General features: G+C 35.9%; 104 protein-coding genes, 5 tRNA genes and 2 pseudogenes (1 of these 111 only partly in view). 52 read left to right on the forward strand and 59 right to left on the reverse strand.

The window, feature by feature from the left end:
- Positions 1 to 1548: 1548 nt before the first annotated feature.
- From T429_RS0104015 to T429_RS0104025, 3 genes are all read right to left on the reverse strand, one after another.
- Positions 1549 to 1623: transfer RNA gene (locus T429_RS0104015), tRNA-Val, on the reverse strand.
- A 98-nt stretch (positions 1624 to 1721) separates the two neighbouring features.
- Entirely contained in the window at positions 1722 to 2084 is a 363-nt protein-coding gene (gene cpdR / locus T429_RS0104020) for a cell cycle two-component system response regulator CpdR (RefSeq protein WP_005773448.1), read from the reverse strand.
- A gap of 762 nt (positions 2085 to 2846) precedes the next feature.
- Positions 2847 to 3764: a serine aminopeptidase domain-containing protein gene (locus tag T429_RS0104025; protein WP_005775135.1), complete on the reverse strand. Its 918-nt coding sequence runs from the start codon at positions 3762 to 3764 to the stop codon at positions 2847 to 2849.
- A gap of 278 nt (positions 3765 to 4042) precedes the next feature.
- On the opposite strand from T429_RS0104025, the gene T429_RS0104030 reads away from it, so the two are divergent.
- A complete protein-coding gene (locus tag T429_RS0104030; protein ID WP_005773450.1) occupies positions 4043 to 4510 on the forward strand; it encodes an Hsp20 family protein in 468 nt (155 codons plus the stop codon).
- 240 nt (positions 4511 to 4750) lie between these two features.
- On the opposite strand, the gene T429_RS0104035 is transcribed toward T429_RS0104030, so the two are convergent.
- A tRNA-Pro gene (locus T429_RS0104035) sits at positions 4751 to 4827 on the reverse strand.
- A 610-nt stretch (positions 4828 to 5437) separates the two neighbouring features.
- Between T429_RS0104035 and T429_RS0104040 the strand changes: the two genes are divergently transcribed.
- Entirely contained in the window at positions 5438 to 5812 is a 375-nt protein-coding gene (locus T429_RS0104040; RefSeq protein ID WP_005773451.1) for an iron-sulfur cluster assembly accessory protein, read from the forward strand.
- 80 nt (positions 5813 to 5892) lie between these two features.
- On the opposite strand, the gene mazG is transcribed toward T429_RS0104040, so the two are convergent.
- The 8 genes from mazG to T429_RS0104085 form a co-directional block, all read right to left on the reverse strand.
- The gene (mazG, locus tag T429_RS0104045) at positions 5893 to 6699 is read right to left on the reverse strand and encodes a nucleoside triphosphate pyrophosphohydrolase (protein ID WP_005773452.1); all 807 of its coding nucleotides are present in this window, start codon (positions 6697 to 6699) and stop codon (positions 5893 to 5895) included.
- 32 nt (positions 6700 to 6731) lie between these two features.
- Entirely contained in the window at positions 6732 to 7661 is a 930-nt protein-coding gene (locus T429_RS0104050; protein WP_005773453.1) for a lipid A biosynthesis lauroyl acyltransferase, read from the reverse strand.
- 6 nt (positions 7662 to 7667) lie between these two features.
- On the reverse strand, positions 7668 to 8696 hold the full coding sequence (locus T429_RS0104055; RefSeq protein WP_005773454.1) for a zinc-binding dehydrogenase: 1029 nt from the start codon (positions 8694 to 8696) through the stop codon (positions 7668 to 7670).
- A gap of 60 nt (positions 8697 to 8756) precedes the next feature.
- Positions 8757 to 10031, reverse strand: coding sequence for a beta-ketoacyl-ACP synthase (locus T429_RS0104060; protein WP_005773455.1), 1275 nt, complete (start codon positions 10029 to 10031; stop codon positions 8757 to 8759).
- 15 nt (positions 10032 to 10046) lie between these two features.
- On the reverse strand, positions 10047 to 11222 hold the full coding sequence (locus tag T429_RS0104065) for a beta-ketoacyl-ACP synthase (protein WP_005773456.1): 1176 nt from the start codon (positions 11220 to 11222) through the stop codon (positions 10047 to 10049).
- A gap of 10 nt (positions 11223 to 11232) precedes the next feature.
- Positions 11233 to 11517: an acyl carrier protein gene (locus tag T429_RS0104070; RefSeq protein ID WP_005773457.1), complete on the reverse strand. Its 285-nt coding sequence runs from the start codon at positions 11515 to 11517 to the stop codon at positions 11233 to 11235.
- Between the two features lie 190 nt (positions 11518 to 11707).
- Positions 11708 to 14026: an NADP-dependent malic enzyme gene (locus T429_RS0104075; protein WP_005773458.1), complete on the reverse strand. Its 2319-nt coding sequence runs from the start codon at positions 14024 to 14026 to the stop codon at positions 11708 to 11710.
- Between the two features lie 1121 nt (positions 14027 to 15147).
- A complete protein-coding gene (locus T429_RS0104085; protein WP_005773460.1) occupies positions 15148 to 19707 on the reverse strand; it encodes a coiled-coil domain-containing protein in 4560 nt (1519 codons plus the stop codon).
- A gap of 669 nt (positions 19708 to 20376) precedes the next feature.
- On the opposite strand from T429_RS0104085, the gene hfq reads away from it, so the two are divergent.
- The 4 genes from hfq (at position 20377) to T429_RS0104105 (ending at position 25207) form a co-directional block, all read left to right on the forward strand.
- The gene (hfq, locus tag T429_RS0104090; protein ID WP_005773461.1) at positions 20377 to 20616 is read left to right on the forward strand and encodes an RNA chaperone Hfq; all 240 of its coding nucleotides are present in this window, start codon (positions 20377 to 20379) and stop codon (positions 20614 to 20616) included.
- A 54-nt stretch (positions 20617 to 20670) separates the two neighbouring features.
- Positions 20671 to 22014, forward strand: a complete 1344-nt coding sequence (hflX, locus tag T429_RS0104095) for a GTPase HflX (protein WP_005773462.1) — start codon at positions 20671 to 20673, stop codon at positions 22012 to 22014.
- A 144-nt stretch (positions 22015 to 22158) separates the two neighbouring features.
- Positions 22159 to 23985: a hypothetical protein gene (locus T429_RS0104100; protein WP_005773463.1), complete on the forward strand. Its 1827-nt coding sequence runs from the start codon at positions 22159 to 22161 to the stop codon at positions 23983 to 23985.
- 145 nt (positions 23986 to 24130) lie between these two features.
- Positions 24131 to 25207 carry a COX15/CtaA family protein gene (locus T429_RS0104105; RefSeq protein ID WP_244548679.1) on the forward strand — a complete coding sequence of 359 codons (1077 nt, stop codon included), beginning with the start codon at positions 24131 to 24133 and terminating at the stop codon, positions 25205 to 25207.
- Between the two features lie 21 nt (positions 25208 to 25228).
- On the opposite strand, the gene argC is transcribed toward T429_RS0104105, so the two are convergent.
- Positions 25229 to 26161 (reverse strand): N-acetyl-gamma-glutamyl-phosphate reductase, encoded by a 933-nt coding sequence (gene argC, locus T429_RS0104110; RefSeq protein ID WP_005773465.1) that lies wholly within the window; start codon positions 26159 to 26161, stop codon positions 25229 to 25231.
- A 339-nt stretch (positions 26162 to 26500) separates the two neighbouring features.
- Here argC and glyA point away from each other — a divergent pair, with 339 nt between their 5' ends.
- The 6 genes from glyA (at position 26501) to nusB (ending at position 31036) form a co-directional block, all read left to right on the forward strand.
- On the forward strand, positions 26501 to 27814 hold the full coding sequence (glyA, locus tag T429_RS0104115) for a serine hydroxymethyltransferase (protein WP_005775133.1): 1314 nt from the start codon (positions 26501 to 26503) through the stop codon (positions 27812 to 27814).
- Between the two features lie 10 nt (positions 27815 to 27824).
- The gene (gene nrdR / locus T429_RS0104120; RefSeq protein ID WP_005773467.1) at positions 27825 to 28307 is read left to right on the forward strand and encodes a transcriptional regulator NrdR; all 483 of its coding nucleotides are present in this window, start codon (positions 27825 to 27827) and stop codon (positions 28305 to 28307) included.
- Positions 28300 to 29427, forward strand: a complete 1128-nt coding sequence (ribD, locus tag T429_RS0104125; RefSeq protein ID WP_005773468.1) for a bifunctional diaminohydroxyphosphoribosylaminopyrimidine deaminase/5-amino-6-(5-phosphoribosylamino)uracil reductase RibD — start codon at positions 28300 to 28302, stop codon at positions 29425 to 29427. The genes nrdR and ribD overlap by 8 nt, the downstream gene beginning before the upstream one ends.
- Positions 29409 to 30026 carry a riboflavin synthase gene (locus tag T429_RS0104130; RefSeq protein WP_005773470.1) on the forward strand — a complete coding sequence of 206 codons (618 nt, stop codon included), beginning with the start codon at positions 29409 to 29411 and terminating at the stop codon, positions 30024 to 30026. Before ribD ends, T429_RS0104130 begins: the two co-directional genes overlap by 19 nt.
- Before the next feature lie 81 nt (positions 30027 to 30107).
- Positions 30108 to 30563, forward strand: a complete 456-nt coding sequence (locus T429_RS0104135; RefSeq protein WP_005773471.1) for a 6,7-dimethyl-8-ribityllumazine synthase — start codon at positions 30108 to 30110, stop codon at positions 30561 to 30563.
- Between the two features lie 2 nt (positions 30564 to 30565).
- Complete coding sequence (nusB, locus tag T429_RS0104140; RefSeq protein WP_005773472.1) at positions 30566 to 31036, forward strand: transcription antitermination factor NusB; 471 nt, start codon at positions 30566 to 30568, stop codon at positions 31034 to 31036.
- A 77-nt stretch (positions 31037 to 31113) separates the two neighbouring features.
- On the opposite strand, the gene T429_RS0104145 is transcribed toward nusB, so the two are convergent.
- Positions 31114 to 31593 carry an outer membrane protein assembly factor BamE gene (locus T429_RS0104145; RefSeq protein ID WP_005773473.1) on the reverse strand — a complete coding sequence of 160 codons (480 nt, stop codon included), beginning with the start codon at positions 31591 to 31593 and terminating at the stop codon, positions 31114 to 31116.
- Positions 31594 to 31815: 222 nt separating this feature from the next.
- Here T429_RS0104145 and T429_RS0104150 point away from each other — a divergent pair, with 222 nt between their 5' ends.
- The 5 genes from T429_RS0104150 (at position 31816) to T429_RS0104170 (ending at position 35703) form a co-directional block, all read left to right on the forward strand.
- Positions 31816 to 32373: a YceD family protein gene (locus T429_RS0104150; protein WP_005773474.1), complete on the forward strand. Its 558-nt coding sequence runs from the start codon at positions 31816 to 31818 to the stop codon at positions 32371 to 32373.
- Positions 32374 to 32529: 156 nt separating this feature from the next.
- On the forward strand, positions 32530 to 33594 hold the full coding sequence (gene plsX / locus T429_RS0104155) for a phosphate acyltransferase PlsX (RefSeq protein WP_005773475.1): 1065 nt from the start codon (positions 32530 to 32532) through the stop codon (positions 33592 to 33594).
- 55 nt (positions 33595 to 33649) lie between these two features.
- On the forward strand, positions 33650 to 34624 hold the full coding sequence (locus tag T429_RS0104160) for a beta-ketoacyl-ACP synthase III (protein WP_005773476.1): 975 nt from the start codon (positions 33650 to 33652) through the stop codon (positions 34622 to 34624).
- Positions 34625 to 34701: 77 nt separating this feature from the next.
- Complete coding sequence (locus T429_RS0104165; protein WP_005773477.1) at positions 34702 to 35025, forward strand: integration host factor subunit alpha; 324 nt, start codon at positions 34702 to 34704, stop codon at positions 35023 to 35025.
- Positions 35026 to 35199: 174 nt separating this feature from the next.
- Entirely contained in the window at positions 35200 to 35703 is a 504-nt protein-coding gene (locus T429_RS0104170) for a MerR family transcriptional regulator (protein ID WP_005773478.1), read from the forward strand.
- Between the two features lie 1064 nt (positions 35704 to 36767).
- On the opposite strand, the gene thrS is transcribed toward T429_RS0104170, so the two are convergent.
- From thrS to T429_RS0104185, 3 genes are all read right to left on the reverse strand, one after another.
- Positions 36768 to 38744 carry a threonine--tRNA ligase gene (gene thrS, locus T429_RS0104175; RefSeq protein WP_005775130.1) on the reverse strand — a complete coding sequence of 659 codons (1977 nt, stop codon included), beginning with the start codon at positions 38742 to 38744 and terminating at the stop codon, positions 36768 to 36770.
- Between the two features lie 112 nt (positions 38745 to 38856).
- Positions 38857 to 39207 (reverse strand): membrane protein insertion efficiency factor YidD, encoded by a 351-nt coding sequence (gene yidD / locus T429_RS0104180; protein ID WP_026500876.1) that lies wholly within the window; start codon positions 39205 to 39207, stop codon positions 38857 to 38859.
- Positions 39174 to 39635 carry an iron-sulfur cluster assembly scaffold protein gene (locus T429_RS0104185; RefSeq protein ID WP_005775128.1) on the reverse strand — a complete coding sequence of 154 codons (462 nt, stop codon included), beginning with the start codon at positions 39633 to 39635 and terminating at the stop codon, positions 39174 to 39176. Before T429_RS0104185 ends, yidD begins: the two co-directional genes overlap by 34 nt.
- Positions 39636 to 39760: 125 nt before the next feature.
- Between T429_RS0104185 and folE the strand changes: the two genes are divergently transcribed.
- The 6 genes from folE (at position 39761) to T429_RS0104220 (ending at position 45271) form a co-directional block, all read left to right on the forward strand.
- Positions 39761 to 40384 (forward strand): GTP cyclohydrolase I FolE, encoded by a 624-nt coding sequence (gene folE, locus T429_RS0104190; protein ID WP_005775127.1) that lies wholly within the window; start codon positions 39761 to 39763, stop codon positions 40382 to 40384.
- Positions 40385 to 40520: 136 nt separating this feature from the next.
- A tRNA-Leu gene (locus tag T429_RS0104195) sits at positions 40521 to 40605 on the forward strand.
- 205 nt (positions 40606 to 40810) lie between these two features.
- Positions 40811 to 41998: an alpha/beta hydrolase gene (locus T429_RS0104200; protein WP_005773484.1), complete on the forward strand. Its 1188-nt coding sequence runs from the start codon at positions 40811 to 40813 to the stop codon at positions 41996 to 41998.
- A gap of 131 nt (positions 41999 to 42129) precedes the next feature.
- Positions 42130 to 42624 (forward strand): hypothetical protein, encoded by a 495-nt coding sequence (locus T429_RS0104205; RefSeq protein WP_005773485.1) that lies wholly within the window; start codon positions 42130 to 42132, stop codon positions 42622 to 42624.
- Positions 42625 to 44188: 1564 nt separating this feature from the next.
- Positions 44189 to 44560, forward strand: coding sequence for an HNH/ENDO VII family nuclease (locus tag T429_RS0104210; RefSeq protein WP_005773486.1), 372 nt, complete (start codon positions 44189 to 44191; stop codon positions 44558 to 44560).
- 246 nt (positions 44561 to 44806) lie between these two features.
- Positions 44807 to 45271 carry an SMI1/KNR4 family protein gene (locus tag T429_RS0104220; protein WP_005773488.1) on the forward strand — a complete coding sequence of 155 codons (465 nt, stop codon included), beginning with the start codon at positions 44807 to 44809 and terminating at the stop codon, positions 45269 to 45271.
- Positions 45272 to 46031: 760 nt separating this feature from the next.
- Here the strand turns inward: T429_RS0104220 and T429_RS10605 are convergent.
- The gene (locus T429_RS10605; protein ID WP_154645785.1) at positions 46032 to 46199 is read right to left on the reverse strand and encodes a hypothetical protein; all 168 of its coding nucleotides are present in this window, start codon (positions 46197 to 46199) and stop codon (positions 46032 to 46034) included.
- 1815 nt (positions 46200 to 48014) lie between these two features.
- On the opposite strand from T429_RS10605, the gene T429_RS10300 reads away from it, so the two are divergent.
- Positions 48015 to 48197 (forward strand): helix-turn-helix transcriptional regulator, encoded by a 183-nt coding sequence (locus tag T429_RS10300; RefSeq protein ID WP_126418302.1) that lies wholly within the window; start codon positions 48015 to 48017, stop codon positions 48195 to 48197.
- Between the two features lie 99 nt (positions 48198 to 48296).
- On the opposite strand, the gene T429_RS0104245 is transcribed toward T429_RS10300, so the two are convergent.
- From T429_RS0104245 to T429_RS0104260, 4 genes are all read right to left on the reverse strand, one after another.
- Positions 48297 to 48372 (reverse strand) — tRNA-Thr (locus T429_RS0104245).
- 193 nt (positions 48373 to 48565) lie between these two features.
- Positions 48566 to 49924: an acetyl-CoA carboxylase biotin carboxylase subunit gene (gene accC / locus T429_RS0104250; RefSeq protein ID WP_005773491.1), complete on the reverse strand. Its 1359-nt coding sequence runs from the start codon at positions 49922 to 49924 to the stop codon at positions 48566 to 48568.
- A 14-nt stretch (positions 49925 to 49938) separates the two neighbouring features.
- The gene (accB, locus tag T429_RS0104255) at positions 49939 to 50439 is read right to left on the reverse strand and encodes an acetyl-CoA carboxylase biotin carboxyl carrier protein (RefSeq protein WP_005773493.1); all 501 of its coding nucleotides are present in this window, start codon (positions 50437 to 50439) and stop codon (positions 49939 to 49941) included.
- Positions 50440 to 50687: 248 nt separating this feature from the next.
- Positions 50688 to 51560, reverse strand: a complete 873-nt coding sequence (locus tag T429_RS0104260; protein WP_005773494.1) for a DsbA family protein — start codon at positions 51558 to 51560, stop codon at positions 50688 to 50690.
- Positions 51561 to 51898: 338 nt separating this feature from the next.
- On the opposite strand from T429_RS0104260, the gene glpD reads away from it, so the two are divergent.
- The 3 genes from glpD (at position 51899) to cobT (ending at position 56354) form a co-directional block, all read left to right on the forward strand.
- A complete protein-coding gene (gene glpD / locus T429_RS0104265; protein ID WP_005775126.1) occupies positions 51899 to 53428 on the forward strand; it encodes a glycerol-3-phosphate dehydrogenase in 1530 nt (509 codons plus the stop codon).
- Between the two features lie 629 nt (positions 53429 to 54057).
- Positions 54058 to 55041, forward strand: a complete 984-nt coding sequence (dusA, locus tag T429_RS0104275) for a tRNA dihydrouridine(20/20a) synthase DusA (RefSeq protein WP_005773497.1) — start codon at positions 54058 to 54060, stop codon at positions 55039 to 55041.
- A gap of 305 nt (positions 55042 to 55346) precedes the next feature.
- Entirely contained in the window at positions 55347 to 56354 is a 1008-nt protein-coding gene (gene cobT / locus T429_RS0104280) for a nicotinate-nucleotide--dimethylbenzimidazole phosphoribosyltransferase (protein WP_005773500.1), read from the forward strand.
- 31 nt (positions 56355 to 56385) lie between these two features.
- Here cobT and T429_RS0104285 read toward each other — a convergent pair whose 3' ends face one another.
- The 9 genes from T429_RS0104285 to topA all read right to left on the reverse strand — a co-directional run bounded on the left by T429_RS0104285 (position 56386) and on the right by topA (position 65088).
- Positions 56386 to 56874: an Lrp/AsnC family transcriptional regulator gene (locus T429_RS0104285; protein ID WP_005773501.1), complete on the reverse strand. Its 489-nt coding sequence runs from the start codon at positions 56872 to 56874 to the stop codon at positions 56386 to 56388.
- Between the two features lie 22 nt (positions 56875 to 56896).
- Positions 56897 to 57526, reverse strand: coding sequence for a uracil-DNA glycosylase family protein (locus tag T429_RS0104290; RefSeq protein WP_005773502.1), 630 nt, complete (start codon positions 57524 to 57526; stop codon positions 56897 to 56899).
- A 28-nt stretch (positions 57527 to 57554) separates the two neighbouring features.
- A complete protein-coding gene (locus tag T429_RS0104295; protein WP_005773503.1) occupies positions 57555 to 58115 on the reverse strand; it encodes a thermonuclease family protein in 561 nt (186 codons plus the stop codon).
- Between the two features lie 344 nt (positions 58116 to 58459).
- Complete coding sequence (rpmG, locus tag T429_RS0104300) at positions 58460 to 58627, reverse strand: 50S ribosomal protein L33 (RefSeq protein ID WP_004864083.1); 168 nt, start codon at positions 58625 to 58627, stop codon at positions 58460 to 58462.
- A 103-nt stretch (positions 58628 to 58730) separates the two neighbouring features.
- A complete protein-coding gene (locus T429_RS11010) occupies positions 58731 to 59180 on the reverse strand; it encodes an MFS transporter (protein ID WP_322786081.1) in 450 nt (149 codons plus the stop codon).
- On the reverse strand, positions 59083 to 59553 hold the full coding sequence (locus T429_RS11015) for an MFS transporter (protein WP_005773506.1): 471 nt from the start codon (positions 59551 to 59553) through the stop codon (positions 59083 to 59085). Before T429_RS11015 ends, T429_RS11010 begins: the two co-directional genes overlap by 98 nt.
- A 20-nt stretch (positions 59554 to 59573) precedes the next feature.
- Positions 59574 to 59861, reverse strand: a complete 288-nt coding sequence (locus tag T429_RS11020) for a hypothetical protein (RefSeq protein WP_005773507.1) — start codon at positions 59859 to 59861, stop codon at positions 59574 to 59576.
- A 379-nt stretch (positions 59862 to 60240) separates the two neighbouring features.
- Entirely contained in the window at positions 60241 to 62511 is a 2271-nt protein-coding gene (gene rnr, locus T429_RS0104320) for a ribonuclease R (protein ID WP_005773508.1), read from the reverse strand.
- A gap of 3 nt (positions 62512 to 62514) precedes the next feature.
- A complete protein-coding gene (topA, locus tag T429_RS0104325) occupies positions 62515 to 65088 on the reverse strand; it encodes a type I DNA topoisomerase (protein ID WP_005773509.1) in 2574 nt (857 codons plus the stop codon).
- 266 nt (positions 65089 to 65354) lie between these two features.
- Here topA and T429_RS10310 point away from each other — a divergent pair, with 266 nt between their 5' ends.
- Positions 65355 to 65561, forward strand: a complete 207-nt coding sequence (locus tag T429_RS10310) for a hypothetical protein (protein WP_005773510.1) — start codon at positions 65355 to 65357, stop codon at positions 65559 to 65561.
- Here the strand turns inward: T429_RS10310 and dprA are convergent.
- Genes dprA through T429_RS0104345 form a run of 4 tightly spaced genes read right to left on the reverse strand, consistent with a single transcriptional unit; the run spans position 65491 to position 69588 of the window.
- Entirely contained in the window at positions 65491 to 66723 is a 1233-nt protein-coding gene (gene dprA / locus T429_RS0104330; protein WP_005773511.1) for a DNA-processing protein DprA, read from the reverse strand. The two genes, T429_RS10310 and dprA, sit on opposite strands and share 71 nt — an antisense overlap.
- Positions 66680 to 67312, reverse strand: a complete 633-nt coding sequence (plsY, locus tag T429_RS0104335) for a glycerol-3-phosphate 1-O-acyltransferase PlsY (protein WP_005773512.1) — start codon at positions 67310 to 67312, stop codon at positions 66680 to 66682. The genes dprA and plsY overlap by 44 nt, the downstream gene beginning before the upstream one ends.
- 21 nt (positions 67313 to 67333) lie before the next feature.
- Complete coding sequence (locus T429_RS0104340) at positions 67334 to 68626, reverse strand: dihydroorotase (RefSeq protein ID WP_005775124.1); 1293 nt, start codon at positions 68624 to 68626, stop codon at positions 67334 to 67336.
- Positions 68623 to 69588, reverse strand: a complete 966-nt coding sequence (locus T429_RS0104345; protein ID WP_005773515.1) for an aspartate carbamoyltransferase catalytic subunit — start codon at positions 69586 to 69588, stop codon at positions 68623 to 68625. The genes T429_RS0104340 and T429_RS0104345 overlap by 4 nt, the downstream gene beginning before the upstream one ends.
- 126 nt (positions 69589 to 69714) lie before the next feature.
- Between T429_RS0104345 and T429_RS0104350 the strand changes: the two genes are divergently transcribed.
- Entirely contained in the window at positions 69715 to 71334 is a 1620-nt protein-coding gene (locus T429_RS0104350; RefSeq protein WP_005773517.1) for an acyl-CoA dehydrogenase family protein, read from the forward strand.
- Here the strand turns inward: T429_RS0104350 and ruvX are convergent.
- Positions 71319 to 71798, reverse strand: a complete 480-nt coding sequence (gene ruvX / locus T429_RS0104355) for a Holliday junction resolvase RuvX (RefSeq protein ID WP_005773518.1) — start codon at positions 71796 to 71798, stop codon at positions 71319 to 71321. The two genes, T429_RS0104350 and ruvX, sit on opposite strands and share 16 nt — an antisense overlap.
- Before the next feature lie 146 nt (positions 71799 to 71944).
- Here ruvX and gatC point away from each other — a divergent pair, with 146 nt between their 5' ends.
- Positions 71945 to 72232, forward strand: a complete 288-nt coding sequence (gene gatC, locus T429_RS0104360; protein WP_005773519.1) for an Asp-tRNA(Asn)/Glu-tRNA(Gln) amidotransferase subunit GatC — start codon at positions 71945 to 71947, stop codon at positions 72230 to 72232.
- 31 nt (positions 72233 to 72263) lie between these two features.
- Entirely contained in the window at positions 72264 to 73748 is a 1485-nt protein-coding gene (gatA, locus tag T429_RS0104365; RefSeq protein WP_005773520.1) for an Asp-tRNA(Asn)/Glu-tRNA(Gln) amidotransferase subunit GatA, read from the forward strand.
- Positions 73749 to 73844: 96 nt separating this feature from the next.
- On the opposite strand, the gene T429_RS0104370 is transcribed toward gatA, so the two are convergent.
- The 5 genes from T429_RS0104370 to T429_RS0104390 all read right to left on the reverse strand — a co-directional run bounded on the left by T429_RS0104370 (position 73845) and on the right by T429_RS0104390 (position 78709).
- Positions 73845 to 74555 carry an ABC transporter ATP-binding protein gene (locus T429_RS0104370; protein WP_005773521.1) on the reverse strand — a complete coding sequence of 237 codons (711 nt, stop codon included), beginning with the start codon at positions 74553 to 74555 and terminating at the stop codon, positions 73845 to 73847.
- On the reverse strand, positions 74542 to 75324 hold the full coding sequence (locus T429_RS0104375) for an ABC transporter ATP-binding protein (RefSeq protein WP_005773522.1): 783 nt from the start codon (positions 75322 to 75324) through the stop codon (positions 74542 to 74544). The genes T429_RS0104370 and T429_RS0104375 overlap by 14 nt, the downstream gene beginning before the upstream one ends.
- The gene (locus tag T429_RS0104380) at positions 75321 to 76379 is read right to left on the reverse strand and encodes a branched-chain amino acid ABC transporter permease (RefSeq protein WP_005773523.1); all 1059 of its coding nucleotides are present in this window, start codon (positions 76377 to 76379) and stop codon (positions 75321 to 75323) included. The genes T429_RS0104375 and T429_RS0104380 overlap by 4 nt, the downstream gene beginning before the upstream one ends.
- On the reverse strand, positions 76379 to 77455 hold the full coding sequence (locus T429_RS0104385; protein WP_005773524.1) for a branched-chain amino acid ABC transporter permease: 1077 nt from the start codon (positions 77453 to 77455) through the stop codon (positions 76379 to 76381). The genes T429_RS0104380 and T429_RS0104385 overlap by 1 nt, the downstream gene beginning before the upstream one ends.
- Positions 77456 to 77575: 120 nt before the next feature.
- Positions 77576 to 78709, reverse strand: a complete 1134-nt coding sequence (locus tag T429_RS0104390; RefSeq protein WP_005773526.1) for an ABC transporter substrate-binding protein — start codon at positions 78707 to 78709, stop codon at positions 77576 to 77578.
- A 327-nt stretch (positions 78710 to 79036) separates the two neighbouring features.
- Here T429_RS0104390 and T429_RS0104395 point away from each other — a divergent pair, with 327 nt between their 5' ends.
- The 4 genes from T429_RS0104395 to T429_RS0104410 all read left to right on the forward strand — a co-directional run bounded on the left by T429_RS0104395 (position 79037) and on the right by T429_RS0104410 (position 81972).
- A complete protein-coding gene (locus T429_RS0104395) occupies positions 79037 to 79612 on the forward strand; it encodes a cold-shock protein (RefSeq protein ID WP_005773527.1) in 576 nt (191 codons plus the stop codon).
- Between the two features lie 254 nt (positions 79613 to 79866).
- Positions 79867 to 80379, forward strand: a complete 513-nt coding sequence (locus T429_RS0104400; protein WP_005773528.1) for a DUF192 domain-containing protein — start codon at positions 79867 to 79869, stop codon at positions 80377 to 80379.
- Entirely contained in the window at positions 80376 to 81149 is a 774-nt protein-coding gene (locus T429_RS0104405; RefSeq protein WP_005773529.1) for an alpha/beta fold hydrolase, read from the forward strand. The genes T429_RS0104400 and T429_RS0104405 overlap by 4 nt, the downstream gene beginning before the upstream one ends.
- A gap of 610 nt (positions 81150 to 81759) precedes the next feature.
- Positions 81760 to 81972, forward strand: a complete 213-nt coding sequence (locus tag T429_RS0104410; RefSeq protein WP_005773530.1) for a DUF3126 family protein — start codon at positions 81760 to 81762, stop codon at positions 81970 to 81972.
- A 42-nt stretch (positions 81973 to 82014) separates the two neighbouring features.
- Here T429_RS0104410 and radC read toward each other — a convergent pair whose 3' ends face one another.
- Genes radC through sfsA form a run of 3 tightly spaced genes read right to left on the reverse strand, consistent with a single transcriptional unit; the run spans position 82015 to position 84366 of the window.
- Positions 82015 to 82809 carry a RadC family protein gene (gene radC / locus T429_RS0104415; RefSeq protein WP_005773531.1) on the reverse strand — a complete coding sequence of 265 codons (795 nt, stop codon included), beginning with the start codon at positions 82807 to 82809 and terminating at the stop codon, positions 82015 to 82017.
- A 17-nt stretch (positions 82810 to 82826) separates the two neighbouring features.
- Positions 82827 to 83657, reverse strand: a complete 831-nt coding sequence (gene map / locus T429_RS0104420; RefSeq protein ID WP_005773532.1) for a type I methionyl aminopeptidase — start codon at positions 83655 to 83657, stop codon at positions 82827 to 82829.
- Positions 83650 to 84366, reverse strand: a complete 717-nt coding sequence (gene sfsA, locus T429_RS0104425; RefSeq protein WP_005773533.1) for a DNA/RNA nuclease SfsA — start codon at positions 84364 to 84366, stop codon at positions 83650 to 83652. Before sfsA ends, map begins: the two co-directional genes overlap by 8 nt.
- Before the next feature lie 302 nt (positions 84367 to 84668).
- Between sfsA and T429_RS0104430 the strand changes: the two are divergent.
- The 4 genes and pseudogenes from T429_RS0104430 (at position 84669) to ttcA (ending at position 88251) form a co-directional block, all read left to right on the forward strand.
- A pseudogene (locus tag T429_RS0104430) lies at positions 84669 to 85527 on the forward strand (RNA methyltransferase).
- Complete coding sequence (gene murI / locus T429_RS0104435; RefSeq protein WP_005773535.1) at positions 85499 to 86326, forward strand: glutamate racemase; 828 nt, start codon at positions 85499 to 85501, stop codon at positions 86324 to 86326. Before T429_RS0104430 ends, murI begins: the two are co-directional and overlap by 29 nt.
- A gap of 169 nt (positions 86327 to 86495) precedes the next feature.
- Positions 86496 to 87113: a 30S ribosomal protein S4 gene (gene rpsD, locus T429_RS0104440; protein ID WP_012231733.1), complete on the forward strand. Its 618-nt coding sequence runs from the start codon at positions 86496 to 86498 to the stop codon at positions 87111 to 87113.
- 262 nt (positions 87114 to 87375) lie between these two features.
- Complete coding sequence (gene ttcA, locus T429_RS0104445; protein ID WP_005773537.1) at positions 87376 to 88251, forward strand: tRNA 2-thiocytidine(32) synthetase TtcA; 876 nt, start codon at positions 87376 to 87378, stop codon at positions 88249 to 88251.
- Between the two features lie 487 nt (positions 88252 to 88738).
- Here the strand turns inward: ttcA and rimO are convergent, their stop codons facing one another.
- Complete coding sequence (gene rimO / locus T429_RS0104450; RefSeq protein ID WP_005773539.1) at positions 88739 to 90052, reverse strand: 30S ribosomal protein S12 methylthiotransferase RimO; 1314 nt, start codon at positions 90050 to 90052, stop codon at positions 88739 to 88741.
- 459 nt (positions 90053 to 90511) lie between these two features.
- Positions 90512 to 91225 (reverse strand): transcriptional repressor LexA, encoded by a 714-nt coding sequence (lexA, locus tag T429_RS0104455; protein WP_005773540.1) that lies wholly within the window; start codon positions 91223 to 91225, stop codon positions 90512 to 90514.
- A 1357-nt stretch (positions 91226 to 92582) separates the two neighbouring features.
- Between lexA and T429_RS0104460 the strand changes: the two genes are divergently transcribed.
- The 9 genes from T429_RS0104460 (at position 92583) to T429_RS0104510 (ending at position 101606) form a co-directional block, all read left to right on the forward strand.
- A tRNA-Lys gene (locus tag T429_RS0104460) sits at positions 92583 to 92658 on the forward strand.
- A 581-nt stretch (positions 92659 to 93239) separates the two neighbouring features.
- Positions 93240 to 94136 (forward strand): septal ring lytic transglycosylase RlpA family protein, encoded by an 897-nt coding sequence (locus T429_RS0104470; protein WP_005773542.1) that lies wholly within the window; start codon positions 93240 to 93242, stop codon positions 94134 to 94136.
- A gap of 896 nt (positions 94137 to 95032) precedes the next feature.
- Positions 95033 to 96196 carry a D-alanyl-D-alanine carboxypeptidase family protein gene (locus T429_RS0104480; protein WP_005775122.1) on the forward strand — a complete coding sequence of 388 codons (1164 nt, stop codon included), beginning with the start codon at positions 95033 to 95035 and terminating at the stop codon, positions 96194 to 96196.
- A gap of 29 nt (positions 96197 to 96225) precedes the next feature.
- Positions 96226 to 96870: a dTMP kinase gene (gene tmk / locus T429_RS0104485; protein WP_005773544.1), complete on the forward strand. Its 645-nt coding sequence runs from the start codon at positions 96226 to 96228 to the stop codon at positions 96868 to 96870.
- Entirely contained in the window at positions 96867 to 97913 is a 1047-nt protein-coding gene (locus T429_RS0104490) for a DNA polymerase III subunit delta' (protein WP_005773545.1), read from the forward strand. Before tmk ends, T429_RS0104490 begins: the two co-directional genes overlap by 4 nt.
- A gap of 78 nt (positions 97914 to 97991) precedes the next feature.
- Positions 97992 to 99551: a methionine--tRNA ligase gene (gene metG / locus T429_RS0104495; protein ID WP_005775121.1), complete on the forward strand. Its 1560-nt coding sequence runs from the start codon at positions 97992 to 97994 to the stop codon at positions 99549 to 99551.
- On the forward strand, positions 99541 to 100314 hold the full coding sequence (locus T429_RS0104500) for a TatD family hydrolase (RefSeq protein WP_005773547.1): 774 nt from the start codon (positions 99541 to 99543) through the stop codon (positions 100312 to 100314). Before metG ends, T429_RS0104500 begins: the two co-directional genes overlap by 11 nt.
- Positions 100315 to 100324: 10 nt before the next feature.
- Positions 100325 to 101134: an MBL fold metallo-hydrolase gene (locus tag T429_RS0104505; protein ID WP_005773548.1), complete on the forward strand. Its 810-nt coding sequence runs from the start codon at positions 100325 to 100327 to the stop codon at positions 101132 to 101134.
- Between the two features lie 112 nt (positions 101135 to 101246).
- Positions 101247 to 101606, forward strand: a complete 360-nt coding sequence (locus T429_RS0104510) for a hypothetical protein (protein WP_005773549.1) — start codon at positions 101247 to 101249, stop codon at positions 101604 to 101606.
- A gap of 405 nt (positions 101607 to 102011) precedes the next feature.
- On the opposite strand, the gene T429_RS0104515 is transcribed toward T429_RS0104510, so the two are convergent.
- The 3 genes from T429_RS0104515 to pcsA are packed head-to-tail and all read right to left on the reverse strand — an operon-like array spanning position 102012 to position 104310.
- Positions 102012 to 102428 carry a DUF6163 family protein gene (locus tag T429_RS0104515; protein WP_005773551.1) on the reverse strand — a complete coding sequence of 139 codons (417 nt, stop codon included), beginning with the start codon at positions 102426 to 102428 and terminating at the stop codon, positions 102012 to 102014.
- Positions 102425 to 103471 (reverse strand): enoyl-CoA hydratase/isomerase family protein, encoded by a 1047-nt coding sequence (locus tag T429_RS0104520; RefSeq protein WP_005773552.1) that lies wholly within the window; start codon positions 103469 to 103471, stop codon positions 102425 to 102427. Before T429_RS0104520 ends, T429_RS0104515 begins: the two co-directional genes overlap by 4 nt.
- A 26-nt stretch (positions 103472 to 103497) precedes the next feature.
- Positions 103498 to 104310 carry a phosphatidylcholine synthase gene (pcsA, locus tag T429_RS0104525; protein ID WP_005773553.1) on the reverse strand — a complete coding sequence of 271 codons (813 nt, stop codon included), beginning with the start codon at positions 104308 to 104310 and terminating at the stop codon, positions 103498 to 103500.
- Positions 104311 to 104492: 182 nt separating this feature from the next.
- On the opposite strand from pcsA, the gene T429_RS0104530 reads away from it, so the two are divergent.
- The 4 genes from T429_RS0104530 to sodC all read left to right on the forward strand — a co-directional run bounded on the left by T429_RS0104530 (position 104493) and on the right by sodC (position 107923).
- Positions 104493 to 105716: a UbiH/UbiF family hydroxylase gene (locus tag T429_RS0104530; protein WP_005775120.1), complete on the forward strand. Its 1224-nt coding sequence runs from the start codon at positions 104493 to 104495 to the stop codon at positions 105714 to 105716.
- A gap of 629 nt (positions 105717 to 106345) precedes the next feature.
- Positions 106346 to 106690, forward strand: a complete 345-nt coding sequence (locus T429_RS0104535; protein WP_005773555.1) for a hypothetical protein — start codon at positions 106346 to 106348, stop codon at positions 106688 to 106690.
- On the forward strand, positions 106683 to 107009 hold the full coding sequence (locus T429_RS0104540; protein WP_034461860.1) for a hypothetical protein: 327 nt from the start codon (positions 106683 to 106685) through the stop codon (positions 107007 to 107009). Before T429_RS0104535 ends, T429_RS0104540 begins: the two co-directional genes overlap by 8 nt.
- 389 nt (positions 107010 to 107398) lie before the next feature.
- Positions 107399 to 107923, forward strand: a complete 525-nt coding sequence (gene sodC / locus T429_RS0104545; RefSeq protein ID WP_005775119.1) for a superoxide dismutase family protein — start codon at positions 107399 to 107401, stop codon at positions 107921 to 107923.
- Between the two features lie 191 nt (positions 107924 to 108114).
- Here the strand turns inward: sodC and T429_RS11255 are convergent, their stop codons facing one another.
- From T429_RS11255 to T429_RS0104595, 10 genes and pseudogenes are all read right to left on the reverse strand, one after another.
- Positions 108115 to 108513 carry a hypothetical protein gene (locus tag T429_RS11255; RefSeq protein WP_005773558.1) on the reverse strand — a complete coding sequence of 133 codons (399 nt, stop codon included), beginning with the start codon at positions 108511 to 108513 and terminating at the stop codon, positions 108115 to 108117.
- A 30-nt stretch (positions 108514 to 108543) separates the two neighbouring features.
- A pseudogene (locus tag T429_RS11260) lies at positions 108544 to 108624 on the reverse strand (DNA methyltransferase); the annotation flags it as partial.
- Between the two features lie 192 nt (positions 108625 to 108816).
- Positions 108817 to 109038, reverse strand: a complete 222-nt coding sequence (locus T429_RS11265) for a hypothetical protein (protein WP_026500880.1) — start codon at positions 109036 to 109038, stop codon at positions 108817 to 108819.
- 25 nt (positions 109039 to 109063) lie between these two features.
- On the reverse strand, positions 109064 to 109261 hold the full coding sequence (locus T429_RS11270; RefSeq protein ID WP_026500881.1) for a DNA methyltransferase: 198 nt from the start codon (positions 109259 to 109261) through the stop codon (positions 109064 to 109066).
- 360 nt (positions 109262 to 109621) lie between these two features.
- Positions 109622 to 110023, reverse strand: a complete 402-nt coding sequence (locus T429_RS0104570) for an SUF system Fe-S cluster assembly protein (protein ID WP_005773561.1) — start codon at positions 110021 to 110023, stop codon at positions 109622 to 109624.
- Positions 110016 to 111260 carry a cysteine desulfurase gene (locus T429_RS0104575; RefSeq protein ID WP_005773562.1) on the reverse strand — a complete coding sequence of 415 codons (1245 nt, stop codon included), beginning with the start codon at positions 111258 to 111260 and terminating at the stop codon, positions 110016 to 110018. The genes T429_RS0104570 and T429_RS0104575 overlap by 8 nt, the downstream gene beginning before the upstream one ends.
- A gap of 10 nt (positions 111261 to 111270) precedes the next feature.
- On the reverse strand, positions 111271 to 112533 hold the full coding sequence (sufD, locus tag T429_RS0104580) for a Fe-S cluster assembly protein SufD (protein ID WP_005773563.1): 1263 nt from the start codon (positions 112531 to 112533) through the stop codon (positions 111271 to 111273).
- 7 nt (positions 112534 to 112540) lie between these two features.
- Positions 112541 to 113296, reverse strand: a complete 756-nt coding sequence (sufC, locus tag T429_RS0104585) for a Fe-S cluster assembly ATPase SufC (protein WP_005773564.1) — start codon at positions 113294 to 113296, stop codon at positions 112541 to 112543.
- A gap of 161 nt (positions 113297 to 113457) precedes the next feature.
- Positions 113458 to 114969, reverse strand: coding sequence for a Fe-S cluster assembly protein SufB (gene sufB, locus T429_RS0104590; protein ID WP_005773565.1), 1512 nt, complete (start codon positions 114967 to 114969; stop codon positions 113458 to 113460).
- A 159-nt stretch (positions 114970 to 115128) separates the two neighbouring features.
- On the reverse strand, positions 115129 to 115343 hold the 3' portion of the coding sequence (locus T429_RS0104595; RefSeq protein ID WP_005773566.1) for a cysteine desulfurase family protein. The gene runs 943 nt beyond the window's last position; 215 of the gene's 1158 nt are visible here — the last part of the coding sequence; its start codon lies off the right edge, out of view — the gene reads right to left on this strand; the stop codon is at positions 115129 to 115131.

A 115343-nucleotide genomic window follows, 5' to 3' on the forward strand; every position in this document is an offset into this window, starting at 1 on the left:
TTAATGCCGGTAAAGTTGCACAAAAATGTCTACTTTAAATTTTTTATGAATAATATTATGATGTTTTTTAGTATGGTCTTTGGTAAGATTGGTTTTCAAGGCATGATAGATTCTATTTGGAAATATTTTATGGGATATTGAAGAATAAAAATGCTATCTGTTTATGATGAGAGTTTAGAGACCTATTCCTAGAGATGAAGGCTATCTTCTTGTATTAAAAGTTGTGCCTTATAGCGTATTACGACCTTAGAGTCTTTTGGTATAAAAAGAGGCTGTATGTGTACGCAGATAAGATATTTTTTCAATGCGATACATTTATTGCCAATCTAGTTGAGTGTGGTTATCGTTGTTTCTCAGGTTAAGGCTATAGATTGCAGCAATGTTTATGGTTTACTTAGTTTTATCAGTTTAAGAATCTATGCTGCGTATTTATAGCTTATCTTGTAGATATTCGTTTGAATTATGAATGAAGATGAATGGTATCTTAGATTTAAGTTATTAGATTTCGCATTTATATTTTCAAACGTTTTTTCTCGTTTGTACCTCATGCGAGAGCTATTTTAATCTTGAATAACGATTACACTAAAATGTTATGCGATAAAATCTAATGTTCTCAAACACATACAATTTTAGGTGATCATTGTTTAGGAATACCATGTGAAGAACAGAGCGCCATTGTATGGTATATTTATGCGTTGGTTTTAAAGAGACAGCCCTTAAAGCTCCTAAAAGCCTATTTCACACCGACTCTCATGAATGGTATAACGCTAAATCTATAGAGCTCTATCATTTTTACGCTTATAAAGAATAGGCTGAAATATCGTACACTTTGTCTATTTTCTAGTCACCAATGTTGCCATAGACTTTAGCTTTGCAGATCGTTATAGGTATTTTAGTGCTTTCTTGTACAATTATTATCCACATGCTCATCCTTCTTGTGATGTGCAAGGGAGATAGTTTTGATGATTCAACAGGAGAGAGGCTTGAAATGAAAGAACTCTATAATATTCGGATTTCTTATTCAACATGAATAATAGTAATATATGATTATAAATCAATGTTTTGAGCAAATAAAAAAGTTTCTTTTATCGTGTTTTTTACTTTTTTAGATACTTTATTGGTAACTTATCATTGGTGAACTTAAAATATCGCTCTAAAAACCAAGTTGTTTACGTACTGAAAAGAACTGTTATTATATTTCTAACTATTTTAACAATAGGTGTTCCGTCAATAGAGAAGAAAGAATCAAAAAAATAGAAGATCGATCAGAAGCTAAACAATATTTTTTAGAAAAGCAGCCGAAGTTTTTCGGAAGAACTTTACAATAAAACCTTCTAATCCGTTGAAACTGTTCTGGCATTTATGATTCTTTCAAATAGCGTATCCCAAGAGGCGTTAGCAGAACTCAAAAAATACCAGAAATATCCCATAGAGCATGCTCATTATAGAGGCATATTGCGAAATCTTGTTCTCTCATTTTTATTGATGAGTGCCGTACTCTGAAAAGAATATGACAAATTGATAAGTCACTTATGGTATAAAATCGAATGGTGGGCGTGACAGGGATTGAACCTGTGACCCCTACGATGTCAACGTAGTGCTCTCCCGCTGAGCTACACGCCCATTCACCGATGTTGCATACACCATATAGAATGACAAACGTCAATGCTTAATTTCATTTTCTTTTACAACAGATGCAAATAACTGAGAAAAATATCCCTTTAAGCAGCAATAAGGATCTTTTCAACCTCATTGACGAGCTCTCGTAAATGAAATGGCTTAGAGAGAACCTTTGCATCAGGAGGAGCATCACTATTTGAATTGAGTGCAACCGCTGCAAAACCTGTAATGAACATGACTCGTAAATCAGGGTCAATTTCAGTAGCACGTCGTGCCAGTTCAATTCCGTCCATTTCTGGCATCACAATGTCAGTCAGGAGAAGAGAAAATGGTTCTTCTTGTAAACGTTCATATGCGCTAATACCATTATCGAAATCGGCGACTTCATAGCCTGCACGTTCTAGGGCCTTTACGAGAAAGCGACGCATATCGTTATCATCTTCTGCGAGCAGGATTCGTTTCATGATTGTGTTCCAATGGCTCCATTTGTCAGAGTTTTTGCCATATCAATTATACAATATAGAGTATTTATAAAAAAGATCGAAAAATACTCATAATCGAAATGAATGGCAAAATGGTTAATTCTTATATTCTTATTCAAAATACAGCATATTCGTTGTGAGTTGGTTAAATTCGAAATATATGTGATTTGGAAAAAGCTGGGACAATCCAAAACTTTTAAACTGATTCATTACTATTTTTTTTAAATTATCTGTTTCTTATCAGAGCTCCATTAAAAAAAATTATGAAAACCGGTACTGTACGGATTGCTTCTATCGAGAAATGAGAAGAATATTATGTTAATTTATTGTTTTTGAAAGGTTATCCTAAAAAATAGGATTTTTATAGTTATTTGTTTTTTGTAGAGAATTACAAATAAATATTATAAATAATTTTTATTTTCAAAGTTATTTTTAATAGGTAAAAAATATTATTTTATTATAATAATATAAAAAACCACTTAATAATATATCAAAAATATTATTTTGATGTTTTATTTATAAATATTTATAACGATATATTAAGATAAATTTTTTATAGTTATTTTATCATTTTTATTATGCCTTGTGATGAATATTGGTTTCATGGTTTGTTTATAGAGCCTATAAAACGAATCATATGAATGGTTAGAAGATGGAATCCATTATATAGAAGATATTTATAGAACGATGTCGCTGATAGAAATCTTCGTTTTGGCAGAGCAAAATGGAAGTTGAGATTTTGTATTATTTTGTAGAGGCATTATCGAGAATAAATGCATCAAATGCCGCCCAAAATTGTTTTTTATAACTTTCATTATACATAATTGTATCAAGTTTAGCGCCTGTAATGGTAATACTTTCTGTCAGACGTGTGTGTTGGCATAATTCCCGTACTTCAATGTTGTTGGCGAAATTGTCTTGATTGGCGAGAATAAAGAGTGTTGGAACTTGTAAATGTCCGTGGAGTATATTTTTTTTCACAGAATCAATCGTATTAAATACCGATGCCATCCATCGGGATGTTGAGGATTTAATGAAAGGCAATGCTTCTTGATGCATGTGCTCCAATTGGATATTTTTGAGGTTTGTTTTTTTTAATTTTTTTCCGTCTTTTGCTGGTATAAAACCAAGGCCTATATCAGAAAGAAATTGTGTTAGTTTATGTTGAAAACCATTCGTTTTATTCCCGAATGGAGCAAAAAGGGGAGAAACACAGAGCAATTTATCAAACTGATGATTAATGATTTCTAAGCTGCTAAGAGCTATTAATCCCCCCACACCGTAGGTGAGCATGGAGTAAGGGGGGGGACAATTAGGATAAACAATATTTTTAAGAAATTCATATAAGTCATTAATATCATTATTTATATCAAAGTCATGATGTCGGCTTTTTTTTCTTGTTGTGAGGGATATTTTTTTTTGATCAAACCAGTCAAATATTGCTGTATGAAAACCGCGTTTGGAAATTTCATTGATGGGTAAAAAATATGTTTCTAAAGTATTTGCGTTGTTTTCAAGAATAACAATAGTTCCCTTAGATTTTTCTGCTTTAGGATATGTTATTGCAAAACGAATTTCGCGATCTATTGTTATTTTAAGGATACCGTGATGGATGTGAGGAGTTATGGAACTCCAGTCTATAGGATAAAGAGGTGTCTTCAATTGAAATCCTTTAAGTGTATTTGTTGCTGAGTACAACGTGAGATAATGAGAGCACTTTGATATTTATGTAATGATGAAGAAGGATTAAGAAAGGGGTATGTTGTTTTTTAGATAGTTTTTGTCAATTCAGAGATAAAAGAGTTGAAATAAAGGAAAACGATTACCAGATAATATAGTGTGGTTGCCATGATGGGGCCGCGGATTCACAAGTAAGTTTGCCATTTGGGAACTTTGTGAATCAATTTTAAATCTTAGTCGCTCTAAAGGAGGGCAGTATTATGCGCCAAGTAGATTTTTCACCATTTTATCGTTCCACAGTAGGTTTTGATCATCTTTTTAACTGGTTTGATTCAAGAACACAACCAGAGGAAGTTTCTTCTTATCCCCCTTATAATATTGAACGTTTAAGTGAAGATTCTTATAGAATTTCTATGGCTGTTGCTGGTTTTTCTCAAGATGAAATTGATATTGAAACCCATTGTAATCAGCTGATCGTTAAAGGAGACAGAAAGCCTGAAAAGGATGATGAAGAACGAGAATTTCTTTATCGAGGTATTGCTTCGCGCGCTTTTGAACGGCGTTTTCATTTGGCTGATCATGTGAAAGTTATCGGAGCAGAGCTTGGAGATGGGCTTCTTCATATTCAGCTTAAAAGGGAAATGCCAGCTGAATTAAAACCAAAAAAAATAAGCGTGCAGATGTCTCCATCCATTACAAAAAATGATAACAATAGCATTGTCACATAAAGAAAATTTAGAAAATATGAGAAGCAAATAACCATAAATTTTTTACAGAATAAAATAACGCGAGGCAAAGGTCTCGCGTTTTATATTTCCTTTCCTGAGAACGAAGATGATTCTCATAAAAACGCTCTCTCTCAAATTGATGATAAAAGTTTATTGCACTATTCTATGCTGAAAAAAAATCATGGATGCGCAATTGAAATAAAAAATTCTAAAGAAGCTTATTTTATAGCATTTAGAAAATGGTCGGAGCGGCGGGATTTGAACCCACGACCCCTTGACCCCCAGTCAAGTGCGCTACCAGGCTGCGCTACGCTCCGATTCCCGTGTGAAACGATTAAATGACTGTTTCTTTAAAGGCAAGAGAAAAAATAAACAGAACAAAATCTAAAATACGCTTATATTGACGGCTTTTGAAAGTAAAAAATTTTGTCCATTAATATCTTATTATTCATTCGATATAAACAACGAATCTGTAAAGTTTTTTGTTATCTTTACATTTTGAGATCTATAGTTAATAGAGCTTTATAGATTTAACTCCTTTTTCAGATTGTGAAGGGGAAAGATTTGTAACTTTAAGGGTATTGGGGAAGGAGAGCCCATAAGTACGGGAGGTTTATTTCCTTTATATGATAGCTCATTAAAAAATAAATATTTTCAAAATGTTAGGATTGAATGTATGGCATTGAAACGTTTTTTTTTCGTTTAGAGTGTTTATAGCAGAGGTATTTTACTTCTTATGGGGAAAAAATTTTAAATTCTAGATTATACAATCAAAAATCTTATTCTATCAGGATACATTTTTATCCCAATAAAAAGGTTGGGATGTTTTAATTTATGTCTTGTTGTTTTTCTTCTAAAATACCAGATAGGAAATATGGTAGGGAAAAAACGTTTAAAGTGTCTATTAAGCTAAGAAAAGAGTAACCAATGAGTCGTTTTTCGGTAATAAGTTTAACACACGCCGCTGTGAATCGTGTTAAAGCGATTATGGATGCTAAAGATGCACGAGGTATTCTTGTTGGGATTAAAAAAGGCGGCTGTGCAGGGATGGAATATACAATTACTCTCGTCAAAGAAGAGGGGATAGATGCGGATGTTGTTGAAGTGAATGGTGCTCGTGTTTTTATCGCGCATGATGCGGTGTTATTTTTATTAGGAACACAAATGGATTATGAAGTGACAACGCTTCGTTCGGGCTTTGTTTTTAAAAATCCTAATCAAGTTTCAGCATGTGGGTGTGGCGAGTCGGTAGAACTTCGTCCTGTTTCCCAAGATCAATATAAAACAAATCAAGCTTCGTAAAATTATCCAAGTTTAGAGAAATTATCATTAAGTAGATTCTGGGAGATTTATTCTTTTGGGTAGGAAAAATCTGATATTTTTTATTGTTCTTTTTTAGCTTTCTTCCAAAGTGCTTCCATTTCACTTAAGGATGCGTCAGTGAGTGTTTTAGATTGAGTGGAGAGCTTTTCTTCAATATAGGCAAAACGACTTCGGAATTTTATATTTGTTTTTTTGAGTGCTTTTTGTGAATCAATTGCTAAGTGGCGCGCGAGATTAAGAAGAATAAAGTAGAGATCTCCAAATTCTGCTTCTATTTCTGAACTTTTTTTATTTTTGATGGCTTCTTTGAGCTCTTCGAGTTCTTCTTCTATTTTTGCAAAAACTTTATCACTTTCTTGCCAATCAAAGCCCACTTTAGCTGCAGCTTCTTGTAAAGCAATAGCCTCTTGATTTGCTGGCTGGATTGGTTTTATTTTTGCAAGAATACTTGAATTGTTGTTTTCTTTGTGCAATTTTTTTTGTTTAGTCTGTTCTTCTTTTTTTATATATTCCCACTCTTCTTTTATAAAACCTCGTTTTTTTTGTTCAGCATTTCCAAAAACGTGAGGATGGCGACGAATCATTTTTTTCGTAATTGCATAAACGACATCTTCAAAAGTAAAGCTACCTTCTTCTTGTGCAATGGTAGCATGATAAACAACCTGTAAAAGAAGATCACCAAGTTCTTCACAGAGATCTTTTTGGTTTTTTCGTTCAATGGCGTCGATGACTTCGTAAACTTCTTCGAGCAGATAGGGTATGAGGGATTCAAAAGTTTGTTTTTTATGCCAGAGACAACCATTATCAGGATTGCGTAAAGCAGTGATAATTGCGATGAGATCTTTGATATTTTTTGAGGCTAACATTTGTACTTCCTCTGTAAGCAATAGAGCTTATGTTAGATGTCCCAACGTCTATGTAACCACATCCATTGTCCGGGATATTCACGAACCCAAGTTTCAACAATATCATTTAATTTTTGCGTGGAAGCAGCGATATCAATATCATCTTTTTCATCTCGTGGAAGTTCTACATGTTCATATAATTCTAAACGATGACGTCCTCCAGGTAGACGAATACAACGCGCTGGATAAATATCACAGTCATATTGTCGCGCAAGCTTTATAATTAAGGGATTTGTTTTAAGGGGTCTGTTAAAAAATGTTCCCATGATACCGCGGCGAAATTTTTGATCAACAAGCATACCAACATTTTCACCTTCTGCTAATTTGCCTGCTAATGTCCACGCTGCACCGGCTTTTGAGGGAACAAGATGTCCCATAGAAGTTTGTCGTGCTTTAAGAACTCGTTTGGCAACATAAGGGTTATTGGGTGGTCTAAATAAGACCGTAACATTTAGATCAAAACTTTGTGCGCAAATAGGCAGAAGTTCAAAATTTCCAGTATGCGCTGTGAAAAAAATATGGGGCTTTTTTTCTTCTTTTAATCGTTCAAAGATTTCAATTCCCTTAACCTCAATAAAACCTGGCTCTTCCGCATGAGGATCAAAATCAAAAATTTTATCAAGAAAAATATATTCGGCTAGGAAACGTCCTATATTCTCCCACATTTCGATTGCAATCGCATAGCGTTCTTGCTCTGTTTTTTCAGGATATGCTCTCCTAAGGTTTTCAAGGGTTATCTGATGACGATGTACGAGGGGACCGATTTTTTTTGCCAACCAAGAAAAAAAAGAAATTCCCATTTTGGCTGGAAAGCATTTTAGAATAAATAAAGAACCAAAAAGCAGATATGCCCATAACAAATAGGATATTTTTTTAGCTATAACTTTAATACGATAGATGAGATTTTTAAGAGAAAGCTTCATCATGATTCAATTGATTTTAAGAATAATTTTACCAAAAACATCACGGCTCTCCATTCGTTTTAAAGCAGTATCCATTTCATCAAGTCCAACAATTGTATCAATGACAGGGTGTACGGCTTTTTGTGCCATTTTTTGCATGGCGTTTTTCATATTTTCCATACGGCAGCCAAATGAACCGAATATCTTAAGTTGTTGCTGAAATAATTGCATGAGATTTATTGATGCTGAAACACCAGAGGTAGAACCGCAAGTTACTAAGCGTGCGCCTTTTTTCATACACAACAAAGAACCGTTCCATGTATCGACCCCAACATGCTCGAAAACAACATCAACCCCTTTTTTTTGGGTTAATTTACGCACTACACCTTCAAAACGATCTTTACGATAATTAATCACATGATCGGCTCCAAGAGACTGTGCTTTTGCAACTTTTTCATCTGAACCTACTGTCGTTATAACGGTAGATCCCATATGTTTTGCAAGTTGAATGGCAGCAGAACCAATACCGGAACCGCCAGCTTGTATCAGGATTGTTTCTCCTGCTTGTAGTTTTGCGTTATCGAAAAGCATATGTTCTACGGTACCAAAAGTAATTGGAGCAACAGCGGCTTGAAGTTCATCACATTGGGGAGGAGCTGGAATCAATAAACGTGCTGGCAAATTGACAAGCTCACAAGCAAATCCATCAAGATGAAAACCGTAGACTCCCTTTACATCTGTACAAAGATTATCCCTTCCTTCATGACAAGCTTGGCACACCCCACAGGTTTGTGCTCCATAAATTGATACAATCTGTCCAAGTTGGAGATGTTTAACGTCATCTCCTATCTGTATAACCTCACCGGAAGCTTCTGCACCAATGATAAGAGGCATTTTTCTTTTCGCGAAAGCCATCCCACGCCAGCCCCATACATCAATATGATTAAGAGCAACAGCTTTGATCCGCACTGTTACTTCATTAGGGCTAGGTGAAGGTGGCGGCGAAATATTGCTGATTTTAAGCTGACGATCATCGAAGAGTTGCAATGCACGCATTATTATTCCCTAAAATATATACTACCAGGTTAGCATTATAAAATTTTATTCTATAAAGGATTATCCTTTATAGGCTGTGATAACAAGACTCGTATTTTGACCACCAAATCCAAATGAGTTGGATAAAACCGCATTGACATTCGCTTTACGGCTATGATGAGGAACAACGTCTAAAGGGATAGCAGGGTCAGGATTATCGTAATTTATGGTAGGTGGAAGTATTCCCGATTGAATAGTCAAAAGCGAAAAAACAGCTTCTATGGCACCAGCAGCCGTTAAGGTATGTCCAATCATTGATTTATTAGAAGAAACTGGAATATGTTCTAGAACATCACCGAAGACTGTCGATAATGCAAGATATTCCATTTTCTCATTTTCAGGTGTTGAGGTTCCATGGGCATTAATATAGTCAATTTCATGAATGGTTATTTGTGCATCATTTAAGGCTTTGCGAACGGATTCAATGGCTGGTGATGCATCGGGTTTTGAACGTGTACGGTGAAAATCATCGGCTGTTTCTCCACAGCCTGCTAGAATTCCTAAAATTTTAGCATTACGGTTTAATGCGCTTTGAAGAGACTCAAGAACAAGAGAACCTGAGCCTTCTGCCATAACAAATCCATCTCGATCTCGGCTGAAGGGTTTGGCTGCTTTTTCGGCAGGTTCATTTTGAGTGGAAAGAGCAGAGAGTAATGAAAAGCGAATGAGAGATTCTGCTGAAACTGATCCATCTGTCGCAATAGTAAGAGCACGATTTGTTTCACCTCGTCGAATAGATTCAACGCCTAATTGAATTGCCGTTGCACCAGATGCACAAGCTGTGGAAAGGGTAACAGGAAGACCTTTTGTACCAAATGTTTTTTGCAGCTTTTCTGCAATTGCAGCAAATTGTGTGGTTTCAAAAAGTGCCTCATGGCGTTTATGCTGACAGATTTTAAGAAGGTGTGCATAAGAAGGCTCATGATTGAATTCTTCCTCTTGATCGAGACTAAAACGTGCTTTCCATTCAAGTTCAACAGGAGGTGCAGCTAGAAAGAGTGGCCCATTAAAGCTTGTTTTATCAAGAGCAGCTTGTTCTAAAGCTTCCTCAGCAGAAAGATGGGCAAGCTTTTCAGAAAGAGCTGAAGCACCAAGCGTACTTTCTTTAAGAAAATCAATTGTTCCAGCAATATATGTATTTAATCCATCAACGGGAAAACGCGTTATTTTGTGGATGCCGCTTACACCGTTTGTTAATTTTTGCCAATTTTCACGTTTCCCTTGTCCTAGTGATGTAACAACACCTGCTCCTGTTATAGCTACAATTGGACGCCCAAAATGATCATGATATTTCACGATAGAAATTTCCCTTCAAACAGCAGTAAGACGCACAACACCTTCAGCTCTTTTTATACCAATCGTTGTAACGAATATTTCATGAATTTCTTTAGAAAAAGGTTTTTCATGAGGACTTAACGCTGGAAAACAGTGTTTTTTCTCAATTGAAAGGGCTGCAAGGGCAAGTGCTAAAGGCAATTGTGCTTCTCGCATATAACCAAATAATGTTGTAATACCTCGGTAAGATAGATTAGCATCATCAAGAGCATTTTTTTCTGCTTTTGTTGCTTCATGAGCACCTGAAGCTGCTGAAATGACTAAGGAATCTTTAGTGCCTATTGTTTTCAACATTGTTGTAATTGATTCCTTAAGCGGCATTTTGGTTCTATCTGTTTGGTCTGTAATAATTTGACTAATTTCAGCATAAGCACGTGCATTCCGTTTTTTTGCATGTTCTCCACTTTCAAGAACCAGAAAGATACCACCAGAACCGGTAATAATACCTCCACCAGGATGAATTTCACGATCCCAGACTGAACTCCACCCATTATGGGTTAAAAGCCCTCCAAGCTCATGGGCTAATAACATATCATAACTTTGTGCGTTATAGGAACTGCCTATAAGAGCATGGGTACTTTGTCCTGATTGAATACGGGCGACAGCAATTTGAAGTGAGGAAAGTCCACTGCCTTCTTCTCCCATAAAGGTGCGGGATGATCCAGTGACTTTATGAACAATTGAAATGTTTCCCGCCAGAAGATTTGAAAGTTGTGCTAAAAATAATGTTGGACGAAGCTCGGTCGAAAGAGCAACATTTAACATAGAATCATGATCGGTAACTGCGCGCGCTTTAGAAAGAATCTGTGTATCAACAGGAATATCACGTTCTCCTCCACTTGCTGCTACGATCATGTCCATTGTTGACGTGAATTGTTCATTATTTTTCATGCCTGCATCATCAAGAGCAAGACCAGCCGCATAGGTACCAAGACGTTGCCATGTTCCCATTTGCCGTTGATCACTTTTTTTGGGAATTTGTAAACTCCAATCAACTTCGGGCAATTTATGAACTGTGTAGGGTGAAAAAGTTGTACAATCTAGGTTTGGTTTACAGATTGGATCATTTAAAAGATTCCAATGTTGATCAGTTCCTTCCCCCAGAGAGCTTATGAGGCCTATACCGGTGATGAATACAGATTGATCATGCATAGTCAAAAAATTACTCCGCCTGTTTTAAGGCAACGAGATCATCAATTTTTGCACAAAGGTTTTTAAGAACAAAGTATTCCTCTGTCGCAACCGTACCTTCATTGACTTCTTGCGTCCATTGCTCTAGGGGAACTTTTATTCCGAAAGCTTTATCAATAGCGAAAACAATATCAAGAAAGTCAAGACTATCGATACCCAAATCATCAATTGTATGACTTTCAGGTGTGATTGTGTTGCGGTCAATTTCACTGATTTCTGCAATAATATCAGCAACTTTATCAAATGTGGAAGGCAATGTATGGATTCCTTATTATAGAGTTAGTAAATTCAAAATACATTTAATATCCATCCTTTTAGCCTTTTTTCTCTTTAAAAAAAAGCCTTAATCCAGAACATAGCTGTCTTTTCTAGAGAGAAAAGAATTTTGCAAATGCGTGAAGTGCTATACCTTAATATTAAAAAAACTTTGAAGTTTTATTATACATTTATTTTATAAGTTTATTTTTTCTATTTGCAGCAAGGACGGCAAGGGCTGTGATATTAACAACGCCTCGGGAAGTTACTGAAGGCGTTAGTATATGGGCGGGGCGTGCGGCCCCAATTAAAATAGGACCAACATGGAGTGCATTTGTGAGGCTTTTAACAGTGTTGAGCGTGATATTGGCTGAATCAAGAGTTGGAAAGACAAGCAAATTTGCTTCACTTTTGAGACGAGAATCAGGAAAAACACGATCACGAAAAACTTTGGAAAGAGCAGCATCACCATGCATTTCACCATCTGCTTCTAAATGAGGATGTAATTTGGCAAGAATTTCTGTTGCACGGCGCATTTTACGCGCACTTTCTGTGTTTTTAGAACCAAAGTTTGAGTGTGATAGTAAAGCTGCTTTGGGTGTTATTCCAAATGCTTCAACTTCTTGAGCTGCCAATACAGTCATTTCAGCGATTTCTTCTGCAGAAGGATTTTCATTAACGTAAGTATCGGTGAGAAAAAGAGTACGCTGTTGAGAGATAAGCAAACTCATAGCAGAAAAACGATGAACATGAGGATCAAGTCCGATAATTTGTTCGATCAATTCAAGTTGACGTTCAAAACGCCCCTCTAAGCCGCAAATCATCGCATCTGCTTCTTCACGCATGACGGCAAGGGCAGCAATCGCCGTTGTTGATGTTCTCACGATTGTTTTTGCCATTTCAGGTGTAACGCCACGTCTTCCTGTATAATGAAAAAATAAATTAACATAATCACGAAAACGTGGATCATCTTCAGGATTTGTTAATTCAAAATCTATATTAGGGCGAATTTTCAAACCAAAGCGTTTTAATCTTGCTTCTACAACATGTGGACGGCCAATAAGGAGAGGTGTTGCTGTTTGTTCTTCAATGACAACTTGCGCTGCACGAAGGACGCGTTCATCTTCACCATTGGCGTAGATGACGCGTTTACGTTTTGCTGTTTTTGCGGCAGCAAATACAGGTTTCATTGTTAAACCAGAAAGAAAAACAAATCGATTGAGGATATCATGGTAGGCTTCCATATCTTCAATGGGACGAAGGGCAACACCCGTTGCCATTGCTGCTTTAGCAACAGCAGGAGCAATACGTAGGATTAAACGCGGATCAAAAGGAGAGGGGATCAGGTAGTTGGGTCCAAAATTAGGCGGTGCTTTTGCATATGCACGGGCTACAACATCTGAAGTTTCTTCACGAGCAAGGCCAGCTATAGCATGAACAGCAGCCATTTTCATTTCTTCGTTAATTGCAGTCGCACCTACGTCTAATGCACCACGAAAGATATAGGGAAAACAAAGGACATTATTAACTTGATTGGGATAATCAGAGCGCCCTGTGCAGATCATTGCATCGGGTCGTATAGAATGTGCTTCTTCCGGCATAATTTCTGGTACTGGATTAGCCAGTGCTAAAATGAGTGGATTTCGAGCCATTTTTTTAAGATATTCAGGCTTTAAAACACCACCCGCCGATAGTCCTAAAAAAATATCTGCATCATTAATAATATCAGATAAAGTTCGTGCGTCAGTTTTTTGTGCATAATTGACTTTCCAACGATCCATAAGGGTTTGGCGGCCTTCATAAACAACTCCCTCTAAGTCACTAAGCCAAATATTTTCAATTTTTGCCCCAAGACGGACCAAAAGATTAAGGCAAGCAAGGGCGGCAGCACCGGCACCTGAAGTAACTATTTTTGCATTTTCAATTTTTTTTCCTGAAAGATTTAAGGCATTTAATACAGCCGCAGAAACAATAATGGCCGTTCCATGTTGATCATCATGAAAAACTGGAATATTCATCTTAGCGCGCAGCTTTTCTTCGATTTCAAAACATTCAGGAGCCTTAATATCTTCAAGATTAATACCACCAAATGTAGGTTCTAAGGTAGATACCGTTTGTACCATTTGTTCTATATCGGATGCATCAATTTCAATATCAAAAACATCAATATTGGCAAATTTTTTGAATAAAACGGCTTTGCCTTCCATAACTGGCTTTGAAGCGAGTGGCCCAATGTTTCCTAAACCAAGAACAGCCGTTCCATTTGATATAACAGCGACTAAATTAGAACGAGATGTATATTGAGCAGCAAGATTGGGATCTTTATGAATTGCAAGACATGGTGCTGCAACACCTGGGGAATAAGCAAGAGCTAAATCACGTTGATTATCAAGAGGTTTTGTTGCTTGTATTTCCAATTTTCCAGGTTTGGGATGTTGGTGATAAAAAAGTGCAGCACTGTCAAGTTCAGCTATTGGTGAACTGAAATTACTCTTTCGTTCTCTAGACATTTTTATGATATCCAAGTTAGTGTATGTTTATTATATTTCCATCTACGATAAGGTTTTATCCATTAATAGATCCTCATTTCTCTGAATATCAAAATGCATGAGCATGAGAAAATTCTTCTGGATCGTAAAACCAGTTTGATGTTTCTTTTCATTTGTGCGCAGGAATAATTTTATTGACAGCGGCACGTTTGTTTTTCTTTCCTTAATAAAATGCGTAAAAGTGATTAGTCTACAAGCAAATAAAACATTTAATAATGATTACATTACCAAGCCATTATTCTTTTTGCAATGCTTACAAAATAAGGAAAGAAAAGAAGAGCTTACTTATTCATTTCATTCGCTTTTTATAAAGTATATATTTTATTTAAATTTCTATACGGAAGTAGAAGAAATTTTAAAACAGAAATTTGAAAGTTATAAACCGTTTGTTCAGCTCTTTTGATAAGAAGATAGGAACGTTGAAAATGGAAGATGTGTTTTTTATTGTTCAATTAATTGTTAATCGTTTAAAGTTGTATTTTTTATATACTGGTAAGTCATGTGTTGTAATAAACAAAAATTTCACTGAAAAAGCTTACATTGCGCATTTTATACAGGAATGCATATATTCCGTATAATGCGTTACTTTATAATTTAGAATGAAATATCTCGTATAGTGGATGGGAAATTTGAATACACTAAGATTCATCGATTTTAAATTCGTCTATATAATAAAGAATATTTACTTACATATTTTAAGCGAGAGCGGTATGTGGGTAAAAAAACTTTAAGAAAGGAATAGAGATGCTTTTTATGAGCTGTTTTAATAAAAAGCACGAAAAATTTTGAGAATTAGCAAATAAAATAATATTACTGGTTTTGTTCTTATAAAAAATAAAAAGATTAAGGAGAGGATAAAGAAGTAGAAAATATGTTTTATCATTTTTGAGAATGATAGGCTGTTTGATAAGTTAGTATGCTTTCTTTAGGGTTATCACTTAGGTTATCAAGGAAAAATGCGTGCCAATTATCAGTCTTTGAAGTACAAAGCTCCAGCTGACCGTAAAGCACTCTATGATGAGCAATTAAGACAACTGGAAAGAGAAAAGTGGAAAAAATATTTTTTCCACTTTTTTTGTTGTCTATTGAATTCGTCCACTTGCATGAGCAAGCATGGTATAAACTTTTCCTGTATCTGATATCAGGTATTTGCGAACTGAGTTGGAAGAACCAGAACTGCGCGATATATCACGTAAGAGCTTTTCGAAGTCCGAAACATATTGATTCACTGAACGCTTAAACTCAAAATCACTCATATATTTTTTCTTAATCATTTCAAATATTGTTTTCCCATTCAAGGTATAAAGGCGTTCTGTTACGATGTTTTTTTGGCCACGTTGATAATGATCCCATAGCTCAACAATGGCATTATGATTAATCGCTTGCACTATACCTGATGCTAACGCGTTAAGAGAACTGTTTGTAGGACGTGATTTTGTTTGTACTGATGTTAAAACAGCATCATTTGGGGTTTCATCATAAAATGTTTCTTCACGTGAAGCTCTTTCTAAGAGATTTGACACCCATTTATTTGGTCTTTTTATGCTTTGATCTTGTTGTAAAACAGGTTTAGGAGGAATGATCTTTTTAATGAACTCAGGAGAATTCTCACTTCTGTTATTAAGCACTGATGATGTAGGAAATGCCGATATTAACTGTTCTTTTGCACTCTTTTGATCATTTTGTATAACACTGATGAGATCTTTTAATGCTGCAATTTGCTCATTCAAAGCCGTACGAATTGTTTGCGTTGTTTCTTTTGTTTTTTCTGGAAGCTTTTTAGCATTTTCATGAATATCATTATTAATCTTTGAAAGCTCTAAACGAACTTCATCCGCGGAGCGACGTATATCTTCTGCTGCTCCCGAAAAACGCGTTGACGCTTCACTAATAAGCCTATTAAGCGATTGTTGGAATGAATCTGTGGCGTTACGCGCATTCTTATCAGAGCGTTCAAGGGCTAAGTTGAAGATTTTTTCATAATGCTCAATCATTTGATTAATTTCATGAGACTTTGAAACAAGTGCATCGCTTAATGCAGAAAGTGTATTACGTTTTTCTTCAAGCGTTGAACTTAGTGAATTTTCAGACTGTTCAAGAACATGAATAGTTTTGGAAAGTGTTTTCGCATGTTCACCAAAACTATTCGTTATATGATTAATTTGTTCAAAGGTGTTGTTTGAGAGTCCTTGCAGAATTTCAACATTATTATTAAGTGCTTGATTTGAGACTGATAAACGCTCTGCTACTTGGTTCGTGTTGCGGAAAAAATTGTTCGTTGTTTCATTAAACTGACCATCGATATTTTGAACAGCTGATAATAAAACATTACTATTTTCTTGGAAGTTGTAAATTGATTGATTCAACTGCTGTAAGATGGACGAGACATTATTCACAAGCTCTTCCTTCATAGCTGTTACTGTTTGAAGTGTTTCAGAGTTTGCTTTGTTTAAGCTATTCACTAAAGATTCATTATGTGCATAAATTCTTTGCTCAGCATCTTGTGTGGAGAGAGAGAGTTGCTCACCGATATGCTGCGTTAAAGAATCAATTGATTCTGTTGTACTTTGTGCTGCTTGATTTAAGTGGTTTGTCAGCTCTGTTATTTTTCCAACATGTTCTGAAATTTGTATTGCTGTCTGATTCTTCGCATCTTCCAGACGGCTTGTTACATCAGAAAGCTGATAGCCTAAATTACTTTTAAGACTTTGCATAGAATGATGAAGAACATCACAACGTTCATTAAGGACTTGCTCTATTGCTGTTGTTGATGTGTGAATTGTTTCATTCAATAATGCTTGTGCATTATGACTGGCTGTTGCGAAGGCTTCGACGGTATGCGCTGTTTGTTCAGACAGAACGGACAGAACTTTTTCACTGGTATCATACACTGTTTTCTTAACGTTTGATACGATGCGATTGCCTGACTCTGAGAGAATATTTTCAGCTTGTGCAGTAGCATTTGTAACAGATGAGAGAATTTGTTCACCCGTAGAAGAAAGCATATCAGAAGCTTTTATAATCTTATTATGCAGATTATCTGTGACTGTATTAACAGAATCTTCTAAGCTAACACGCATATTGTCAACACTATTTTCCAGCGCTTGTTGAATTATTTGACTTTGCTCATTACTCAGCATGAGAGACGTCTTTAACGTGTCAGAACGTTCCTCAATAACAGATGTTTGCATATCAATGGCTTCACAGACTTGGCTAAATTTTTCAGATAATGTTTCCTCTAGCGTTGTTGCCCGTTCAAAAATTTTGTGTGCACGATCTTCTAAATTTGTATCGAATGATTCCATACGCGTTTCAAGGGTTTCGAAGAAAACACCACTCGATTGAGAGAGAGTATTCTTTAAAACTTCAGCGTGGCTTTCAAGGTTTTTTATATGATCTTGAACTGTTTCAGTAATGTTTTTATTATTGGCGGCGATTGCACTCTCAACTAAGTCTATTTGCTGTTTCAATGCTACATCGACACGTATATCACTTTTTGCGATGAGATTATGGATTGTTTCCATGCGCTGTTCGAGAGTGCGCGCTTGATCAGCAAGAACTTCATTAAGAGAAAAGCTATTAATTGCCAAAGAGTCACGCAAAGCATCGGCACGGATATCAATATTTCTCGCTTGTGCTTCTAAAGCATCTTGCGTTGTATTGCAACTTTGTACAATGACTTCTTGTAATTTGTCAGTGCATTGAATGATATTTTCAATATGATTTCCAGCTTGTTTATCAACGAGTTGAGCATTCTCAGTCAAAACTTTTTCAATATGAGACGTATTTTGGACCAAGACATCAATCTGATTTCTTAATGCATCAGTGATTTTACCCTTCTCGCTATCAAGCATGTCTGCCATGAGAGCTCGTTGATCAGAAAGTTGTAGTTTAAAATCTTGTGAACGTTCTTGTATAATATCAACAATGGCATTGTCGATATGTTGAATTTCTTCTCTCAAGTTTTCTTTACTTTTATCAATAGCAGACAGAATAGCTTCACGTCCATTTGTAAATGCATGGGTAATGTCTGCTGTTTTTTCTTGGAGATTTTCATTTATTTTCAAAACATGAGCTTCCAAAAAGTTACCAAGTTTTTCGGCATTATCCTCTAAAGCTTGACTGCGTTCTATAAAGGAATCAATAATGGAGTTACTGTGTTCTTTAAGAGAAAGATCAACAGTTGCTAAACGTTGTTCAAAGGCTCCAATGGCTTGTGAGGTTACATTATCAAATTTAGAAGAGAGTTTATGTGCTTGATCATCAAGCTTTAAAATTTTCTCATCAAAGTTCTTTAGAGATTGATTATTGCGATCAAGAAGAGCTTTATCTAAGGCTTTAAACTTTTCATCGACAACGTGCAAAGTTTGATCGGTTACTGTTTGTATATGCGTTGCAATTTTAGCAGCATGCACTTCTGCTTTTGCTGCTGTTTCGTTAAAGGTTTTTTCTATTTGTTTCTCATTATAATCAAATCGTTTTGCAAAACCATCAAAGTTTTTTCCTAATTCATCAAAAAACTTTGTGTTCTTCTGCTGAATTTGTGTTGTTGTTTCGTTAAATTTCTCAACAAGCTGATTTGTTACACCATCACCGGCATAGGAAAGTTTTTCAACAAGGTCTTCACCCTGTTTTTGTAAAGTTTGAGAAAGAGTTTGTGCAAGCTTTTCAACATTGGTGACAATTTTAGAAGTAACCAAGCCAAATTCATCACTCAGTTGTTCTTGTGTTCCTTTAATTGTTGATTGTACGCGATCGGCATGATTCAAAATGGCTATGCGTTCATTACTCAATTCTTTGATGAGTGTATGAATGCGTGATTCATTTTCAGCATAAGCTTGTTCTAGGTTGTGAACTTCACCTTGTATGATTGCTTCAAGTTCAACAGCACGTCCAAGAGTCCTTTCAATCCCTTCGTTCATTGCTGCGACTTCTTCACGAATGGTTTGCCCTATCGCAATAGCTTGTTTTTCAGATAACTGTTGTGGTTCACTAAGGCGTTGCGCAGCATTTGTCATTAGAAGAGCAATATTATGCAATTCGTTAGAACGTTTTGTTAATTGAGCAACACCCCAAGATATAAGGATGGGAATTGCTGTTCCGGCCGCTACAGCGAGTCCTGTTGGGGATGTCACAAAAGTACTGATATTAGACAAGGAGCTTAGTCCAGCTGGGGCGAGTTTATGGGCAATAAAAGCTCCCCCAGTTGCCCATAAAGCACTAAGCGCTGTTGTATACCAGTAGATTCGAGAGGAAGAACGGTGCTTTAAGAGTCCAAAATTTACAGGGGTTGTTATATCATCATTTGCAGGAAGAAGTTTTGACGATAACAATGTATTGTGAACCGTTCCCCCTGAAATATCAGGTGAAGTTTTTGGAGCAAAAAGCTGTCCAACAACGGATTTGTCAATAACAGCATCATCATGAATATTAGAGACAAAAGTTGAAGGACCATTTTCAGCAAAAAATTCTTCTTCTGCCATTGCAATTTTTTGAATCAAATCATCGACATTAACGATATTTTCAGAGTTATTCGATGATATTGTCTCAAATTCTGTGTCATCGAAATCAAAGTTCATCGCTTTTGTGAGGGCTTCTTCAACTTCAACTTCAAATGTTTGCAATTTGGTTCTGCGTGCCATACTCGCCTCGTACTCTTACAGACGGGAAAAAGGGATACGTCCTCTTCCACATAATTTCCGCATACTAGCTGTTAATCATTTAGAAAGGAATATGCTGAGGAAAAAAATTTAAAAACTTATCAAAATAAAGTTAACGCAGTATCTTACACTCTGTTTAAAAAGGTTATAAAATATAATAAAAACAATTTATTATTTGATTCTAAAAAAAACAAAAATACTGTTTACAACTTGTGCTTATAAAAAACTTTATTAGCTTATTTTCTTTGAGATAAGGACAATTTAATGGCAGTTATATATTAATATTGAAAAAATAGTGTGGTGCCAATGCATTTTTGCTTATCGATGCGCGGTATAAGTGTTTTGTCTGCTTCCTTTTATTGATTCTAAATAAAGGGGATTAATCGTTTCATACGTCGTTTGTGATAGATTAGGATGTATAAAAATTTGTTTCTTAACTGTAAGTTCATAAAAAAGTAAACGTGAAAAAAATTTGAATTTAATGATAGATTTTCATAAGCTGTGCTTTATTATTGCTTTAAAGAGCAGTTTTTTCTAATATTTCAGTTGTTTGTTGCTAAAATTTGAAGCTTCTACGTTGACAATTGAATATTTTTCAGTCGATATGCATGCACGAATATTTTATGCAATCGAGATGAAGGTGTAAGAATAATGGCAGAGCGATCACAACACCTGCAAGATGTGTTTTTAAATACGGTGCGTAAGCAAAAAATTTCCCTTACAATTTTTCTTGTTAATGGCGTTAAACTCACGGGTATTGTAACTTCATTTGATAATTTTTGTGTCCTTTTGCGTCGAGATGGACACGCGCAATTGGTTTATAAGCATGCTATTTCTACGATTATGCCCGGACAGCCTGTACAGATGTTTGAAGGAGAAAGTCCTGAGTAAACACATCATTTTAAGATAAACCTCTTATCCCATTTTTAAAGTACTTAGATTGCTATGATAAATGAAAATGAGAGATTAGGAGGGGTATTTTCGCAAGTTATAAAACAAGTGCGCGCACTTGTTTTGATACCGATTTTTCAAGAGAATAGAACTGAAAACTCTTTGAGAGAATGCTCTAGATCTTCTCGCCTTCAAGAGGCATTGGGGTTAGCGCGTGCTATAAGGTTAGAAGTTGTTCATTATGAAATAATTAGTATTGCAACACCTCGTCCTGCGACTCTCTTTGGAAAAGGTAAAGCCGATGCGCTTGCCAATTATATCCATGAATATTCCATTGAGCTTGCGATTATAGATCACTTTTTAACGCCAATACAGCAGCGTAATTTAGAAAAATTATGGAATTGTAAAGTTATCGATAGGACGGCTTTGATTCTTGAAATTTTTGGTGATCGTGCACGAACAAAAGAAGGGGTTTTGCAAGTAGAATTGGCGCATTTGTCCTATCAAAAAGGGCGGCTTGTGCGGAGTTGGACGCACTTGGAAAGGCAACGAGGGGGGCGTGGCTTCTTAGGTGGACCTGGTGAAACGCAAATTGAAGCTGACAGGCGTCTTTTACAAGAGAAAATTATTCGTATTCGTCGCGAATTGGAAACGGTTATTAAAACGCGTGCACTTCATAGAGCAAAAAGAAAAAAAACATCTTATCCTGTTGTTGCTTTGGTAGGATATACGAATGCAGGAAAATCAACTCTTTTTAACCGTTTAAGCGGTGCTGATGTTTTAGCAAAGAATATGTTATTTGCAACGCTTGATCCCACTTTGCGCAAAGTTGTTCTTCCCCATGGAAAATCGATTCTTTTGTCTGATACTGTAGGTTTTATCTCTAATTTGCCAACAAATTTGATTGCAGCTTTTAGAGCAACCCTTGAAGAAGTGATTGAAGCGGATCTCATTATTCATGTAAGAGATATGTCAGATCTTAATCATCGAGCCCATGCCCAAGATGTCTTAGAAGTTCTTTCAAGTCTTGATATCGATATTGATGATCTAGAGCATATCATAGAAGTTTGGAATAAGATTGATATGTTAGATGAGCAAGCTTTGAATGTTTTACAAACGAGCGCAATGACACGGTCAAATCCTGCTCTCATGGTATCAGCACTTAAAGGGGATGGATTCGATCAATTATTAAAAACTATTGAAAAGCGAATTTTTGGAGAGGTCCAGAGCGTTGAATATCTTTTAAAACCTCATGAAATGTCACTTATTGATTGGTTTTATGAAAACTCTGCAGAAATAAAGCAGGAAGGACATGATGATGGGTCTGTTACCATTAGAGCTGTTCTTACTTCTGAAGCAAAAAAACAACTAGAAAATATCAAAAAAAATATGAATTAAGTTTTTTAAAGCTATTGTTGAACTTTTTTGCTCAAATTTTGTGTTTTTCTTATCTCAAAATAATATGACAGTAAGTTAAGAGGATAGTTACTACTTTCTCTTAATAAAAAAATATGAAGAAATATTTTGCTGGTTAAAATAAATATGAGTCTTAAATGGAATAAAAGACTGTTCGTGCGTGCAGTATGGCGAAACATTTTGATTGTTTTGCTGTTGCAAGTGCTGTGTATCTCTTTGATTTCGTTTTATTATTTTATTCAGCCCCGTGGTTATCAAGCAACTATAGCTTTTTCATTATCTGATTCTGTAGGAAAGCCATTATCCATTGAAAAACAAGACAATATTATCGCCTTTTTGTTTTCACAGCCCATATTTTTCGATGATTCGTCTTTTTCTTTAAGTGCTTCTTATAAGAAAAAAAAACAAGAAAATATTCGTTTATCGCGTCATGGAGATCTTATCAATCTTACTTTTCATGCTGAAACACTTGAAGCAGCGCAACAGGGTGTGGAAACTTGGTTTTCTGCATTTTCACAAGCAATCATACAACAAAAACAATCTTTGTTAAATGAGAAATTAAAAGACAAACAATACGATAATGCTGCAATCGTTAATATCATGCAAGGATTTCGTGCCTCTGTTGATTCTTTTATTCAGCATGGTGTAAAACAAACAGAACTTCATGATCTTTCGACGCAATTAACGCAAGCAACTTTAAAGCGTATTCATTTAACAAGTTTGAATTCAACAATTAACATGATGCGTGAAAAGGGGCAGTCTTTACTGTCTTTATCACTTATTGCAGGCAATTCAGCAATTGTATCTCTGGAATCTAAACGTGATCTCTTGGAAACACAAAGAGCACATATGGCTGCGCAATTGGGGTGGACACATCCTCAAATTAAGGCCATGACTGCGGAATTAGAGGCGGTTTCTTATCAATTAAAAAATAAAATTTTACAGATCGTTAATCAAGTTCATTCCGATGAGATTATTGCAACGGAGTTGGAAAAACAGCTCAAAAAAAGAGTGAGCTTTTTTGTAAAAGATCAATCCCAATCTTTGAATGAAATCTTTAACGCGTTTGAAAATAAAATAAAAGCAGAGATCGATGCACAAAATAAAGCGATGAGTAAGCCTACTCAAAGAAGCGAAAAAGTTATGGGTTCATATCGAGGATTGAGTGATAATTCTCTTCTCTTGCAAAATGTAAAGATCCATGTGGTTACACCAACAAAGTTAGCGCCAATTTCTTTTATAGCTCTTTATGGAAAAAATATTCTTGTGAGTGCATTGGTGAGCTTCCTTACTCTTTTGCTCGGAATAGTGTTATTTTATCCGTGCTTTAGAAGTAAAAAAGATCAACTCTCAGAAGAGAATTTGGGATCAAAAGAAAATGCTCTCAAGAAGAATGAGAGTATGTTAGTCTCTCAAGAAATGAAAAATTTTGAAGCTTTTATTACGATAGAGGGATTATCTGATGTTTTGAAATGGCGCGCTTCAACCGTTATTTCAATCATTGGACCAGAGGCTGCACGAACAGCGGCAAAACTTTCACTTCATCTTACAAAAGAGCACAAAACAATTTTGTTGGTTGATATCTCGGGTCAACAAATCGAGAAAGTCATTGGCCCACATCGGGGACTGAGTGATATTTTAACGGGCCATGCCCAGTTGCATGACGTTATTTACCGTGATTATGATACGGGGGTTGATATTCTCCCTCAAGGGTTAACAAGCGCTGTTTCTGCACAAGATTTTTCAAATAATATTTCCTATATATTACAAGAATTTAAGAAAGAGTATGATTTTATCATTTTAGAGATGGCAAGCGAACCTAAATATGGGGTTGAGCAATTTGCAGAGCTAACGGACTATTATATTTGTCATAGTGTTCTTAATGAACAGGACTGGATGATGCGGATGGTCAGTTGCTTTCCAAAGACTGTGTATCGTGTTGTTGCGTTATGAATTTCGTAAAAAAAGAAATATGTATTGCGTGTTATAGTGGTACGCTTGTTTTTTGCTAAAGTTATAGTACATACTAGTGTGCGGAGATTTTCTGTTTAAATTTAGAAATGCATTGTAGTTGGAGAGAAGCGTGGGGCAATCAGAGATGGCAGTAAAAAGATTAAACGATAACTTTTTAACACCTGTGCAAAAGAGAAATCGAAAGCAAATTCAGGTGTGGCTTTACTCTATTTTATTGCTTTGCTTAGCAATTGTTTTGGTAGGGGGAGCAACCCGTTTGACGGGATCAGGATTATCAATAACGGAATGGAAGCCAATTCATGGCGTTATACCACCGATTGGTGAGGATCAATGGCAAGAGGAATTTTTAAAGTATCAACAAATAGCGCAGTATAAATTGCTTAATTCTGATATGACTTTAAGTGCTTTTAAGGTTATTTTTTGGTGGGAATGGGCGCACCGTGTTCTTGGGCGTCTTGTTGGTCTTGTCGCTTTATTGGGATTAATTTGGTTTTGGGTGACGAAGCGTATTGAAAAAAATATTTTACTCCCGCTTATTGTTGTGCCGATCCTTATCGCCTTTCAAGGCTTTATTGGTTGGTGGATGGTCGCTTCAGGGATTGGGCAAAGTAATCTAACAAGTGTGAGCCAATATCGTTTGGCATTTCATCTTATAACGGCATGTTTGGTTATTATTTTTGTTACTTATTTATCTCGCGGACTTGCAGAATATTCAGAAAAACCAACCAATCAAAAGGTGCAATATTTTGCAGCTTGGCTCGTTATTTTCGTCTTGATAGAGATTTATTTGGGGGCTTTGGTTGCAGGGCTTCACGCTGGAAAAGTCTATAATACATGGCCTCTTATGGATGGTCAGATTATTCCTGATGGATTGTTGCAGCATCGTCCTTTTTGGCTTAATTTATTCGAAAATCCCTTAACGGTTCAATTTATTCACCGGTTTTTTGCTTATTTTTTATTTATTGTCTCGGCTCTTCATGCTTTCTATGTACAAAAAAATGTTCCACATTCAACGCACTCTCGTCGGGCATTCCTTATCTGTGTTATGATCATTATCCAAGCACTTTTAGGTATCTTGACACTGTTACATGAGGTTCCGATAAGTTTAGGGCTGATTCATCAAAGTATGGCATTAGCCGTGTTATGTTTTGCAGTTGCACACTGGCGAGCAACAAAAGGGGCATATCGCGTTGCTGAATAAAAGTTTATATCAAGATGGCGTTTAATTAACTGAAAGCATTAAATCGAGATTTTGGATAGCAGCAGCTGATGCGCCTTTTCCTAAATTATCGAAGAGGGCACAGAGATTAAAAATTCCTTCGCGATCGTTTCCAAATACGAACAGTTTCATACCATCTTTATTGGCAAAACATTCTGGATTCAGTCTTTGAAGAGAAGCCGTTTCATCTTGTGATGCCACTGAAATGATGTTTTGTCCATCGTAATGGTTTGCAAGAATTTCACGCAGATCAGAACAGTTTGCTGATTTTGTGAATAAATGGCGGTGTAGTGGAAGATTCACAATCATTCCTTGAGGAAAACGACCAACACTGGGCATAAAAAGCGGCGTTTGATTAATTTGTCCATGGAGTTTAATTTCTGGCACATGTTTGTGTTCAAGATTAAGGCCATAGATAAAATAATTTTCCTGAATATTTTCTTGAGATTGATTTTCCATTTGGGTAATCAATTGTTTTCCACCACCGGTATAGCCGGAGATTGCATAAATAGAGATGGGATAGTCTGCATCTAGCAATCCTGCTTCGCGAAGGGGGCGAATCAAGCTAATGGCACCGGTAGGATAACATCCAGGATTAGAGACGTAATGGGCTGCTTGAATGCGTTTTCTTTGACCTGCTGTCATTTCAGGAAAACCGTAGACCCAGTTTGGCGCAACACGGTGAGCTGATGAGCTATCAATAACCCTAATGTTTTTATTCTTTTTTAGCCAATGAACAGTTTTACGTGCTGCATCATCTGGAAGACATAAAATGGCAATATCCGTTTGAGTAAGATAGTCTTGTCGCAGATGAACATTATGGCGATCCTTATGAGCAAGAGAGAGCAGTTTTAAATCTGTACGTTTCTCTAAACGCTTTTGTATTTGTAGCCCAGTTGTGCCGTGTTCACCATCAATAAAAACTTTGGTTACCATTCTTAACTTGCCTTGTATTAATTTTCCCTACGATATCCAGCTTTTCTCATTATAATTTATTTTAAATCATTACCAACTTAAATCATAATCATTAACTTCTTGAATTTCTTTAGGTTATAGATATTTTTTATAAAAGCTATCGATAAGCGCGTAAAAGAAGAAACTTAACTTCATTTTTCACTTGTCTTATGAGCGAAGTTTTTTACTGTTTCTATGCGCGCAATAAGATAGATATTTGTATCAGTATTTTTGAGTGTAAGTGGTTTAAAATGTTTGGTTTGCGTGGTTTGCTGTGTTATCGTTTAGTGACTTTATTTTTTAATGTTAGGAATGTGTTTTATGACTCAGCAAGAAAATGACGCACAAAAGCGCTTTTTTAATGATAATTTACAGACAGTTGATGGTGCAATTTTTAATGCCATTAGAGGGGAATTTGAGCGGCAACAACATGAAATTGAGCTGATTGCCTCAGAGAATATTGTTTCAAGAGCAGTTCTTGAAGCACAGGGGTCTGTTTTAACCAATAAATATGCAGAGGGTTATCCAAGAAAGCGTTACTATGGCGGGTGTCAATTTGTCGATGTTGTTGAGGATTTAGCTATTGAAAGAGCAAAACAGCTTTTTGGTGCTGCTTTTGCCAATGTGCAACCTAATTCTGGTAGCCAAATGAATCAAGCTGTCTTTCTGGCGTTACTCCAGCCTGGTGATACATTTATGGGATTGGATTTAAATGCTGGTGGTCACCTTACACATGGTTCGTCTGTCAATATGTCAGGAAAATGGTTCGATGTTGTTTCCTATGGTGTGCGTCTGGAAGATCAGATTATTGATATGGATGAGGTTGAGCGGCTTGCGAAAGAACGTAAGCCAAAGCTTATTATCGCAGGGGGCTCATCTTATCCTCGATTCTGGGATTGGAAACGATTCCGTGAAATTGCAGATGAGATCGGTGCTCATCTCCTTGTTGATATGTCTCATATTGCTGGTCTTGTTGCTGGTGGTGTGCATCCTTCCCCTGTTCCCCATGCGCATATTGTAACGACGACAACACATAAATCACTTCGAGGTCCTCGAGGTGGTTTGATATTGACGAATGATGAGGCTTTATCCAGAAAAATTAATTCTGCTATTTTCCCTGGTCTTCAAGGGGGGCCTTTAATGCATGTGATTGCGGCAAAGGCTGTGGCATTTGAGGAGGCCTTACATCCTTCTTTCAAGAGTTACACTTCTAATGTTGTCGCTAATGCAAAAATTTTAGCAAAAACATTACAGGATAATGGTTTTAATATTGTGTCTGGCGGTACAGATAATCATTTATTGTTGGTTGATTTACGTTCGAAAAATCTAACAGGAAAACGTGCAGAATTGGCTTTGGGGCGCGCTCATATGACCTGCAATAAAAATGGCATTCCTTTTGATCCTGAAACGCCATCTATAACATCGGGAATTCGTTTGGGATCACCTGCTGCCACAACCCGTGGTTTTTTAGAAAAAGAGTTTACACAAGTTGGTCATCTGATTTCAGAAGTCCTTGATGGCCTTCGAAATGCAAAAAGTGATGAAGATAATTATGCCGTTGAAATGGCTGTTAAGAAAAAGGTGGAAGATATGACGAATCAATTTCCTCTTTATTCTTACCTTAGCATGCGTTAAGGATAAAAAAATGCGCTGTCCTTACTGTCAATATGAGGATACACAGGTAAAAGACTCACGTCCAGCAGAAGAGGGGGCGGTGATTCGACGCCGTCGTGTGTGTTCCGTTTGCGGTGGTCGTTTTACAACTTTTGAACGTGTTCAATTGCGTGAGCTTTTGGTTACTAAAAAAAGTGGACGATGTGAGCCATTTGATCGTGATAAATTAATGCGATCGGTTGATGTGGCTGTACGAAAGCGCAATATTGATCCTGATCGTATTGAACGAGCAATCTCTGGCATTGTACGCCAGCTTGAGAGTTTGGGGGAACCAGAGGTTGCTTCAGAAAAAATTGGGCATCTTGTGATGGAAGCATTAAAAAGAATTGATGATATTGCTTATATCCGTTTTGCTTCTGTATATCGAGATTTTCGTAGTGCAAGCGATTTTCACGATATTATCGATGAGTTGTCAAAGACTGTAGCGGATACAGAATCTCGTTTTAATGAATAAAAAAGTGCAAGATGAACGGTTTATGGCTGCCGCTATCCGTTTAGCAGAGCGCCATGTGGGGCTTACAGGTGAGAATCCTTCCGTGGGTACGCTAATTGTGCAAAATGATGGCGGTACGGGGCCATTTATTGTGGGCTATGGTGTAACAGCTCTTCATGGGAGGCCTCATGCGGAAGTGCAAGCTTTACGCATGGCTGGCTCTTTGGCTCAAGGAGCAACTGCCTATGTTACTTTAGAACCTTGCGCACATTATGGAAAAACTTCTCCGTGTGTTAATGTACTTATTGATTCAGGTATTTCCCGCGTTGTTGTTGCTCTGACCGATTGTGACAAGCGTGTGGATGGTCGTGGTCTTGCTCTTTTGCGTGCGGCGGGTGTTGAAGTCGTTGAGGGTATTTTAGCTGAAGAGGCTTTTGAAGCTTTATGGACACATTGGTGTATAAGAAAGTTGCAACGTTGTGCTGTCACTTTTAAAATGGCAATTTCTGCCGATAATAGCGTGGGAAAAAGAAAGGAGGGGGGAATAAAAATTAGTGGAACGCTTTCCCATACCCATACGCATATTCTACGGGCTCAAAACAATGCTATTCTCGTTGGTATTGGGACTATATTAGCCGATGATCCACAACTCAATTGCCGCTTGCCAGGAATGGAAATGCGCTCGCCAATTCGTATTATTTTGGATGCAGATTTATCTATCCCTCTTGATGCGAAAGTTGTCCAAACAGCCATAAAAACTCCTACGTGGGTTATTTGTAATGGGGATCTTTCAAAGAAAAACAAAAAAAACGCATTGGAGCACTATGGTGTGTCTGTTTATTCCGTAGAGATGAATAATGGTTTTGTAGACCCCTTTGTTCTTTTACAGATGCTTTATAAACAGGGGATTAATAGTGTTTTACTGGAAGGGGGCGTAAAGACAGGAGAACAGTTTTTGAATGCTGGTTGTGTTGATCATTTGATATGTTTTTATAGTCCCGTTGTTTTAGGAAAAAAAGGAATTACAGCCCCTCATTTTGAAAATTATCTCTCGCAATTTCGTGAGATTGAGACAAAAATGTTTGGAAATGACCGTTTTTATAAATGGAGACGTAAGACATTATGTTCACAGGAATTATAACCGATATCGGTTGTGTTGAAGATGTTCAATTTTTAAAGCAGGGGATGCGTGTAAAGATTTCTACACGCTATGCTATAGAAAGCTTAGCAATTGGTGCGTCAATTGCGTGTTCAGGAATTTGTCTGACAGTTGTGGAACGAGGTTTTAAACAAGAAGATTTCAATTGGTTTGTTGTTGAGGCGTGGGAAGAAACATTACGTTTAACAAATCTTGCCCAATGGAAAAAAGGAACTTTTGTTAATTTAGAGCGTTCGCTTCGATTGGGTGATGAGATGGGAGGGCATTTGGTTTCTGGTCATATTGATGGCTTGGCTGAAATCATTGAACAAAAAAATGAAGGGGATGCAATTCGTTTTTATTTAAAAGTTTCAAGACAATTTATGCCTTTCATTGTATCTAAGGGATCAGTTGCTCTTAATGGGACATCTTTGACGGTTAATAGTGTGGAGGATTGCGTTTTTGATGTTCTTATTATTCGCCATACACTTGAAGTGACAACATGGGGAGAAGCTAAAATTGGAGATTGGGTCAATTTGGAAATTGACCAACTTGCTCGTTATGCTGCTAAGCTTTTTTCTTTTAAAAGAGACGATGAATAAGCTACAATTCTATTGATCGTTTTTAGAATTTTATGCTCTATATTTTTGATTTTTTTGATTCGTTTTTTATGGAATTTCATTATGATGAAAGAGATACGTAAAAAGCCTCACGTATTGATTGTTGAAGCACGTTTTTATGAAGAGATTTCTGATGCGCTTTTGAAAGGTGCGGTGAGTGCTTTGCAAAAAGCTGAAGCAAGTTATGATATTATAACAGTTCCAGGAGCCTTAGAAATACCAGCTGCAATAGCTTTTGCTGAACAAAATAAAATATCTTATGATGGTTATGTTGCACTGGGTTGTGTTATTCGGGGGGAGACATATCACTTTGAAATTGTTGCCAACGATTCTTGTCGGGCCTTGATGGATTTAACTATTCATAAGCACTTAGCTATTGGAAATGGTATTTTAACTGTTGAAAATAAAGAGCAAGCATGGGTACGCGCAAAACAAGATAGCAAAAATAAAGGTGGTTTTGCAGCTGAAGCTGCTTTATGTATGATCGCTCTAAAACAGAGATTTGGAGATAATCGTTAAGTATGGCTGATATAAAAAGCAGACATTTTCCGCGTTCAGCCAATAAACGTGGAGCAGCAAGACTCGCTGCGGTTCAGGCTCTCTATCAAATGGATATCGTGGGTTCGGGAGTGATGGAAACGGCTGCGGAGTATGAGGCTTATCGTTTGGGAAAAGATATTGATGGAAACCAGTATCTTGAAGCTGATTTTCAATGGTTTTTGGCAATTATAACGGGTGTTGTAAAAGACCAAAAGCAGCTTGATCCTCTGCTTCATCAACAGCTTTCTGCAGAATGGTCTCTTTCACGTCTTGATTCCATATTGCGAGCAATTTTACGAGCCGCTTTGTGGGAGCTGATCAACCGTAAAGATGTTCCTGTTGCGGTCGTCATGAATGAATATGTTGATATAGCTAAAGCGTTTTTTGAAGGGGATGAGCCAAAACTTGTTAATGCCGTTCTTGACAGTATGGCAAAAAAAATCCGCTCTTAATGATGATATTTTCTCATATGATGAGGTCTGATAATATCAGACGTCATCATATTGGAACGATAAGCGGACGATATCTTCTACCTAGGGGGTGGTAGATTCGCAGGGCCTTTTATAATTTGAATTAAGAAGGGATGTTCTTTTGTTAATGTTGGTGTTGTTTGCGTAATGAAATCAAATACTTGACCGTCTTGTAGACCATAGTGAGCAACTTTTGTAACCTGATTGTTTTTATTGAAGTAAATAGCTAAAACTTTGCGGTCAATAATCTTTGTTTTCATAAACTGCATCCCACGATAACGTGTTTGTGAGATGTAATAAAAGACTTCATTATCATATTTTGTTTTTAATGAAGGGGTTCCTAAAGTTAAAAGAACTTGCTCTTGACTTGAGCCAATAGAAATAGAACTCAGAGCATTTTTATCAAGAATATAACCCTCTCTATAAATTTGGCTTGATCCTGAAGAATCGAGAAGACTACAACCCGCAAGTGTTACGATGCTTGCTATTGATAAACCAACCAACAATTTGCGTTTGATTAAGGCTATTATGTGAGGCATTTGAAACAATGATATCTCCTTTATACTGAGATGCGCGACAAGAAGGCAACCTCAAGTTTTTTCTAATTTTAGTTTAATCTACCGTAGCTTACATTGAGTTTCCCTGTTATAAGACGAATTATGCCATATAGAATTTCTTTAGAAAAGAAAAAAATGAATGAAATATACTTGAGCTAAATAAAAGTACTGTGCTTTATAGATTTTCATGTTTGGGAGTTGTCAATGAATGTTCAAAATATTTCTCAGATGGCATTTGCTTTGGCCTATCCAATATCCGTCCGTTCTCTTCCTGCTAAAGGGATAAGAGTTCATCTTTGTGCAAACAAAAAAGAATGTACACATTTAGCTCAAAACCATGATTTAGTTGAGGTAAAATCTTGTGAGGGAAAATTCCATATTCTTCCGTGGAAAAAACGCGGTGTGCGTATAAAAGGTTTGTTGCAAGCGCATATAATACAGTTATGTGTTGTTACATTAGAACCCTTAGAAGATATTCTTCGTGAAAATATTGAGGTTGTTTTTGTTCCCGAAGATTCAAATTTAACGAAGCCCAAAATATCAGAAGATACACGAGAATTGTTTTTAGATGTAGAAGGGCTTGATACACCGGAAGTATTTTATAATGATCGAATTGATATTGGTGCAATCATGGAAGAGTTTTTTGAGTTGTCTATTAATCATTATCCACGTAAAGAGGGGATAAAAATGCATGTGGTTAAAAATTTAGAAGAAGCAGAGCAAAAGTTTTCGCCATTTTCTGTTTTGAAAAGTTGGAAGTAATTGTAAAAAAATAAAAAAATTATCTATTGTATGCTATGATAAAAACGATATTTTCTGCGGAGCTGTTTTCGCAAAATATGTTTTATGAGTGTTTAGTCACCCAAAATCATAATATGCATTTAAAAATGTAAATGAAAAGATGTGGGATATGAAAGCGTGATTAGAATTTCTGTGGATGTTATGGGTGGTGATTACGGTCCAGAAGCAGCTATTGCAGGAGCAGCAATTGTCCAAAAATATTTATCAGATGTTTATTTTCTGTTTTATGGGATAGAGGAGGTCGTTCGTCCGGTTTTAAAAAAATATCCCCGTTTGGATTCTGTATCGCGCTTTTATCCTACAGAAAGTTATACACGCATGGATGAAAAACCAAGCCAAGCCCTTCGCAATGGACGTGGTAAATCATCAATGTGGTATGCCATTGAAGCGGTAAAAAATGGTGAAGCTGATGCTTGCGTTTCTGCTGGTAATACGGGGGCGCTTATGGCCATGTCTTATTTTTGTTTAAAAATGTTGGCAGAGGCTGAACGTCCTGGTATTGCAGGTATCTGGCCAACCCTTCGCAGGGAGAGTATCGTTTTAGATATTGGAGCGACGATTGGTGCATCTGCTCGTCAATTGGTTGATTTGGCAGTTATGGGAGCGGGGATGTTTCGCGCTTTATATCATATTGAAAAACCAAGTGTTGGACTTTTAAATGTGGGGGTGGAAGAGGTTAAAGGACTTTATGAAATAAAAAAAGCAGGCATGATATTGCGTGAAGTGCAATTAGAAGGATTGGAATATAAAGGATTTGTTGAGGGCAATGATATTGGAAAAGGGACAGTCGATGTTGTTGTAACAGAGGGGTTTTCTGGTAATATTGCTTTAAAAACTGCAGAAGGAACAGCGCGACAGATAGCAGAGATTTTAAATTCTGCTTTGCGCAGTTCTTTTTTAACATCTCTTGGTTATTTTTTATCGCGGGGGGCTTTTCGTACACTGAAAAATAAAATGGATCCCGATAGGGTGAATGGAGGCGTGCTTTTAGGTTTAAATGGTGTGGTCATAAAAAGTCATGGCAGCGCTAATGCTAATGGCTTTGCTTCTGCTATTCGTGTTGGTTATGAAATGGTTAATAATGAACTTTTACAAAAAATAACGGCTGATTTACGGCGGTTTCATGAGAATAAAGATACACTTTTTGATCAGGAAGATGAAGTGGTGATGAGTGGAGAATGATTATGATGAGCTCTTATAATGGAAATAAAAAGTCTGAAGAAAAGGTGAGAGCTGAATGATTCGATCAATTATACGTGGTGTAGGAAGTGCTTTGCCGAAAAGAAGTTTATCAAATGATGAGATTGCAAAGTTTGTTGAAACGTCAGATTCATGGATTGTTCAACGTACAGGAATACATCAACGTTATATTGCCAATGAAAATGAAACAACGGTTTCTTTAGGCGTTGAAGCTGCGCAAGCAGCTCTTATAAATGCTGGTCTTACAATAAAGGATATTGATTGTATTATTTTAGCAACCTCAACGCCAAATCGTACGTTTCCTGCTTCTGCTGTTGAAATTCAGTATGCTTTGGGAATGAGCCATGGATTTGCTTTTGATATTCAAGCTGTTTGCTCTGGTTTTATTTTTGCTTTAACAACAGGAGATTCTTATTTACGCTGTGGAGCCGCTAAAAGAATTTTAGTGATTGGGTCCGATACATTTTCTCGAATTTTAGATTGGGAAGACCGTACAACATGTGTTTTGTTTGGTGATGGTGCGGGGGCTGCTGTTTTGGAAGCGCAAGAAGTTGAAAGGCAAGGTGCTTTTGAGCGTGGTATATTGTCTGCGAAATTGCGTTCTGATGGTGCTTATATCGATAAGTTGTATGTTGATGGTGGACCTTCAACAACACAAACGACAGGTTATTTGCGTATGGAAGGACGAGAAGTTTTTAAATATGCTGTTGGTATGATAACGGATGTGGTTGATGATTGTTTTGCAGCTGCAGGTATAGATTCTTCACAACTCGATTGGTTTGTCCCTCACCAGGCTAATAAGCGCATTATTGAAGCATCTGCTAAAAAGCTGAAAATTTCACCAGATAAAGTTGTGATTACCATTAATCAACACGGTAATACGTCTGCAGCATCCGTTCCGTTGGCTTTAACAACAGCTCTTTACGATGGAAGGATAAAGAAAGGAGATCTTATCATGTTAGAAGCCATGGGAGGTGGATTTACATGGGGAGCAATTCTTATTCGTTGGTAAATGATGGTTACTTGACCATATTTGAATAAAACGTATAAGTCATTTTGTAATTTTTAATATTTTAATAGGTGGTTATAATGACAAGTAAGACAGTAACGCGTGCAGACTTAGCGAGCGTAGTTTGTAAAAAAGTGGGCTTGTCACATACTGAATCAGCAGCTTTGGTCGAATTGGTTTTGGATGAGATTTGCAACTCACTTGTAAGAGGTGAAGCGGTTAAATTATCTTCTTTTGCAACTTTTCAGGTTCGCAGTAAGAATGAACGTATTGGACGCAATCCCAAAACAGGTGTTGAAGCACCTATTCCGCCGCGACGTGTTGTGACGTTTAAGGCTGCAAATATCCTTAAACAGAGAATTTTAGATTCGCATCGAGCTAGACAGAAAAATAATCTCTCATAAATAAATGCCGTGATAATGTTTGGTATTTGTTAAAAAATGTATAAAATAAAGACTTATTAAAAAAGCTGTTTAGTAAGTAGTCGAGGTCCTATTTTTGACTAATCTTGTTGAGAAATTGAGACGTAATGAATCATTATCAAATTATTTGTCGTGTTTTAGATAAGGTGTTGCAAAATGGATAAAAGCTCTGATGCTTTTCGCACAATTAGCGAAGTAGCCGAATTATTGGAGCTTCCGCAGCATGTTTTGAGATTCTGGGAAACACGTTTTAGGCAGATTAAACCGATGAAACGTGGGGGAGGAAGGCGTTACTATCGTCCAGTCGACGTTGATTTGCTCAATGGTATTAAGCAGTTATTGTACGATCAGGGTTATACGATAAAAGGTGTGCAGCGCCTTTTGAAAGAAAATGGTGTTGCTTTTGTGACTGCATTTGGTAATGGCGATCTTGATGCTATGAATGTCGTCATAGAGAAAAAACATGCCGGGCAAACTTTTGAAAATACGAGCAATAAACCTAAAAAGTCTTCTTTTGGACTTTTGAGTTTCATGAGAAATGAGGGAGAGACCTCTGTTGGTTCTGTGAATCTGTACAAAGATAAAACCGATAAAGCATTGTTGCAAGAAATCCTGTTTGAACTCATTGAATGTAAGCGTGTTCTTGATAGAGCACGATAACAATAATGTTTTGCATTTTATATTGTGCTTCTTTTTTAGAAAAACATACGTTTTAAAAGTTTTTTATAAATCAATATCTAGCGTTTAGCGTCGCAAGGTATTGTGTGTAGATATTTAGACGCTTTATAAATGTGGCTCGAGATTTATTATGTTAACGAGCAACTCATATACCCGTGTGCATAGCTTACTATTTTTTTAGGAAGAGTTTTTAATTTGCTCAAATGTGAAGAGAGGAAAGAATGAACAGCAAATTTTGTCATTCTCCTTTGATTTAGCTTTATAATTCTCAAGAAAAGTAAAGTATATCTTCGTTGTGTAGATTGTGAGGTGCTTTTGTAGAGCGCTATTGAGTTATCAATTCACGTGCCTTATTTAAAGAGATTTTTCTTAAGGCTCTCAAGCCTATTTCACGACAGACTCCCTATAATGTTAAATTCCACTATTTTTACATTTGTGAAGGAGCAAGCTAGGCTTCATTACACACTTTGTCAGCCACCGAATGTTGTAAGACAAGCCCTTGGCACTTGAAACGGTTTAGACATTTTTTACTTTTTTATCCACACGAGCTTATCCTGTTTGTTATGTGCAAACGAATAATTTTAATTTCTGCAACATAAAACAGATTTAAAGTGAGAAAATTCTATGATGTTTGAGATTCTTTTTTTAATATAAATGAATATAGATCATCATTATAAATCAAATTATTATATTTATTTTATAAAGTCATCTCTTAATAAGATAATACATCATTATTCGACTAATTTACGTATTTATGATAATCTCATTTTTAGTTTTTTTCTTGATATTGATGTAATTATCGTAATGATCTATCCATGATCGTGGCGTTATCGTCCTATATCTATAATTTTTGTATTTAAATAACTTATAGCTTTTACATTCAATTTTTTCATCAACCTGCCTCGTAAAGTGTGATTACGTGATTTTTACTGATGATTGGTCATCATGTATAAACGTGAAAAACACGACACTATCAAGCCGTTTGATTTTGTACAAAAATTCACGATTTACAGTGAAAAATTAATGTCTTGCCATCTTGTATGATGTTATGCATTGATTACACGCTGTAAATCTGGAGGCGTGGCTTCATTTGAAAGTTGCTTAATTGCATCTTCTACAGATAAAAGGGTTTGATTTGGGCTTCCTAAGCGACGCATATTGACGCTGTTTGTTTCAGCTTCACGTTTGCCACAGACCAAAATGACGGGAACTTTTTGTAAAGAATGTTCTCGTATTTTATAGTTAATTTTTTCATTGCGGAGATCTATTGTTGCGGAAAGACCAGAAGCTTTAAGTCTTGCCGTTATTTTTTGGGCATATTCATTTGCTTCGGATGTAATTGTTGCGACAACAATTTGCTCAGGAGAAAGCCAAAGTGGCATATGTCCAGCAAAATTTTCGATTAATATACCAAGAAAACGCTCCATTGATCCAAAAATGGCGCGATGGATCATAACAGGCTGGCGTTTTTCTGAATCTTTATCAATATAGAATGCACCAAAACGTTCAGGAAGATTAAAGTCTAGTTGTGTTGTTCCACATTGCCATTCACGACCGATAGCATCCTTTAATGTATATTCAAATTTTGGACCATAAAAGGCTCCCTCACCTGGAAGGATGCTGGTTTTGATTTGTCCCGCAAATTTTGTTTCAATCGTTTTAAGGACAGATTCCATGATACTTTCTGCATGATCCCATAATGCATCAGATCCAACTCGTTTTTCTGGACGTGTTGAAAGCTTAAGGCTGATTTCTTTAAAACCAAAATCCGCATACGTTGATAAAATAAGGTCATTAATACTGAGACATTCATCGGCTAATTGTTCATCGGTACAAAAAATATGTGCATCGTCTTGTGTAAAACCACGCACACGCATCAGACCATGCAAAGAGCCTGAAGGCTCATAACGATGAACAAGACCAAACTCAGCAAGTCTAATAGGTAAATCACGATAAGATTTTAAACCATGTTTAAAAATTTGCACATGACCAGGACAATTCATTGGTTTAAGGGCATACACATTCCCATGGTCTGAATCTTCTGCGGCTGGAATTGCTTTGAACATGTTTTCCTTATACCAGCCCCAATGCCCCGATATTTCCCAAAGTGATCTATCGAGAACTTGTGGTGCATTTACTTCTGCATATTGGTGATCATCAAGGCGTCTACGCATATAGTTGATCAAATTTTGGAACATTTTCCAGCCTTTTTGGTGCCAAAAAATCATTCCTGGACCTTCTTCTTGAAAATGAAATAAGTCCATCTCGCGTCCTAAGCGGCGATGATCACGTTTTTCAGCTTCTTCTAGCATATGGAGGTAGGCTTTTAAGTCATTTTCATTTGCAAATGCTGTTCCATAAATTCTCGTGAGCATTGGATTATTGGCATCGCCACGCCAGTAAGCTCCTGCAACTTTCATTAATTTGAAAGCATTTCCAATTTGCCCTGTAGATTGCATGTGCGGTCCGCGACAAAGATCAAACCACTCTCCTTGATAATAGATTTTTAAATCTTGATTGTCCGGGATGCTATCAATAAGTTCAACTTTATAAAATTCCTTTTTCTCAGAAAAAACTCTTCTGGCTTTTTCACGAGACCAAATTTCTTTTCTAAAAGGTTTATTGCGTTGGATAATTTCACGCATTTTCTTTTCAATGATGGTGAGATCATCTAATGTGAAAGGTTGTTGGCGTGCAAAATCATAATAGAATCCATTCTCAATTACAGGACCTATTGTTACTTGCGTTTCAGGAAAAAGTTCTTGCACTGCTTCAGCAAGGACATGGGCGCAATCATGCCTTATGAGTTCAAGAGCCTGTGCATCTTCTCGGGTAATAATCTCTATTTGACCAGACTCTGCCAATGGATCTGATAGATCTCGCATGATGCCATCAAGACGATAGGCGACGGCTTTTTTTGCGAGTGATTTAGAAATGGATTCTGCTAATTCCAAGCCTGTCATTTCGGCGGGGTAATTACGTTTTGAACCATCGGGAAAAGAAAGAGAAATAGAGCAAGACATAAAAACACCCTTTTAATCCAATTCCGCCAACGATTGCGGATGGTTTCGTGAAAACTGAGTAAAAAGCTTATAGATTAACTCTTCTATCAATACATATGAAAAAAGAAAAGGATTATTTGGTGTGTTTTTCAGAAATTTTCCAGTAACGCCAAGGTTTATAAAAACAGCAAGAATTTCCCAGTGACGGAGGGACTGGATCAAAGCCATCTGTTCCAAAGGGACCACAACGTATGATACGAAAGAGCCCCATCCATGCACCAGCCCAAAGCCCATGGCGTGCGATCGCCTCATATATATATTCTGAACACGTTGGGGCGTGACGACACTGGTTGCCTATAAGACTCGAAAGTGTTATTTGATAGAAACGTATTAAGAAAATGCCCAGTAATCGTCCAGGTGTTTTTTGCCAAGCACCTGTGTAATTTCGAGTCATTTTTTTTTGTCGAAACTGTGATTTGAACATTTATTTTCTTCAATTTGTTGAATGCAGTCTATCGTTGCATCAAAGGGTAGTAGTGTTGCTGCATGGCGCACTTTATAATCTTTAATGGGCTGTAAGCAAGAAAAATCCTCAAAGGGAGCTTGAGGAGAAGGACCATCTTGGGTTAGCATTTGATAGATAACTTTACGTAATATTTTAAGATCTTGTGTTGTTTGTCCGATGATATGAGATGCTAAAAGTGATGCTGAGGCTTGCCCTAACACACATGCGTGTATTTCATGAGCAAAATCTATCACGATATGATCTTCCACTTTTAAGTCCACAGTGATTGTTGAGCCGCAAGGATGTGCCTGTTTTTTGGATGTTGCATCAGGATTATTAAGACGCCCAATTCTGCTTATATGTGCAGCATATTCAAGTATTTTATCACTATAGATATTATCACTCATGCGCTATTGCCTGAAATTTTGAGAGACGTGATTGTTTAAACTTTTAATTCGCTTATATAGAGATTATAAAAAATGAAATAGGTCTATAGCAAATGTTTTGTATAGAGTAAGGTTGGAGTTTTTGAATGCGTAATGGTGTTAAAAGAGGCGCAAAGGATTCTTTGTTATCTGAAAAAAAGCATCCGAGTCTTGAAGAGGTGGAAGAGGCGATTCGCACATTACTCTTATGGGTAGGGGAAAATCCAAGGAGGGAAGGGCTTTTAGAAACTCCAAAACGTATAGCCAAGGCATATCGCGAGCTTTTTAATGGTTATCATCAATCAGTTGAAGAAACATTAGGAACGGTTTTTGAAGAGGTTTCAGGATACAATGAAGCGGTAATCGTAAAAAATATACCTTTTTATTCGCACTGTGAACATCATATGATCCCGATTATTGGAAAAGCACACATAGGCTATCTTCCTGATGCAAAAATTGTTGGCCTTTCAAAAATTGCGCGTATTGTAGATATTTTTTCTCGTCGTTTACAAACACAAGAAGCGATGACAGCGCAAGTGGCTGATGCTTTAGAAATGCATCTGAAGCCTCGTGGTGTTGCTGTATTGATCGAAGCTGAGCACATGTGCATGGTTATGAGAGGAATCCAAAAGCAGGGATCTACAACAATTACAAAAAAATTTCATGGTTATTATGAAAAAGATCAAGCTGCACAAGCCCATTTTATGATGATGGTTCAAAGATCATCGTAACATCGGTATTTCTCATAATCTTTATTAAGTTATAAATCATCTGGATAAAATAAATTATGGGAAAGAAAAAATTGGCTTGTACCTTTCTTTCTGATTTGTTAAAGGCTGAAAATCAAAATTTTTTGCTTAATCACGTGCGGTCGTGGCGGAATTGGTAGACGCGCAGCGTTGAGGTCGCTGTGGGGCAACCCGTGGAAGTTCGAGTCTTCTCGACCGCACCATTGGCAATTAATTTCTCTGTAACGAGAAGAAGCTTTGCAGAGAAAGGGGGACTGCTGTGCGAGCTATAGAAAAATCTTTCCCATTATAGAAAAATCTTTCTTTGTATGTTATTTTGGGGCGTGTTCCTTATAACGTTTCATTTTTTATTCCTTTATCTTTGTATTTGAAATGTTATATTTTGTTATCGGATGAGGTGAAGTTGCAGTGAGAAGTAGAGTGGTTCTAAAGTATTTAACACTTCTTATTTGTATTTCTTTATTATCAGCATGTAGTGATTCGCGCGCTGTCCTTTGGCATGGGGTGCATGCAACGCCTTCTATGACTGCAGTAGAAAAAGAAGTTGAGGAAAAACCAATTTCTCCAAAAGCGATTGTTCCAGTGTATGTTGCAACAAGTCGTATGATGCAAAATAATTACGCTCAACCTTATGGATCAGAGCGATCAAATAAAGTACATTATAATCGCGTTGACGTAGGAATTCCTCAGCAGCATGTAAAGGGACTTGTTGAAATAAATGCCTATAAACCTACGCATGATAAGTATTTTGCAGCAGTCTCATTGCAAAAATATGATAATAAAGAACAGTTTAAACAGCAATTAAATGCTGCTTTAGCAAAAAAGCCAAAAGGAAAAAGAGAAATTTTTCTTTTTATCCATGGATATAATAATAATTTTGCGGATGGCACATTTCGTACGGCACAGTTTACATACGATTATTCTTTAAATGTTGTCGCTGTGCATTATTCTTGGCCTTCTGCTGGATCAATTCCTCTTTACATTTATGACCGTGACAGCGCTAATTTTGCCCGTGATGGATTAATAGAGCTCTTGACACTTATTAGTGAAACCAATGCTGATCAGATTTCGGTTATTGCACATTCTATGGGCAATTTTGTTATAATGGAGGCATTTAGAACCTTAGCTCTACAGGGAAAATATAAGCCTATTCGTCGTATTACAAGTTTATTAATGGCTGCACCAGATATTGATATTGATGTATTTGAGCGCCAACTTAATGATATAAAAAAACTTCCACAGCCAACAGCAATTTTAGTATCCAGAGCAGATAAAGCTCTCGCTGTTTCAGGACGTCTTACGGGGGGACATCATCGTGTGGGTGATGGTTCAGATATTGAGATGTTGCGTAAAAATGGAATAGCGGTTCTTGATTTCTCTCATGTGGATGGGGGAGCACACAATGTCTTTGCCTCTTCACCAACATTAATGGCCCTTTCTCGAGAAGGTTCTTTGGCTTCAACAATTATGCAAGGTACGGAATTGTCACCTAGCCAAGCTCTTCTTGCAGATGGTAGTAGTGTGTTAGAAAAAACAACACATCTGATCCTTTATACGCCTTTACGTTTTCTTTCTCCACGGATTCCAGGTCGATAGTAAAAAAAGAGGAGCAGGGACTATCGAATAGTGCATTGGAAAAATATTTTTTAGCACTTTCTTTAGAATGACTTTGTAAAATAAAAAAATAGCGGGATGAATGTAAAAAGCAGTTATTAGGTCAGTTTGTGATGATTGCAAGGAAAAGCTATGTCAATACGCCTACAGTTGTTGATTATTTATCTCATTCCGCAATGAAGTTGTTAGAAATTCATGCTATGCTTGTGAAGGTGAGAAAAGGTGATATGGGGGAAAAACCGAATTTATTGCGTCAAATTGATTCTACAAAAAAACAATTAGATGAAATAAGCCATGCTCTTATTTTAGAATATCGGAAACGCCAAGAAAATGAGCGTTTTTTTAAACAAATTTTACTCTCTATTTCCGATCAACTTTTTTCACTTAATAATGGTTTTAAGGAAACTGGTCGTCTTTTCTTTCAAGAAGTTAGAATACTTCAATCTCAAATGCAATGTTTATACGAAGGGAAGGAAAAGCTGCATTTGTTGAATAGTGAAGAAGCTCTTTGTTCTCCATCAAAAATTGATGAAGTCATTAAACAATTACAAAAAGCGCGAGAAAAGCTTATTGTTGAAAGCCCACATCTTTTTGAAAAAGAATGTTAAAGTGAAAAAAAGATTTTCTAAAACAAGCAAATTGATAAAAACATTTTTCCTTTAATCGTAAACAGTGCATTTAAATTACAATTATTTTTCTCTTTCTTTCGTTTTTACAATATCAGCTTATAGAGCATTCCAAATGCTATACCAAAGAGACAAAATATATTAACTATGCTGTATGCGAAAGAATATGTGATGATCTTAAAGAAGTGAGAGTCCGCAGAGGTACGCGTTAGTTTACAACATTTGGCTCTTCTTAATCCAGTTTCTAAAAAAAACAAAATGATTGACTAGGCGGCTTATCATGATAGAAAATACAATCGCGATGCTTATTTCATAGGTAAACACCGTTTCATCACTATAGTGTAAATCATTGACAAAGAAGAAAAATTGCCAATAGTTACTTTCAAATCTTCGCTCTCGACATTTGTTTTTTTCACTGCTCATTGTAATATTTTTCCTCGATTATTTCAATTATATAACGCTCAAAGGGGCAGAAGAGATTTATACAGTTTCTCTTGTTAAAGTGGGTGAAGGCAAACAGATTTGTGCAGATATTCTGGAGTGGATTCATAGCGAAAATGTAAATAAAAACATCTATAATTATACTTCTTTGTTTATACAGATAGTGAAAATTTAACTTTATAATGCAGTGTCTTGTTGCTCTCATTCTAATTTGAATGTTGAAAAGCTTTAAATTTTACAAGAAGTGCTTTAAGAAAAACTGCCTAAGTTTTATGGAAGATATCGTGAAGTACACAATTGAAAATGCTTTTACTTTCGCTTGGTATTATCAAACAGGTTTTTCCAAAACGCTCCAATTTTTTCCATTCTTTCTCCAACGATATTTCTCATTCCTAAAACAGAACCTATTGATGTGACAGGAGAGAGCGGATAAAATAGATCATAATGTTGACTATGGAGAGTATAACAGCCCCTTTGAAAAGTCTAAGCCAGTCCGATTAACAAAATCAATGGGGGTGATCATATGGCATGCTATCAATGGGTTGAATAACGGTGAAATTGCCAAAAATTTCCTGCAATGTGATAACTACTTTTTATTAATATCAGTATTTTGCTACTGCTTATAAAACGATCGATCTTACGCATTTTGGATATTTATCCGATGAAAAGTTTAATTTTGCGGCAAAGGGTTTAGAAATATTTGAATCAGAAGTGGGGGGAGAATCGTTAAAATAGGTATTTGATGATGTTTTAGAATAAGCAGTCAAAAGATTGATTTTGCATAAGAGCTATGCTCTACTTCGTGTTCGTAGATTGGCTTTATTAGGTGATATTGAGGTCTTAGAATCTTATCACAAAATCTTTGAAGCGGAGAGTTATCTAGACTTTAACAACAGTATCCCGCAGATTTATCTTAAAAGTGCACTGACTTTAGCCAAAGAAGTGGCAAACTCTAAATAAATCCACTCTGCTTTTATTGAGAAGAAGAAGGGGGGTGATTAATTAGACTATTTTAGAGGAAAGTTGCGGTGTTCTCTCAAAAAACTTAAGTCTATTCAAAAAAGAATCCATAATTATTGGGGTTGAACTGAGCGGATTATAGATTATGAAATGGATGAAGAAAAGAAAGCATGGGGCGACTGAGCTTTTTCAATTTAAAGGCAAAAAGGTTTATCAGGAAGATACGCTTTTTGAGCCTGAAACGATTTCTTCTTGGAAAGAAAAAGGGCAAATAGTATCTGGTACAAATGTTGAGAGAATGGTGTCAGGAAGAGCCCCTATTGGTATCGATTGCAGACCTATAATGTTGTATCCTATAACACAAGAGCAAAATGGACCTATAGTGGAGGTTCTCTACTCTTTCTATCAAGAAAAGAACTCTGTTACTTATATTCATCAAAATACAAATTTTATCCGAAAAGTGTTCTTTTGGATTTCTCAAAAAATTCTTTCTAGGAAGCAAGAAGAGAAAAAGTGATTAATGCTAATATTAAAGATATGGCATCAGGAAAAGATTCTATTGGAGCTGATAGCATAGCTTATTGTTTTGTATTATATGCTGCAAGTGCGAGGGTTATCATAAAGAGTGTCCAGTTATTTCAAGAAAAGAGCTCTTTTATTTTTATTAATCAAAATCTAAACCCATTGGATATCTGTAGATTAGTATTTGATCAATAGAAACATTCATAAGAAAAGACTTTTTACAATTTATGGAGCATAATTTATGGACAATTTCACATTATCTGACGTTACACAATTTATTGAGGTGCATAGTCATGTTATTAATTTTGGGACTACGGATAATGCGGTTGGTGATATAAGGATTAAAAAAGCTGAGGAAATTCTTGGTCTGCAATTCACATCATCCTATAAGAGTTTTTTGAAAAATTACGGAGGAGGAGAAATTGGTGGTGAAGAAATATTTAGCATTTACGAGATCTGTACGGGTATTCCTTCTGGTGATATTGTTTACCGAAACTTACTCGATAGAAGAGATGGGTTTATAAAGCCAAATCAGCTTATTGTTTGCACAACTGATTTTGGTGAAATGTTTTATTTTGATTATGCTCAATTTCAAGATGACGAATGCCCACTCTATCTCAGATTTTCCTCTGAAGATTTCCAGTATTACGCAAGTAATTTTTATGAATTCCTCTATAAAAGAATTAAGGAACATACAGTAGGGTAGTCTTTTATAGCGATTTTACTTTTAAAATATAATGCTAAACTGTCTATCTATTCCTGAATAGTGTGTAAAGAATTAGCTCTTTTAACTGAAACATAGACCAAGTCTATTGAAAATGCTAAACTTATAAAAATGAGAACGTCAAGTCTGTGAAAATGTGAAATAGCAACAAAATTGCTGAAATCATGTTTATCAAAAAAACTCTGTCTTCGGTTGACTGAGATAAAATAATAAAAGCTGTTTTTTAAAAAGATAAATATGCTATGAAAGAATGAATAAAGAAAAATGCATTAATTAAATTAACATTGATAAATAGAAAACTAGTATGCCTTCGTATTAGTAAAAGATTTAATCATATAATAAAAAAGTCAAAGGATTAAAAAGCTATCAAAATATCTAACTTATTTTACAATTAATTTTTAAAGATATAATAGTGTTCCAGAGAAAAATTTAGGCTTTAAACAAGATTCAAAGTATATAAAGATGTGTAAGAGCTTATTGTTGTTTATAGTTTGTATGCTTCAATAAAAAAATTAAGAATTAGAGAAAAAATCTCAAATCAAGAAGTTAAGATAACCTAAAGCTTTAGGTAAATTAGGGACATCATTTTTATCCATATAAATAACATCTTTACCTTCCTCAATTTCTCTTGTTTCCTTGCATCAGCGGCGTTTTTTTGATCGTCTCCCACATCTGTTTATAACCATTGGCTATACCTGATTCATCTCATGCACTGTATTTAAAATCCTTGTAAACTATTATTTCATGAATAACAACAATAGGGAGTATTTCCACCAGTAATGGCTTTGCTTTCACCTTGTTGGCAAGCCAGCAATTTGCCATCAATAGACTTTGTTATAGCATCATATTCTTCTATAAGGTGTGTGGCAAAAGCATTATCGCTTTCTGTTTTTTGATCAATAGAATTCACAATAATTTTTGCAAGAGTTGAGATAATTTTTGCTGTATAGTTGTCGCTCTGTGCTATCTCTTGAAGAATCTTATCAAGAGATTGCTGGTGATCGGATTGGATTTTGGGTATTCTATAAGATGCATTCAGAGAGGTAGCACACCCTGTAATACTTAAGGTTTTGTCGTGGATCGCTTAAGAAAAAAACTATATCTTGTGTATTTTTTTTATTTTTAAATAGAATATATAGAATATTTTTAAAATATTTTAGATGTTATAAATTAATTAAGAACTTATTATAGGAGGGAAGGGAAATGACAGGTTCAGAAATATTAGATGCCGTATATGTGATATCAATGATAGTTATCTCTCTCTTAACTGTAGCGTTTTGTTTACCTGCTGCTTTTTGATTTTTATTAATAGTTTATGGATCATATGCAATTACACATTTTTGAAAAAAATATAATGTGAGCAGTGTTCCAACTAAGTATTAAGCTCATGACAGATTGCTGTTGCCAAAAAAAGATCTTTTCAAGCTTCTTTCTTACACACAATTATCAATTATACGTAAGAGTTTTTGCACAATTGATATATTTATACGTATACCTTCTGCATTATTTTAAATAAAAGGAACTTGTATTAAAAAAACTCTTAATGACAAATCTTTTTTGACAACTTTCTGTTTTATTATTTCCTTAAATCTTTAAAGGAATAGGTACTGTATCGATATTTTCACATTAAGATTGTAGGCTTTGATTGCATTTAGGATAAGATTTTCTTTTTTATCAGCAGTAGAGAATAGATCTTCAAAATCAGGAAATTGCACACTAAAATATAATCTTTATTTTTATGGACAAGAGCAAATAGACGCACCTATACAAGATGCCAAATATGTTCATAGCCAATATTAACAAAATAACAAGCGGCGGTGTGAGATGGAACAAAGAATACAGAATGCTTTCAAGCCTATTTAGACAAATTCACTGCATCAAGCATTTACAACGTGATTAGTAAAACAGAAAAAGGAATGCTTACAAATATGAGGAATACCCGATTAAAGCTTATAATATTAAAGCTTATAATAGAGCGTTTAGCAAAAAAACAAGCCCATCTTATACAACGTCTACTATGCAATGGCGTATTAAACATGAAAAGAATGCCTTTAGAAAGTAAGCATTCATTTATGATATAGAGGTCAAGAAGTGTTGTTTCATTTAACATCCCGTAATGGAAAACAAATTAAACAGATTAATCAAGTTGTCGAAGTCTTTGTAGAGAAAGTTATTAAGAAGGTTTCGACAAAAAAACATGAAGTTATGGGAGCCTCCTTACAGCACCTCCGCTCTTTCTTATAAGAAAATTAAACGTATCTAACATCAAACGTACTATGTACAAGTCTGCTAAAGATGAAAAACTTTGCTTTTTTACCATTGAATATGAAGGAAAATCCTTCAAGAATTATCTTGATTGTCTCATGGAAAATAATATCAAAACTTTATGTGACGTTTGTAAAAATTAGATAAGTATTAAAAAGAGTTGTAAACAGCATTCATATTAACTGTTATTCTTGAACTTGGAATTGTCTCTAAAAAACAACAAAATTTAAAAATACAAAAAGATTTTGAACATCTTTTTGAAGATTAGCAAGATACAACCACCCTTAAGAATAGTCTTCATGCAATAGAAAAATTATACAAGCTTTTTGGACATTAAAGACGTGTTGCAATTACATGCTTTGAAATTGATCTGTGTATGAGTTATTGGGGAAAAATAACTTTAACTCTATAACATAAAAAATAGAAAAGTCATGAGATTATATTTGATAATGGCCAATAGATACGTAAAAAAAAACGTGAATATGCACAGCTTTTTAATGTATGTACAACAACGATTCGCAATTGGGTGCTTCAAGGGGTATTTCCAGAGCCATATAAGCTAGGGAGAGCAGTAAGGTGGAGAAAAAAAGAGATTTTAGCCTTTACTCCAAAGAAAAATACGGAGCAAATAACAACAAATTAGATAAAATTGTATAAACCACAATAGGTGGACTAAAAGGTGGTCTTAAAACAAAAAATTAAAGAGAAAATCTATATATTTCAATGCACTAAAAATAAAAAGTGGTGCCCCCAGAGAGACTCGAACTCCCGACCCCCTGATTACAAATCAGGTGCTCTACCAACTGAGCTATAAGGGCGTGACTAGGTAGGAGTTAGCATAAACTCACAAAAAGGAAAACAGAAAATTATCAATTTTTGTAGATATTAAAAGAAAATTATATAACAAATAAAAAATAATCAGCTTATTTCTTTTTTAACAATGTTTATGGCAGCATTGAAATTATCCTTACTTATAGAATCTGATGATAAGCTAATATTTTCGTTCTTGAATTAAAGGTCTAAAGAAGTTGATTGCTGAGAAAGATACTTCTCTAGCCAGTGAATGTTATAATTACCGTCTGCAACATCTTTATTGTTAATGAGATCACGAAAGAGAGGAAGTGTCGTTTTTATCCCATCGACGACAAACTCATCTAAAGCACGCCGTAAACGCATCATACATTCTAAACGAGTACGTCCATGAACAATCAGTTTTCCAATCATGCTATCATAATAAGGAGGAATCCGGTAACCTGAATAAGCACCTGAATCAACACGAATTCCTAGACCTCCAGGAGTATGAAAATGTGTAATGGTTCCTGGTGATGGTGTAAAGGTAAGAGGATCTTCTGCATTAATACGGCATTCAATGGCGTGACCGAAGAAACAAACATCGTCTTGTGTCACTGAAAGTTTGTAGCCTGATGCAATATGAATTTGTTCATGGACTAAATCTATACCTGTAATTGCTTCAGTTACAGGATGTTCGACTTGTAAACGCGTATTCATTTCAATGAAATAGAACTCACCATTTTCATAAAGAAATTCGACAGTACCAGCCCCACGGTATCCAAGTTGAGCACAGGCATTTGCAACAATACTACCAATTTTTTTTCTTTCAGTTTCATTAAGCGCAGGTGATGTAGCTTCTTCCCATACTTTTTGATGCCGTCGTTGAAGTGAACAATCACGTTCTCCTAAATGAATAGCATTTCCCGCACCATCACCTATGATTTGAATTTCAATATGACGGGGCTTTTCTAAATATTTTTCTATATAAACAGAATCATCACCAAAAGCTGCTTTCGCTTCTGAACGCGTTGTTTTAAGCGCTATCGAAAACTCTTTCTCAGAATGAACGACTTTCATACCACGCCCACCGCCACCGGCAGAAGCTTTGATAATAACGGGATAACCAATTTCACGAGCCGTGTGTAAAGCATCTGATTCTTCTGTGACAGCTCCATCTGAACCAGGAACGACAGGAATACCAAGCTTTTTGGCAGTTTTTTTAGCCTCAATTTTATCGCCCATGATTCGAATATGAGCAGCTGTTGGGCCGATGAATGTAATATCATGGGCTTCTAGAACATCTGCAAATTTTGCATTTTCAGAAAGAAAGCCATAACCTGGATGAACTGCATCAGCTCCTGTAATTTCACAAGCAGCTATAATTTGCTGAATACTCAAATAAGAATCGCGAGCGGGAGGAGGGCCAATACAGACACTTTCGTCAGCAAGACGAACATGCATCGCATCTGCATCAGCAGTAGAGTGAACAGCTACGGTTTTTATGCCAAGTTCTTTACATGCACGTAAAACGCGAAGAGCAATTTCTCCTCGATTTGCAATGAGGATTTTTCGAATCATGGTTGCCCCTCGCTTTATTCAACAATAATAAGTGGTTCACCAAACTCAACAGGTTGACCATCTTTGACAAGAACAGTGGTTACTTTGCCTGAGCGTGGTGATGAAATTTGATTCATTGTTTTCATGGCTTCAATGATCAGTAATGTTTCTCCTTCCGAAACATTTTGCCCTACTTCTACAAATGGCTGAGCACCCGGTGAAGGAGCAAGATAAGCTGTTCCAACCATTGGAGAGGTTATAGTATTTTTTGATTTATCTTCTTGGGGGGATTGTATAGGAGGTTCGATTGTTGGGACTGGAGAAGATGCTATAGAAAAGCTAGGAGTAGCAACAGGTGAATAAATTGCTTGTTCGGAAGAAGTAGAGGTATTTTGGCGTGAAACACAAATACGAAGTTCCCCTTGCTCAACTTCAATATTTGTTAAATTTGTGTCATTCAAAATTTCAGCAAGATCGCGAATAATTTTCGTATCAATTGCGGTATATTTTGCCGAATCTATTTTTTTTGTTGACATTTTATTTCTAACTCCTTGATCAATGAAGATCGTCATTATCTCATTTTATGACCGAACATCTCTAGATTAGGGATGATATCTTTAGGGGTTTTAAAGATATTTATTTAAGTCATTATACTTTGCAATTTTAAACTCGTATTTGCTTTACACAAAATTGCACTTATAAGCCTGTTGTCAAAAAAGAGAAAGCATAAAATCACTTCATTTACAGTATTCTTCCTAAAACGGATCAGTTATAGAAAAGCTATTCACTGTGTATTGTCTATCGCTTGTTTTAGAACATCTTGGCTGGCTGCTCCGATAAGTATTTTATTACCGATAATGTAAGAAGGTGTTCCCGTAATATGAAGTTGAGTGGCAATTCGAATATTTTCTTTAAAGTTTTTTTGTAGAGTAGGATCTTTTATTGTATTACGGAGTTTTTTTTCATCTGCTCTTAATGAAACAGCTATTTTTATAGCTTTAGCTTCATTTACACGACCCTGATGCATTAAAAGCGCTTTGTGAAACTCTGGATATTTTTCTGGAAATTGTTTGCGAAATGCATAAGCAACGGTATGGACCGCTAGAGAATCCGGTCCTAAAATTGGTAAATCCTTGATAATAACCCGTAGATCTGGATCCTCTTTTATCAAGTCTTCTATATCTGAATAGGAACTTTTACAATGTTGACAGTTGTAATCAAAAAAATCAACAAGTACTTTTTTCCCATTTGGATTGCCTAAAACAGCGTCATAAGGAGAGTGAAAAATCTCCTTTTCTAATAAATGGATGATAGAGGCTTGTCTTTGGCTTTCGTATTCATTCTGTTTTTCTAGCTTATCTTGAAGGATAAGCTGCATTTCAATCATAATTTCTGGATGAGTAAGAAGATAGTCTCTCACAATTTGTTGAATATGATGAGAATCAATATGGGGTGTAACTTTCTCTTTAAGCTTAGATAAAAAGTTAGAATCTTCCAGAAGTTGTATTTTAAGCTTTTCTAAGTTTAAATGATTTGCTGTTTTTGAGTCCGATGTTGCGTTTGATAAAGAAGGGGAAAAAATTAAAATACTCAACATAACAGGGGCTAAAATTTTTGAAACAAGCGTTATTTTTGAGTTTTGAGGTTGATGAATCATCTGTATCCCTTCGTATTTTTTATTGTGTCATTGAGTAAACTATATGAAAAGCGTTCTCTATGTGCAATAAAGCATCCGCTATAGTGTGTATCCACAAATGGAAAAAAACATCAATTTTTCTCTAAAAAATTTTATATGATGCACATTCGCAAAAATTATGTTCTCTAAAGGATAAAAAAAATCTCTTTAATTTGTCAAATGTTGTTTTGATAAAAGGGTATCAAAAAAAATTTTATGGGTGTTTATTGTGGAAAAAAGCTGGTTGAGCATACAATGAAGTGCACTTGTATTGATTTTTTACTGTTACTTTATTGAGTCGTGTGAAACAAAATTAAATAATGAAAAGTGAAATTATGAAAACCACAACGCATTATGAGCTGTTTATCATTGGGGGAGGCATAAACGGGTGTGGATTGGCAAGAGATGCAGCTGGACGCGGTTTTAAAGTAGGATTAGCTGAAATGAATGATCTTGCATCGGGAACATCAAGTGCATCAACAAAGCTTATTCATGGAGGGCTTCGTTACCTTGAATATTATGAGTTCAAACTTGTTCGTGAAGCGTTAAAAGAACGTGAGATCATATTACGTATAGCTCCACATATTGTGCGTCCTTTGCGTTTTCTTCTTCCTTATCATAAAGAATTGCGCCCTGCTTGGATGTTGCGTGTTGGACTTTTTATTTATGATTATTTAGGAAAATGGAATCAAAAATTGTGGCGTAGTAAAACAATTAATTTTTCAAAAAAGTTTTGCTCTATACTAAAGAAAGAATATCAGAGAGGTTTTGAATATTCTGATGCCAGAGTCGATGATGCCCGTTTAGTCATTGCCAATGCACGTGATGCAGAAAAGTGCGGAGCGGATATAAAAGTACGGACAGAAGTTCTCTCTTTAAAAAAAGAAGACAAAAAATGGTGTATTGTTTTACAAGATAAGTTAAGTGGCAAAAAATACAATGTCACAGCCTCTTATGTCGCGAATATGACAGGTCCGTGGATTGATCATGTTTTGACAAGCATATTAGATTGTAAAGAACATCTGCCAGTGCGGCTTGTAAAAGGTTCTCATATTTTGGTTCCCAAGCTTTATACGCATGATCGTGCTTATATTTTTCAAAATGGCGATGGGCGTATTATATTTGCTGTTCCCTATCAAGAAGATTTTACCTTGCTTGGAACTACGGACTGTAATTATCAGGGAAATCCAGCCGATGTTCATATTACTGACACAGAGATTGATTACATTTGCGCAGCAGCCAGTGAATATTTCATACAACCAGTATCGCCTAAAACGATTGTTTGGTCTTACTCTGGAGTTCGTCCACTCTATGATGATGGATCTTCAAAGGCTCAAGAAATTACGCGCGATTATGTTTTAAAAGAAATGGGAACAGGAAGTACGCCAAAGATTCTTAATCTTTATGGTGGAAAGATTACGACTTATCGTAAATTAGCTGAAGATGCGATGAAATTCGTTGAAAAAGAGCTTGGTAAAAAGGGATCATCATGGACGGCTAATGCAGTTCTTCCTGGTGGTGATTTTCCTTATAACCAATTAGATACAATCGAAAATAAGATTGCTCTTTTGACGCCAGATTTAGATGCTTTTACACATCGCAGACTTGCACGTTCCTATGGTACAGAAGCATTGGTGATATTTGCAGATGGTAAGGCGAATAGAGGAAAAAATTTTGGACATGGACTTTATGAAATAGAAGTAAAATGGTTGATGGAAAAGGAATGGGCGAAAACATCTGAAGATGTGTTATGGCGTCGTTCAAAACTCGGCCTTTTCTTTAATGAGCAAGAGGTTGAGACTCTTTCTTTCTATATGCAAAGCCAAAAAGAAATTGAAAAACGTTTATAGTCGTTTAACTTTATAGGTTTTATCTGCAATGTTGTAAAATATTTTTCTTCAGGAAATCTTGATACGAGCCATACATGTTGAAAAGACAACGATTGTCTGTATCCTCAATTTAGTTTTTTTGCAACAACCATAAAATGGCGAAATTGGATGGAATATTTAGAATGGAATTTGTCTATCCTATGAGGGAAAATTCAATAAATATCACCAAGAAAAGCGCATTGAGAAAAAATAATTTATAATCGGATTCGTATGGAAAAAAATTTTTGTTTTTTATCAGAGGAAAAATAAAAGCATCTTCTGTCGCATTTGCTTTACGATGAATTGAAAAAGGATGAAGAAAACTAAGCCTATCATGGGAAGTTGTAGGATGTTTTAGTTTATTATTTAAAACTCCGTAGTAAAATCCGTAAAGATGAAAAATTAATGGCATAAAAAGCTTGCAAATGAGTTTTTTACATTACAGATGACAATCTTCTTTTTTCGTGTTTATATACTTTAGCATTACTCTATGAAAAGTGTGGTTTAGTATGCTCATAATGGTCTCAAAGAATGAAACTTTCTGTAAACGAGAAGGTAAGTATTTTTTGCGTATGAAGAGAGAGCTATGAGGATATAAGAGCAATGACCTCATGATATTTTATAATCTTCCATCGCCTGTAAAATTTGCAGTAGCGCCAATGTTGGACTGGACAGACCGGCATTGTAGATTTTTTTATCGTCTTTTAACAAAAAAAGCACTCCTTTATACAGAAATGGTGGTAGCAGATGCCGTCATTCATGGTGTTCGCGAACAATTGTTGGCTTTTAGCCATAAAGAATGTCCCGTGGCATTACAATTAGGGGGAGAAGATCCAAAAAAGTTAGCAGAGGCTGCACGGATTGCTGAAGATTTTGGTTATAATGAGATAAACCTCAATGTTGGTTGTCCATCAAATCGTGTTCAAGCAGGTGTATTTGGAGCTTGTTTGATGTTAGATCCTGATACTGTGGCAAATGCTGTTGAAGCCATGAAGAAAGCAGTTACGATACCTGTAACGGTTAAATGTCGTCTTGGGGTCGACGAGCAGGATGAAGAATTCGCTTTAGATCTTTTAGCGGAGAAAGTTTGGAATGCAGGATGTGATGCCCTTTGGGTTCATGCGCGTAAAGCCTGGCTAAAAGGATTGAGTCCAAAAGAAAATCGCAATATTCCGCCCCTTAATTATGAAAGAGTTTATAAATTAAAACGTAAATATCCTCATAAATTCATTGGGATAAATGGTGGAATTAAATCAATTAATGAGATAAAAGAGCACTTGATTTTCTGTGATGCTACCATGGTTGGTCGCCAAGTTTATCATGATCCAACTTTGTTAAAGCATATTGATTTTGAACTCTATGGTGAGTCGAAGAATAATTTGAGTGAGAGTGATCTTATTGAACTCATGTGTGATTATGCGGCTCGACATATTGCATCGGGAGGGCGTCTTTCTCACGTGACACGTCACATGATTGGTTTATTTCATGGGAGGGGAGGGGCACGTCGATGGCGGCAAATATTATCGAATGAGGCGACAAAACCAAATGCAGATATCTATATTTTGAAAGAAGCTTTTTCCGCTCTCATGGGATAAAAGCGAGACACTAACATGTGTAAAGCTTAGATCCCTTGTATTTTGATTTTTTCGCGATAATTTTGATCATTCGAATTTTATAATTTTTGAAATCTTATAACTTTTATTATGGAAAGAATATTAGAATTTATACATTAAATGGCATGTTGATGACATCTATTAGACAGAAAAATAGAATATAAAAATCATCGCGTTTACAATATTTAATATTTTAAAAACACTGTTTAAAAAAGCAATAAATTATTCATACCCTATCTATATGACGTCATTTTCATAAAATATTGTAGATTTTTAAAGGTATTCTCATGACCGCTCGTCCATTTGATGATTTTCGTGCTTTGCTTACAAATTTACCTGTTGCTGATGAGTTTTCTATAATTTTGGCTAAAAAACGGCAAGAAAACTTAACAAAAGCACGAGGATCATTAGGAAAACTGGGAGATATTGCTGTTTGGTATGCGGGGTGGAGGGGTACAGAAAAACCTCTCATAACGCGGCCTTTGGTTGCTATTTTTTCTGGAAACCATGGTATCGTAGAAGAGAATGTTACACCATTTCCACAATCTATGACACAAAAGATGGTTCAAAATTTTGCATCTGGGGGAGCTGCTATCAACCAAATTTGTATAGCTTATGATCTTGGATTAAAAATATTTGATTTAGCACTAGAATATCCAACAATGAATATTACGAAAGATGCTGCAATGGATGAGCGGAGTGCTGCTGCTACAATGGCATTTGGCATGGAATCCATTGCTGGTGGGACAGATCTTTTATGTATCGGTGAAATGGGGATTGGAAATACAACAATAGCTTCAGCTTTATGCTTTGCATTATTTGGAGGAGAAGTTGAAGAGTGGATAGAAAATAGTATGGTATCGGAAGGGGATTTTTATCAGCGTAAAATAACAGCAGTTAAGACAGCTGTCGCTTTACATAAGAAGCATTTTAACGATCCTTTTGAGATAATGCGTCGCTTGGGAGGACGTGAAATTGCGGCTATGGTTGGCGCTATTTTAGCAGCAAGAATGGAAAAAATACCCGTTATTTTAGATGGTTTTGTGGCAACAGCAGCTGCTGCTATCCTTTATAAAATGCACCCAAGAGCTCTTGAACATACACTTGTTGGACATGTTTCTTCTGAGAAAGCTCATCGTACACTTTTAAAAAAAATTGGCAAAGAGCCACTTCTGGATTTGGGAATGCGCCTTGGTGAAGGGGCAGGGGCCGCTATGGCTGCTGGTATCGTCAAAGCTGCTGTTTTAACACATGCACAAATGGCAGTTTTGGAACAAGAAAGTTTAAATACCTAAAAAAGAATGATGAGAAGGATGTAAAAAACTTTTAAGTTTGTTCATTCGCTTTTTCATGTAATTTAATATAATTGAGTGGAAGTTCTGTTGTATATTTAATCTGTTCCATTGCAAAAGAAGATGAAACATCACGGATATCAATTTTAGAAATTAATTTTTTATAAAAAAGATCATACGCTTCAATATCGGGAACAACAACACGCAATAAATAGTCAATATCCCCACTCATTCGATAAAACTCAATGACTTCACGGAATTCTTGTACAATTTTTGAAAAGCGCTTAAACCATTCATGGCTGTGGGTGTTTGTACGAATAGAAACGAAAACAGTAACGTGCGCATTGACTTTTTCTGGAGAAAGAACGGCAACGCGACGCTGAATAACACCATCTTCTTCAAGTTTTTGAATTCTACGCCAGCAAGGAGTGGTCGAAAGTCCCACTTTTTTAGCAATATCAGCGACAGAAAGTGTCGCATTTTCTTGCAAAAGATGTAAAATTTTTCGGTCAAGACGATCCATATTTTTTCTCAATATTTTTAATTTATAAAAATTTACGCACTAAATGACGCAAATATACAATAAGCTCATCGTTAAACCATGGATTTTTCTGTAACCAAGAAGTATTTCGCCATGATGGATGAGGTAAAGGCATAACATTATAGCCTCGAGGTTGAGAGATGGAAAGGATATTTCTCCAATCACGAACGGTTGCTGAAACAGTTTTATGTTTTAATTCTGTAATATGCCACTTTTGCGCATAACTGCCAATAGCAAGAACAAGCTTTATTTGAGGCATCGCTTGAAATATCTTTTCATGCCATATTTCTCTACATTCACGTCTTGGTGGCAAATCAGCTTTATTTTTATCATAACCTGGAAAACAAAATCCCATAGGAACAATTGCAAAGAGAGATCTATTATAAAATTCTTCTTTTCTGACATTAAGCCAATCACGTAATCTTTCGCCAGAGCGATCATTAAAAGGGATAGATGTTTCATGAACACGCAATCCAGGGGCTTGTCCTGCTATTGCAATTGAAGCTGTATGGGATAAATAAACAACGGGATTTGGTTCATGAGGAAGAGGAGGGAAATAACGTGGCTGTTGGATACAAACCCGACAGGAATAAATTTCTTTTTCAAGTTTGATAATTGGGCTACATTGTTTCATTGGTCAATAAAATTTAAAAATATTTTTCTTATTCTGTGCGAGGATTTGCTTTGCGCCATTCTTTGGGGCGTTGAAAATTTGATGCCCATATTCCTCTTTTTTTTCTTCTGGCTTCTTTCTCTTCTTTGGGGTAATCATAATAGCTTACAGCCCAACCATTCTGTACAAGTGTGGCGTTAATATTGCTAACTTGTTTTGTTTGACATGTTGCAAGGATACGGTGATATTTATCTGTTTTATGCCAGTGACATGTAACAGATTGATTTTTGACCAATTGTTCTAAATATTTTTTTGCCTCAAGCCCACAAGGGTATCGTGCATCTTTTTTTCCACAAAATTGGTGAAGTTCAGGAGCATCAATGCCAACTAGTCGAATCTTGATGGAAGAAATCATGATAGAATCGCCATCCATAATAACCGCCTTTCCTTCAATAGAATTTTTAGAAGAAAATTTTTCTTTTGGAGGAAACAATTCAGTCGGTTTAAAATAAGTTGCCATAATGATAAGAATGCTAGCAGTAACAAAAATGCTAAAACCGATAATTTTTTTAAAGCTTCTTAAATTAAAATGAGAAAAAAATTTTTTCATGAAATAAAGAAACTACCACTATTATTATAACGCATTCTATTGAGCATTGTTTATAATTCTTTCAAAAAATTTTATTCACATGATGAAAAAATATTCCGTTTTAATGATAAAATTTCTGTTAGATATTACAAAAATCAAATACGCGCGCAGTATAATATGTAAGAAACTTAAACAATAAATCAACTTAGCTTAATCTGTATAGACCATACAAAACAAATTTAAAATTATACAGATTTTAAAATAAAATTAAAAAAACAAAAAACGCTCCTCAGAAAATAACTTTGAAGAGCAATAATCCCACATTTCTTTTGAAGTATAAAATTTATCAATAAGGATTGGCTGATTTATTTAATTTTTGTTTCTTTAAATTCAACGTGCTTTTTTACAACTGGATCATATTTACGTTTGCTCATTTTATCTGTCATTGTACGGCTGTTTTTCTTTGTTACATAGAAAAAACCAGTATCTGCAGTTGATAAAAGCTTGATCTTAATGGTTGCTGCTTTAGCCATAATGTAAAAACCCTATTTATACTGAAAAAAATATTATCGCTGTCAGAACGTATTTCCGACATCATCAAATTTTCTGGCAACAGTACGGATGTTCTCAAAAAAGTCAAGAGCTGATTAATTTTCTCATCAGTTGGACAAAGACCAAAGTGACATATAAACCTAAAAAAACAGTCATAGCTATTGAAAAACCAAAGATATCCATGGATTTTCCGATAAAGGTTGGTCCTATGAGCATACCAATTCCATAGCAAAAAATAAAAGCAGAATTAGCTGCAGCAAGTTTTTGCCCCGTAAGACGTGCTCCTAGATGTGCAAGACCAATTGTATAAAGGCCGCTGATCACTCCACCTAGAATAAATAGATCAAACATCAGAATCCATAGATATTGAATAATCCATGGTACTATAAAAGTTCCCACAAAACCTAAGATAGCACAACCTATCAGCAGATAGCGCCTATCTTTGACGTAGTTGCTTAATATGCCGATAGGAATTAAGAGGACAATACTCCCTAGTGCAAGGGTTGTCATTAAAGTGTGCTGCTTCATTCTCATGATAATCAATGGATAAACTAAAAGGGATTATAAGCGTTAATGTGCCCATTTGAATGGCCCCATAAACAAGGGCCACCATCATCGCACTTGAAACGTGAAAAAGATAACGAAAAAATGGTGTATCTTGATTTTTTTGAAATTCTGGATTTAATTTGCAAGCTGTAAGAATTGGTATAGTAGCAAGTATAATAAGGCTATAGCCAATCACAAAAGGAATAAATCCCTGTGTTCCCCCACTTTTGCTAGCAGTGTTAGACCTATCACAACCCCTAATCTTGAGACAATAGCATAAATAGTAAGGATCAAACCCCGTTTTTTGGGAGGGAGCATAACTATTGATCCAAAACTCTGATAGGATAAACATAACTGTCATAGCAAAATGCAATATAAACTTTAAATTGAGCCAAACCCATATGAATTCAAAAAATAGAATCCTAAAAAACTTAAAGATTCTATCGCCATCATAAGCAATACTGTTTGAGCGATGCCTAAACATAAGGCAATTCGAGACGTAAAAATAGCTGCAATAATTGTAGCAATTCTACCAACTATTCCACTATAGCCGATCGTACTGTTGGAAAGTCCTTTCTCTGCCATAAGAAGAGAGATAAGTTGTGTTCCCATTGCTAATGCTGTTTCAGCAATACCAATGGTTGCAATAGCAGCAATAATTGTACACAAACAATTATTTTGAAAGTCAAAATTTTTTTCATGAGAATGGTTTAAGGTACTTTTCTTTATTCAAACAACGAAAAGATGAGCTGAAATGAAAGAAAGATCAAACCAATTTTTGCAGATTCTCTCACTTCGTTCAGTCTAAAAACTCTGCAATAATTTTAATATAAAATAAAACATATGATCTTATATGATAAATAAAGAATATTTTATATATAAAATAATATATTATAGACAGTTTCTTAATTTAAAGCATTATTTGCTTATTTATTATTAAATATTTAATATTATATAAAAAGATTTAAATTATTTTCAATAAAACTTTTTATCATTTAAAATAAAGAACTGCCATATAAAAATTTAAGGAATATTTTTTTATTTTTAACTAATATTTGCTTTTTCCATAGAAACGGCGCTTTTGTTTTTTTAATTTGTTTTTATGGTAGGACGTTGATAAAAATTTTATTGGACGAGGCTCTGTTAAGAGCTCAAAGCTTAAAGCACCAGCAAAAGGTTGTACCATTATAAGTTTTACTTCTACAATATCACTGAGCTGATAGCCTTTATGGCTATGTTGTCCTATAAGAACATGTTGCCCTTCATCAAAATGATAATAATCATTTTTAAGTGTAGAAATATGGACAAAACCATCTGTATTGAGTTTATCAAGAGAGATAAAAAGACCTGCTTTTGTAACTCCAGAAATGCGGCCTGTAAAAACACGGCCAATTTTATTCGTTAAATAGTGCGCAACAAGCCGATCAATCGTTTCTCTTTCAGCGATCATTGCACGGCGTTCGTATAAAGAAATTTGCGTAGCGATGTCTGCAAGGTTTTGTTCTTGTGTATCCGTTAATTGATCATTTCCTAGTTTGAGAGCTTTAATGAGTGCTCGATGAATAATGAGATCAGCATAACGGCGAATTGGTGATGTAAAATGTGTATAGTTCTGCAAATTCAAACCAAAATGTCCACTATTTTTAGGATTGTATTCTGCTTGTGATTGTGAACGCAATATAACTTGATTGACGAGTTCTTGTTGTTCCGTATGAGCAACCTTTTCTAAAATTCTATTAAGGCGTGCTGATGTTAATTCAGCACTTTTTGAGAGCGATATTCCTAAACTTTGAAGGAAATTCCGCAATATTTCTTGTTTGGCAAGAGAGGGTTTGTCATGAATACGATAAATGAAGGCCTGATGATGTTTTTTTAATGTTTCAGAAGCTGCAATATTGGCTTGTATCATAAACTCTTCAATCAAACGATGGGCTTCTAAATGTTCTTCACTCACAACATCTTGGATACATCCATTTTGATCAAGAATAATCTTTTTTTCTGCTATTTCTAATTCTAGGGGCTGTCGACGATCCCGCGCGATTTTAAGGCATGCATAAGCTTCCCATAAAGGTTGCAAGATATTCTCAAGCAGGGGGGAATTTTTTTTATGGATATGTCCTTTTCTTGCCAATTGTACTTCTTGATAGGAGAGTTTGGCTCTTACACGTATCATAATACGATGAAAACTATGTTTTTGTTTATTACCGTTTGCATCAAAAATCATACGAACAGCTAAAGCTGGCCTTTCTTTTCCTTCACGCAGAGAACATAAATCATGAGAAAGGCGTTCAGGTAGCATTGGTACAACAGTATCAGGAAAATAAACAGAATTTCCGCGTTTTAATGCTTCTTTATCTAAAGCACTTCCTGTTTTGATATAGTAAGAAACATCTGCAATGGCCACAATAATAATCCAACCACCATTATTGCTTGGGTCCTTATCCTTGCTTGCATAAACTGCATCATCATGGTCTTTTGCGTCTTGTGGATCAATCGTAATAAATGGTATTTGTCGCCAATCTTCGCGATTATTCATATTGGCGGTTTTGATATGTTTAACTTCCTCAAGAACGCTTTCAGGAAAAATATAAGGAATTCCTTTTGAAAGAAGAGCAATCATTGAGAGTGTTTTCTCACTCTTAATATGTCCTAAAACATTCTTTATTTGCGCATTTTTCAGTCCATAACCCGTATTTTTTTTTATTTCAACTTCAACGAGATCACCTGTTTTGACATTTATTTCTGGAGACATTTCAACGATGAGCTCATTGGTTTTGCGGTCTACAGGCTCAAGGCGCCATTGATTATTTTCCAATTTTCGGATAACGCCCAATGTGCTCTTTGGAGATATATCAATTTTACGAATAATTTGCCCCGTATAAGGGGGGGTTTGAGAATTTTTATTTCGAAAAATTTTTACAAGAGCATAATCTCCAACGCCAATGCTCCCTCCCTTTATATGATGAAAAGAGTGTATTTCAATATTGGGTTTTGGCGTATCTTCCCATTCAAAAGGTTGTGCAATAAAACCACCATCTTTATCACGACCGCTAATTTTTACTAAAGCAACAGGGGGTAATTTCCCTTTGTTTATTGCTCTTTTGCGTTGTTTAGATATAAGATTTTGATCCTTTAATGCCCGTAATATATCTCTAAGCCAGATACGAGAATTTCCTTTTAAATTAAAAGCTTTGGCTATTTCTCGTTTACTTAATCGATCAGGGTTTTCATTGATAAAGGAAAGAATTTCTTCCCTATCAGGTAATTTTCCTCCTCTTGCTGCGGAGAGGGATTTTATGTTTTTTTCACCTTTAGCCAAATTTTATGTCTCTTTTGTTTTTGCTTTTGTTTTGGAAGAAGCTCTTTTTGACATTGTCTTTTTACTTGATGCTTTAGCTGATATAAGTTCTAATGCCTCTGAAAGAGTTACACTAATGGGATCTTTATCTTTTGGCAATGTTGCATTAACTTTACCCCAATTGACATAAGGACCATAACGCCCATTGCGCACAGTGACGGTTCCTCCTTCGGGATGCTCTCCTAATGTTGCCAATGCTGCAGATGTTGTTCTGCTTTGCTTAGTTTTATTTTCTTGTTGTTCTGCCAATACTGTAACAGCACGATTGATACCAATATCAAAAACTTCATCTGCATGAAGAAGGCGTGCAGATTTTCCATTATGACTAAGGTAGGGACCATAACGTCCAATTGTCGCCGTGATCATTTTGCTAGTTTCAGGATGAATGCCAATTTCACGGGGAAGGGAGAGTAAAGCCAAGGCTTTTTCAAGGGTTATATTTTCTGCCTGCCATTCTTTTGGTAGTCCTGCACGCTTAACATCTTTACTTTCACCCAATTGGATATAAGGGCCAAAGCGTCCATTTCGAAGAGAGACATCTTTTCCTGTTTCAGGATCAATACCAAGCATAACAGGTTCATCATTGTGCACAGCTTTATTTTCTTCTTCTGTCTCTGTTCCAAGTTGGCGTGTGTATTTACACTCAGGATAATTGGAACACCCAACAAAAGCACCATAACGACCGAGTTTTAAGGATAATTGACCATTTTTACACAGAGGACAGGAACGTACATCACTTCCATCTTCGCGTTCAGGAAAGGCGAGAGGTGCTAATGTTACATTTAAAACATCAAGGACATTGGCAATACGAAGTTCTTGGATATTGCTAATAGATGCATTAAATCCATCCCAAAAATCACGCAATACGTCTTTCCAAGAAAGTTTGCCATCAGAGATAAGATCCAGCTTTTCTTCAAGATCTGCTGTGAAACCATATTCTACATAGCGATTAAAGAAATTTTCTAGAAAGGCTGTAACAATACGCCCCTTAGCATCGGGAATAAGCTTTTTTTTATCAATGACAATATATCCACGATCACACAATGTCGCCAATGTGGAAGCATAAGTTGAGGGACGACCAATTCCTAACTCTTCAAGCTTTTTAATTAATGAGGCTTCAGAATAACGAGAAGGAGGCTCTGTGGTATGTTGTACAGATTCAACTTTTTCTTTCGTAAGTGCTTCACCCGTATTTATTTGTGGTAAACGTGTTGATTCATTTTCTTCATTATTTTCTTCGTCTCGTTGATCCGTATAGACGCAAATAAAGCCGTCAAAACGAACAACAGACCCTGTCGCACGAAGATTTGCACGATTGTCTCCTTGTTTGGCTTCAATTTCAACAGTTGTACGTTCAATTTCAGCAGAACGCATTTGGCTGGCAATAGCGCGTTTCCATATCAGCTCATAGAGCTTTGCTTGATCATTGTCGAGAAAATGACGGACTTGGTTGGGGAACCGTTGAAAATCTGTTGGGCGGATAGCCTCGTGTGCTTCCTGTGCATTTTTTGCTTTTGTTGAATAAAAACGTGGTTTTTCAGGAAGATAATCTTTTCCAAAAGATTCATGAATGACTTTTCTTGCAGCATCAATAGCTTCTGGCGCTATTTGCACACCATCGGTACGCATATAAGTAATAAGACCTGCCATTTCACCGTTAATTTCAATCCCTTCATAAAGCTTTTGGGCAATTTGCATGGTACGAGAAGCCGAAAAGCCTAATTTTGAAGAAGCCGCTTGTTGGAGTGTAGAGGTTGTAAAGGGGGGAAAAGGATTTCTCTTTGTAGGTTTTGCTTCAACACCGAGTGTATGATATTGGGACTTCTCCAACATAAGGCGAATTTGATCTGCTTGTTCTTGAGATTGAATATCAAGTTTGCCAATCTTTCTTTGATTAAACATCGTCAATCTTGCTTGAAAATGATCATTTCTGATGGTTTTTAATTGTGTTGTAATGGACCAATAATCTTCTTTGATAAAATGCTCTATTTCTGATTCACGATCACAAATAATCCTCAAAGCAACCGACTGAACACGCCCAGCCGAGCGTGCACCAGGTAGTTTACGCCATAAAACAGGTGAAAGTGTAAAACCAACAAGATAATCGAGAGCACGACGTGCAAGGTAGGCATCAACAAGTGATGTATCAATATCACGTGGATTGTTCATGGCATCAAGCACAGATTTTTTCGTGATGGCATTGAAGACAACTCTTTTAATAGGTTTATCTTTTAAAACTTTTTTTTGATGAAGAACATCCAGAATATGCCATGAAATAGCTTCTCCTTCACGATCAGGGTCTGTTGCTAAGATAAGGCTATCGGCTTCTTTAACGGCTTTTGCTATTTCATTTAAACGTTTAGCAGCCGCAGAATCTATATCCCATTTCATCGAAAAATCTTGATCCGGTAAAACGGAGCCATCTTTTGCAGGCAAATCACGAACATGTCCAAATGATGCGACAACTTTGTATTGAGACCCAAGATATTTATTAATTGTTTTTGCTTTTGCTGGAGATTCAACGATAACGATATTCATAATTTTACCCGAATATTGAAATAAAAAATTTTTTTATAAACGCCTTTCACGCGAATAGCTAATATCAATTGCTTAAGAACACATAAAAAAAATATTAGCCATATAAAAAACATGAATATTGTACAACTTGTGATTGTTATTATTAAAGTGCACCCTATATAGAATTACACGATTTATTTTCCACTGTTATTACAAAAACGTACGGCGAAATACTAAGATAACGTCTATTGAGAGGTAGGAGGGGAAATGCTCAAGGATAGAGGATTATGTTTATAAATCATTTGAAAGTTATCCAATATATTACAGACATGTCAAAGCAAATGAATCAGATGGCGCGTCAGGCGCATAGTCCGCTTTTAGCATTGCTTTTGGATATGGTTGCCAAAGAAGGCCAAAGCATTATTAATAGTGCTGAGGCTCTTGGGGAAGATCAAGATTCGACAATGACACACAACCACCAGAGTGTCGAATAAGCTTTCCAGCAAGCTCGAGTTCTACCAATAAGAGGTAGAGAGTTGGGAGCGGGACACCTGTGTGGGTGCTCAGTGTATCTATGTCGATTGGCGTTGTTGAAAGAGCACAAAGAACTGCTGCGCGTGCTGTGTCATCATCTGTTAAAGAGGGATGAGAGTTTTTTTCGTCTGCTAAATTAAAATTCTCCTTTTCAAGTTGTAAAGAGGATGGTTCCTCAAAAAAATTGAGTTGGGAATTTGGAAGCGGTGAAATTAATGGCGTAAGTGTTTCGATGATGTCAGAAGGATGTGTGGTGAGGAGAGCTCCATCCTTGATAAGGTTGTTTGTACCAACAGATCTTGGATCAAGTGGAGAACCGGGAATAGCAAAAATCAACCGTCCCATTTCAGCGGCTTGACGTGCGGTAATTAAGGACCCTGAACGCAGGGCTGCCTCCACAACCAACAAACCAAGTGATAGAGCTGCAATAATACGGTTTCTTCTTGGAAAATCGATAGCACGCGGCTTCCAAGAGATGGGCATTTCGCTGATGATGGCTCCACCGTTAGCGATGATGTCTTCATGCAACTTTTTATTTTCAGGAGGATAGATATGATCAATTCCTCCAGCCATGACTGCAACAGTTCCTGTTTTTAAACTTGCTTGATGCGCAACGCTATCAATTCCACGAGCAAGCCCAGAAATTATTACAAAGTCTGCTTCTCCAAGAAAATGGGCAAATTGAGCTGTAAGCTTTTTCCCAGCAGCTGAAGCGTTTCGAGAGCCTATAATGCCAATAGACGTTTTTTGAAAAATTGAAACATTACCTTTGATAGAAATAAGTGGCGGAGGGGCTTCTGTAACTTTCAGAAAAGCTGGATAATCTGGTTCTCCCATACCGATAAACCGAACACCTAATCTTTCAGCTTCTTGTATTTCTTTTTCTGCATCTTCTAAGCTTGCTATTTTAATAGATGCAGAACCACCTCCTTTTTGACTAAGTTCTGGCAGTGCTGCTAGAGCATTTTCTGCTGTTTTATAATGATCAATGAGATTGCGAAAACTAACAGCTCCAATATTTTCACTGCGCAATAACCTTAACCAGCTTAGACGTTGACGATCAGTAAGCAGGATTCCTTTATTTATCTCTGTTTTGCGTACCAACCTTACTTTCTTCCCCACTTAGTAATCTACTGATATTTGCACAATGTTTTATAAACACAAATAGGCTCATCGCGATCAGCATACAACAGAAATAAGAATCGGAAAAATAAAAAACAAATATCGGCGTGATTGTAACGGCAGCAAGCGCAGATAATGAAGAATAACGCATGAGAAGAAAAATCGCACTCCATACAATAATAAAAATAATTGCTGCAGGCCAATACACTCCTAAGCAAACCCCTAGATAGGTTGCAACACCTTTACCACCTTTAAATTTAAGCCATACGGGAAAAAGATGTCCTAAGAAAGCAAAAAAACCCGCTAGAGAAACAAGGATACTATTGTCGAGCGGATCATTAAAAAACTTTATAACGAAAACAACGATAGCTCCTTTTAGCATATCACAAAGAAGTGTTAGAGCAGCAACTTTTCTATTTCCTGTTCGTAAAACATTTGTTGCTCCAATATTGCCGGAACCGATTGCTCTTATATCACCAAGTTTGGCCAATCTTGTAAACAGAAGACCAAATGGAACCGAGCCAATGAGATAAGAGACAAGGAAAATAAACCATGGAGTGGACTGAAAAAATATTTCTGCTTCATTCATTCAAAAATCTCATTACGTTTGTCAGTCAAGTTTAAAAACGGATTTGCCTTTTACAAAGGTTTGGAGGACACGTCCTTGAAAACGTGCATTTTCAAAAGGGGTATTTTTTGAACGTGAATAGAACTTCTCTGTCGAAACAACCCATGGTTCTTCAAGATCCACCACAATAAGGTCTGCATAAGCACCTTTTTTCAGCGTTCCTGCATTGAGTCCAAAGAGCTTTGCAGGCGTCGTTGACAAAAGTTCAGTTATCCGGAGAAGAGATAGACTCTCATCATGATAAAGACGCAAAGTTGCACTCAATAAGGTCTCCATACCAACAGCACCAGCTGCTGCATCATTGAATGGTAAATGTTTTGTGTCACCCCCCTGAGGATCATGGGAAGAGACAATGATATCTATCGTCCCATCTTTTATTGCTTCAATCAGTGCTATCCGGTCTTCTTCTGTACGCAATGGTGGTATAAGGCGGAAAGAAGTTTGATATTGACCAATATCATTTTCATTGAGAGATAAATGATTAATCGATACACCGGCTGAAATTTTCTCATTGCGTTGTTTGCTTAAGCGAAGAGCATCAGCAGAGAGTGCTGTTGATATCTGGGCGGCATGATAGCGGGTTTGCGTTAATACCGCTAAGCGCAGATCCCTTTCAAGTGGGATAACTTCTGCTTCGCGGGGGATGCCAGAAAGACCAAGCCAACTAGCGAGCAATCCTTCATTCATTACGCCTTGTCCTGTAAGATCTTTATCTTGCGTTTCGTGGATCAATGGGACATCAAAATCGCGTGCATAAGTCATTGCACGTCGCATAACAGCTGAATTTTGAAGTGTTTTTTTTCCTTCACTAAAAGCAACGGCTCCTGCATCCTTGAGCAAACCAAATTCGGTTATTTCTTGTCCGTTGAAATTTTGTGTGATTGCCGCAACGGGATAAATATTGACCGATGACATTTCCCCTGCTGTGCGCTTAATAAATTGAACCAGGGCAGCGTTATCAATAACTGGACGCGTGTCTGGCATCATGAGAAAGGAAGTAATACCACCTGCTGCGGCAGCTTGACTTGCAGATTCAATTGTTTCACGATTTTCATTTCCTGGTTCTCCAACAAAAACACGTGCATCAACAAGTCCAGGAAGAATTGCTTTGTTTTGTGCATTAATAACTTCTGCTTCGGCAGGGATTCCCTGATTCAAAGCTTCTTTTCCAGCGGCTATAATTTGCCCATTTTCAACAATAACTGTACCAATTTCATCGATTGCGCGTGAAGGATCAATAATACGAGCCTGTTGAAAAACAATTGGTTTTATCATTTTTTTTCTCCATTGATCTTCAAGCGTGAATCTAATAAAGCTTCCATAACCGCCATACGCACTGCAATTCCCATTTCTACTTGTGTATGAATCATACTTTGTGGCCCATCAGCGATATCCGATGCAATCTCCACACCACGGTTTATGGGACCAGGATGCAAAATAATGCAATCACTTTTCGCATAGGCTAAATTTTCTTTATGTAAACCAAAATAATGAAAATATTCACGCGTGGAGGGAATAAAAGAGCCCGTCATCCGTTCATGCTGTAAGCGTAACATCATGATAACGTCAGCATCTTTAAGACCTTCTTTCATGTTGTTAAAAACCTCAACACTCATCTGATTAATTTCGGTGGGTAAGAGTGTTGAAGGGGCAACAGCACGAACACGAGCACCCAAAGCATTAAGGCTAAGAATATTAGAACGTGCAACACGTGAGTGCAAGATATCTCCGCAAATGGCAACCGTTAATCCTTCAATACGACCTTTAGCTCTTTTAATGGTCAGAGCATCTAATAAAGCTTGAGTTGGATGTTCATGAGCACCATCACCTGCATTAATGACACAACAATCAACTTTTTGCGCTAGTAAAGCTGCGGCTCCCGCACTGCTATGGCGAAAAACCAATATATCTGGCTTCATCGCATTAAGCGTTGCAGCTGTATCAAGTAACGTTTCTCCTTTTTTTACTGATGAGTTGCCAATCGCGACACTCATCACGTCTGCTCCCAACCTTTTGCCGGCTAATTCAAAAGAAGATTGTGTTCGCGTAGAAGCTTCAAAAAAGAGATTAATTTGAGTCCGTCCGTACAAAATAGATTTTGTTTTATCAATTTTGTTAGAAAGAATAACGTTTGCTTCTGCACGATCAAGCAATGTATTAAGGTCTTGTACACTCAGATCTTTAATAGCCAAAAGATGTTCATGAGGGAAAAGTGGAAAAAAATTATCTTGAATCATAGCATTCTTCTTTATCTCTCTTTAAAACAGATTAAACAAGCATTTGTTTGAATATGATAAATGTTTCTTAACTCTAAAAAGACAAATAGTCTATGATATGAATGATTTGAATATAGGAATACACCTATGAGTGCTGTCTCTGCGCAAAATGCTCGTCGAAAAAATACATTTCTTAGTGATACGCTTATGTTTCGTATGGCTTCTACTTTGCCTAAGTTTTTACTAGCAAGCTTTGAAGAAATAGGAGATTTTGCTGCGAGTCGAGAAGCATGGAAGCTTTCTTGCTCAGCGAATCATTATAAGCCTTTATTGTATTATAACGATGAATGGGGACAGCAGGTAGAAAAATTAGAAATACATTCTTCCTATCAAGACCTTCAACAATATTCTAGACAAGCGGGATTGGTGACTTCGCTTTGGGAAAATACTTCTTCAGAAAATGGGGTACGTTATCAAGCACGTGCGATTCGTTTGGCTTTATCTGCTGGTTTAGAAACAGGACATTTGAATGAGGTTAGTATAACGAGTGCAGCGATTGCTGTCTTAATTAGTGATAGTGATCTCTTCAAAAAATGGCAAAATGTTCTTTTGTCACGCCAATATGATTCTTCATCAAAGCCCATTCATCATAAAAAATCTGCTTCTCTGACGTGTGCATTTGATGACATTGAACAATACGCTTTTAATTTTCCAAGTGTTAAGAAAATTTCTTTCGATGAAAATATGGAACGTGATCTGTATCGTTTAAATGTTGTAAAAACCAATGTTATTAATCCTACAGCTGATGGATATCTTGTTAGTGCAGATTTAAATGGTCATTTAAGTTGCTTTTTTATTCCACGTATACAGGAAAATGGTGCATTAAATGGACTGATATCGATTCGTCATTTAATTCAGCGTTCTGGAGAACTTTTAACACCAGAGGGGGTTGTTGATTTTCAAGGCAGTTATGGCTGGCTTTTGGGAAATGCTGGAGAAGGTCTTAAAGTTATTAAAGATATCGAGACGATGATGCGTTTTGATCAATCTGTCATATCGGCAGGTGTTTTGCGCGCTGCCCTTCAATTTGGTATAGATTTTTTCCGGAAAAAAATGCCAAATCAGCCTTTACCACCACTGACAGAACGTATTTTTGCAGATATTGCATTAGATATTGCTGCTTCACAAGCATTGGTTTTGCGTTTAGCGAGAGCCTTTGACAATGCAGCAAATGACCGTTCTGAAGCCGCTTTCGCGCGCATTATGACACCTATTATTGCTTATCACGTCAGTCAATTGGTTGTGCCTATTATTGGTGAAATTATTGCACAACTTGGTATTGAAAGCTTTATAGAGAGTAATCCATTATCACAAATGTTGCATAATGGGCCTGCGCGAATTGTGAGAAATAGTTCTGCTAATCAATTGGTAAAGGATGCCATTCTTATTGCTGAAAAAGCACCAGGATTGTTTCAGAAATTGTTAGAAAAAATTGCTCTTGATATTGGACCTGCAGGACCACGCGCCATTGAAATTATTAAGTCTGCCGGTGATATGGCCGCTGCAAATGAAGGTGCAGGAAGGTTTTTTGTTGAACAAGTAGCCTATGCAGCAGCTGCTGCATCATTACGTTCTACGGATATAGAACATGTTGCAAATGCCTATATGGAAAGCCGCCTTGGGGGACAATGGAGATCTTCTTACGGAATGCTCATTGCACGCTATAATGCAGGGCATTTGCTCAATGTTCTCTATCCTTCCATATGATGAAAGTTTTGAATTCTATTGAGTGCACCTTGCAATATAAAAGCAGCAGCAGCCGAATCAATTCTGTTTGCTCTTTTTGTGCGCGATACATTCATTTCTAAAAGAGAACGTTCTGCGGCAATGGTCGATAAGCGTTCGTCCCAAAAAACAAATGGAATTTCTGTATACGCTTTCATATTACTTACAAAAGCTTTAGTTGCTTGAACACGAGAGCCACTGCTTCCATTCATATTAAGAGGTAAGCCAATGATAACAACGCCTACATTTTCATGATCAAAAATTTTAATCAGTGAATGAGCATCTTCTGTAAATTTTTTTCGCTGCAGCACAGGACGCGGATTTGAAACAATTAGCCCCATATCAGAAATCGCAATTCCAATCGTTTTTGTCCCTAAATCTAAGCCTGCTATTGTTTGTCCAGGCAAAAGATGTGTCATAACTTCATTGATATTAATAACAGTCATAAGAATTATAATACGTTTTTTAATATTTCAGATCTATAATTATATTCTTTATTCATGTTATCTAATATTCTTGCGCTTGCAAGCGCAGCCTTGTATAGCCAGAATAAAGATTAATAAATAAAACAAAACAGAAAGGCGTAAAGAGTATGTCTGTTGATCAAGAAACCGTTAAGCGGGTTGCACGTTTAGCGCGGATTGCCATCCACGATAATGAGATAGAACCTATGACAAAAAAATTCAATGCTGTTTTAGGTTTTGTAGAGCAATTGAATGAAGTTGATGTCAGTGAAGTTGAACCATTAACATCTCTGATACCAATGACTCTACGAATGCGTGAAGATCGTGTTACAGATGGCAATAAAGCAGCAGATATTGTCGCCAATGCCCCTGTTACAGAAGAGAATTTTTTTCTTGTCTCAAAAATTGTTGAGTAACTTTTTATATTTTTGAAATTTGAGAACCAATATGACTGATTTAACAACCCTCACAATTGCACAAGCTCGTGATGCTCTCATAAAGAAAAAGCTCAAAGCAACGGAATTAACGGAAGCTTATTTGAAAGCAATTGAACTGGCTAATCCAACTTTGAATGCTTATGTAACAATAACAGCAGAACAAGCAAGAAAAATGGCTGCTGAATCAGAGGGACGCTTGGCGAGAGGAGAGGGGAGGACTTTGGAAGGAATCCCCTTAGGAGTTAAAGATCTTTTTGCAACCCATGGTGTTCATACTCAAGCTTGTTCAAATATCCTTGATGGTTTTAAACCGCATTATGAATCAACCGTTACGGCTAATTTATGGCAAGATGGTGCCGTAATGCTGGGAAAACTTAATATGGATGAGTTTGCTATGGGCTCCTCTAATGAAACGTCATATTATGGTCCTGTTATTAATCCATGGAGAAAAAAAGGCTCGAATGAAAAGCTCGTCCCCGGTGGTTCTTCGGGGGGATCATCTGCTGCTGTTGCTGCACAAATTTGTGCGGGTGCAACAGCAACAGATACAGGTGGCTCAATACGTCAACCAGCCGCTTTTACTGGAACTGTAGGAATAAAGCCAACTTATGGACGTTGTTCACGATGGGGCGTTGTCGCGTTTGCTTCATCCCTCGATCAAGCTGGACCTATTGCTAGAGATGTTCGTGACTGTGCTATCTTACTCAGATCAATGGCCTCTTTTGATGAAAAAGATTCTACTTCCATGAATTTACCAGTTCCTGATTATGAAAGTTATCTTGGTCAATCAATTAAAGGAATGAAAATTGGTATTCCAAAAGAATATTATCTGGATGGAATGTCTTCTGAGATTATTGAACTTTGGCAAAAGGGAATAAATTGGTTAAAAGATGCGGGAGCTGAAATACACGATATTTCTTTACCTCATACAAAATATGCTCTACCTTCTTATTATATTATAGCTCCTGCAGAAGCCTCTTCTAATTTAGCGCGTTATGATGGTGTCCGTTTTGGTTTGCGTGTGCCTGGACAAGACATCATCGAGATGTATGAAAATACGCGTTCTGTTGGTTTTGGTGATGAAGTCAAGCGGCGTATTTTGGTTGGGACTTATGTTCTTTCATCAGGCTATTATGATGCCTGTTATCTCAGAGCTCAAAAAGTAAGAACACTTGTAAAACGTGACTTTGATCAATGTTTTGATTCGGGAATTGAGGCTATTCTTACCCCAGCAACACCAACACCTGCTTTTGGTATTGCTGATGAAAAAATAAAAAATGATGCTGTTGCAATGTATCTGAATGATATTTTTACCGTACCAATTAATATGGCTGGGTTACCAGGAATTTCTGTTCCTGCTGGTTTGTCATCAAATGGTTTACCTCTAGGATTGCAACTGATTGGCAAACCTTTTGCTGAAGAAGTTATTTTTCAAATAGCACACATTATTGAACAAGCCGCAGGAATATTCTGTGCAGAAAAATGGTGGATATAATCATCAAATTTCACAAAAAAGCATTTCTCATCAATGCTGAGGAATGCTTTCTTAAAAGTGAGGAGGAATAGATTCTATTTCCTTAATTTCTTGCCTTTATCCACCAAGATAGGCTTCTTTAACACGCGGATCAGAAAGCATAGCTTTCCCTTCACCGTGAAATAAAATGTTCCCTACCTCTAAAATATAAGCATAATCAGCGATAGAAAGTGCAGCAAATGCATTTTGTTCAATAAGAAGAACAGTTTTTCCCATATCATTAATTTTTCGGATAATCGAAAAAATCTCCCGAACAAGAAGGGGGGCTAACCCCAGAGAGGGTTCATCTAATATAACCATATCAGGATTGCTCATGAGTGCGCGCCCTACAGCAACCATTTGTTGTTCCCCACCTGACATTGTTCCCCCCAACTGTTTTGATCTTTCACGTAGGCGTGGGAAAAGATCAAATATCCATTCAATATCACGAGAAATTCCCTGTTTATCATGACGAATATAAGCACCCAGATGGAGATTTTCTAGAACAGTGAGATGAGGCATAATACGTCGCCCTTCAGGGCTGAGAGCAATCCCTAATCGCAAAATCTCTTCTGGTGATTTTTTAATAATTGATTCGCCATTATAGGTAATTTCTCCATAAACAGAGCGATTAAGTCCTGTAATAGAGCGTACAATACTGCTTTTCCCAGCACCATTGGCACCAATTAAAGTAACAATACTCCCTTTTTTTATGGACATAGAAAGATTTTGAACAGCTTTAATGGCGCCATAATGAACGTGAAGATTTTTTATTTTAAGAATATCCATAAACATCTCCGCCAAGATAAGCTTCAATAACTTTAGGGTCATTACGAATTTCATCTGGTGTGCCACTAGCAATGCAACAGCCATATTCCATAACCAAAATATGTTGGCAAAGCCCCATAACCACTTTCATATCGTGCTCAATAAGAAGAATTGTAAGATCAAAGTCTTTTTGCACTTTTGCGATGAATTTTCTAAGATCTTCACTTTCTTGAGGATTCATGCCAGCGACAGGTTCATCAAGAAGAAGCAATTTAGGCTTTGTGGCTAATGCGCGTGCAATTTCTAAACGCCGTTGTACACCATAAGGTAAAGCTGTTGCTAATTGATTGGCAAGGTGATCAAGTTGTAGCCGCTCAAGAAGCTCCATGGAATTTTTATAAACTTCTCTTTTTTCTTTCATTGCTTTTGAAAGAAAGAGGGCTGAAGAAAACCAAGGATATTTTTGACGGACATGAGCACCCACCATAACGTTCTGTAAAACCGTTAACCCTGAGAAAAGACGAATATTTTGAAATGTTCGGGCAATATGACGTCTACAAACAATATAAGGAGGTTCTCCAGAAATTTTTTGTTCATCAAAAAGAATAATACCACTGGTAGGGGCATAAAACCCAGAAATCATATTGAAAACTGTTGTCTTTCCTGCACCATTGGGACCAATTAATCCAGTTATACTTCCTCGTTTAATGACCATATTAACATTATTGACAGCAATTAATCCGCCAAAACGCATTACAATATCATTGAGTGAAAGAAGAGTGTCGTTCATAGCTTCCCCTCATACTTAGAAAGCCTTTTGCGTATTAGAAAGCTATAAATTCCATTCCATGAAAATTCACGTTGTCCCATCAACCCTTTTCTCCAAAATAAAATAATTACCAGCAATAAAAGAGAGAAAACAACCATGCGAAGTCCTGGTGTTTCTGGAATATGTATAAAACCTAAGTCGAATGGACTTTCAATAATACGAAGCCATTCAAGCATGACTGTAATGATAATGCTGCCAATAATGCTTCCTGTAATTGAACCAAGACCACCAGCGACAACAATCATCAAAATATTAAAAGTGAGCAAAAAATTAAACATTTTCGGATCAATGGTTGAAATAAGAGCAGCCATTAATGCGCCACCTATCCCTGCAAAAAACGCTCCAACAGTAAAAGAAAAACTACGGTAGAAAAAAGCATTAATTCCCATCGTTTTTGCAGCAATTTCATCATCACGAATAGCCCGTAATACATTACCCGTATTGCTTCGCAGTAAGAGAACAATAAAGAGAACTGTAAATGCTAACCAACCATAGTTCCACCATAATGTTGCATTTTGAGGTATTCCTTTGATTCCCAAAGAACCATTTGTGAGCGATGTTGCATTCGTAATGACAATGCGGATAATTTCTGCAAAACCCAATGTTGCAATCCCAAGATAATCACCACCAAGACGTAATATTGGCAAAGCAATCAATAAACCAATAATTGCTGCACACAAACCACTGACAACAACAGCAACAAAAAAAGGAAGCTGTAGATGGGACAAAGGTTCAGCGATAGGCTCAAGAATCCACATCATCTCTTTTTGTTCAGGAGAAAGAAGTAAAATTGCGCAGACATAAGAACCAATAGCCATAAAGCCGGCATGTCCAAGGGAAAACATACCTGTAAAGCCATAAATCAAATTAAGCGAAATTGCTAAGATCGCATTAATAGCAATCAGATTGATGATACGGAGTGTATAGTCATTAAAATGCTTATCTGCATAGAACAAAAAAACGATAAGAATGAAAATACTAATACACGATAAAAAAATTGTCGTTGACTTTGCCATTAGATTTTCTCCTGACTTTTTTTACCCATTAATCCCGTGGGCAATACCAATAAAATCAGAATCAATAAAATGAAAGCGAAGGCATCACGATATCCAGATAGCGCGGGGAAAAATGCGATAATCATAATTTCAATAAACCCTAATAACAATCCTCCCAACATTGCTCCTGGTATCGAACCAATACCTCCGATAACGGCGGCAATGAAGGCTTTAAGACCAGGAAGAACGCCCATATAAGGCTGAATTTGAGGATAACGTAAAGACCACATAATACCGGCTATAGCAGCAAGTGCTGAGCCTATACCAAATGTAAATGCAATGACTTTATTGACAGAAACCCCCATCAAACGGGTCGTTTCAATATCATGAGAGATTGCACGCATAGCAAGACCAGGTTTTGTTTTATGGATAATCCATAACAGTAAAACAATAAGAATCAATGACACAATGGGAACAATCAGTGACATGGGAGCAATTCTAATGATACCCTCTGCTTCTGATCCTAGGTGCCATAAAAATGGTGTTACCAGAAAATCTGGTTGTTTTACACCTTTTGGAACACCACTAAAGAGTACAGTAGCAAGATTTTCAATAAAAAAAGAAACACCGATTGCACCGATGAGTGCCGAAATACGCGGTGCATGGCGTAAAGGTCTATAGGCAAATTGATCAACAATAATCCCCACTGCACTTGTAATAAAAATGGAAAAACAAAGAGCTAAAACCCAGATCGGTGTAAAATTTTGTGGGGAAATTTTAAAATAATAAACAAATCCTAACGTCAGAATTAAAAAGACAGCAATCCAATAAGTTGGAGGACGCCTTTTAAATCCTATAAAGACTGAATAGTAAATAAGAGCAGCGAGGAATAAAAGAAGAAATGCAGCCCAAGCCGGCATAAAGCTAATTGTGGAAAAGAAAACAAAATAAGCCCCCAGCATAAAGATATCACCGTGAGCAAAGTTAATTAGTCTCAATATACCGTAAACCATGGTGTAACCAATCGCGATAAGTCCATAAAGAGACCCCAATGCCAGTGCATTAAAAAAATACTGGATGAACATTTCCGTGCTCATCTCTCATCCTTCCACATTTGTTAATTTACATAGGATAATAAGAAAATTTTAAGATTCTGGTTGAGAAAAATATCCTCAACCAATTCTTGCATTCCAATTTTAATAAATAAAACTTTTAAATTAAAAAGCAGGTTTAACTTCTTCTAAATAAACACGTTTTCCATCCTGTATTTTAATGATACCAATCGGAATCGTAGGGTTATGATTTTTATCCATTGACATATCACCAAAAGGCGTTTGAAAGTCTTTTAATTTGCTCAGTGCAATGGTAATTTTTTCACGATCAGCACTACCAGCATTTTCAATAGCCTTCATGAACATCATATAACTTGTGTATCCCAAAACTGAATTGATATTTGGCTCTTTGTCAGGATAAGATTTTTTCCATTCTTCCGTGAATTTTTGGGCAGCAACTGACATATTTGGCATATCCTCACTATAGGGAAGTGTCGTATGTAAGAAACCTTCTGCAGCACTTCCTGCAATCGTAATGGTTTCTGGATTATCCATGGCATCTCCGCCCATAATCTGAAACTTCGCCCCTAATTCACGCGCTTGTTTCATGATGATCGCACCTTCAGAAAAGTAAGATGGAATGAATAAGATATCAGGTTTTTGCGCGATAATCTGTGTGAGAACAGCTGAAAAATCCTGATCTCCAGAATTATAATTTAAATTTGAGATAACCTCACCCCCTAATTTTTTGAAAGCACGTGCAAAATAACTCGCAAGACCGATGGCATAATCGCTTGAAATATCTTTGAGAATAGCGGCTTTTTTTGCATGTAAAATCTGGCTTACATAAGTTGCAATTCCTATCCCTTGATAGGAATCAATAAAACAAGCGCGAAAGTAATATTTTTTACCTTGTGTAACAAGGGGACTCGTTGAAGAAGTTGCAATGGTCGGAGTCTTTGCCTTTTCAGATATTTCACCACCCGCTAGTGAGAGTGAAGAACCATAGCTACCAATGATTCCACTTACCTTTTCACTTGCTGTTAAACGCATAACAGCATTAGCCGCTTCCACTTTATCAGACTTGTTATCAATAATAACAAGTTCTACTTTACGTCCCAAAATTTCTGGAACTTGTTTATGGGCTAATTCGATACCTCGAATTTCAAGCTGACCTCCAAAAGCATTTTGACCGCTTAACGGAAGATAAACACCAATTTTGATAGGTTCATTCGCATAAACATTTGCTGTAAGTGCCATGAAAGCTGTGATTGTCGTAAGGATTTTCTTCAATTGCATTGCGCATTTTCCTTAATTGAATTGTCGTTTTTGCACCTTATATTGAACTTCTTCATCATGCAAGTTACACATTAATGAAAATATCATTATGTAAAAAAACTTTTATATGACCTTTCTTCTAGCGCGCTCTTTGTAAAATATGTAAAGCGTACAATCAAATAGTTTTATAAATATTTTTTGTAAATTTCATGTTGATATTAACATGTAAGAGATACGACAATATGGGGAAATCTTATCTTGGGACTTGCGTGTTGATACAAGAGCAATGTTTACTTAAACCTAGAGAATCAATATCGTGCAATTTATAAGCTACAGGATCACGTTATTATGACGAGTAAGGATGCATTAAAGGATTGTTCCCTATCTGAGGATAGTATAGGTGCTTATGGGGAGATTATCGAAATCAGTGGTGTCATTAAGTGGTTTGATGGAAGTAAGGGCTATGGGTTTATTGTACCTGATTTACCTCATTTCCCCGATATATTATTGCATGTTACAGTCATGCGAAGGGACGGCTTCCAAACGGCTTTGGAGGGTGCTAAAGTTACTTGTGCTGTGGAAAAGACGGAACGAGGATTAAAGTGCGTTCAGGTGAAATCTATCGATTGTTCTTCAGCGGTTCATCCATCAGAAGTTCCAGCCCGTACTCATGTTGTTGTTACTCCAGAAAGTGGACTAGAACGTGCAATTGTTAAATGGTTCAATCGTGACAAAGGTTTTGGTTTTCTTAGCCGTGGGCAGGGAACAGAAGATATTTTTATTCATATGGAAACGTTGCGCCGTTTTGGTTTAGCAGAGCTTCGTTCAGGACAAGTTGTTCTTGTCCGGTTTGGTAAAGGGGAAAAAGGTTTGATGACAGCAGAAATTTATCCAGATATAGGATTTCCTTTTGCGACACATTAAATCGCTACTCATTGAGCTTTTCAGTAAAATCAATATTTTTCTGTATTTTAAAAGGATAGTTATTGCGTAAACAGCTATAGAAGTATCTCTATTATAGCTCTCGTGAATTTATAAACTAAATGAGACAAATGTTCCTACTCTATTGAATAAAATAAAGAAAATAAGGGAAGAGCTTTCTTGTTTTTTGGCTTTTGAACTCTGATATTTTTTATGTCAGAAACAAAATTTAAGATTTTTTTGTGGTGGAGACAAGAATGTTAAAACCTTTTAAAAAAGGGTATATTATTTTATCGGCGATACTTTTTACGTTAGAAATGTCCGTTGTTGTTGCGAAGAAGCCCATGGAAATTCCTATTCATCCGATTCCTTTACAAATACACACAAACCAAGATACAGTTTCTTATAAGGTAGAGATTGCTTTTACCCCCTCTCAAGCAGCAGCTGGGTTAATGTATCGGACTGATTTTCCACGCGATCGTGCAATGCTTTTTAAGCAGCAAAAGAGTTATCAATCGGAAGAGGAACAAAAGTTTTTTATGTGGATGGCCAATACACCTTTGCCCTTAGATATGATTTTTTTAAACTCTAAAGGGGTTATTGTATCGATTATTGAAAACACTTCTCCATTTTCAAAAAAGACCATTTCATCAGGCGTTCCTGCGGCTTTTGCACTTGAGATTAACGCTGGTGAAGTTTCTGAAAAGCAGATAAAAAAAGGGCAACGTGTTATTCATCCTGTCGTTTGTGGAAAGTGTGATAAAAAATGACAGCTGAGGACGTTCATTTTTTTGAATATGATGGTTTGCGATTTGCTTATCGAGAAGAAGGGCAGGGCGCACCTATTTTGTTGATTCATGGTTTTGGATCTTCTGCACGAGTGAATTGGTATGCAACGGGTTGGTTTCGTATTCTCACTGAAGCAGGGTATCGTGTTATTGCTCTTGATAATCGGGGCCATGGAGATTCAGTTAAAAGTTATGATCCTAGCTTTTATACACCTCAAGCTATGGCTGGCGATGCGGTCAAACTTTTACAGTATTTAGAGTTATCTAAAGCCCATGTTATGGGATATTCTATGGGGGCTCGTATTAGTGCTTTTATGGCTCTTTTACATCCAACATATGTGAACAGCGTTATTTTTGGTGGTTTAGGTATTGGTATGGTAACGGGAGCAGGAAATTGGGAACCTGTTGCTGAGGCTCTTCTGGCCGAAGATCCCTCTACTATTACTAATACACGTGGCTTAATGTTCCGTAAATTTGCTGATCAAACAAAAAGTGATAGACGTGCTCTGGCCGCTTGTATTATCACATCAAAACAGGAGTTAACAGCGTCCGAAATTTATAAAATTGAACAACCTGCACTTGTTGCTGTCGGTTCATTAGATGAGATTGGCGGTGCTGCAGAGCCATTAGCAGCTTTGTTGCCTTGTGGTGAAGCTTTACCAATTCCTGGTCGAGATCATATGCTTGCTGTAGGTGATAAAGTTTATAAAAAAGGTGTTATCGATTTTCTTTCTCGTTACCCTATAAAATAAAATTTTTTGATAGATCTTAGCATTTGCAAAAATGCCCAATATTTTCGCGTATAAACTGAAAAGCTTATTTAAAATTTTCTATTTTGACATAAGTTTTTATAAAAAATAGGCAGAAAAATAAACTCTTATTCACTTATTTTGTGTATTTCTTAAACTATGTAATTCCTTTAAGGTTAGATAACTATATTTAAAATTCTTTGAAAAGAATTATTTTTAAGTGATGTAATAATATTTTTTTGCTAAAAAATGCGGTTTTAAATAAAAAATTATTATTATTTTAATTTTCTATAGAAAGGATAAAATTATAAATCGGTGATTAATTTTTCTTCTAAACATGCTTCATAAATGCAGATGCTAAAATTGGAGATAAAGTAAAATTATTTAAAATATACAGTTTTCTGCCATTTTTTTATCTATACGAGTATATTTAATAATGATAGACTCCTTTTATAAAAGTTCTTTATGAATATATAAAGAAAGAGTTGTAAATATATGTAATATTAAGTCAATATTCAGATTAAGCTTTTTTACTGGCTTTACAGAATCAAAGGAATATCTTATTCGCGCGACACGCAATTATTTTAATCGTCTCAAAAAACAGGAGAGCGTAGTGAATGCTGATGAAATAAAAAAACTTGATAATTATTTAAAAAATACATTCCAAAACTCAGCATTGCAAGTCAGAGCACGGCCTAAAAAGGATGATTCTTGTGAGGTTTATATGGGGGATGAGTTTTTAGGCGTTATCTATCGAGATGAAGATGAAGATGAGCTATCCTACAATTTCTCAATGGCTATATTGGATATTGATTTAGAGAATTGATTGGCTATTGATTCTTGAATGAAGTCTTTTTTCCCATAAAGTTTATATGAGTTTTAATGCTCTAAAACTTGTATGATTATGGCGTGCAATAATGAGGTGATCATGGATTGTAATTCCTAATGCATTTGCTGCGTCTTTTAATCTGTATGTCATTGTTATATCTGCATCGGAGGGAGTGGAATCACCAGAAGGATGATTGTGGACTAAAATAAGTCCTGACGCGGATAATTCTAAAGCTCGAGAAATAACTTCACGAGGATAAACAGGGGTATGATCAATGGTTCCAGTTTGTTGTACTTCATCGGCAAGTAAGCCGTTTTTCTTATCGAGAAATAAAATACGAAATTGTTCACGTGTTTCGTGAGCCATGACTGCTTTACAATACGCTAATACTTTATCCCATGATGAAAAAATATCACGTTTAAACAACTCTGCACGAGCAAGACGTCCAGCAACATCTGAAATAATTTTTAAATCAATTGCCGTTGCAGGACCACATCCTTGAACCTCTTGAAGTCGGTGAATATCAGCTCCTAACACATCCGCGAGTGAACCAAAATGTGCTATCAAATTTTTAGCTATAGGTTTTGTGTTTGCGCGGGGTATTGTGCGAAAAAGCAATAATTCAAGATATTCATAATCCTCAAGTGCATTTCCTTTTGACTTTAAATAGCGTTTTCGAAGGCGCTCACGATGTCCTTGATAATGTTTATCAAGCTGTGTATTTTTCTTAGGATCTTTACTTTTTCTTTCTAATATTGGGGTGGGTGGTGAACTTGATGTTAATGCAAAGTGATTACTTTGAATATCTTCCTTTTGATTTAATTTTTTAGCCATAACATCTCTACAGTGGATTAGATCTGAGAATTAGGAATATAAAAGATATTTTTAGGCGATTGTGTAAATATTTCATACCCTTCATTTGTAACACCAATTGTATGCTCATATTGTGCTGTCAGAGAGCGGTCACGAGTAACAGCAGTCCAACCGTCAGATAAAATCTTAACTTGTGGCTTACCAAGATTAATCATAGGCTCAATTGTAAATATCATCCCTTGTTTTAATTCGATTCCTTCTCCAGGATTTCCATAATGGAGAATATTGGGGGCATCGTGAAACAGCTGACCGATACCATGTCCGCAAAAATCTCTCACAATTGAGCACCGTTCTGATTCTGCATATTGTTGAATGGCTGCACCAATATCACCTGTCGTTGCTCCAGGTTTAACTACTGCGATTCCTCTCATAAGACTTTCATAGGTTATTTGTAAAAGGCGTTCTGCAGCACGTCTGATTTTTCCAACAGGATACATGCGGCTTGAATCACCATGCCAACCATCAAGAATAAAGGTTACATCAACATTCACAATATCACCTTCTTGCAAGGGCCTTTTATTGGGAATACCATGACAAACAACGTGATTGATAGATGTACAGCATGAATGGCTGTATCCATGATAATTTAAATCAGCAGGAAGAGCTCCTTTTCGGGCACCAAAAGTAAATACAAAATCATCAATTTCTTGTGTAGTGACGCCAGGTTTAATAATATCCATAAGAGCATCAAGGCATTCTGCCGCAATACGACCAACTTCACGCATTTTAGCGAAAGCGTAGTCATCGAAAATGCGAATTTTCCCGTTAAATTTTAAAGGGGTTTTATTATATTCAATATACTCAATCATTGTTTTTTCTGTTTTCTATTTTTACTCTCTGAATCGGAAAAATACCTTCTACAGTTACGTGACACTTTACAGCATAACATTCTACCCCTGATTTTAATGCTAAATCAAACTTACGTCCATAGAGCGGATCAAGATCGTGACAGATTGTAAAAGATGCACAATCTTCCCGTTGAATAACATAAAGCATAGCAGCTCGTTTTCCTTGTTGTACGACTTGTATGAGTTCTTCAAGGTGACGGGCACCCCGTTTTGTTGCGCTATCAGGAAATTCTGCTAATCCTTTTTGACGAATAAAATGAACATTTTTGACCTCTAGGTAACAATCAGGAAGAATGTCATCCCGCAAAAGAAAGTCAATGCGTGATTGTGTCCCATAGCGTTGTTCTTTTAAAATTGTTTTATATCCACTTAATTCTGGTAGTAATCCGTTTTGGATTGCTTCTAACGCAAGTTTATTTGGTAAAGCGGTATTAATACCAACCAAAGTATTATCGGATTCAACAATTTCTAATTGATAGGCATATTTTCTCTTGGTGTTTTTATGATATGAAAGCCAAATATTGGAATTGGAAGCTGTCAATCCAAGCATTGATCCTGTGTTTGGTACCGATACAGTGAAGATATGTTGGTCGTCCTGTTTAACATCTGCAAGGAAACGTTTATAACGACGGATAAGCTTTGCAGGAAAAAGTTTGGGAATAAAGTACATATTTCTTTTTTAGGATTTATGATTTCATAATTCAACTGAGATTATGATTTGTAAGAGTTATTCCCTATTAAAAAAGATAAAATGGATGTAAAAAATGCTACGACACCTTAATTATAAATTGTTATAAACTTCATCGTTCACTTTAATGGCTTTTAAAAATTTTATGAGAGAATCTACACGCGTTGAGTGAAAAAATAGCATTGTCTATAATTTATTATTAAACAGTATTAGCGTACTGTGAAGAAAGTTGCATTAAAAAATAGTGGAGAGGGAGATTATTTAAGTGAAACTAGGTAAGGTTGATGGCTGGAACGAATAAGAATCGTGAAAATTTAACAAATGGACCCATTATTATTTTAGTTGAACCGCAGCTTCCGGAAAATATTGGTATGGTCGCAAGGGCAATGGCAAATTTTGGGCTTTCTAAGCTTCGGCTTGTCAAACCTCGAGAAACATTTCCAAATGAAAAAGCTAGAGCTGCTGCAAGTAAAGCTGATCATGTCATTAACAATACCGTGATTTTTAACACATTGTGTGATTCAATTGCAGATTTACATTATGTTTTTGCTACAACAGCTCGTGAAAGATGTGGATTTAAAACTGTAAAAAGTGCTGTCGAAGCAGCAAATGTACTCCGTCAACGTGAGAATATCGGACATAAAACAGGTATTGTCTTTGGAAGAGAGAGATGGGGACTAGAAAATGATGAAATCAGCCTTGTTGATGAAATCATCACTTTTCCAGTTAATCCTGCTTTTGCGTCACTTAATATTGCACAAGCGGTTCTTTTGATGTCTTATGAATGGATGAAAACAGGTTTAGAAAATGTAAGCGATACGGCATTTCGTGCAGCAGAGATGGAGCCTGCAAATAAAACAGCGTTTCATGGTTTTTTATCTCAATTAGAAGAAGCTTTGGATATTCGTGGATATTTTAGACCCCGAGAACGAAAAGAGGTTATGCTTACAAATTTACGCTCTGTTTTTACGCGCGCTAACTTTAGTGAATCTGAGGTTCGCTTATTGCGAGGCGTTATATCTTCATTGGATCATTTTTCTCCACAATATCCACGGGGAAGTCGAGCCCCTAAAGAGCGTGAGCGTCAAAAAATTAAAAACAAGTGTGAAAACTGATGGATCTACGACCTGTTCTTTTTTTTGATAGTGGTGTTGGTGGTTTAACAGTGTTGAGGGAAGCGCGCGTTTTTATTCCTGAAATACAATTTATTTATGTGGCTGATGATGCTGGATTTCCTTATGGAAATTGGGAAGAAAATGTTTTAAAAGAACGCATTTTAAAGATTTTTACAAATCTTTTAACACACTATAATCCCGCCTTATGTGTGATTGCTTGCAACACTGTTTCTACATTGATGATGGCAGATCTACGACAGAATTTTCCTCATGTTCTTTTTGTGGGAACGGTTCCTGCAATTAAATCAGCTGCTGAACAAACGAAATCTGGTTTTATTTCCGTATTAGCGACTCCTGGAACAGTTAAACGTGCCTATACAAATGAATTAATTAACTCTTTTGCTGGACAGTGTCATGTTCAACTTGTAGGAAGTGAAAAGCTTGCTGGATTTGCTGAAGATTATTTACGAGGAAAATCTATCGATTTAGAAGAGTTAAAAAAAGAAATCCTGCCATGTTTTGTAGAAAAAAATGGCAAATATACTGATGTTATCGTTTTAGCCTGCACTCATTATCCTTTTTTGATTAAATTCTTTCGTGAACAAGCTTTATGGTCCGTTAAATGGATTGATCCAGCAAAAGCGATCGCCAAACACATCAGATCGTTATTACCTTTGTCGGAAAAAATACATCAGCACCCCATGAAAAAATATCAAGATTTTGCGTTGCTGACATCGAAAAATATCACTTCTTCAACGGAGCATTTGTTAAAAGGATTTGGCTTAAAACTTATGAAAGGTGTTGACTTTGAGATACAGGATCAATAAAGATACTCTAGCTTTTTCTTTCAAGAAAATGGCTTTCATTGACGTGTCCCGTGGGTAGCTTTGCATATGGTATGTTAAGCTGTTCTGTCAGTCTTTTTTATTTAAAGGCAGAGGAGGGCGCGTTTCCTTGAGATTTTCAGATCTCGTGTTTTATTTTAAAGGAAATGCGATGAGTAAACGCGAAACAACAAAATATAAAATTGATCGACGTATGGGAGAAAATATTTGGGGTCGTCCAAAATCTCCTGTCAATCGTCGTGATTATGGTCCAGGTCAGCATGGACAGCGCCGTAAAGGAAAACTTTCTGACTATGGGGTGCAATTGCGCGCTAAACAGAAGTTGAAAGGATTTTATGGCGATATTTCAGAAAAGCAATTCCATAAAACTTATGTGGAAGCTGCTCGTCGTCGAGGTGATACAGGTGAAAATCTTATCGGTCTTTTAGAATCTCGTTTGGATGCTGTTGTCTATCGTGCAAAATTTGTGCCTACGATTTTTGCTTCTCGCCAATTTATTAATCATGGTCATGTGAATGTAAATGGGCGACGTACAAATATTCAATCGTATCGTTGTAAGCCAGGTGATGTTATTGAGGTTCGGGAAAAATCAAAACAACTTGTGTTGGTTTTAGAATCAGTACAATTAGCAGAACGTGATGTCCCTGATTATATTGAAGCAGATCATAAACAAATGAAAGCGACCTTTACACGCATTCCTGCTTTTGCAGATGTTCCTTATGCTGTGCAAATGGAACCTAATTTGGTCGTTGAGTTTTATTCTCGATAACTTTTTATGAAAAAAATTGTTTCTCTTCTATTATTATAATTTCAAACTATTGTGTTGTTTTTATAATCTTTGGAGTTAACAAATATTTTGCGAATGGTTCTATACTAAGTTTATTCCGCTGCTTTAGCGTTATAAGCTTATATAGTTCCATTTCTTTTTTTCGTATCTGTTTTTATAAATTCAAAAAACTTAAATATAAGTTTGCTTTATATTTGTTTCTGTCTTTGCAAAATGAGCTATTACTTGTGCAGGATATGGTCTTATGAATGATGTTTCCGTTGAATATCAAGCAATAGAAGAAAATGAAGAGAAAGATGATCTTTTGGTAAGCAAAGCAGATGATTGTCACCCAATATTTCAGCGTGCTCCTTCAAGTGTAGAATTTAATAAATTGCGTAAACGACTTTTGCGTCATATGCGGCAAGCTTTGGATGATTTTTCTATGCTCTCTACTGGAAAAAAATGGCTTGTTGCTTTGTCAGGCGGAAAAGACTCTTATGGTTTATTAGCACTTCTTTTAGATTTAAAGTGGCGTGGTCTTTTACCCGTTGAAATTCTTGCTTGTAATCTTGATCAAGGACAACCAGGTTTTCCTAAACATATTCTTCCAGACTTTTTGAGTTCTTATAAAATTCCCTATCGTATTGAATATCAAGATACTTATTCCATTGTTACAGATAAATTGGCAGAGACACAGACATATTGTTCACTTTGTTCTCGATTGCGACGTGGTAATCTCTATCGCATTGCACGTGAGGAGGGGTGTTCGGCTTTAATTTTAGGGCATCATCGTGATGATGTTTTGGAAACGTTTTTTATGAATTTATTTCACGGTGGACGATTAGCCGCTATGCCTGGAAAACTTAAAAATGATGAAGGTGATCTTTTTGTGCTACGTCCTCTTGTCTATGCCGCTGAGGAAGATATGGAAAAATTTTCTCAAGCAATGCAATTTCCAATTATTCCTTGTAATCTTTGTGGTAGTCAAGATGGTTTACAAAGGAATGCAATGAAAGAAATGCTGAAAAATATCGAAAGACAAATGCCAGGACGCAAAGATACAATGATTCGCGCTTTAACGAATGTACGCCCAAGTCACTTACTTGATAAGAAATTTTTTGATTTTAAAACTTGTTAATAAAAATGAAGAATTTTAAAAAATAAGTTTAAAAATTTCAATTTAAGTCACTTATTTATAATAATAATTCACTGTTTTGCAATTTAACTCCCGTAAATGTTGAATTTTCTTATATTGTATCCATAAAAAAATATCCCCCCATATCACAAGCGGAACTCTTGGACGTATAAAATATAATTTAAAGAGATTCTTTTAAAATCGGTTTGCTCTTTTTTTAAAGTAAACATGAAAGAGCCTTGTAGATTTTATCTTATTCTGTTGTGCAATAAAACATTGTCATTTAGAGCGGTAAACGAAGAGAATATAAAATTCTTGATAAAAATAAGTTATTTTTAGAATGTACAGCGAGCATTCAAGATAGGGATTGCCTATAAACTCTCATGGAGTGATTTATATAAATAATCGAGTCTTATTGTGAACCGTTGCTTTTTTATAAACAAACTCTGATGAGAAACTTCATCATTGAGAATGAGAAAAAGTTCAATTTTTAAACGGCTATACCATAAAGGTCATAGGCATCCGATTGTTCGATTTTAACGGTGACAAACTCACCGACACGCAAGGGGCGTCGTGATGATATATGGACAACACCATCTATTTCTGGAGCATCGTATTGACTACGTCCTTTGGCAACCTTTCCTTGACTTTCATCGATAAGGACTTGGAGTCTTTTTCCAATTTTTTTCTTTAAAAGATGTGTAGAAATTTGTTGTTGTTTTGCCATAAAACGATGCCAGCGGTTTTCTTTCACATCTTCAGGAATATTTTCTAATCCCAAATCATTTGCAACGGCTCCTTTTACTTCTTCATATTTAAAGCATCCAGCGCGTTCAATTTTTGCTTCTTCTAGCCATTCTAGAAGCATATTAAAATCTTCATTTGTCTCGCCTGGAAATCCAACAATAAATGTTGATCGCAAAGTAAGGTCTGGACATATTTTTCGCCACTTTTCAATTCTACGGTTTGTTTTTTCCATAAGAGCAGGACGCTTCATATGACGCAAAACAGTCGGTGATGCATGCTGAAAAGGAATATCCAGATAAGGGAGAATTTTTTTTGCCGCCATAAGTTCGATAATCTCATCCACATGGGGATAAGGATAAACGTAATGCATACGTACCCAAATGCCCATATCACCTAGTTCGCGACAAAGATCAAAGAATTTTGTTTTAATTGTGCGATCTTTCCAAGAATTTTCGAGATATTTAAGATCAATACCATAAGCACTGGTATCTTGTGAAATAACTAAAAGTTCTTTTACACCTGCTTTTACCAACTTTTCAGCCTCACGAAGAACATCACTGATGGGACGTGAAGTGAGATCACCACGCAGGGTAGGGATGATACAAAAACTACACCTGTTAGAACATCCTTCAGAAATCTTTAAATAGGCATAATGGCGAGGTGTTAAACGAATACCTTGAGGGGGAACTAAATCAAGAAAAGGATTATGAACAGGCGGAATTGCTGTATGAACAGCTTCTATAACACTTTCATAAGCTTGTGGTCCTGTAATAGCTAATACATTAGGGTATGCTTGGCGAATAACATCAGGATCAGCACCAAGACACCCTGTTACAATAACTTTTCCATTTTTTTTGAGAGCTTCATCAATATTGGCTAGCGATTCTTTTCTGGCAGAGTCGAGAAAACCACAGGTATTTACAATAACGACATCAGATCCTTGATGTTGGCGTGAAATTTCATACCCTTCAGAGCGGAGACTTGTAATAATTCGCTCAGAATCTACGAGTGCTTTTGGGCATCCGAGGGAGACAAAACTAATACGAGGTGCTACCATGATAATCCTATAATTACTATGAAGATTGCGTTCCGCTTTTATTGACTTAAAAAATCAAAAAATGTTCTTTATTTTTACAGATAATAATCTGTTATAAATCGATTTGATTTTTTTCTACAATATTTTGTGTATGCTTACAATTTTACCTTATTATACATACTATTATTGAGAGCGATGATATAAGACAGACTCCTTCAAAACATTCAAGCTCTTTTAGAGTAGGTGGTGAATATTTTTAAGCTTTTTTGTCGAGCCTTACGTAAGTGAACAATATATGAGAGAAGAGGGGTAGTGAAACGCGTCCGATAAGGATTTAGATTTATTTATAAACCCAATTGGATGCATCTTTTAGCTATGGGGAGAAAATCAACTGCGTGTGGCATAATATTTTAAAATACTCAATAGTTTTTTACTGCACTTTATTAGCGTATGTATAGCGTATTATAATAGGATTGTTTTTTAATATTTGCGAATAAGTCCGGTAAGTTTTCCTTGTATTTCTACGCGCTCGGATTTGTATGTACGTACTTCGTAGTGAGGATTAGCAGCTTCTAATGCAACAGAGGTTCCTTTGCGTCGATAACGTTTTAATGTTGCTTCTTTTTTATCAATAAATGCGACAATAATTTCACCTGATATTGCTGTATTTTGGCGTTTTACAATAATCGTATCTTTATCAAGAATCCCAGCTTCAGCCATAGAATTATCTTTAACTTCTAATGCATAGTGCTCACCTATATTAACCATATCGTGTGGAAGAGAAAGTGTGCTTGTTTGTTGCAGTATAGCAGAGGCGGGCACACTCGCAGAAATACGTCCCATAATGGGGATTGTAATATTTTTTTTTTCTTCTTCCTCAAAACTTCCAAGATTAGCCAAGTTTTTTGATATTTCTCTTTTATTTTTTTCTATCATACTGGGAGAAATCTTACGGGCTAAAGAAAGGTTAAATGTTATTTTTTCAGGGAGTCGAATCACTTCCACTGCACGAGCACGATTGGGCAAACGACGTATAAACCCCCGTTGTTCCAAGGCAATAATGAGCTTATGAATGCCAGACTTTGAAGAAAGTTCTAAAGCATTTTTCATTTCTTCAAAAGAAGGAGGAACGCCTGTTTCTTTTATATGATTGTGAATAAACAAGAGGAGCTCATATTGTTTACATGTCAGCATTCAATGTTCCAATCAAAAAAATTACAGTAAAAAATACGTGTATATATAATAATTATACAATTTTTTTCGCTAAATCAAAATCATTTGCTTTATTTTTGATATTATAAGTAAAGTTAATTAGGCAATATCTTTATTTATAGACATATTTAATATATAATAAGTGCGAAATTTTACTTTAATAAATTTATCATAATATTTTTATATATTATAAAAATACAATAATATTAAATGATATATAAAAATATTTTATGGCTCTAACTGAATTATCCGACACTCAATTTTATGGACAGTATTATCCTTCTATTTTTTTAATATATCTACGTATTTTATCATTTTCTCATATAAAAAGTTAAAAAAATACATTCTTTCAATAGCGTAGCGGATCACTTTATGTGTATTTAGAATCATTTTCCACATTGTTTTTGTTTTTTATTGTTTAGTTAAATTATCTACAGCGACAATAATGTGCATCATTTATAGCCATGCCTGATATTTTCAATGAGACTAAATTTTTTTGTTTTACGTTTGCTTTATTCTATAGAATAATTGGCTTTCGTTATAGAATCATTGCACGTCAATAAAAAGTTACCTCCTCAAAATGCCATTGTTGCTCATTGTCATATTGATTTAAAAAAGAGATCTCTTAATGTGCTTTCTTCCATTAAGATGATCTTGCAGATAACATAAAATCTCTTAGGCAATGCTCTCTTCACATCTCAATAGTCTACAGCTCCCCGCCGTATTTATTTTGCCCACCCCTCATGTTGCGATAATTTTGGGTTATTAAAAAAATACAAGAGGTATTTTCATTTTTTTTAAAGCGTTTTATTCTTCTCTTTATGTTGTGCAAACAAATGATTTTTATGAGTTCAATATAAAAGGAACAAAAAAATTAGAAATAAAGAAACCTTACGGTATTCAGATCTCTCATTCGAGTGAAAAAAAGTAAATTATTATAAATCAATATGTTATTTTATAAATCTTTATTCATCTTTAAATTTGAAAACTAAAACATAAAGTATAAAAAATAATATAGAGTAGGAAGTATTTTTCTGTTCTCTCCATAATGTTTAACAACCCATGTGTGGAGGAGGAGGGGATATTTCTTATAATTTTAGCACTTAGAATCTATGAGATATTTTAATCATTAGATTATTTCTTTATCGAGTTTTCAAAAAGAAGATCCAAAAAACTCTATCTACAATGACGAAGAAAGGGGAGGAAACGGAAAATTATTGATAACTGAAAAAAATAATAATATTTTTTTCCAAAAGGTGTTGACCAAATGAAAAGTCAACCGTATGTTCCCTTCACTTTCTACAAATTAGATAGTCTGCAAACTAGATAGCTTGTTTGAGAGCGCGTAGCTCAGCTGGTAGAGCAACTGACTTTTAATCAGTAGGTCCAGGGTTCGAATCCCTGCGCGCTCACCAAATTTATATGATATGGATAAGCTATACAGAAGTTTGATAATCTTTGTTGCTTTGATTCTTTTTAGTTTTTTGTCCCCGCTAATTCTTTTTGGAATTTTTTTGATTTATTCTATAGCCAATTCTTTTCTATCAGCTGTTTTGCTATAGAGTACTCCTCTGCCAAACCCGAAAGAGCTTTAAAACTTGTGATATAATTACACTTATGTTGATAACAATTGTGGCTACTCGTTTTCGTAATTCATGGACTGTGTTTTAATGCCCACCACATCACGTGAAACAAGTTGGTAAAATCGATACTTATTCACAATTTGTGTTTATTCACAGCTTATCTTATAAAATGATTTTCTATAAGATTTTGATTTATATATATTTTATCTTCGGGCTTTTTCATATAGTGCATTTATTTCTTATGACAATCATAAAATGGTTAACAATGTGTTAATTTTTTGATAAAAGAAGCAAATTCAAGGATGGTATATGCGCGAGGGATATCATTTAAAAACGTGAATACTCCTCTCGCGTATAGAAAGCGTGACGTGTTTTTTACAGTAGTACTTAACAAAAATAAGTGGACTGAATAGATGCCTTCAAATAGTAAAAAGAAATTTACTTCTATTATCAAACAGACATTTCAATTATTTTCTATGATCGTTATTTCTCAATCATTGGTGTCTTGTTGCGCAAGCGAAACCGCACATTTTTCAATAAAAGATTCCTATCATAATAAACCAATTGACGTAAATACTTCTGTTCTACCGAAACAAATATCCAATAATAAAAATCAATCAGAAGCAAAAAAACGTGGGCGGGCGATTGTTGGTAAACCTTATCAGATAAAAGGAAAGTGGTATTATCCTGAAAATGATCCAACGTATGCACGTGTTGGCGAAGCATCATGGTATGGTTCAGATTTTCATGGGCGTTTAACGGCAAACGGTGAAATTTATGACATGAACCTTCTGACTGCTGCTCATCCTACAATGCCTTTACCTAGCTATGCTCGTGTTACTAATTTGAAAAATGGATCTTCACTCATTGTTAGAGTGAATGATCGCGGACCTTTTATGAAAGACCGTATCATTGATTTATCAAAGCAAGCTGCAACAATACTTGGTTATGTAGATAGGGGCGTTGCAGATGTTAAAGTAGAATATATTGCTGAAGCACCCATTGGCTATTATGATGGTGCGTATTTAATGGCCTCTTATACTCCTGGAAATACGGCCTCATACTCATTAGCGTCAGAAAACGTTTCGAAAAAAAGAGAAACTGTTTTGTTCAAGGAGCGCAACACAGAGAACAAAGAAGGATTAGCTAAAGCAGACCCTGTTTTACAGGAACAACGCAATAAAAATGTTGCAGTGAAATTACCAGAAATTGGTCCTATCATGGTTGATAAGCCGGTGCCATTCGATCAAGTTGCTTCTATAAATAAGCTCAACAAAAAAACAAAGGTCAATTGGCTACAACTATTTTAAGAAAAATGCGTTGATTTTTAATCAATATCATTTTCAAATAGAAAGAAAAAAAGGGGGGAGTATTATTAATAATAACTTAATGTGTCTCTCCAATTGATTGCCAGTCTATTCTTGCTTTTATGACAGTGTTTTCTGATAAAGCGCGTGTTTTTTTGTTGTAATCGCTTTTGCTAAATTGAAGGAAAGTAGGCCGCATGAATCTGTTTATGTAATCTCTGAAATGATTACACAATCTAATTGCGAAACAATATAAAATAATACTCCCTTTTGATTCGTCTTTGCAGCCTTCAAAAGCATATAAGGTAATTATGAAGAGATTACGTGTTGCCTCATGCTTTTTTCTCAATTTCTTAATGGAGTAATACCCTTCACGTAGGCTGAACATCTCAAACAAAATACACTTTATTGCCAATTCACAGGTACCCATTTTAAAGAAATATATGCTCTAAAATCTATTTTATGACAGCGTTCGTGAGAGGAGAACTGTAAAGCTATTAGGCATGACTCTCTTTACATGTATGAAGATATAAAGATACATTTTGCAAAGCTCTTATGTTTTGCAAAAGTCCTTAGTATTTGAGAGATTTATAAAAAGTATTTTTACACTCTCTTTAATAATCTTAATCTTTACCCCTATCCTAATCTTACTTATGAAAGATAAAAAAGTGATCATTTATTATAAATAAATCAACGTACTAATAATAAAAAAGCCCAAAAGTCTTTGCATCTTTCATGCTTTAAAATTTTAAAATTAACTCTCGCGTGGAAGATGCTCATGCTGAATGAAAATAAATTTTTTTCTTGAATTCTCAATAATTCTTTAATTTGCAGAAATAAAAAAGTTTTTTCCTATATAATGATTCTTGATGCTGATCTTTGGATGGGAGGAGTGACTCATGTATACAGTATTAAGGATCTTATTGACCTTATGGGGAATATTGGCATTTAACACGTGGGGGAGAGCACAAGATTTTCAAACTTCCGCTTCACAAGTGTTGTTACTCGATGATGATACAGAAACAATACTCCTTGAAAAACAAAGTGATATTCCTTTTTTTCCTGCTTCATTAGCAAAATTGATGACGGCGGAAGTCATCTTTCATCAACTAAAAGAAGGATTTTTAAGAAGTACACAGAAATTTAAGGTCAGTGAAAATGCATGGCGCAAGGGTGGGGCACCTTCCGGTACAACCACAATGTTTGCAAAAATAAAGACAGAAATCAGCATTTCTGATCTTTTGCGTGGTTTAATTATTATGAATGGAAATGATGCTGCTATTATTCTTGCTGAAGGAATATCAGGAGATGAGGCTCACTTTGCACAATTGATGAATCAGCGCGCTAAAATAATTGGATTATCTGAAAGCCATTTTGTTAATGCAACAGGGCTTCCCGAAGAGGGACAATTTGTGACAGTGCGCGATATGATTATATTAGCGCGTCATATTGCTCAAGAATATCCAGATTATTATGCACTTTATCGTGAGCCTCATTTTACGTGGAATAATATTTTTCAACGAAATAAAAATCCTCTTATTTCTAAGGAAATTGGTGTAGAAGGATTTGGTTTTGGCTACAGCGAAAGGGAAGGTTTTTCGATGGTTGCCACCATTTATAAAAATCATCGGCGTCTTTTTTTAGCACTCAATGGTTTGCAAGATGGTAAAAAACATACAAAGGAAATAGAACGCATTCTTCAATGGGGAATAACAGCTTTTGATCTCAAAACGATTTTTACAAAAGGAGAAACGGTTGCTCGTGCTTCTATTTATGGCGGGAAAGAAAATTTTGTTCCACTAATTGTTAAGAAGCCGATAAGTTTTATGCTTTCCAATGAAAAAAAAGCCAATGTTAAAGCAAAAGTTAAATATCATGGTCCCTTAAAAGCGCCCATCGTTGCAGGGCAATCAGTTGGCATTATTCAAATTTTAGAAGATAAAAAGGTGCTTTTGGAAAAACCAGTTTTTGCCGGTGTGAATGTTCCGGAAGGAAGTTTCTTTACAAAAGTAAAAGATGCATTCTATGAAATAACAATTGGATGGTTGCGAAAATATTTATAGTTACGCGCTAATAAGGTTAAGGTTTATACGTGTCAGGTTATTTTATTACATTCGAAGGAGGGGACGGGGTAGGAAAAACAGTGCAGATTGCTTTACTTGCTGAATATCTCTCTCGCCAAGGTTATGATGTTGTTACAACACGAGAACCAGGAGGAACACCAGGGGCAGAGGCAATCCGGCATATTTTGTTGTCAGGTCAGACACAACAATATGGACCGTTGATTGAGGCAGTTTTGTTTACAGCGGCACGCACCGATCATGTGAGCGAGATTATTGCGCCTTCTTTGCAAAAAGGTAAAATCGTTTTATGCGACCGCTTTATTGATTCTACACGTGTTTATCAAGGACTTAATGAAACTGTCAATTCTTCTATTCTTTCTGTTTTAGAGTGTATTGCGCTCAATGGTATCATGCCTCATTTAACATTTTTATTAGATATGCCAGCAGAGTTTAGTATAAAGCGTGCCAATTTGCGAAGAAAACAAACAGAAGAAATCGATTATTTTGAAAAAGATCAGTTGGAAATTCAAGAACAAAGGCGTCAAGCTTTTCTTCAATTGGCCAAACAAGAGCCACAGAGGTTTCGCGTTATTGATGCGACTGCCTCAGTGGAAGTCATTGCGCATCAAATAAAAAATTTTTGTCATCAGGTATTGTTGGATCAGTTTTCATGAGTGATGTCATAAATATCTTACCCCAATATGATGGTATTGAGACAATTTTATCTCCGTCCCAGAATAATGTTATCTTTGGTCATGAGGATGTTCGTGACTTTTTAACACAAATGCTTAAAGAAGAGCGTTTGCACCATGCGTTATTATTTGAAGGAGAATATGGAATTGGAAAGGCGACATTAGCCTTTCATCTTGCTTGGAATATTTTAAGTTCTCAAAAAGGAAATTTCTTAGAACCCGATCCTCATTCTATTCCATGGCGCCAAATTACACAAGGGAGTCATCCTGGTCTTTTGTATATTTCACGTCGATTTGATGTCAAAACACAAAAATTTAAAACAGGAATACTCATTGATGATATCCGTGATATTATGCATTTTTTAAGCCGAACATCGCAAGATAATGGATGGCGTATTGTTATTATTGATTCTGCAGACGATATGAATAGAAATGCCGCCAATGCACTTCTTAAAATACTTGAAGAACCGCCTACAAAGACGCTCTTTATTATTATCACACATTCTTTAGGAAAATTGCTTCCAACCATTCATTCACGGTGTCAAAAAATTTCTTTTCGCCCACTCAATCATGATGAAATGCAAAAAGTCATTACACATATTTTCACCAATCAGGATTTACCTGATGAAAAAACGATTGAAATGATTATTAAAAAATCTAAAGGAAGTCCTCGAAAAGCAGCTTTACTTATTCGCCATGGCGGTCTTGAAATTATTAAAACAATTGATGCCCTTCTAGAGCAACCTGTTTGTAACGCAACGATTGTACACACGCTTGCACAAACATTTTCATCTGTTTCTTCCCCATTCCAATTTCAACAATTTTGTGATGAAATTCTTGATAAAGTTCAACAAAAAGCTATCACGCTCGTTGAAAAAGGAAATTTATTTCTCTCAAAAAAATATGCACAAAAATGGCAAGAGTTCCATCAAGAAATAGAGGAGATACAACTGTTTAATCTCGATAAGAAGCAGCTTGTTATTAACTTACTTTTTAGAATTCATAAGATCATACATGAGGATTAGTTTTTCCGTGACAATGTGATGAACAAACGTTATGTCATTGTATCTTTTCTTTATTAGCGTTTTACAAACGAGTATGACATGCGTGACACATATTACATAACCACTCCCATTTTTTATCCCAATGGTAACCCGCATATTGGGCATGCCTATAGTGCCATTGCAAGCGATGTCTTAGCCCGCTTTCAACGATTAAACGGAAAAAATGTATTTTTTCTTTCTGGTACAGATGAGCATGGTCTAAAGATGCAACAAACTGCAGCAACATTGAACATGACACCTCAGCAACTTGCAGATCGTAATAGTGCTGTGTTTCAAAAAATGCTTGCGGTATTAAATTGTTCTAACGATGATTTCATCCGCACAACAGAAGAGCGCCATTCACAAGCTTGTCAAAAAATTTGGAAAAAGATGGAAGAGAATGGCGATATTTATCTTGGCCGTTATAAGGGGTGGTATTCGGTTCGCCAAGAAGCCTATTATGAAGAGAAAGACACGGAAATTGGACCCGATAATATTCGTCGCGAGAAAGAATTAGGCTCTCCTGTTGAATGGAATGAAGAAGAAAGTTATTTTTTTAGACTTTCTCGTTATGAAAAAGCTCTTCTTGAATATTATGAAAAATATCCTGATTTTATTGCTCCCATTGAGCGGCGTAATGAGATTATAAGTTTTATCAAATCAGGTTTAAAAGATATTTCTATTTCACGCACAAGTTTTAATTGGGGAGTTTCTGTTCCTGATAATCCAAAACATGTGATGTATGTCTGGGTTGATGCCCTTACAAATTACCTATCAGCAATTGATTTTTTTAATGAAAATTCAAAAAAGCGTGATTTTTGGCCTGCAAATACGCATATTATTGGTAAGGATATTATTCGTTTTCATGCCGTCTATTGGCCAGCATTTTTAATGTCTGCTGGGGTTGAATTGCCTCAAAATATTTTTGCACATGGTTTTTTACTTAATCGTGGTGCAAAAATGTCAAAATCTATAGGAAATGTCGTTGATCCTTTTGAAATGGTTGATCATTATGGTCTTGATCAGGTTCGTTATTTTCTTCTTCGTGAAGTACCCTTTGGACAAGATGGTAGTTATAACCATGAAAGCCTTGTAAACCGTATTAATGCCGATCTTGCTAATGATCTTGGTAATTTAGCACAGCGTTCTTTATCTATGATTGCTAAGAATTGTGATGCAAAGGTTCCTAGACCTGCTGCATTTTTAGTTCAAGATAAACAGCTTTTAGAACAATCTCTTCAAGTGCTTGAAACTGTAAACCAAGCAATGTCTTCTCATAGTATGCATTTAGCCCTTTCAGCTATTTTTTCACTTGTAGCAGATGCCAATCGCTATTTTGCCAACGAACAACCTTGGAGTTTACGAAAAAATGATCAAGAGCGATTTTCGACAGTTCTTTATATAACTGTCGAAATCTTGCGACGTATAGGAATTATGCTTTTGCCTTTTATCCCCCAATCCGCAGCAAAACTTCTTGATAGCCTCGCGGTTGCTGAAGATGATCGGTTATTGTATCATATAAGCCATACAAAAATTCAAGAAGGGGTTGATCTTCCACTACCAGAACCGATTTTCCCTCGTTATGTCTTGAAGAAAGAAGATTCTCATCATGCTCATTGATACACATTGTCATCTTGATTTTGAAGATTTTTCACAAGATTTGGATAATGTTATCCAACGGGCTTTCAATGCTGACGTTCAACGAATGATCACAATTTCAACCCATGTTCGTAAGTTAGATACGCTGTTAGCTATTGCACAAAGCTATGAGCAAGTCTTTTGTTCCGTTGGAACACACCCTAATCATGCGCATGAGGAACAAGATATTACAGCCAAAGAGCTAATACAACTTTCAAGACACCCTAAAATTGTTGCGTTTGGGGAAGGGGGGCTTGATTACCATTATGATTATTCTACACCAGAAGAGCAAAAGAAAGTTTTCCAAGAACATATCATTGCTTCTCGAGAAACACAGATTCCTCTTGTTATACATTCACGCGATGCAGATATCGATATGGAGAAAATCTTACGCGAACAGATAAAGGAGGGAGCTTTTCCCTTTATTCTTCATTGTTATTCGTCTGGAATGCAGCTTGCTCGTGCCGGCATTGAACTTGGGGGTTATATTTCTTTTTCAGGTATCCTTACCTTTAAAAATGCATTTGAAATCCGTGAAATAGCAAAAATTGTGCCCCATGAGCAGTTGCTGGTGGAAACAGATGCACCATTTTTAGCCCCCACTCCTCATCGGGGAAAAACCAATGAACCATCTTTTGTATGCTATACAGCAGCTATTTTAGCTGAAACAATTGGCTTAAGCATTGAAGAAACAGCTCAAATAACAACCCGTAATGCTTTTCGTTTATTTAGTAAAATGAAATAAGGCAAAAGCTATGTGTGATCAGTATCGATTTACAATATTAGGCTGTGGTCCCTCTCCAGGTGTGCCACGACCCAATGGCGATTGGGGAACATGTGATCCCAATAACCCTAAAAATAAACGCTACAGAAGTTCTTTATTAGTTGAACGCATTAAACCATCAGGGAAAAAAACAACGGTCGTTATTGATACAGGTCCAGATTTTCGTTCACAAATGATCGATGCACGTGTAAGTCATCTTGATGCTGCTCTTTACACGCATTCTCATGCAGATCATATCCACGGTATTGATGATTTACGCAGCTATGCTCTTGCACAAAAATGTTTAATTGATATTTATGCAGACAGCTTTACACTAAAGCATCTTAAAAATGCTTTTGGATATTGTTTTCAAACACCAAAAGATTCCTCTTATTCACCTATCTTAAAAGAGCATCTTATCGATGAAGATAGCCAATTTATTATTCAGGGGCAGGGGGGAGCAATAAGCGTCAATACGCATTTACAATATCACGGAAATATTCATTCCTTAGGTTTTCGTATTGGGAATGTTGCTTATTGTACAGATGTTAGTGAATTTCCTGAGAAAACATTATCCAAATTAATGGATTTGGATGTTCTTATCATTGAAGCCCTTCAATTTAAATCTCATCCGAGTCATTTTTCTGTTGATCAAGCATTACAATGGATAGAATATTTAAAACCAAAACAAGCCATACTCACACATATGGACAGATCGCTAGATTACAATAAGCTCGTCAATTACGTTCCGGCTTATGTAAAACCGGCACATCAAGGTCTTATTTTTGAAACAGAGGCATAACACCATCAACGCAATATTTTGCTTTAAATAAAAACCCTTTCTAAAAATTATTCTTTATTTTGTTTTATTTTTGTCGTAATTGGTGCTTTTTTATGTCAAAAGTGAGGTTTTTATGCATAAGTGTTTTAAGCGGGGAATATGTATTGTGGCTTTAGCGGTTTCCTTGACAGCATGTGGGGGGCGTTTAGAAAAAAATATTTCAACGACAACATTACATGATGGAACAATGAGTTGTGCTGATATTCAACGAGAGTTTTTTGCTAATCAACGTCAAATTAATGATACAATCGCAGAGCGTTCTAAAGCAAGAAACAAAAACGTAGCTTTAGCAGCAGCAGGTGTTATATTTGTACCTGCTTTGTTTTTTATGGATGTAAAATCAAGTGAAAGTAATGAAATTGCAGCTTTAAACAATCGTAATGCTGTTTTGAGTGATCTTGCACGTATGAAACGTTGTAAAATAGCACAATAATTTTTTTTAATAACTATCTTGGTCTTTAAAGAATATACTTTAAAGACCAATTAAGAAGCGTAAGCTCTAAAAATATATAAGCTAATATTCGTATGCCATTTTTCTCCAAATTTTCCATGATTTTTTTGTCGAGGATGTATGTTTTAAATTAGAGTTTGTGGTGTTTCCATTGCGTTCAGGAGGTTTTATTTTCTGCATTAAATTATCGCATAATATATATTATGGAACTTTTTGTGGGGAAGGTACGTTTTATAGCTCAGTACGTTGGAAAATGAATAACCATTCCAATGAATAACCATTCCTATGTCTGGCCAATTGTAGTCCGTATCTTTTTAAATTTTAAAACTTGGATGACTGATGACTTTAGATTGAAAACCGATCCTGTTTTATTCTGACTCGAAAATTTCAATCACAATTTTTTTTATTTTTTATTCTTTTAAAAAAAATCATCATAATTTGTAGGATCACAAAGACTAAAAATAATATCCCATGAAATAATGGTACAAATCGCTGATCAACAAAATTGGAATAATAAAGTGTTATTATTTCAATCAATGCTGCACTACACCATAAAATAATACCCCATAATGAATACATCCACAGTCCAATCAAGGCAACAGGATAGAGAATAGCCAATATCGCTGATGCAAATTGCCACTGCAAAGGCATAAGATCAAAACGCCATAGAATACCTGGAAAGACACCAACTAGGCGTATCCAATAAAAAATACTAAAGCTCAAGCAAATAAACGCCAAAAATCGTAAATAACAGTTATAAATTAAGTTGATTTTTGAAATCCGTTTGTGTGAATTATTTTTCACAATAATAACTCTTGTTCAATAGGTTGGAAATAAGCCTCTACCATTTCATCTGTTACATTTGAAAGTTTATCTGGCTGCCATTGAGGTGTTTTGTCCTTATCAATTAACATAGCCCGTATTCCTTCACAAAAATCGTGTGAATTAATCATATGGTGTGCAATGCGGTTTTCAATTTTCATACAATCTTCCAAAGTTTGAGCTGTATTTTGTCTCATTTGTTTCCAGATAACTTTTAAACTTATCGGAGAACGTGACTGCAGAATATCATAACATTCTTTAGCAAATAAAATACCTTCATTACTTTTTTTATGAAGCAATTCAAGACATTCTTCTAATGTCTTGGCACTAAAACAAGTGTTAATAATACAGCGTATTTCATGACTCGTTTCATAGTCTTTTGTAATTGCGTGCTCATTTAAAGCTAAAGTAGGATCTCCCTGCTCAATAACCGCTTTCCTAATCTTATCGAGCTCAACTTCAGGAACGGCATGTGTTGCTAATCCTAAATTTAAACAATCTCCCCATTTTAACTGTGCGCCAGTTAATGCAAGATAGATGCCAAAATGATTGGGAAGAGAGGGTAAGAAAAAACTTGCACCAACATCGGGGAAAAATCCTATCGCCCCTTCTGGCATAGCAAAAATTGTATTTTCTGTAACAATTCGATGAGAACCATATAGAGAAATACCTACCCCTCCTCCCATACAAATACCGTTTAAGAAAGAAATATAAGGCTTTGGAAAACGTTTAATATAAGCATTTAAACTATATTCCTCTCTAAAATATCGATAAGCAGAGGCACTTTTCTCCATATGATAGATTTCTACAACATCTCCACCTGCACAAAAAGCACGTCCCTCCCCTTCAATTAAGACACATAAAATATCATTATCCGTTTCCCATGTTGTGAGAGCTTTTTTTAAAGCGAAAACCATTCGCCCATTAAGAGCATTTAAGGCTAAAGGGCGTGTGAGCTTTATAATACCAGCACACCCTGCTTTCGTAAAAGAAATATCATTATCTGCTCCAAAATCAATTTGCATCTCACATCCTTCTTAAAACAATTATTTCATTGTTTTTTTATATTTTTTGCCCCAAGTTGAGGAAATATTTGCATGATCGCGCCAATGCAATAAATATAAATCCCTGTTATTGAAATTCCTATTTTAACCCAATAGGGAGCCTCTAATTGATAAAAGAAAGCCGCAACACCAAAGAAACACCATAAAAGGAAAATTGGAAAATTAATTTTCCGTAAACGACAGACTCTTACAGGATGGATGAAATAAATTGGTAAGAAAGATATGATGGCCGATAAAACAATAATGATAAAGGTAATCCACTCCTCTGGTCTTACGACAAAAAGTGTAAAAACCATCATATTCCAAACGACAGGAAATCCTTTAAAAAAGTTTTCTTTGGTTTTCATACCCGTATCTGCATAATAAATAGCCGATGAAATAACAATAACTGCACTCAATGAAAACGATAATCCTACCCCCATAAAACCACTTTGATAGAGAGCAAAAGCAGGAATTAAAACATAAGTTACATAATCAATGATATTATCTAACAGCTCTCCAGACCATGTTGGAAGAACGTATTTAACATCAAGTTTGCGTGCAATGGGTCCATCTATACCATCAACGAGAAGTGCAAGCCCAAGCCAACAGAACATAGCTGTCCATTCTTTTTGAGAAGCCGATATAAGAGAAAGAAACGCTAAAAATGATCCCGAAGCTGTTAATAAATGGACAGAAAAAGCCTTTGCTTGTGGCATTGTTACTTTTTTATGGCGTAATAATTTAGCATTTGTTTTGATTTTTTTTGTTAGTTTACGTTTCAAGGTTTTCTTATCCTCGTTTTTAAAGTCTTCATCCATCTACCAATACGCCATTTCCACCCATGATATGACTCAGCATAAAAAAATCATAAAAAGGTTACTTTTTTATATCGCATTATTTATTACATAATATAATAGAAGAGCTTCATACAATAAAAAGAGAGCAATCATTTGGAAATGTTAAAATATTTGCTCATTGAGGAAAGGCTCAGCTCGTTGTGATGCTTGAAAAGAAAGAACATAAAGATATTGCTGTTATTGGTGCAGGTCCTGTCGGGATGTTAACCGCATTGAGGCTTGCGCATAAGGGGTTTTCTGTTTTTCTTGTTGGCCCCCCTGCTCTTACAGATGAGTTAAGGACAACAGCTCTTATGATGCCTGCAATACACACGCTCCAAAAACTTAATATTTGGAATAGTCTTCAAAAAAAAGCTGCAGCTTTATCGTCCATGAGAATTATCGATATAACTTCTAGGATTGTGCGTGCACCTACGGTGCATTTTTCTTCTGCTGAAATTGGTGAAAAAGCTTTTGGCTATAATATACCCAATGTAGAATTGAACTCTGCTTTAGTGGATGCTGTTACACAGATGCCTAATATTAAAAGATTTGTTTCTGAAGCCAAATCTTTTCATCACACCAAAAGTCATGTCTCTATTACTCTTGCTGATGATAGTGTCATTCAAGCCCCCCTTGTTATTGCGGCTGATGGACGGCACTCTCTTACACGTGCGGCAGCTGGGATAACCGTCAAACAGTGGAACTATCCACAAAAAGCGCTTGTTCTCAACTTTTCTCATGAATTTTCTCATCAAAATACATCAACTGAATTTCATACAGAACATGGTCCATTTACACAGGTTCCGCTCCCTGGGCAAAAATCTAGTCTTGTATGGGTGGTTCACCCTTCTCGTGCTGAGGAATTATTGAACATAGAATCAAAAGAAATTGCAAAAATAATTGAAAATCAAATGCAATCAATGCTTGGAACGCTAACCTTAGAAACATCAATTCAAGCATGGCCGCTTTCAGGACTTCTCGCTCATCATTTTGCTGCGAATCGAACGATTTTAGTGGGTGAGTCTGCTCATGTTTTTCCCCCTATTGGGGCACAGGGATTAAATTTAGGATTCCGTGATGTTCAAACTTTGATTGATATTTTACCCAATCAAATATCCGATTTTAACTCTGAAATGATTGTTACACAATATAACAAATACCGCAAACCAGATATATTCATCCGCAGTGGAGCTGTTCATACCCTCAACTCTGCTTTACTTTCTCATATGTTGCCTGTTCATATCATGCGCAGTATTGGGCTTGGTCTATTACATAATTGCTCACCATTACGTAATTTATTTATGCGCGAAGGAATGTATCCCAGTTATGGTTTCAAGAAAATGATGCAAATATTTCCAACAAAATCGCCCAAACAACTTTATTGAGCAATAACGGATAATAACGCAAAATAAATACTCATTTTGTCTCTAACTTACTTATGCAAATAAAAACTATTAATAATTACACATAACGTATAAACACCCAAAAGGAATTATTTCATTCTTTAAGAGATAATATAATTCACAGCCTCTTTACCAGTTTTGTAAAAATTCATACTAGAATATTCATTCAATTGATTTGCGTGCTTGTTTTAAAGTAACATCTTCCACGTAAACTCGTTTCACAATAGCGACTGCATTAATAAACTATTAAACACTATTATTTTTCACTTATGACGGTTGAAAATCTGTACACTTCAGAACTGTTTGTCATCTTTTAATGTTCAGAGATTCCTCATATTTTAGATCATTTCTAAGAGAATTTTTATTCCTTTATAGCTTTGTACTCATACACCAGCTTCTTTGAGTTCGTATCATAATATATGTATAATTAATATTTCTTATAATCCTCTATAAAAACATCAAAGTTATAGATAAAAAATAATAAAAAACAGTTTTATTTAATCAATAAAATTTCATTTTTTTATTAAGTATAATATTAAAAATAAAATCATCTTGGGAACCTGTTAGCAATACAACGGTTAATGAAGTGTTGTTTCAACAGAGGTGACAATATGAAACTAAATAACATTTTGAAATTAAGTGTTTTTTTTATGATGATTGTATGTGTTTCATTGATCGTCACTAATTCAATCAGTGAAGTTTTTCATCTTCCTTATTGTCAAACCTTTACCTATAGCACTACTCAAAATGTCACTAAAATAGGTCAGAATTCATTTACTGCTTCACAAGTTAAAAATTGTCTTATGCAAAATGGTTTTGAGAACATTAAACGATTGCGTTTAGATGACAAAGGCATTTGGCGTGCTTTAGTAAAATTTAAAAAGTCTCACTTTTTCGTGTCCGTTGACTATTCAGGAACAATTAGCATTCAAAATGAAAGAAAAAAGTATGATTGATTTTAAAACTTACAGCAACGTTTCTATTCATCGTTTTAAGAAAAAGTTTTTCAAAAAGTTCTATCACTCTATTAAAGAATTTGCTTTTATTGGTGGTTTAAATGGTAGCATCTCAGGAGCAATCGCAGCCACTCTTGCTACTTATGGTTATATTGCTCTTCCAGGATTTGGTCCATTTATCGCAATGGGTGCAGGAGTAGCACTTTCTGCCGGAACGATAATAGGAGCGCTAATAGGATTAGGAATAGGAGGGAGTGTCGGTATATGCTGTATTGTATGGGAAATTTATATGAATCATAATAGTTCTTTCTCTTTATAAATTTCACAATGAATAGAAAACTAAAACTGTAGTCATTTTTTCTATGAACAAAACATTAAAATTATCAAGAAATTATAGGCTCTGTTTTTGGCTAAAATGATCATCATATTATTAGCTAACTTATTAAGATTAGTTGATTAATTCATTATTATACCTCAAAAAAATATATTTTTTTAAGCATCTCTTGAAGAAAAATAAGCGAGATATAATTATCCGTCTATAAAGGCTACATTTTTTATAGATCAAAAAATGAGAGTTATGTTCAGAAATATATAAAATATACTTTAGTTTATTTATCTTTATAGAAAATAATATTTCTATGTAATTTATTTTTATTAAAGTTAATTTTATAAATTAAATTTATTATAAAGTAATTATAAAGGTATTTTATGAAAAAAATATTATTCTCATTATTCGTTTTTATATCATTTATAATATATAAAAACTCTGCATTAGCACTATCAACAAAAGTAAATATTTATAAACTAGAAGATAATAATTCAAAAAAGGCTATTGGTAGCATTAAAATTGAAGAAAACACATACGGTTTGATTTTTATCCCTAATTTATCGACTTTACCAGAAGGGATGCATGGTTTTCATGTACATGTAAATCCTTCATGTGATACAAAAGATGGCGTAATTGCTGGAAGCGCAGGAGGACATTATGATCCTGAACATACCGGAAAACATTTAGGACCTTATAATGTCGATGGTCATCTTGGAGATTTACCAGTACTTTATGTTGATAAACAAGGATATGCCACGATGAGCGTTCTTGCTCCACGATTGAAAAAAATCTCTGAAATTACAGGACGCTCATTAATCATTCATTTAGGGGCAGATAATCAATCAGATAAACCATTACCCCTTGGTGGAGGTGGTGCACGTCTAGCGTGTGGCGTTATTGAATAAATAAAGAGGGTATTATGGTAAGCCGTATCGTATAACTTCCTTTTAACATAAAATGTGATAGAAATTTATTTTTTAGGCCATTTCAAAAAGTTAAGTAACCTATGAAAATGTTTCATAAAGTCATATTTCTTTTTGAATCTTTAATATAGATGATAAAGCACTTAACAGTAATCGAGACTAACACATTTGTATCAAAGGCGGCACAACAAATCAGCAATGTGCGATGGGAACCTACCTCTTCGCTCATAAGAAGGAGTTTGTTCATGGGTCATAGCACTTGTTGTTACATAAATATAATCTGTTTCAGTTGAATAGCCTTGAATCCAATAATAATTTTCATCCGGCGCATAGGCAAATCCCATATGTTTACTCACCGCTTCTGAAAGCATTATAGTATTATATTTGCGACTAATAATCCATTGTCCCCATGGATTTTTTTCTAACAGAGAAGGTGTAAGACAATAATAACGGAATCCACCGCCACCCTGCCAATTGACACTTTGGGAAATTCCCCATTGATCCATTCCATCAATCACCTGTTTTAAACGAGGAATAATATGGCTATGACAATGTTTATCAAGTTCAATCATAATCCACTTGCGTCCCATTTTATGAGCAACAGCAACAGTCGTGCCAGAACCTGCAAAAGAATCTAGGACAAGATCACCGGGATTAGTTGCAAGTTGTATGATGCGTTCTATTAACCATTCACAGGTTTGGGAGTTGTAAAAACATCATCAGAATTAAAAGCTTTGACTTCTCTTTTGGCATCTTGATTGTGCCTTACTTCCCTATAGGGTCAAATGGTCATTGAAACTATACCGTTTTTTACTTCTGATAAAAAACGCTTTATCGAGGGAACATTGCTTCCTGTTGAACCAAACAAAATACGATTATCTTTCTAATAATTCAGAGATTTTTTTACTAACACGCCAACTCGTTCCAGCAGGAGGCATCACTTTGCGTCCAGAAGGTGTAGTGATTTCATAAATATCTTTAGGCGTTACCCTTTTTACAGATAAATCTCCAGATTTCCAAGGACAACGCGGATCATTATCAGGATTTTTATAGCGCCATCCATATCGCTTGAACGAGGAAGCAATTGAGAGCGCCAAATCATTTTATCTTTGGCATAAACCATTATAAAATCATGGTTATCTGAAAGCCATTTTGTAGTGTATATTTCTTTTGCCAAATAATATTGTGGATGAAATTTTGGCGACCAAAAATTTCATCCATCATTACTTCAAAATAGGCCTGTTCGTCATCATCAATCGATATCCAGATACTTCCGTCATCCGCAAGCAAATGATGTAATAATTCTAATCTATCTCTCATAAGACTAAGCCATATGGAGTGTGCTCCAAACCATCTACATAATGCTCAAAGGCATTGCCTGTATTATAAGGTGGATCAATATAGATGTATTTTACCTTTCCCGTATATTCTTGCTCAAGTGCTTTGAGTGCGAGTAAATTATCACCAAAAATAAGTTTATTATCAAAAATATCTTAGGATGATATTTGATGCGAGGCATGATAAGATTTTTCAAGATTTTCTAATAAAATACGAGGTTCCAATTTGGGGTGTTTTTCTTTTCCAATCCAGATAAGTTCTAATTTTTGTGTATTATAATGCATGTGATCGTTTTTAAGTTTAACTGTTTGCGAAAAGCGATGTGTTTCATGAACAGTATTGTTAATACCATCCGACAGCAATTTGCGCTTCTTCTGACATACACTCAGGTGTCCACGGTGGATCAAAAGTCATCGTGACTTCAACATGCGAAACCCCTTCAACGGCACTGACAGCATTTTCTACCCACCCTGGCATTTCACCCGCAACAGGACAACCTGGCGCTGTAAGAGTCATTTCAATTTTTACTGAACGATCATCTTCAATATCAATACGATAAATCAGTCCTAGCTCATAAATATCAGCAGGAATCTCTGGATCATAAACTGTTTTAAGAGCAGCAATAATATCATTCGTCATACGATCAATTTCATCTGCGGGAATTGCTGATATGTAAGATTTTTCATTTTCGCTTACAATTTCAGTAGATTCTGTAGAATGACGCTCTTCTATTAACTCACCCATTAAAAAATGTCCTTGTTTCTTTTAATGCTTCGACTAATTGATCTATATCCTCTTGAGTATTATACATGGCTAATGATGCACGACAAATAGATGTTAAACCAAAATGCTGTAATAAAGGCTGCGCACAATGAGTTCCCGCACGGATTGCTACTCCTTTTCTATCAATAAACATAGCAATATCATGAGCGTGAATCCCTTCAATTACAAATGATATAATAGCGCCTTTATTAGGACAGCAACCATATATACGCAATGATTCAACGGTTTTAAGCTTTTCATGCGCATAAGCTGAAAGGGACATTTCATGGGCATGAATTGTACGGAGGCCTTTTTCTTGTATATAATCAATAGCCGCAGCTAATCCAATAGCTTCAACGATAGGAGGTGTACCTGCTTCAAAACGATAAGGAGGAGCATTATAAAGAACCTTATCGGTTGTTACCTCCTCAATCATTTCTCCTCCTCCTTGAAAAGGACGCATTTCCTCTAACCGATGTTCCTTACCATAAAGAACACCAATACCTGTGGGACCATAAAGCTTATGTCCTGTAAAGACATACCAATCACAATCGAGATCTTGTACATCAACGGTTAAATGTATTGCTCCTTGAGAACCATCAACAAGAACAGGAATAGAATTTTGATGTGCTCGCTTAATCATCTCTTTAACAGGAGGAATAGTCCCTAATATATTAGACATATGCGTTATAGCGACAAGCCGCGTTTTTTCGCTTAAAGCCTTTTGAAAATCCTCAATATGCAGAACTCCATTTTCATCAACAGGAACAAAAATAAGTTTAACTCCTTTTTGTTCACGCAGAAAATGCCAAGGAATAATATTTGCATGATGTTCCATGATCGTTAAAACAATCTCATCACCCTCCTTGAGTTTGGGCATCGCCCAACCATAAGCAACTGTATTAATCGCTTCCGTTGCATTTTTCGTAAAAACGATTTCTTCAGCTTTTTGAGCATTTAGAAAAAGACGAACAGTTTCACGAGAATTTTCATAGGATTGTGTTGCTGCATTGGCTAAAAAATACATTCCCCTATGCACATTAGCATAACGATAGTGATAATAATTATTCATTGCATTGAGTACTGATTGTGGTTTTTGAGCAGAAGCACCACTATCAAGATAGGCTAATCGCTTTCCATAAACTTGATGATGCAAAAGAGGAAAATCACGTCGAATTTCTTCGACATTATAATTGAATGTTTGTACGTCATTTTCCATTTTTTCTCTCTTAAACATTTTTTTCAAGCCATTGAGCAATGATATTCTCCAAAACAGTCTGGATATTCTCTTGCTGGATGTCATCAATAAGCTCGGCAATAAATCCTTTAATCAAAAGAGCACGAGCCGTTTTAAAGGGAATACCACGTGCCATGAGATAGAAAAGATAATCACGATTAATATTAGCAACTGTTGCACCATGACCACAGGCGACATCATCAGCAAAAATCTCCAGTTCAGGTTTTGCATTAAATTCTGCATTATCTGAAAGGATAAGGCTATTGCAAGCCATGCGTGCATCGGTTTTTTGCGCTTTTTGAGCAACACGTATGATCCCTTGAAAAACACCCACAGCCTTATCTGTAACTACATTGCGTATAATTTCAGTTGATGTTGAATTTTCTTCCACGTGACGAACAGTCATTGTAAGATCACTATGGGTTTGTCCTGATAGTAAATTTATAACACGCAATTGAAAATCAGATTTTTCTCCCTGTAACTCAATATCGACTTCCTGACGATTGAGTTGACTTCCTATATTAATGACATAAAGTGATAATTTTGCTCCTTGAGCAAGAACAGCACGCAATCGACCAAACTGCGTAGAATTAAAACCACGATTGCGAATAAGAATCCATGTAACTTCACTATGAGCGGCAATATTTAATGAAAATATTGAACTGACAAAGGTCTCTTGATCATTGCCAACCTGATGTTCAATAAACATAACTTGACTATTTTTATCAACTTTTATGTCTGAAAAAGTATGAGATTGTCCTCCCATTTGTATATTTTGTAATTCAATGGGCCTATTTAACTTTGTATTTTCAGGAATGTGAAAAAGCCAACCCTCTGTAACGAAAGCTGTATTTAATTGCCCAATAAAGTCCTCATCAGAAATATTTTGATCTATCGATACAGAATTGTCTTCTAATGCATCTGAAAGGCGTTTTACTGTAATCTTGTCGATCCTTGACTGCGCCGCTATTTTTCCATTGTTCATGGAAAAAACAGCGCTTTCTGAAAGTAATGCATCAACCGATTGATTGTCTTGGTCTTTTGAAAAATCGCTCACAGACTTCAGTAACGTGCGCAGATTGGTATAATGCCAATTTTCGATTTTACGAGAAGGAAGACGTGTCGTTTGAAACTGATCAATAGCTTTCTTGCGGATTGCTTTCACAGCTTTATCACCCGGTAGGTCATTGATATACTGATTAAATTTACTAAGTATATCCTCTTCAACCGCTAATAAGTTTTGCTGTATCTTCATAATAGCCTCAAACCGCCTCCTTGATAAGGTCAGCATACCCATTTTGCTCTAAATAAAGCGCTAAGGATTTGTCTCCGCTTTTAATAATTCGTCCTTTATAGAGAACATGTACCGTGTCAGGAATAATATAATTAAGTAGCCGTTGATAATGGGTAATCACCAAAAATGAACGTTTTGAATCCCGAAGTTTATTAACACCATCTGCAACAATTTTTAATGCATCAATATCTAAACCAGAATCCGTTTCATCTAAAATGCACAGTTTAGGTTCAAGAAGTGCCATTTGTAAAATTTCAGCGCGTTTTTTTTCTCCCCCTGAAAAACCTACATTTAATGGACGTTTTAGCATATCCATATCTATTTCAAGTTTCGCTGAAACCTCTTTAACATATTTTATAAATTCAGGAATTTTAAGCTCTTCACTCCCACGTGCTTTGCGTTGAGAATTCATTGCGACTTTTAAAAATTCCATCGTCGCCACCCCTGGTATTTCCATTGGATATTGAAATGCAAGAAAAATACCATATGCAGCACGTTCTGCTGGATCCATTTCTAAAATTGATTGGCCATTATAGAGAATATCGCCTTCTATTACTTCATAATCATCACGACCAGCTAGCAAATAAGATAAAGTTGATTTTCCGGCACCATTTTGTCCCATAATCGCAGCAACTTCTCCATCTTGAACCGTTAAGTTTAAACCACGAATAACTTCTGTATCGGTCCCGGCAATGCGGGCGCGCAAATTTTTTATCTCTAACATCATTAAATCCTGTTCTGGCTGTTTTTTTCAGATACCAATGCGTACTATTTTGCCTTAACATCCATCTCTTTTGTAATCACCATAGAGATCATTTTTTTACCTTATTTTCTACTGTTACAGCCGTGTTACATCAAGTCTTCGATTTCTCTCATTAAATAAAATTATCCAACACTCCCCTCAAGGCTAATACCAATAAGCTTTTGTGCCTCGACAGCAAACTCCATGGGAAGTTTTTGAATAACTTCTTTTACAAAACCATTGACAATTAATGCTATTGCCTCTTCTTCGGGAATTCCTCTCTGCATAACATAAAAAAGTTGGTCATCAGAAATTTTTGATGTAGTGGCTTCATGTTCAAATTGAGCTGTTGCGTTTTTTGCTTCAATATAAGGCACTGTATGTGCCCCACAATCATTCCCGATTAACAAACTATCACATTGTGTAAAGTTACGTGCATTTTGTGCTTTTCGATGGGCTGTGACTTGTCCTCGATAAGTGTTATTTGAAAAACCAGCAGAAATGCCTTTGGAAATAATACGACTGGAGGTATTTTTTCCTAAATGAATCATTTTTGTACCGGAATCAATTTGTTGGTAACCGTTTGCAACAGCAATGGAATAAAATTCTCCACGCGCATTATCACCACGGAGTAAACAGGATGGATATTTCCAAGTAATCGCAGAACCGGTCTCAACTTGTGTCCATGAAATTTTAGAGTTATGTCCTCGACAATCTCCACGCTTCGTCACAAAATTATAAATACCGCCCTTTCCCTCTTTATCGCCAGGGTACCAGTTTTGTACTGTAGAATATTTAATTTCTGCATTTTCAAGGGCAATAAGCTCAACGACAGCAGCATGAAGTTGGTTTTCATCACGTTGGGGAGCTGTACACCCTTCAAGATAAGAAACATAGGAATCTTCAGCAGCAATAATCAATGTTCGCTCAAATTGCCCTGTATTGCGTTCATTAATCCTAAAGTAAGTTGAAAGCTCCATAGGACAACGAACCCCTTTGGGAATATAAACAAATGAACCATCAGTAAAGACAGCTGCATTTAAGGCTGCATAATAATTGTCCCCTACTGGTACAACTGTTCCCAAATATTCTTTAATAAGCTCAGGATGTTCAATAATCGCCTCTGAAATAGAGCAAAAAATTACACCCGCACGCGCCAGCTCTTTTTTAAATGTTGTCACAACCGAAACAGAATCAAAAACCGCATCAACAGCCACCTGCCCCGATACAGACACATTGTCATCAAAGGTAGAAGGATCAGACTGTTTTCTGACCCCCGCTAAAATCTCTTGTTCCTTAAGAGGAATGCCAAGTTTTTCGTACGTTGCTAATAACTCAGGATCCACTTCGTCCAAAGATTTTGGCCCCGTATGATTTTTAGGAGCAGCATAATAATAAAGCTCCTGAAAATCAATTTTAGGATACTCAAGACGCGCCCAATGAGGCTCTTGCATTGTCAGCCAACGACGGTAAGCTTGTAAGCGCCATGTTAGCATCCATTCAGGCTCATTTTTTTTAGCAGAAATAAATTTGATAATACCTTCATTTAAACCTTTCGGCGCTTTATCCGTTTTAATTTTCGTTTCAAAGCCATATTTATATTGGTCAACATCTATTTCACGGACTTGGCGTATCGTTTCTTGTACTGCCGGCATAAATCTTCTCCATTTTTTGGCATCAAAAACCGGTAACTAAAAGTCTTGTTTTTACAAGATTAAAATTAAGCAAGTTATTTCTTAAGGCTATAGGCAAAGTGCTAAAATTTCAATCCAAGTTATTTGATTTTTAAAATAATTCTAATTTTTATAATTTTCTCATGATAAAATTTCATTCTTTTTTCTGCTTATCATTTGAGAAAAAAACAATAGAAAGTCATCAATATCTTCAGAGGTTGTCTCACGTCCCAGCGAAATGCGAATGGCACCATTTGGAATATGATACCCCATTGCTTCCAATACTTTGCTTTGTTTTACTTTTCCCGAAGAGCAAGCAGAACCAGCTGACACAGAAAATCCTTCTAAATCAAAAG

This window comes from Bartonella elizabethae F9251 = ATCC 49927, from assembly GCF_000518165.1.
Classification (GTDB): Bacteria; Pseudomonadota; Alphaproteobacteria; order Rhizobiales; family Rhizobiaceae; genus Bartonella; species Bartonella elizabethae.

Excerpts from the sequence above, each read along its gene's own strand:
- cpdR (WP_005773448.1), bottom strand. The coding sequence starts at position 2,084 with ATGAAACGAATCCTGCTCGCAGAAGATGATAACGATATGCGTCGCTTT.
- T429_RS0104030 (WP_005773450.1), top strand. The coding sequence starts at position 4,043 with ATGCGCCAAGTAGATTTTTCACCATTTTATCGTTCCACAGTAGGTTTT.
- T429_RS0104040 (WP_005773451.1), top strand. The coding sequence starts at position 5,438 with ATGAGTCGTTTTTCGGTAATAAGTTTAACACACGCCGCTGTGAATCGT.
- mazG (WP_005773452.1), bottom strand. The coding sequence starts at position 6,699 with ATGTTAGCCTCAAAAAATATCAAAGATCTCATCGCAATTATCACTGCT.
- T429_RS0104050 (WP_005773453.1), bottom strand. The coding sequence starts at position 7,661 with ATGAAGCTTTCTCTTAAAAATCTCATCTATCGTATTAAAGTTATAGCT.
- T429_RS0104055 (WP_005773454.1), bottom strand. The coding sequence starts at position 8,696 with ATGCGTGCATTGCAACTCTTCGATGATCGTCAGCTTAAAATCAGCAAT.
- T429_RS0104065 (WP_005773456.1), bottom strand. The coding sequence starts at position 11,222 with ATGCATGATCAATCTGTATTCATCACCGGTATAGGCCTCATAAGCTCT.
- T429_RS0104075 (WP_005773458.1), bottom strand. The coding sequence starts at position 14,026 with ATGTCTAGAGAACGAAAGAGTAATTTCAGTTCACCAATAGCTGAACTT.
- T429_RS0104085 (WP_005773460.1), bottom strand. The coding sequence starts at position 19,707 with ATGGCACGCAGAACCAAATTGCAAACATTTGAAGTTGAAGTTGAAGAA.
- hfq (WP_005773461.1), top strand. The coding sequence starts at position 20,377 with ATGGCAGAGCGATCACAACACCTGCAAGATGTGTTTTTAAATACGGTG.
- hflX (WP_005773462.1), top strand. The coding sequence starts at position 20,671 with ATGATAAATGAAAATGAGAGATTAGGAGGGGTATTTTCGCAAGTTATA.
- T429_RS0104100 (WP_005773463.1), top strand. The coding sequence starts at position 22,159 with ATGAGTCTTAAATGGAATAAAAGACTGTTCGTGCGTGCAGTATGGCGA.
- T429_RS0104105 (WP_244548679.1), top strand. The coding sequence starts at position 24,131 with ATGGCAGTAAAAAGATTAAACGATAACTTTTTAACACCTGTGCAAAAG.
- argC (WP_005773465.1), bottom strand. The coding sequence starts at position 26,161 with ATGGTAACCAAAGTTTTTATTGATGGTGAACACGGCACAACTGGGCTA.
- glyA (WP_005775133.1), top strand. The coding sequence starts at position 26,501 with ATGACTCAGCAAGAAAATGACGCACAAAAGCGCTTTTTTAATGATAAT.
- nrdR (WP_005773467.1), top strand. The coding sequence starts at position 27,825 with ATGCGCTGTCCTTACTGTCAATATGAGGATACACAGGTAAAAGACTCA.
- ribD (WP_005773468.1), top strand. The coding sequence starts at position 28,300 with ATGAATAAAAAAGTGCAAGATGAACGGTTTATGGCTGCCGCTATCCGT.
- T429_RS0104130 (WP_005773470.1), top strand. The coding sequence starts at position 29,409 with ATGTTCACAGGAATTATAACCGATATCGGTTGTGTTGAAGATGTTCAA.
- T429_RS0104135 (WP_005773471.1), top strand. The coding sequence starts at position 30,108 with ATGATGAAAGAGATACGTAAAAAGCCTCACGTATTGATTGTTGAAGCA.
- nusB (WP_005773472.1), top strand. The coding sequence starts at position 30,566 with ATGGCTGATATAAAAAGCAGACATTTTCCGCGTTCAGCCAATAAACGT.
- T429_RS0104145 (WP_005773473.1), bottom strand. The coding sequence starts at position 31,593 with ATGCCTCACATAATAGCCTTAATCAAACGCAAATTGTTGGTTGGTTTA.
- T429_RS0104150 (WP_005773474.1), top strand. The coding sequence starts at position 31,816 with ATGAATGTTCAAAATATTTCTCAGATGGCATTTGCTTTGGCCTATCCA.
- T429_RS0104160 (WP_005773476.1), top strand. The coding sequence starts at position 33,650 with ATGATTCGATCAATTATACGTGGTGTAGGAAGTGCTTTGCCGAAAAGA.
- T429_RS0104165 (WP_005773477.1), top strand. The coding sequence starts at position 34,702 with ATGACAAGTAAGACAGTAACGCGTGCAGACTTAGCGAGCGTAGTTTGT.
- T429_RS0104170 (WP_005773478.1), top strand. The coding sequence starts at position 35,200 with ATGGATAAAAGCTCTGATGCTTTTCGCACAATTAGCGAAGTAGCCGAA.
- thrS (WP_005775130.1), bottom strand. The coding sequence starts at position 38,744 with ATGTCTTGCTCTATTTCTCTTTCTTTTCCCGATGGTTCAAAACGTAAT.
- yidD (WP_026500876.1), bottom strand. The coding sequence starts at position 39,207 with ATGTTCAAATCACAGTTTCGACAAAAAAAAATGACTCGAAATTACACA.
- T429_RS0104185 (WP_005775128.1), bottom strand. The coding sequence starts at position 39,635 with ATGAGTGATAATATCTATAGTGATAAAATACTTGAATATGCTGCACAT.
- folE (WP_005775127.1), top strand. The coding sequence starts at position 39,761 with ATGCGTAATGGTGTTAAAAGAGGCGCAAAGGATTCTTTGTTATCTGAA.
- T429_RS0104205 (WP_005773485.1), top strand. The coding sequence starts at position 42,130 with ATGATTGCAAGGAAAAGCTATGTCAATACGCCTACAGTTGTTGATTAT.
- T429_RS0104210 (WP_005773486.1), top strand. The coding sequence starts at position 44,189 with ATGAAATGGATGAAGAAAAGAAAGCATGGGGCGACTGAGCTTTTTCAA.
- T429_RS0104220 (WP_005773488.1), top strand. The coding sequence starts at position 44,807 with ATGGACAATTTCACATTATCTGACGTTACACAATTTATTGAGGTGCAT.
- accC (WP_005773491.1), bottom strand. The coding sequence starts at position 49,924 with ATGATTCGAAAAATCCTCATTGCAAATCGAGGAGAAATTGCTCTTCGC.
- accB (WP_005773493.1), bottom strand. The coding sequence starts at position 50,439 with ATGTCAACAAAAAAAATAGATTCGGCAAAATATACCGCAATTGATACG.
- T429_RS0104260 (WP_005773494.1), bottom strand. The coding sequence starts at position 51,560 with ATGATTCATCAACCTCAAAACTCAAAAATAACGCTTGTTTCAAAAATT.
- glpD (WP_005775126.1), top strand. The coding sequence starts at position 51,899 with ATGAAAAGTGAAATTATGAAAACCACAACGCATTATGAGCTGTTTATC.
- dusA (WP_005773497.1), top strand. The coding sequence starts at position 54,058 with ATGATATTTTATAATCTTCCATCGCCTGTAAAATTTGCAGTAGCGCCA.
- cobT (WP_005773500.1), top strand. The coding sequence starts at position 55,347 with ATGACCGCTCGTCCATTTGATGATTTTCGTGCTTTGCTTACAAATTTA.
- T429_RS0104285 (WP_005773501.1), bottom strand. The coding sequence starts at position 56,874 with ATGGATCGTCTTGACCGAAAAATTTTACATCTTTTGCAAGAAAATGCG.
- T429_RS0104290 (WP_005773502.1), bottom strand. The coding sequence starts at position 57,526 with ATGAAACAATGTAGCCCAATTATCAAACTTGAAAAAGAAATTTATTCC.
- T429_RS0104295 (WP_005773503.1), bottom strand. The coding sequence starts at position 58,115 with ATGAAAAAATTTTTTTCTCATTTTAATTTAAGAAGCTTTAAAAAAATT.
- rpmG (WP_004864083.1), bottom strand. The coding sequence starts at position 58,627 with ATGGCTAAAGCAGCAACCATTAAGATCAAGCTTTTATCAACTGCAGAT.
- T429_RS11010 (WP_322786081.1), bottom strand. The coding sequence starts at position 59,180 with ATGAGAATGAAGCAGCACACTTTAATGACAACCCTTGCACTAGGGAGT.
- T429_RS11015 (WP_005773506.1), bottom strand. The coding sequence starts at position 59,553 with ATGACAGTTATGTTTATCCTATCAGAGTTTTGGATCAATAGTTATGCT.
- topA (WP_005773509.1), bottom strand. The coding sequence starts at position 65,088 with ATGAATATCGTTATCGTTGAATCTCCAGCAAAAGCAAAAACAATTAAT.
- T429_RS10310 (WP_005773510.1), top strand. The coding sequence starts at position 65,355 with ATGTTTATAAATCATTTGAAAGTTATCCAATATATTACAGACATGTCA.
- plsY (WP_005773512.1), bottom strand. The coding sequence starts at position 67,312 with ATGAATGAAGCAGAAATATTTTTTCAGTCCACTCCATGGTTTATTTTC.
- T429_RS0104340 (WP_005775124.1), bottom strand. The coding sequence starts at position 68,626 with ATGATAAAACCAATTGTTTTTCAACAGGCTCGTATTATTGATCCTTCA.
- T429_RS0104345 (WP_005773515.1), bottom strand. The coding sequence starts at position 69,588 with ATGATTCAAGATAATTTTTTTCCACTTTTCCCTCATGAACATCTTTTG.
- T429_RS0104350 (WP_005773517.1), top strand. The coding sequence starts at position 69,715 with ATGAGTGCTGTCTCTGCGCAAAATGCTCGTCGAAAAAATACATTTCTT.
- ruvX (WP_005773518.1), bottom strand. The coding sequence starts at position 71,798 with ATGACTGTTATTAATATCAATGAAGTTATGACACATCTTTTGCCTGGA.
- gatC (WP_005773519.1), top strand. The coding sequence starts at position 71,945 with ATGTCTGTTGATCAAGAAACCGTTAAGCGGGTTGCACGTTTAGCGCGG.
- gatA (WP_005773520.1), top strand. The coding sequence starts at position 72,264 with ATGACTGATTTAACAACCCTCACAATTGCACAAGCTCGTGATGCTCTC.
- T429_RS0104370 (WP_005773521.1), bottom strand. The coding sequence starts at position 74,555 with ATGGATATTCTTAAAATAAAAAATCTTCACGTTCATTATGGCGCCATT.
- T429_RS0104375 (WP_005773522.1), bottom strand. The coding sequence starts at position 75,324 with ATGAACGACACTCTTCTTTCACTCAATGATATTGTAATGCGTTTTGGC.
- T429_RS0104380 (WP_005773523.1), bottom strand. The coding sequence starts at position 76,379 with ATGGCAAAGTCAACGACAATTTTTTTATCGTGTATTAGTATTTTCATT.
- T429_RS0104385 (WP_005773524.1), bottom strand. The coding sequence starts at position 77,455 with ATGAGCACGGAAATGTTCATCCAGTATTTTTTTAATGCACTGGCATTG.
- T429_RS0104390 (WP_005773526.1), bottom strand. The coding sequence starts at position 78,709 with ATGCAATTGAAGAAAATCCTTACGACAATCACAGCTTTCATGGCACTT.
- T429_RS0104395 (WP_005773527.1), top strand. The coding sequence starts at position 79,037 with ATGACGAGTAAGGATGCATTAAAGGATTGTTCCCTATCTGAGGATAGT.
- T429_RS0104400 (WP_005773528.1), top strand. The coding sequence starts at position 79,867 with ATGTTAAAACCTTTTAAAAAAGGGTATATTATTTTATCGGCGATACTT.
- T429_RS0104405 (WP_005773529.1), top strand. The coding sequence starts at position 80,376 with ATGACAGCTGAGGACGTTCATTTTTTTGAATATGATGGTTTGCGATTT.
- radC (WP_005773531.1), bottom strand. The coding sequence starts at position 82,809 with ATGGCTAAAAAATTAAATCAAAAGGAAGATATTCAAAGTAATCACTTT.
- map (WP_005773532.1), bottom strand. The coding sequence starts at position 83,657 with ATGATTGAGTATATTGAATATAATAAAACCCCTTTAAAATTTAACGGG.
- sfsA (WP_005773533.1), bottom strand. The coding sequence starts at position 84,366 with ATGTACTTTATTCCCAAACTTTTTCCTGCAAAGCTTATCCGTCGTTAT.
- murI (WP_005773535.1), top strand. The coding sequence starts at position 85,499 with ATGGATCTACGACCTGTTCTTTTTTTTGATAGTGGTGTTGGTGGTTTA.
- rpsD (WP_012231733.1), top strand. The coding sequence starts at position 86,496 with ATGAGTAAACGCGAAACAACAAAATATAAAATTGATCGACGTATGGGA.
- ttcA (WP_005773537.1), top strand. The coding sequence starts at position 87,376 with ATGAATGATGTTTCCGTTGAATATCAAGCAATAGAAGAAAATGAAGAG.
- rimO (WP_005773539.1), bottom strand. The coding sequence starts at position 90,052 with ATGGTAGCACCTCGTATTAGTTTTGTCTCCCTCGGATGCCCAAAAGCA.
- lexA (WP_005773540.1), bottom strand. The coding sequence starts at position 91,225 with ATGCTGACATGTAAACAATATGAGCTCCTCTTGTTTATTCACAATCAT.
- T429_RS0104470 (WP_005773542.1), top strand. The coding sequence starts at position 93,240 with ATGCCTTCAAATAGTAAAAAGAAATTTACTTCTATTATCAAACAGACA.
- T429_RS0104480 (WP_005775122.1), top strand. The coding sequence starts at position 95,033 with ATGTATACAGTATTAAGGATCTTATTGACCTTATGGGGAATATTGGCA.
- T429_RS0104490 (WP_005773545.1), top strand. The coding sequence starts at position 96,867 with ATGAGTGATGTCATAAATATCTTACCCCAATATGATGGTATTGAGACA.
- metG (WP_005775121.1), top strand. The coding sequence starts at position 97,992 with ATGCGTGACACATATTACATAACCACTCCCATTTTTTATCCCAATGGT.
- T429_RS0104500 (WP_005773547.1), top strand. The coding sequence starts at position 99,541 with ATGCTCATTGATACACATTGTCATCTTGATTTTGAAGATTTTTCACAA.
- T429_RS0104505 (WP_005773548.1), top strand. The coding sequence starts at position 100,325 with ATGTGTGATCAGTATCGATTTACAATATTAGGCTGTGGTCCCTCTCCA.
- T429_RS0104510 (WP_005773549.1), top strand. The coding sequence starts at position 101,247 with ATGCATAAGTGTTTTAAGCGGGGAATATGTATTGTGGCTTTAGCGGTT.
- T429_RS0104520 (WP_005773552.1), bottom strand. The coding sequence starts at position 103,471 with ATGCAAATTGATTTTGGAGCAGATAATGATATTTCTTTTACGAAAGCA.
- pcsA (WP_005773553.1), bottom strand. The coding sequence starts at position 104,310 with ATGGATGAAGACTTTAAAAACGAGGATAAGAAAACCTTGAAACGTAAA.
- T429_RS0104530 (WP_005775120.1), top strand. The coding sequence starts at position 104,493 with ATGCTTGAAAAGAAAGAACATAAAGATATTGCTGTTATTGGTGCAGGT.
- T429_RS0104535 (WP_005773555.1), top strand. The coding sequence starts at position 106,346 with ATGAAACTAAATAACATTTTGAAATTAAGTGTTTTTTTTATGATGATT.
- T429_RS0104540 (WP_034461860.1), top strand. The coding sequence starts at position 106,683 with ATGATTGATTTTAAAACTTACAGCAACGTTTCTATTCATCGTTTTAAG.
- sodC (WP_005775119.1), top strand. The coding sequence starts at position 107,399 with ATGAAAAAAATATTATTCTCATTATTCGTTTTTATATCATTTATAATA.
- T429_RS11255 (WP_005773558.1), bottom strand. The coding sequence starts at position 108,513 with ATGATTGAACTTGATAAACATTGTCATAGCCATATTATTCCTCGTTTA.
- T429_RS11270 (WP_026500881.1), bottom strand. The coding sequence starts at position 109,261 with ATGAGAGATAGATTAGAATTATTACATCATTTGCTTGCGGATGACGGA.
- T429_RS0104570 (WP_005773561.1), bottom strand. The coding sequence starts at position 110,023 with ATGGGTGAGTTAATAGAAGAGCGTCATTCTACAGAATCTACTGAAATT.
- T429_RS0104575 (WP_005773562.1), bottom strand. The coding sequence starts at position 111,260 with ATGGAAAATGACGTACAAACATTCAATTATAATGTCGAAGAAATTCGA.
- sufD (WP_005773563.1), bottom strand. The coding sequence starts at position 112,533 with ATGAAGATACAGCAAAACTTATTAGCGGTTGAAGAGGATATACTTAGT.
- sufC (WP_005773564.1), bottom strand. The coding sequence starts at position 113,296 with ATGTTAGAGATAAAAAATTTGCGCGCCCGCATTGCCGGGACCGATACA.
- sufB (WP_005773565.1), bottom strand. The coding sequence starts at position 114,969 with ATGCCGGCAGTACAAGAAACGATACGCCAAGTCCGTGAAATAGATGTT.